The sequence below is a fragment of the Rheinheimera sp. genome (assembly GCF_036782235.1).
Lineage (GTDB): Bacteria > Pseudomonadota > Gammaproteobacteria > Enterobacterales > Alteromonadaceae > Pararheinheimera.
Genome location: NZ_DAIPZL010000005.1, coordinates 57,672 through 173,014 on the forward strand (window position 1 = coordinate 57,672; position 115,343 = coordinate 173,014).

100 protein-coding genes and 1 other RNA gene (2 of these 101 cut by a window edge) are annotated in these 115,343 nt (G+C 49.0%); 58 read left to right on the forward strand and 43 right to left on the reverse strand.

The window, feature by feature from the left end; all coding sequences use genetic code 11:
- Positions 1–786, forward strand: the 3' portion of a protein-coding gene (locus tag V7P87_RS07720; RefSeq protein WP_333796915.1) for a threonine/serine ThrE exporter family protein. It extends 441 nt beyond the left edge of the window; the window shows 786 of its 1,227 coding nt (coding positions 442–1,227); the start codon falls outside the window, past its left edge; the stop codon is at positions 784–786.
- Between the two features lie 77 nt (positions 787–863).
- Here V7P87_RS07720 and V7P87_RS07725 read toward each other — a convergent pair whose 3' ends face one another.
- Positions 864–1,628 carry a substrate-binding periplasmic protein gene (locus V7P87_RS07725; protein WP_333796916.1) on the reverse strand — a complete coding sequence of 255 codons (765 nt, stop codon included), beginning with the start codon at positions 1,626–1,628 and terminating at the stop codon, positions 864–866.
- Between the two features lie 373 nt (positions 1,629–2,001).
- Here V7P87_RS07725 and V7P87_RS07730 point away from each other — a divergent pair, with 373 nt between their 5' ends.
- The 5 genes from V7P87_RS07730 to V7P87_RS07750 all read left to right on the forward strand — a co-directional run bounded on the left by V7P87_RS07730 (position 2,002) and on the right by V7P87_RS07750 (position 7,364).
- Positions 2,002–3,060, forward strand: coding sequence for a 3-deoxy-7-phosphoheptulonate synthase (locus V7P87_RS07730; RefSeq protein ID WP_296299907.1), 1,059 nt, complete (start codon positions 2,002–2,004; stop codon positions 3,058–3,060).
- A 9-nt stretch (positions 3,061–3,069) separates the two neighbouring features.
- Positions 3,070–4,215 carry a bifunctional chorismate mutase/prephenate dehydrogenase gene (gene tyrA, locus V7P87_RS07735; protein ID WP_333796917.1) on the forward strand — a complete coding sequence of 382 codons (1,146 nt, stop codon included), beginning with the start codon at positions 3,070–3,072 and terminating at the stop codon, positions 4,213–4,215.
- 141 nt (positions 4,216–4,356) lie between these two features.
- Positions 4,357–5,049 (forward strand): monofunctional biosynthetic peptidoglycan transglycosylase, encoded by a 693-nt coding sequence (mtgA, locus tag V7P87_RS07740; RefSeq protein WP_333796918.1) that lies wholly within the window; start codon positions 4,357–4,359, stop codon positions 5,047–5,049.
- 217 nt (positions 5,050–5,266) lie between these two features.
- Positions 5,267–6,772 carry an alanine/glycine:cation symporter family protein gene (locus V7P87_RS07745; protein ID WP_333796919.1) on the forward strand — a complete coding sequence of 502 codons (1,506 nt, stop codon included), beginning with the start codon at positions 5,267–5,269 and terminating at the stop codon, positions 6,770–6,772.
- Positions 6,773–6,851: 79 nt separating this feature from the next.
- Positions 6,852–7,364, forward strand: coding sequence for a GNAT family N-acetyltransferase (locus V7P87_RS07750; protein WP_333796920.1), 513 nt, complete (start codon positions 6,852–6,854; stop codon positions 7,362–7,364).
- On the opposite strand, the gene V7P87_RS07755 is transcribed toward V7P87_RS07750, so the two are convergent.
- On the reverse strand, positions 7,361–7,624 hold the full coding sequence (locus V7P87_RS07755; protein ID WP_333796921.1) for a hypothetical protein: 264 nt from the start codon (positions 7,622–7,624) through the stop codon (positions 7,361–7,363). The two genes, V7P87_RS07750 and V7P87_RS07755, sit on opposite strands and share 4 nt — an antisense overlap.
- A gap of 137 nt (positions 7,625–7,761) precedes the next feature.
- On the opposite strand from V7P87_RS07755, the gene V7P87_RS07760 reads away from it, so the two are divergent.
- Both V7P87_RS07760 and V7P87_RS07765 read left to right on the forward strand, forming a co-directional pair.
- Complete coding sequence (locus V7P87_RS07760) at positions 7,762–8,796, forward strand: M14 family zinc carboxypeptidase (RefSeq protein ID WP_333796922.1); 1,035 nt, start codon at positions 7,762–7,764, stop codon at positions 8,794–8,796.
- The gene (locus V7P87_RS07765; RefSeq protein WP_333796923.1) at positions 8,778–9,638 is read left to right on the forward strand and encodes an alpha/beta fold hydrolase; all 861 of its coding nucleotides are present in this window, start codon (positions 8,778–8,780) and stop codon (positions 9,636–9,638) included. The genes V7P87_RS07760 and V7P87_RS07765 overlap by 19 nt, the downstream gene beginning before the upstream one ends.
- Before the next feature lie 55 nt (positions 9,639–9,693).
- Here the strand turns inward: V7P87_RS07765 and V7P87_RS07770 are convergent, their stop codons facing one another.
- Positions 9,694–10,386 (reverse strand): tRNA-uridine aminocarboxypropyltransferase, encoded by a 693-nt coding sequence (locus tag V7P87_RS07770; protein ID WP_333796924.1) that lies wholly within the window; start codon positions 10,384–10,386, stop codon positions 9,694–9,696.
- A 94-nt stretch (positions 10,387–10,480) separates the two neighbouring features.
- Here V7P87_RS07770 and V7P87_RS07775 point away from each other — a divergent pair, with 94 nt between their 5' ends.
- Positions 10,481–11,287, forward strand: a complete 807-nt coding sequence (locus V7P87_RS07775) for a hypothetical protein (RefSeq protein ID WP_333796925.1) — start codon at positions 10,481–10,483, stop codon at positions 11,285–11,287.
- Positions 11,288–11,315: 28 nt separating this feature from the next.
- Here the strand turns inward: V7P87_RS07775 and aceK are convergent, their stop codons facing one another.
- A complete protein-coding gene (gene aceK, locus V7P87_RS07780; RefSeq protein ID WP_333796926.1) occupies positions 11,316–13,067 on the reverse strand; it encodes a bifunctional isocitrate dehydrogenase kinase/phosphatase in 1,752 nt (583 codons plus the stop codon).
- Positions 13,068–13,232: 165 nt separating this feature from the next.
- On the opposite strand from aceK, the gene V7P87_RS07785 reads away from it, so the two are divergent.
- A complete protein-coding gene (locus tag V7P87_RS07785; RefSeq protein ID WP_333796927.1) occupies positions 13,233–14,174 on the forward strand; it encodes a glutaminase in 942 nt (313 codons plus the stop codon).
- A gap of 76 nt (positions 14,175–14,250) precedes the next feature.
- Positions 14,251–14,550 carry a DUF1840 domain-containing protein gene (locus tag V7P87_RS07790; RefSeq protein WP_333796928.1) on the forward strand — a complete coding sequence of 100 codons (300 nt, stop codon included), beginning with the start codon at positions 14,251–14,253 and terminating at the stop codon, positions 14,548–14,550.
- 125 nt (positions 14,551–14,675) lie between these two features.
- Here V7P87_RS07790 and V7P87_RS07795 read toward each other — a convergent pair whose 3' ends face one another.
- The 5 genes from V7P87_RS07795 to V7P87_RS07815 all read right to left on the reverse strand — a co-directional run bounded on the left by V7P87_RS07795 (position 14,676) and on the right by V7P87_RS07815 (position 22,036).
- The gene (locus V7P87_RS07795) at positions 14,676–15,881 is read right to left on the reverse strand and encodes an alpha/beta hydrolase family protein (RefSeq protein ID WP_333796929.1); all 1,206 of its coding nucleotides are present in this window, start codon (positions 15,879–15,881) and stop codon (positions 14,676–14,678) included.
- Positions 15,882–16,076: 195 nt separating this feature from the next.
- On the reverse strand, positions 16,077–17,021 hold the full coding sequence (locus tag V7P87_RS07800; protein WP_333796930.1) for an SMP-30/gluconolactonase/LRE family protein: 945 nt from the start codon (positions 17,019–17,021) through the stop codon (positions 16,077–16,079).
- A 68-nt stretch (positions 17,022–17,089) separates the two neighbouring features.
- On the reverse strand, positions 17,090–18,604 hold the full coding sequence (locus V7P87_RS07805; protein ID WP_333796931.1) for an FAD-binding oxidoreductase: 1,515 nt from the start codon (positions 18,602–18,604) through the stop codon (positions 17,090–17,092).
- A gap of 80 nt (positions 18,605–18,684) precedes the next feature.
- Complete coding sequence (locus V7P87_RS07810; RefSeq protein ID WP_333796932.1) at positions 18,685–20,283, reverse strand: methyl-accepting chemotaxis protein; 1,599 nt, start codon at positions 20,281–20,283, stop codon at positions 18,685–18,687.
- Positions 20,284–20,509: 226 nt separating this feature from the next.
- A complete protein-coding gene (locus V7P87_RS07815; RefSeq protein ID WP_333796933.1) occupies positions 20,510–22,036 on the reverse strand; it encodes an amidase in 1,527 nt (508 codons plus the stop codon).
- 416 nt (positions 22,037–22,452) lie between these two features.
- Here V7P87_RS07815 and V7P87_RS07820 point away from each other — a divergent pair, with 416 nt between their 5' ends.
- Complete coding sequence (locus tag V7P87_RS07820; protein ID WP_333796934.1) at positions 22,453–23,532, forward strand: alpha/beta hydrolase family protein; 1,080 nt, start codon at positions 22,453–22,455, stop codon at positions 23,530–23,532.
- 107 nt (positions 23,533–23,639) lie between these two features.
- On the opposite strand, the gene V7P87_RS07825 is transcribed toward V7P87_RS07820, so the two are convergent.
- From V7P87_RS07825 to yfcC, 7 genes are all read right to left on the reverse strand, one after another.
- Entirely contained in the window at positions 23,640–24,086 is a 447-nt protein-coding gene (locus V7P87_RS07825; protein ID WP_333796935.1) for a glutaredoxin family protein, read from the reverse strand.
- 12 nt (positions 24,087–24,098) lie between these two features.
- A complete protein-coding gene (locus V7P87_RS07830) occupies positions 24,099–24,311 on the reverse strand; it encodes a hypothetical protein (RefSeq protein ID WP_333796936.1) in 213 nt (70 codons plus the stop codon).
- Positions 24,312–24,676: 365 nt separating this feature from the next.
- The gene (locus V7P87_RS07835) at positions 24,677–26,089 is read right to left on the reverse strand and encodes an FAD-dependent oxidoreductase (protein ID WP_333796937.1); all 1,413 of its coding nucleotides are present in this window, start codon (positions 26,087–26,089) and stop codon (positions 24,677–24,679) included.
- Between the two features lie 16 nt (positions 26,090–26,105).
- Complete coding sequence (gene gltB / locus V7P87_RS07840; protein ID WP_333796938.1) at positions 26,106–30,572, reverse strand: glutamate synthase large subunit; 4,467 nt, start codon at positions 30,570–30,572, stop codon at positions 26,106–26,108.
- 774 nt (positions 30,573–31,346) lie between these two features.
- On the reverse strand, positions 31,347–32,273 hold the full coding sequence (folE2, locus tag V7P87_RS07845) for a GTP cyclohydrolase FolE2 (protein WP_260657420.1): 927 nt from the start codon (positions 32,271–32,273) through the stop codon (positions 31,347–31,349).
- 250 nt (positions 32,274–32,523) lie between these two features.
- Positions 32,524–33,714, reverse strand: coding sequence for a beta-aspartyl-peptidase (gene iadA, locus V7P87_RS07850; protein ID WP_333796939.1), 1,191 nt, complete (start codon positions 33,712–33,714; stop codon positions 32,524–32,526).
- Between the two features lie 10 nt (positions 33,715–33,724).
- The gene (gene yfcC / locus V7P87_RS07855; protein WP_333796940.1) at positions 33,725–35,209 is read right to left on the reverse strand and encodes a putative basic amino acid antiporter YfcC; all 1,485 of its coding nucleotides are present in this window, start codon (positions 35,207–35,209) and stop codon (positions 33,725–33,727) included.
- Positions 35,210–35,615: 406 nt separating this feature from the next.
- On the opposite strand from yfcC, the gene V7P87_RS07860 reads away from it, so the two are divergent.
- Entirely contained in the window at positions 35,616–37,454 is a 1,839-nt protein-coding gene (locus V7P87_RS07860) for a cyanophycinase (RefSeq protein ID WP_333796941.1), read from the forward strand.
- 27 nt (positions 37,455–37,481) lie between these two features.
- Positions 37,482–39,782 (forward strand): ATP-binding protein, encoded by a 2,301-nt coding sequence (locus V7P87_RS07865; protein ID WP_333796942.1) that lies wholly within the window; start codon positions 37,482–37,484, stop codon positions 39,780–39,782.
- A 130-nt stretch (positions 39,783–39,912) separates the two neighbouring features.
- On the opposite strand, the gene arcA is transcribed toward V7P87_RS07865, so the two are convergent.
- Together arcA and V7P87_RS07875 are read right to left on the reverse strand one after the other, a co-directional pair.
- Positions 39,913–40,620 carry a two-component system response regulator ArcA gene (arcA, locus tag V7P87_RS07870; RefSeq protein ID WP_260657425.1) on the reverse strand — a complete coding sequence of 236 codons (708 nt, stop codon included), beginning with the start codon at positions 40,618–40,620 and terminating at the stop codon, positions 39,913–39,915.
- 180 nt (positions 40,621–40,800) lie between these two features.
- A complete protein-coding gene (locus V7P87_RS07875; RefSeq protein ID WP_333796943.1) occupies positions 40,801–42,438 on the reverse strand; it encodes a HAMP domain-containing sensor histidine kinase in 1,638 nt (545 codons plus the stop codon).
- Between the two features lie 205 nt (positions 42,439–42,643).
- On the opposite strand from V7P87_RS07875, the gene V7P87_RS07880 reads away from it, so the two are divergent.
- A complete protein-coding gene (locus V7P87_RS07880) occupies positions 42,644–43,054 on the forward strand; it encodes a DUF3293 domain-containing protein (RefSeq protein WP_333796944.1) in 411 nt (136 codons plus the stop codon).
- A gap of 108 nt (positions 43,055–43,162) precedes the next feature.
- Here V7P87_RS07880 and V7P87_RS07885 read toward each other — a convergent pair whose 3' ends face one another.
- Together V7P87_RS07885 and trmB are read right to left on the reverse strand one after the other, a co-directional pair.
- Positions 43,163–44,197: a methyltransferase gene (locus V7P87_RS07885; RefSeq protein WP_333796945.1), complete on the reverse strand. Its 1,035-nt coding sequence runs from the start codon at positions 44,195–44,197 to the stop codon at positions 43,163–43,165.
- Complete coding sequence (gene trmB / locus V7P87_RS07890; RefSeq protein WP_333796946.1) at positions 44,197–44,937, reverse strand: tRNA (guanosine(46)-N7)-methyltransferase TrmB; 741 nt, start codon at positions 44,935–44,937, stop codon at positions 44,197–44,199. Before trmB ends, V7P87_RS07885 begins: the two co-directional genes overlap by 1 nt.
- Before the next feature lie 133 nt (positions 44,938–45,070).
- Here trmB and mutY point away from each other — a divergent pair, with 133 nt between their 5' ends.
- From mutY to rlmM, 6 genes are all read left to right on the forward strand, one after another.
- Positions 45,071–46,099, forward strand: a complete 1,029-nt coding sequence (mutY, locus tag V7P87_RS07895) for an A/G-specific adenine glycosylase (RefSeq protein WP_333796947.1) — start codon at positions 45,071–45,073, stop codon at positions 46,097–46,099.
- Between the two features lie 86 nt (positions 46,100–46,185).
- Complete coding sequence (locus V7P87_RS07900) at positions 46,186–46,461, forward strand: oxidative damage protection protein (RefSeq protein WP_296299950.1); 276 nt, start codon at positions 46,186–46,188, stop codon at positions 46,459–46,461.
- A 38-nt stretch (positions 46,462–46,499) separates the two neighbouring features.
- The gene (locus V7P87_RS07905; protein ID WP_260657432.1) at positions 46,500–47,435 is read left to right on the forward strand and encodes a transcriptional regulator GcvA; all 936 of its coding nucleotides are present in this window, start codon (positions 46,500–46,502) and stop codon (positions 47,433–47,435) included.
- Positions 47,432–48,097, forward strand: coding sequence for an alpha/beta family hydrolase (locus V7P87_RS07910; RefSeq protein WP_333796948.1), 666 nt, complete (start codon positions 47,432–47,434; stop codon positions 48,095–48,097). Before V7P87_RS07905 ends, V7P87_RS07910 begins: the two co-directional genes overlap by 4 nt.
- A complete protein-coding gene (locus V7P87_RS07915) occupies positions 48,075–48,482 on the forward strand; it encodes a hypothetical protein (RefSeq protein ID WP_333796949.1) in 408 nt (135 codons plus the stop codon). Before V7P87_RS07910 ends, V7P87_RS07915 begins: the two co-directional genes overlap by 23 nt.
- A 1-nt stretch (position 48,483) precedes the next feature.
- A complete protein-coding gene (rlmM, locus tag V7P87_RS07920) occupies positions 48,484–49,554 on the forward strand; it encodes a 23S rRNA (cytidine(2498)-2'-O)-methyltransferase RlmM (protein ID WP_296299953.1) in 1,071 nt (356 codons plus the stop codon).
- 129 nt (positions 49,555–49,683) lie between these two features.
- On the opposite strand, the gene V7P87_RS07925 is transcribed toward rlmM, so the two are convergent.
- The 5 genes from V7P87_RS07925 to V7P87_RS07945 all read right to left on the reverse strand — a co-directional run bounded on the left by V7P87_RS07925 (position 49,684) and on the right by V7P87_RS07945 (position 54,218).
- Positions 49,684–51,399: a M28 family metallopeptidase gene (locus V7P87_RS07925; protein ID WP_333796950.1), complete on the reverse strand. Its 1,716-nt coding sequence runs from the start codon at positions 51,397–51,399 to the stop codon at positions 49,684–49,686.
- 183 nt (positions 51,400–51,582) lie between these two features.
- Complete coding sequence (locus V7P87_RS07930; protein WP_333796951.1) at positions 51,583–52,911, reverse strand: hemolysin family protein; 1,329 nt, start codon at positions 52,909–52,911, stop codon at positions 51,583–51,585.
- 87 nt (positions 52,912–52,998) lie between these two features.
- Positions 52,999–53,640 carry a 5-formyltetrahydrofolate cyclo-ligase gene (locus V7P87_RS07935; protein WP_333796952.1) on the reverse strand — a complete coding sequence of 214 codons (642 nt, stop codon included), beginning with the start codon at positions 53,638–53,640 and terminating at the stop codon, positions 52,999–53,001.
- A gap of 94 nt (positions 53,641–53,734) precedes the next feature.
- Positions 53,735–53,918: non-coding RNA, 6S RNA (ssrS, locus tag V7P87_RS07940), on the reverse strand.
- Positions 53,919–53,954: 36 nt separating this feature from the next.
- A complete protein-coding gene (locus V7P87_RS07945) occupies positions 53,955–54,218 on the reverse strand; it encodes a cell division protein ZapA (protein ID WP_333796953.1) in 264 nt (87 codons plus the stop codon).
- A 121-nt stretch (positions 54,219–54,339) separates the two neighbouring features.
- Here V7P87_RS07945 and V7P87_RS07950 point away from each other — a divergent pair, with 121 nt between their 5' ends.
- The 7 genes from V7P87_RS07950 to gcvP all read left to right on the forward strand — a co-directional run bounded on the left by V7P87_RS07950 (position 54,340) and on the right by gcvP (position 63,809).
- Positions 54,340–54,921 carry a UPF0149 family protein gene (locus tag V7P87_RS07950; protein WP_333796954.1) on the forward strand — a complete coding sequence of 194 codons (582 nt, stop codon included), beginning with the start codon at positions 54,340–54,342 and terminating at the stop codon, positions 54,919–54,921.
- Positions 54,922–54,964: 43 nt separating this feature from the next.
- Positions 54,965–56,302, forward strand: coding sequence for a Xaa-Pro aminopeptidase (gene pepP, locus V7P87_RS07955; protein WP_333796955.1), 1,338 nt, complete (start codon positions 54,965–54,967; stop codon positions 56,300–56,302).
- Between the two features lie 44 nt (positions 56,303–56,346).
- Entirely contained in the window at positions 56,347–57,675 is a 1,329-nt protein-coding gene (gene ubiH, locus V7P87_RS07960) for a 2-octaprenyl-6-methoxyphenyl hydroxylase (RefSeq protein ID WP_333796956.1), read from the forward strand.
- Positions 57,662–58,885 (forward strand): FAD-dependent monooxygenase, encoded by a 1,224-nt coding sequence (locus V7P87_RS07965; RefSeq protein WP_333796957.1) that lies wholly within the window; start codon positions 57,662–57,664, stop codon positions 58,883–58,885. The genes ubiH and V7P87_RS07965 overlap by 14 nt, the downstream gene beginning before the upstream one ends.
- A gap of 268 nt (positions 58,886–59,153) precedes the next feature.
- Positions 59,154–60,233, forward strand: a complete 1,080-nt coding sequence (gene gcvT, locus V7P87_RS07970) for a glycine cleavage system aminomethyltransferase GcvT (RefSeq protein WP_333796958.1) — start codon at positions 59,154–59,156, stop codon at positions 60,231–60,233.
- Between the two features lie 90 nt (positions 60,234–60,323).
- Entirely contained in the window at positions 60,324–60,710 is a 387-nt protein-coding gene (gcvH, locus tag V7P87_RS07975; RefSeq protein WP_296299970.1) for a glycine cleavage system protein GcvH, read from the forward strand.
- 210 nt (positions 60,711–60,920) lie between these two features.
- The gene (gcvP, locus tag V7P87_RS07980) at positions 60,921–63,809 is read left to right on the forward strand and encodes an aminomethyl-transferring glycine dehydrogenase (RefSeq protein WP_333796959.1); all 2,889 of its coding nucleotides are present in this window, start codon (positions 60,921–60,923) and stop codon (positions 63,807–63,809) included.
- A gap of 269 nt (positions 63,810–64,078) precedes the next feature.
- Here the strand turns inward: gcvP and V7P87_RS07985 are convergent, their stop codons facing one another.
- From V7P87_RS07985 to V7P87_RS08000, 4 genes are all read right to left on the reverse strand, one after another.
- Positions 64,079–64,549, reverse strand: coding sequence for a hypothetical protein (locus tag V7P87_RS07985; RefSeq protein WP_333796960.1), 471 nt, complete (start codon positions 64,547–64,549; stop codon positions 64,079–64,081).
- Positions 64,546–64,860 carry a hypothetical protein gene (locus V7P87_RS07990; RefSeq protein WP_333796961.1) on the reverse strand — a complete coding sequence of 105 codons (315 nt, stop codon included), beginning with the start codon at positions 64,858–64,860 and terminating at the stop codon, positions 64,546–64,548. The genes V7P87_RS07985 and V7P87_RS07990 overlap by 4 nt, the downstream gene beginning before the upstream one ends.
- A gap of 147 nt (positions 64,861–65,007) precedes the next feature.
- Complete coding sequence (locus tag V7P87_RS07995; RefSeq protein ID WP_333796962.1) at positions 65,008–65,337, reverse strand: hypothetical protein; 330 nt, start codon at positions 65,335–65,337, stop codon at positions 65,008–65,010.
- A gap of 76 nt (positions 65,338–65,413) precedes the next feature.
- Positions 65,414–66,220 carry a toll/interleukin-1 receptor domain-containing protein gene (locus V7P87_RS08000; RefSeq protein WP_333796963.1) on the reverse strand — a complete coding sequence of 269 codons (807 nt, stop codon included), beginning with the start codon at positions 66,218–66,220 and terminating at the stop codon, positions 65,414–65,416.
- A gap of 817 nt (positions 66,221–67,037) precedes the next feature.
- On the opposite strand from V7P87_RS08000, the gene V7P87_RS08005 reads away from it, so the two are divergent.
- From V7P87_RS08005 to V7P87_RS08015, 3 genes are all read left to right on the forward strand, one after another.
- On the forward strand, positions 67,038–67,550 hold the full coding sequence (locus V7P87_RS08005; protein ID WP_333796964.1) for a nuclear transport factor 2 family protein: 513 nt from the start codon (positions 67,038–67,040) through the stop codon (positions 67,548–67,550).
- A 177-nt stretch (positions 67,551–67,727) separates the two neighbouring features.
- Positions 67,728–68,525, forward strand: a complete 798-nt coding sequence (locus tag V7P87_RS08010) for a glucose 1-dehydrogenase (RefSeq protein WP_333796965.1) — start codon at positions 67,728–67,730, stop codon at positions 68,523–68,525.
- A 275-nt stretch (positions 68,526–68,800) separates the two neighbouring features.
- Entirely contained in the window at positions 68,801–69,157 is a 357-nt protein-coding gene (locus V7P87_RS08015; protein WP_333796966.1) for a hypothetical protein, read from the forward strand.
- A gap of 88 nt (positions 69,158–69,245) precedes the next feature.
- Here the strand turns inward: V7P87_RS08015 and V7P87_RS08020 are convergent, their stop codons facing one another.
- The 4 genes from V7P87_RS08020 to V7P87_RS08035 all read right to left on the reverse strand — a co-directional run bounded on the left by V7P87_RS08020 (position 69,246) and on the right by V7P87_RS08035 (position 76,823).
- Positions 69,246–70,112, reverse strand: a complete 867-nt coding sequence (locus V7P87_RS08020) for a LytR/AlgR family response regulator transcription factor (protein ID WP_333796967.1) — start codon at positions 70,110–70,112, stop codon at positions 69,246–69,248.
- Entirely contained in the window at positions 70,105–71,193 is a 1,089-nt protein-coding gene (locus V7P87_RS08025) for a sensor histidine kinase (RefSeq protein ID WP_333796968.1), read from the reverse strand. Before V7P87_RS08025 ends, V7P87_RS08020 begins: the two co-directional genes overlap by 8 nt.
- A gap of 86 nt (positions 71,194–71,279) precedes the next feature.
- A complete protein-coding gene (locus tag V7P87_RS08030; RefSeq protein WP_333796969.1) occupies positions 71,280–73,997 on the reverse strand; it encodes a glycoside hydrolase family 3 protein in 2,718 nt (905 codons plus the stop codon).
- Positions 73,998–74,132: 135 nt separating this feature from the next.
- On the reverse strand, positions 74,133–76,823 hold the full coding sequence (locus V7P87_RS08035) for a TonB-dependent receptor (RefSeq protein ID WP_333796970.1): 2,691 nt from the start codon (positions 76,821–76,823) through the stop codon (positions 74,133–74,135).
- A gap of 217 nt (positions 76,824–77,040) precedes the next feature.
- On the opposite strand from V7P87_RS08035, the gene V7P87_RS08040 reads away from it, so the two are divergent.
- From V7P87_RS08040 to V7P87_RS08050, 3 genes are all read left to right on the forward strand, one after another.
- Entirely contained in the window at positions 77,041–77,559 is a 519-nt protein-coding gene (locus tag V7P87_RS08040; protein WP_333796971.1) for a GrpB family protein, read from the forward strand.
- A 46-nt stretch (positions 77,560–77,605) separates the two neighbouring features.
- Complete coding sequence (locus V7P87_RS08045) at positions 77,606–78,337, forward strand: DUF4386 domain-containing protein (protein WP_333796972.1); 732 nt, start codon at positions 77,606–77,608, stop codon at positions 78,335–78,337.
- 141 nt (positions 78,338–78,478) lie between these two features.
- Entirely contained in the window at positions 78,479–78,931 is a 453-nt protein-coding gene (locus V7P87_RS08050) for a hypothetical protein (RefSeq protein WP_333796973.1), read from the forward strand.
- Positions 78,932–79,036: 105 nt separating this feature from the next.
- On the opposite strand, the gene V7P87_RS08055 is transcribed toward V7P87_RS08050, so the two are convergent.
- Positions 79,037–81,304, reverse strand: coding sequence for a nitric-oxide reductase large subunit (locus V7P87_RS08055; protein WP_333796974.1), 2,268 nt, complete (start codon positions 81,302–81,304; stop codon positions 79,037–79,039).
- A gap of 375 nt (positions 81,305–81,679) precedes the next feature.
- Between V7P87_RS08055 and V7P87_RS08060 the strand changes: the two genes are divergently transcribed.
- The 5 genes from V7P87_RS08060 to V7P87_RS08080 all read left to right on the forward strand — a co-directional run bounded on the left by V7P87_RS08060 (position 81,680) and on the right by V7P87_RS08080 (position 84,495).
- A complete protein-coding gene (locus tag V7P87_RS08060) occupies positions 81,680–82,069 on the forward strand; it encodes a SirB2 family protein (RefSeq protein WP_333796975.1) in 390 nt (129 codons plus the stop codon).
- 37 nt (positions 82,070–82,106) lie between these two features.
- Positions 82,107–82,676, forward strand: a complete 570-nt coding sequence (locus V7P87_RS08065; RefSeq protein ID WP_333796976.1) for a hypothetical protein — start codon at positions 82,107–82,109, stop codon at positions 82,674–82,676.
- A 168-nt stretch (positions 82,677–82,844) separates the two neighbouring features.
- Positions 82,845–83,144 carry a hypothetical protein gene (locus V7P87_RS08070; protein ID WP_333796977.1) on the forward strand — a complete coding sequence of 100 codons (300 nt, stop codon included), beginning with the start codon at positions 82,845–82,847 and terminating at the stop codon, positions 83,142–83,144.
- Between the two features lie 279 nt (positions 83,145–83,423).
- Complete coding sequence (locus V7P87_RS08075) at positions 83,424–84,008, forward strand: DUF7010 family protein (RefSeq protein ID WP_333796978.1); 585 nt, start codon at positions 83,424–83,426, stop codon at positions 84,006–84,008.
- Between the two features lie 70 nt (positions 84,009–84,078).
- Positions 84,079–84,495, forward strand: coding sequence for a hypothetical protein (locus V7P87_RS08080; protein WP_333796979.1), 417 nt, complete (start codon positions 84,079–84,081; stop codon positions 84,493–84,495).
- Between the two features lie 145 nt (positions 84,496–84,640).
- Here V7P87_RS08080 and V7P87_RS08085 read toward each other — a convergent pair whose 3' ends face one another.
- Complete coding sequence (locus V7P87_RS08085) at positions 84,641–86,242, reverse strand: amidohydrolase family protein (protein ID WP_333796980.1); 1,602 nt, start codon at positions 86,240–86,242, stop codon at positions 84,641–84,643.
- A gap of 266 nt (positions 86,243–86,508) precedes the next feature.
- Here V7P87_RS08085 and V7P87_RS08090 point away from each other — a divergent pair, with 266 nt between their 5' ends.
- Positions 86,509–87,066 carry a DUF922 domain-containing protein gene (locus tag V7P87_RS08090; protein WP_333796981.1) on the forward strand — a complete coding sequence of 186 codons (558 nt, stop codon included), beginning with the start codon at positions 86,509–86,511 and terminating at the stop codon, positions 87,064–87,066.
- 16 nt (positions 87,067–87,082) lie between these two features.
- Here the strand turns inward: V7P87_RS08090 and V7P87_RS08095 are convergent, their stop codons facing one another.
- Positions 87,083–87,826, reverse strand: a complete 744-nt coding sequence (locus tag V7P87_RS08095) for a class I SAM-dependent DNA methyltransferase (RefSeq protein WP_333796982.1) — start codon at positions 87,824–87,826, stop codon at positions 87,083–87,085.
- Positions 87,827–88,068: 242 nt separating this feature from the next.
- On the opposite strand from V7P87_RS08095, the gene V7P87_RS08100 reads away from it, so the two are divergent.
- Together V7P87_RS08100 and V7P87_RS08105 are read left to right on the forward strand one after the other, a co-directional pair.
- Positions 88,069–89,973 (forward strand): DUF885 domain-containing protein, encoded by a 1,905-nt coding sequence (locus V7P87_RS08100; RefSeq protein ID WP_333796983.1) that lies wholly within the window; start codon positions 88,069–88,071, stop codon positions 89,971–89,973.
- A gap of 87 nt (positions 89,974–90,060) precedes the next feature.
- Positions 90,061–90,498, forward strand: a complete 438-nt coding sequence (locus tag V7P87_RS08105; protein ID WP_333796984.1) for a GFA family protein — start codon at positions 90,061–90,063, stop codon at positions 90,496–90,498.
- Between the two features lie 180 nt (positions 90,499–90,678).
- Here the strand turns inward: V7P87_RS08105 and V7P87_RS08110 are convergent, their stop codons facing one another.
- A complete protein-coding gene (locus V7P87_RS08110) occupies positions 90,679–91,161 on the reverse strand; it encodes an Hcp family type VI secretion system effector (RefSeq protein WP_333796985.1) in 483 nt (160 codons plus the stop codon).
- A gap of 336 nt (positions 91,162–91,497) precedes the next feature.
- Between V7P87_RS08110 and V7P87_RS08115 the strand changes: the two genes are divergently transcribed.
- From V7P87_RS08115 to V7P87_RS08165, 11 genes are all read left to right on the forward strand, one after another.
- On the forward strand, positions 91,498–91,950 hold the full coding sequence (locus V7P87_RS08115; RefSeq protein WP_333796986.1) for an SRPBCC family protein: 453 nt from the start codon (positions 91,498–91,500) through the stop codon (positions 91,948–91,950).
- Between the two features lie 137 nt (positions 91,951–92,087).
- Entirely contained in the window at positions 92,088–92,402 is a 315-nt protein-coding gene (locus V7P87_RS08120) for a hypothetical protein (RefSeq protein ID WP_333796987.1), read from the forward strand.
- Positions 92,403–92,450: 48 nt separating this feature from the next.
- Complete coding sequence (locus V7P87_RS08125) at positions 92,451–93,008, forward strand: GNAT family N-acetyltransferase (protein WP_333796988.1); 558 nt, start codon at positions 92,451–92,453, stop codon at positions 93,006–93,008.
- Between the two features lie 52 nt (positions 93,009–93,060).
- A complete protein-coding gene (locus V7P87_RS08130) occupies positions 93,061–93,531 on the forward strand; it encodes a GNAT family N-acetyltransferase (protein WP_333796989.1) in 471 nt (156 codons plus the stop codon).
- A gap of 635 nt (positions 93,532–94,166) precedes the next feature.
- The gene (locus V7P87_RS08135; RefSeq protein ID WP_333796990.1) at positions 94,167–94,571 is read left to right on the forward strand and encodes a type IV pilin protein; all 405 of its coding nucleotides are present in this window, start codon (positions 94,167–94,169) and stop codon (positions 94,569–94,571) included.
- A complete protein-coding gene (locus V7P87_RS08140; protein WP_333796991.1) occupies positions 94,571–95,038 on the forward strand; it encodes a GspH/FimT family pseudopilin in 468 nt (155 codons plus the stop codon). The genes V7P87_RS08135 and V7P87_RS08140 overlap by 1 nt, the downstream gene beginning before the upstream one ends.
- Positions 95,029–95,448 carry a type IV pilus modification protein PilV gene (gene pilV, locus V7P87_RS08145; RefSeq protein WP_333796992.1) on the forward strand — a complete coding sequence of 140 codons (420 nt, stop codon included), beginning with the start codon at positions 95,029–95,031 and terminating at the stop codon, positions 95,446–95,448. The genes V7P87_RS08140 and pilV overlap by 10 nt, the downstream gene beginning before the upstream one ends.
- A gap of 9 nt (positions 95,449–95,457) precedes the next feature.
- Positions 95,458–96,000, forward strand: a complete 543-nt coding sequence (locus V7P87_RS08150) for a PilW family protein (RefSeq protein WP_333796993.1) — start codon at positions 95,458–95,460, stop codon at positions 95,998–96,000.
- Entirely contained in the window at positions 95,997–97,196 is a 1,200-nt protein-coding gene (locus V7P87_RS08155) for a pilus assembly PilX family protein (RefSeq protein ID WP_333796994.1), read from the forward strand. Before V7P87_RS08150 ends, V7P87_RS08155 begins: the two co-directional genes overlap by 4 nt.
- Before the next feature lie 260 nt (positions 97,197–97,456).
- Positions 97,457–99,364 carry a DUF885 domain-containing protein gene (locus V7P87_RS08160; protein ID WP_333796995.1) on the forward strand — a complete coding sequence of 636 codons (1,908 nt, stop codon included), beginning with the start codon at positions 97,457–97,459 and terminating at the stop codon, positions 99,362–99,364.
- Between the two features lie 581 nt (positions 99,365–99,945).
- A complete protein-coding gene (locus V7P87_RS08165) occupies positions 99,946–101,553 on the forward strand; it encodes a Na/Pi cotransporter family protein (protein WP_333796996.1) in 1,608 nt (535 codons plus the stop codon).
- Between the two features lie 586 nt (positions 101,554–102,139).
- On the opposite strand, the gene V7P87_RS08170 is transcribed toward V7P87_RS08165, so the two are convergent.
- Together V7P87_RS08170 and V7P87_RS08175 are read right to left on the reverse strand one after the other, a co-directional pair.
- A complete protein-coding gene (locus V7P87_RS08170) occupies positions 102,140–105,115 on the reverse strand; it encodes a TonB-dependent receptor (protein ID WP_333796997.1) in 2,976 nt (991 codons plus the stop codon).
- A 454-nt stretch (positions 105,116–105,569) separates the two neighbouring features.
- On the reverse strand, positions 105,570–106,385 hold the full coding sequence (locus tag V7P87_RS08175) for a hypothetical protein (protein WP_333796998.1): 816 nt from the start codon (positions 106,383–106,385) through the stop codon (positions 105,570–105,572).
- A gap of 282 nt (positions 106,386–106,667) precedes the next feature.
- Here V7P87_RS08175 and V7P87_RS08180 point away from each other — a divergent pair, with 282 nt between their 5' ends.
- Both V7P87_RS08180 and V7P87_RS08185 read left to right on the forward strand, forming a co-directional pair.
- The gene (locus tag V7P87_RS08180) at positions 106,668–108,203 is read left to right on the forward strand and encodes a sensor domain-containing diguanylate cyclase (protein WP_333796999.1); all 1,536 of its coding nucleotides are present in this window, start codon (positions 106,668–106,670) and stop codon (positions 108,201–108,203) included.
- A 98-nt stretch (positions 108,204–108,301) separates the two neighbouring features.
- Complete coding sequence (locus V7P87_RS08185; RefSeq protein ID WP_333797000.1) at positions 108,302–109,576, forward strand: MgtC/SapB family protein; 1,275 nt, start codon at positions 108,302–108,304, stop codon at positions 109,574–109,576.
- A gap of 93 nt (positions 109,577–109,669) precedes the next feature.
- On the opposite strand, the gene V7P87_RS08190 is transcribed toward V7P87_RS08185, so the two are convergent.
- Entirely contained in the window at positions 109,670–110,425 is a 756-nt protein-coding gene (locus V7P87_RS08190; protein ID WP_333797001.1) for a DUF3307 domain-containing protein, read from the reverse strand.
- Positions 110,412–111,026, reverse strand: a complete 615-nt coding sequence (locus tag V7P87_RS08195; RefSeq protein WP_333797002.1) for a hypothetical protein — start codon at positions 111,024–111,026, stop codon at positions 110,412–110,414. Before V7P87_RS08195 ends, V7P87_RS08190 begins: the two co-directional genes overlap by 14 nt.
- 198 nt (positions 111,027–111,224) lie before the next feature.
- Between V7P87_RS08195 and V7P87_RS08200 the strand changes: the two genes are divergently transcribed.
- The gene (locus V7P87_RS08200) at positions 111,225–112,166 is read left to right on the forward strand and encodes a pseudouridine synthase (protein ID WP_333797003.1); all 942 of its coding nucleotides are present in this window, start codon (positions 111,225–111,227) and stop codon (positions 112,164–112,166) included.
- Positions 112,167–112,309: 143 nt separating this feature from the next.
- On the opposite strand, the gene V7P87_RS08205 is transcribed toward V7P87_RS08200, so the two are convergent.
- Both V7P87_RS08205 and V7P87_RS08210 read right to left on the reverse strand, forming a co-directional pair.
- Positions 112,310–112,786: an NfeD family protein gene (locus tag V7P87_RS08205; RefSeq protein ID WP_333797004.1), complete on the reverse strand. Its 477-nt coding sequence runs from the start codon at positions 112,784–112,786 to the stop codon at positions 112,310–112,312.
- Positions 112,787–112,795: 9 nt separating this feature from the next.
- Entirely contained in the window at positions 112,796–113,728 is a 933-nt protein-coding gene (locus V7P87_RS08210; RefSeq protein WP_333797005.1) for an SPFH domain-containing protein, read from the reverse strand.
- Between the two features lie 156 nt (positions 113,729–113,884).
- Between V7P87_RS08210 and V7P87_RS08215 the strand changes: the two genes are divergently transcribed.
- A complete protein-coding gene (locus tag V7P87_RS08215; RefSeq protein ID WP_333797006.1) occupies positions 113,885–114,532 on the forward strand; it encodes a DUF2238 domain-containing protein in 648 nt (215 codons plus the stop codon).
- Positions 114,532–115,343, forward strand: the beginning of a protein-coding gene (locus V7P87_RS08220; RefSeq protein WP_333797007.1) for a sulfatase-like hydrolase/transferase. The gene runs 1,252 nt beyond the window's last position; 812 of the gene's 2,064 nt are visible here — the first part of the coding sequence; the start codon lies at positions 114,532–114,534; its stop codon lies beyond the right edge, outside the window. Before V7P87_RS08215 ends, V7P87_RS08220 begins: the two co-directional genes overlap by 1 nt.

Genomic DNA, 115,343 nt, shown 5'->3' on the forward strand with positions numbered 1-115,343 from the left:
ACGCTGCTGAGTTTTCTGGTGTATCTCTTTGTGCTTTGGGCAGAAAAAAGCCGGCGGGTTACCAATATGCTTGAGCCGCTGGTGGCTATGGTATCGGCTTTTGCGGCAACAGCCATTGCCGCTTACCTTGATGCCAGCATTCAGGTGCCGCTGGTGGTGCTATCGGCCATTATTGTGTTTATTCCGGGTCTTGCGCTGACGCTTGGTTTGGCTGAGCTGGCGGCGCGTCATCTGGTGTCGGGTACTGCCCGTATTATGGACGCTGTGATGCTGCTGTTTAAGCTGTATTTTGGTGCTTTTTTGGGCATGGCATTAGGCCGTTTGTGTTTTGGCGAAGTGGCCTATCAGCCGATCAGTGCAGTGCCAGACTGGACGGCCTGGCTGGCCATAGCGACCTTGTGCGGTAGTTTGGTGGTGGTATTCAGAGCGCGGAAAAAACATGCACTCTGGGGTATCGCATCCGGCTTTATTGCTTTTGGCGCCAGTCTGATTGGTGGTGTCTATTTAGGGCTGGCGCTTGGTGCTTTTGTGGGAGCTTTTGCGGTTGGGGTCTATGGCAATATTTTTACCCGCTTAATGAACGCACCCGCCAGTATTGTTGCTTTGCAGGGCATGATAGTGCTGGTGCCAGGCAGTAAAACTTATATCGGCCTGAATTCTTTTATCTCAGGGGAACAAATGGCACCGGTGGAGCAGCTGGGCCAGCAAACTTTCCTGATTTTTATGTCGTTGGTGGCTGGTTTTATTTTTGCCAATGTGGCTTTGCCGCCAAAGAAAAGTTTGTAGTGGCTGTTTTTATGTTTTTAGAAGGCAGCCATGCAGTCGTAGTGACTGTGAGGTCGTGATCATTTGGCTGGCTGGCGTTATTCAAAACGTTCCGACCAGCCTTTGACGATGCCGGCAAAATCGCCGTTGTTTTTCAGTTGTTGCAGGCTGAGTTTAAGCCTGCTCACCAGCACAGCATCAGTTTTCAGGCTGCAGGCCAGATGAAAATCGAGCGGCAATTCAGGTAAATCCAGTTGTTTTTTCAAACTATCAACGTCAATGCCTGACTCTTGCGCACGGTATTTTAAGATAGTGTCGTTAATCACCACTAAATCAATATCCTGCCTGCCTTGCAGCATATTCAGCATCATTGACACATTTTCCAGTAGATACAGTTCCTTACCTTCGGTAAAACCATTTTTCACCAGATAATGGTGGGTAATATCGTCACGGGTGACGGCTGTGACATATTTTTTGGCGTCCTGCAGCGTCTCCAGCTTGATATCTTTGCGGCTTTTCAGCGAATAAATAGAGGTGTGGTTATAAGAAATGGCGCCAATCCAATGAAATAACGGTGTACGCTCGGCACTTTTTGAAATGGAATAAATGCAGACATTGGGTTGGCGCAGCGCCAGCTGATAGGCGCGACTCCAGCTTTGTACTTCAATTTCATATGAAATACCAGCACCGGCAAAGGTTTTGCGTACCACCTCAGTGGCAAAACCACTGACTTCAGTGCCGTTTGCTATCTGATAAGGGGGTAAATGTTCGGTCAGAATACGAATAGGTTGATTAGCTGCCAAAGTGACGGCAGGGAACATCAGGATCAACAACTGAAATATTTTTATTATTTTGCCTGCCACAATGAGGTGCACTCCTAAAGCCTGGCTGAATTTACTCTAACCATCTTCAGCAATGGCTGCAAACTTTGTCGGCATTCTTTTGTTGCTGCCGGTCGATATTCTGTTGTTTGTCAAATATATAGCCGTTTACATGTCCAGATGAAAGCGATTGGATTTTTGATTTGTAAATTAAAGTGTACTTAGTTTATTTTTGTGGCGCGGGCTATGCATCCATATTTATATGGGTTTTATCGGTTGACAGTAGGGGGCTGAATTTTTAATATGCAAAACCGTAATCATTGAATTACACAATGTATAAATAAGTTTACGTTCATTTCTGCCTCATCCTTCTGGCTGGAATAACAACTGAAACGACACTGCTGGAGCCAAACCGATGAGCAAAATTGTTGATGATTTACGTATTACTGCGGAAAAACCCTTAAGTCCGCCGCTGGTGTTAAAAAAAGTGCTGCCGTTAACGGAAAAAGGCGCTTTGTTTGTGCAGCAGGCCCGCCGTGATATCGCCAATATTATTCAGGGCACAGATCCACGCCTGTTGGTGGTGGTGGGGCCTTGTTCTATTCATGACCCTGTGGCCGCCATCGACTATGCCAGGCGTTTAAAAGTGCTGCAGCAGCAATACAAAGACAGCCTGTATATTGTGATGCGGGTGTATTTTGAAAAACCTCGTACCACAGTGGGCTGGAAGGGGTTTATCAACGATCCACATCTGGACGACTCTTTTGATTTGGAAACCGGCTTAACCCGGGGACGTGATTTGTTATTACAGCTGGTGGAAATGGAGTTACCAGCGGCCACTGAAGCGCTCGACCCTATCAGCCCGCAATATTTGTCCGATCTGATTGCCTGGGCCGCTGTGGGCGCCCGTACTGTGGAGTCACAAACTCACAGAGAAATGGCCAGTGGTTTATCGATGCCGGTGGGCTTTAAAAATGGTACTGACGGCAATTTAAATATTGCTTTAAACGCGCTGCAATCAGCCGCCAGCCCACACACTTTTATTGGTATTAATCAAAAAGGCGAAGTAGCGCTGGTGCAAACGGCAGGAAACCCGGACGGTCATATTATTTTGCGGGGGGGCGCTAAACCCAACTATGACGCAGCCAGCGTGAACGACGCAGTTGCTGCGCTGAAAAAACACAAGCTGCCACAGGCCATAGTGGTGGACTGCAGTCATGGCAATTCGAATAAAGATCACAACAGGCAAGCGCAGGTGGCCGAAGCTGTAGTGGCGCAGCGCCAGCTTGGCAACAAGGCTATTATTGGTTTGATGCTTGAATCCAATATCCACGCCGGACGGCAGGATATTATCAATGGCAAGGCTGAGTTGTACGGTGTGTCTGTGACAGACGCCTGTATTGACTGGCCAACCACAGCACAATTATTGGCGGGTATACATCTGCAAATGCAGCCTGTGGTGCAGGCGGCTTAAGAGGTGGGCATGGACAACAATGACACTGGCTCTGATCCGATGGCGGCGCTGGCGCCTTTACGTGCGCAAATTGACGAGCTGGACCGTCAGCTGGTGCAGCTTTTGGCCGCGCGCGCCAAAGTGACGGCAGAAGTAGGGCGGGTGAAGCAACAACACGCCTTACCGCTTTATGTGCCAGAGCGTGAGCTGGCCTTGTTAAAAGCCAGAAGAGCAGAAGCAGAACAAGCCGGTGTATCGCCTGAGCTGGTGGAAGATGTACTGCGCCGGGTGATGCGTGAGTCTTATCAGACGCAGGAAGCAGGTTTTGTTTGCTGCCGGCCACAAGGTGGCAAAGTTGTGGTGGTCGGTGGCGCCGGTGCACTGGGTGCTCGTTTTGTCAGTTTATTTCAGCGCTCCGGTTATCAGGTGCAGGTGCTGGAACATAACGACTGGGAGCAAGCCGCACACTTGGTGCAAAACGCCTGTCTGGTGCTGCTGGCGGTGCCTATTCACGTCACTGCTCAGGTGATAGCCCAGTTACCTCCGTTGCCCAAAGACTGTGTGCTGGCCGACTTAACCAGTATTAAAGCCGAACCTTTAGCAGCGATGCTGGCACATCATCCCGGCCCTGTGCTTGGCTTACACCCGATGTTTGGTCCTGATATCAGCAATATAGTGAAACAGGTGGTGGTGGTGTGCCATGGCCGTGCACCGGAGCAATATCGGTGGTTATTAAAACAATTTAACGTCTGGGGCGCTGTGCTGACGGAAAAAGAAGCCCGTCAGCATGATGAGCTGATGCAGATGATCCAGGCCATGCGTCACTTTTCCTCTTTGGTGTATGGCGTGCATCTGGCGGAAGAGCAGGCGGATTTACAGCAATTACTGGAACTCAGCTCGCCGATTTACCGGCTGGAGCTTGCGATGGTCGGGCGGTTATTTGCCCAAAATGCCGAGCTTTATGCCGATATTATGTTGTCGTCTGTTGCTGTTACTGGCTTATTACAGCGGTACCAGCACAGATTTAATCAGCTGTCACATTTACTGGCGGCACGCGACAAAGCCGGTTTAATGGCCGAATTTGCCAAAGGTCAGCAATTTTTTGGTGAGCTGGCGCCGCAGTTTTTACAGGAAAGCCGGCGTTTATTACAAAAAGCCTCCGATGAGCGCAGTTAACAGCTGCGCTTTTTTATTTGACGTCAACAGGTACTCAAAGCCTTTGCTGCGGTTCAGGCTGTAGCAGGCTGGGTTTTGTTGACAGATGTCTTTATACTCGCAGCACCCGGGCTTCAGTGGTTATCAGCGGTGCTGTTGATTTTGCATAAGTTTTTATCCTTTATTGCGGTTTTACTGCGTTATGGCTGCGCCGGTTTGTTATTGCTGGTGCTGCTGTTTGCCTGGCTGCCGGTGCCTTATACCGCTGTGATGCTGGAGCGGCAAATCAGTGCCTGGTTGTCAGATAAAACGCATTATCAGCCGCGCCATCAATGGCGCGCTATTAACGAGATATCACCACATTTGCTGCAAGCCGTGGTGGCGGCCGAAGATCAGAAGTTTTTGCAACATCATGGTTTTGATATGCAGGCCATTGAAAAAGCCCTGGTATATAACAAAAAAGGCAAAAAAGTACGGGGTGCTTCCACCATCAGCCAGCAAACGGCAAAAAATGTATTTTTATGGAGTGACCGCAGCTGGCTTCGAAAGGGTCTGGAAACTGGTATTACAGTGCTGATTGAAGGTGCCTGGGGCAAACAGCGTATTTTAGAAGTGTATCTGAACAGTATTGAATTTGGCGCCGGTATTTATGGGGTGGAAGCGGCGGCCCAACATTTTTTTGGCACTTCGGCAGCCAGGGTAAACCGGCAGCAGGCGGCTTTGCTGGCGGCTGTATTACCCAATCCACATCGTTTTTTAGTGAAGCGGCCGTCCCCTTATGTGCAAAAGCGCCAGCAGTGGATTTTAAGGCAGATGCGTCAGCTGGCACAGGTACAAAAACAACTCAGTGGTTAAAGTGAAGCCCTTACAGCTCTTACCAGCAGCACAATTGGCGGAAAAAACCGCAAATTCGCCGAACATTAGCGAAATAATACTGTGCCTGAGAGCCCGACTTGGTTATCTTATTGCGCTTGTCTGCGCTGGTTTCAGGGAACCTTACACATTGTCACAGCACAGCTCAGTCCGGTACCTGCCGCGGCTGCCATAACTATAAAGATTGAGGAATGAGTTGATGAATGAAATTGTAAACAGCATAAATAATGTGATCTGGAGCCCCGCTCTGATTTATTTATGCTTAGGCGCCGGCCTTTTTTATTCGCTGATGACCCGCTTTGCCCAGGTTCGCCATTTTAAAGAAATGTGCAAACTGATGCTGAACAACAGTGAATCAGACAAAGGTATTTCTTCCTTTCAGGCCCTGGCGGTGTCGTTATCCGGCCGGGTTGGTGTGGGTAATATTGCCGGTGTTGCTGCAGCTATAGGTTTTGGTGGCCCTGGCGCCATTTTCTGGATGTGGGTGGTGGCCTTTTTAGGTGCAAGCACTGCTTATGCAGAATCAACTCTGGGCCAGATTTACAAAGTAGAAGAAGACGGTCAGTACCGTGGTGGTCCGGCTTATTATTTTGAACGTTGTCTGGGCTGGCGTCCGCTCGGCATTATTTTTGCCATTTCTGCCATTATTGGTTGTGGTATTTTCCTGCCAGGGGTGCAAGCCAATGCCGTTGGTAATGCGGTGACCCAGATTTTTGGTGATGGCAACATGGTTGTCACCAGCTTTGGTGAAGTAGGCACTTATAAACTGATTTCGCTGGCCGTGATCCTGATCATCCTGGCCTTTATCATTTTTGGTGGTATTAAACGTATTGCTCAGTTTACCCAGATTATTGTGCCATTTATGGCGCTGGGTTATATCGTGATGGCGCTGATAGTGGTGTTTTTAAATCTGGACAAACTGCCAGGTATTTTTATGTTGATCATCAACGACGCTTTTACCGCTCAGGCAGGTTTTGGTGCAGCTATCGGCTGGGGTGTCAAACGGGGCATTTATTCCAATGAAGCTGGTCAGGGCTCGGGCCCTCATGCAGCAGCTGCAGCTGAAGTCGAGCACCCGGCGCAGCAGGGGTTAGTGCAGGCTTTTTCGGTTTATGTCGACACCTTATTGGTTTGCACCGCCACAGCGCTGATGATTTTAATTACCCAGCAATACAACGTGGTGGGTACTTTAACCGACGGCAGTTTTATTGTGCAGAACGTAGCGACCAACACTGAAATTGGCTCAGCTGCTTTTACCCAGCTGGCGCTGCTGCAGGTTTTTGGTGACTTTGGGCAGATATTCGTTGGCTTGGCACTGTTTTTCTTCGCTTTTACCACTATTCTGGCTTATTACTACATCACTGAAACCAACGTGGCTTATTTAAACCGGGTGTTTAATAACAGGTTACCTGTGGTGTTCTTTAAATTGCTGCTGATGTTTATGGTGGCATATGGCACTGTGAACAGTGCAGGGTACATCTGGACTATCGGTGATATTGGCGTAGGTCTGATGGCCTGGGTGAACGTGTTAGGTATTTTGCTGATTTTCTTTTTGCACAAACCAACCATTACTTGCCTGCGCGATTACGAGCGGCAGAAAAAAGCCGGCGGTCCTATCAGCTTCGATCCGGTCAAATTGGGTATTAAAAATGCGACTTTCTGGGAAAAACGCCTGGAAAAACAGCGGCAACAACAAGCTGAATAATTAAAAAGTGAAGCCCGGTTCTGATACCGGGCTTTTTATTAAAACGACAGTGAAAATATATAACCACAGTGGAGGTGTGATGGTGCTGTTTTCCAGTTCCCGTTTGTCGTTTCATTTACTGACACAAGCCGATGCAGCGCTGATGCTCAGGTTGCTAAACGAGCCTGATTTTATCGCCAACATTGCCGACCGTGGTGTGCGCAGCCTGACGCAAGCGCAGCAATATTTGACTGGAGGCCCACTTGCCATGTATCGCCAGCATGGTTTTGGCATGTACCGGGTCACAAGGCTGGCTGATGGGGTGGATATTGGTCTTTGTGGTCTGGTATACCGCGATTATCTCGGCAAACCTGATATTGGTTATGCATTTTTCCCCGAGTTTGCCGGCCAGGGTTATGCATCTGAAGCGGCGGCCGCTGTCTATGCTTATGGCAAAAATGTACTGCAACTACCTGAAATAGTTGCCATTGTTGCTCCGCATAATATTGCGTCACAAAAGGTGCTGCAAAAGCTTGGCCTCAGGAAACAAGGGCAGCTACAAGTGCCGGGTGAAGATAAAAAAGTGGATTATTACGCGTTGCCAACAGATTAAATCTGTGACTCGTTTATAGCGGCACTGCGTCCGCGCACAAAATCCTGATAACTGCGGTTCGCGACATCTTTTAAGCAGCTGCTGGCCAAAGGCTCCGGCAACAGGCTGCATTGTGCCCTGTGTTCCATTTGTAATTTATTAAACCAATATTCTTCGCTGCCACTTGGTGGGGAGCTGCAGGCAGCAAGGCCTAAGGCGGTGACGCTCACAAGCGTCAGCCGACGCCAATATGGACTGGTTGGAAAGCTGCGGTGTTGCACAAAAAACTCCTTGCCAGAGCTGTTATCACTTTACTATGCCATAGTTTGCCTAACTTGCTGTGGTTAAAAAGGCTGCTGGTTAAAAATATCCGGTAAATTTTCATCAAAACGCCATCTGACTGACACCTGCCCTGAGTATGCTGTTGTTTCCTCATGCAAAAACACTGGCGGTGCTTTTGTTTGCCGAACTAAATCAACTGGAATTGATATTGCAGCAGGCGCCAAAGCTGGTGCAATCACAGCAGCTTGGCAAGGTGCAGCTGCAAGCGCAGCAGCTGCCGGTCTATGCCGTGCAAATAGGCAAGGCAGCTCAGCATAAGCCAGTGTTATTGCTAACCGGTGGTGTGCATGGGCTGGAACGTATTGGTACTCAGGTGCTGCTGGCTTATCTGGAGTCTTTATGCGCCCGGCTACAATGGGATCAACACTTTGCTGCACTTTTTGACAAGGTTCAGCTTTGTATGGTGCCGCTGTTAAACCCGGGGGGGATGGCGCTTGGCTGGCGTTCCAATCCTCAGCATATTGATTTAATGCGTAATGCGCCGACGGAGGCGCTGGAAAAAGCCGCCTTTTTGTTAGGGGGGCACAGAGTCAGCCGGTTTTTGCCTTGGTATCGGGGCGCACCCGGCGAGCTGGCACAGGAAAATCAGTGGCTCATCGCTTATGTAAGGCAGTTTTTTCAGGCGCCTTTTATGCTGGCGCTCGATTGCCACTCCGGATTTGGCCGCACCGACAGGTTATGGTTTCCTTATGCCAAAACAGCACAACAGCCTATTGCCCATCTGGCGCAGATGTACCGGCTGCAACAGTTGTTGTTTCAGAGTTTCCCGCAGCAAAACTATATTTTTGAGCCGCAAAGCCGGCACTATTTATGCCATGGCGATTTATGGGATCACCTGTATGACGAATCGCAGCAGTATCAACAGGTTTTTTTGCCGTTAACACTGGAAATGGGATCCTGGAACTGGGTGCGGAAAAATCCGTTTCAGTTGTTGAAAAGCCATGGTTTGTTTCATCCGGTAAAACCACACAGGGTGAAAAGAGTGCTGCGTTCCCATCTGATTTTACTCGATTTTTTATTGCATGCTACAGCAGCTGCGCCGGATTGGCTTGGCTCTGTTGGTGATGAACAACAACAGGCAGCGAAGGCTTTATGGTACAGCAAAACATAACTAACGCTGACACAGGCGCTCAAACCGCAGGCTCGCAAGAGCAGAGCCAAACTGAAGAAAAACTGAAAGTGAAAGCCCGGCCTGAGTTATCCCCGGCACAATGGGGCACGGCGCCGGTGATTTTATTGCGCGGCCTGGCGCGGGAGCAACAACATTGGGGGGCATTTCCCCAGCTGCTACAGCAGCAGATCAGCCAGCCGGTGTATTGTGTGGATTTGCCCGGCATGGGGCAGCATTATTTGCAGCGCTCGCCAGCCAGTTTGTGTGGCATTCTGACATTAGTGCGTCGTCAGCTGCGTCAGATTGAGGGGCCTTATCATCTGCTGGCCATGTCATTTGGCGCTATGCTGGCCATGCGTTTTGCCGAGCTATATCCGGCCGAGGTGTTGTCTTTGCTGCTGATCAACAGCAGCGCCGGCGATCTGACGCCTTTTTATCAAAGACTGAAATGGCAAAGTTATCCTGCGGTGCTGGCGGCCCTGTGTGGTTCCATTGCCCAAAGAGAACAACTGATTTTGCAGTTAACCAGCAATAAAGCTCAGGTACGCCAGGCCCATTATGCCGGTTTTGTCGAGCTGGCGCGGCAAAGGCCGGTCAGTCGCAGCAATGCTTTGCGTCAGTTATGGGCGGCCAGCCATTTTGTGCTGCCGGATAAGCCAGGTTGTAAGGTATTGTTGCTGGGAAGCCGGCACGACCGGCTGGTTGATATCAGCGCCAGCCAGCAGATGGCACAGCGCTGGCAGGTGCCTTTGCTGCTGCATCAAAGCGCCGGCCATGATCTAGCGCTGGACGACCCCGACTGGTTATTACAACAGGCCGTGCGCTTTTATCAGGCGCCCTGAATGCTGTTTTTGGCAAGCACCGGCCAGGTGGTTCTGGCTTTCATCTTTTGCCGTGTTAATCTTCTGCGGCTTCGATAAAATTCAGATGGGGTTTGCCAGCCATATAATGTTTGCGAAAAGTGGCAAAATAGCTCGCAAGCGCAGCGGCCGCTTTGGCGTCATTGCCGACTTTTAACACTTCAATCATCACTTCGGCGGTACAGAGCTGGTGTAAATGTGCTGCTTCGCGCAGTTGGTAGTTAGATGCCTGCTCAGGCTGAATACCCAGCACCGGAAACTTATCCAGGTAGGGGCTTTTGCTGAACATTTTTTTTGCTTCACGCCAGGTGCCATCCAGCAAAATAAATAAGGTTTTTTTCTGAGGCTCTGGCGCTGGTTTTTGAATACAACGTTCAGGCGCCGCATATTGGGTGGGGAAAATCACCACCGGCTGATAACGTTCGTCCTGCAATAATGCCAGTAAGGCCGGATCCGGATTGGTTCTGTCCCAGACAAAAGCATGATTATCCTGCGCCACATCGGCGATTAAACGGCCGGTATTGGTCGGTTTAAAACACTCGCCTGTGTACATCAAAAACAAAAAAGCACTGTTAGCACAAGGCTCTGGTTTAGCAAAACAGATACAATCGGCTTTGGGCAATAAACAATGATCGCAGCGGATCACCCGGCTGCCTCTGGCGTTAAAAGGTTTGGTGGTACGTTGCAGTTCCTGCAGACGCAGTGCCAACACTGAATTAATATGGGTCACCAACAGCTCCGGGTAAAACAAGGCCAAATTTTGCGGCGGCTATTGTAGCCGAAAAAAGCCCTGGGCAGTGATCCGGATCACCGGCCTGCTATGGGTGAGCGCAGCAACGGATGAGAAGGACAACAGCATAGTGTTCAGCAGCACTGCAGCAACAAAGAGTTTTTTCCGGCAGGGGGAGCAGAGCCAAAGGCTGCTGTTATGGCTGCTGTTATTGCCGCTTTGTGCTGCCTTATGGAGCGGCTCTGTTCGGGCTAACGAAGAGCCCTGGCGGTTATATAAAAAAGCCGAACATATCAGTCTGCAGCAGCGTCATATCAGGCAGCGTGGCAAAAAGCTGTTGCAGGTGAAGGTGCAGCTTGATTATCAGGGCTCAATGTCGGCTTTTTTGCAGGTACTGGCCGATACCAACAACGCAGCTTTGTGGTTACACAATGTGGCGCAGGTCAGCTTGCTCGCTAAACCCTCGCTGTATGAAGATTTGGTGTATACCCGTTTTAACGCACCCTGGCCTTTAACGGAACGTGAGCTGGTTAGCTGCTCTGAGTGGCAGCAGCAGGGCGATCTGACTTTTAATATGCAGGTGTGGGACTGTGCAGATTTACATCCGGATAATCCGGGTAAATTGCGGCTGCGGGGTTTTTCCGCACACTGGCAGTTAAAACCTTTGCCAGATGCCAGAGTCAGGCTGATTTACACCGGTATCGCTGATGCCGGTGGCAAGGTGCCACGTTTTTTAAGCGACCCTGTGGCTTTGTCGTCCAGCTGGAAAAGTTTTTTGGCATTGCAGCAACAGCTGCAATTGGCAACATATCAGCAAGCTCATCCGGGGATTTGTGAAGCCGCGCAGCAGCCTGTCAGCGATGCTTGTCAGGCGTTAAAGGCAGCGGTAAAAAAACGCTAAGCGTCGTTTTTATACCGCTGAAGGCTCTTTAGTCTGCCGCCGGCTCATCGGCATAACGCCGGCTAAAACGCTGGCTGATCGGGTAGGGGAAAATATCCTCAACAAAACCTGCTTTGATTTTTTGTTGTTTATCACACCAAAAATCGGCGTCCAAAAGCTGTGGATGGGCCTGAAATAACAGTTCACGCAGCTGTGGCTGCGGCGTGACAAAGGTCGCAATTTGCTCTGGAAACACATCACCGGGGCTTACGCTATACCAGGGTTCCGAGCTTAACATATCATCATAATTATCGGTTTTTGGAATTTTACGAAAATTCACATCGAGCAAATATTGCACTTCATCATAATCATAAAACACCACACGGCCGTGGCGGGTCACGCCAAAGTTTTTTAGCAGCATATCTCCCGGAAATATATTGGCGGCAATCATGTCTTTCAGCGCCTGGCCATAATCGGCCATCAGCCGGGCTTTTTCGCTGTCACTGGCGGTTTCCAGTGCAATATTCAGTGGGATCATCCGCCTTTCAATATACAAATGGGAAATGACCAGATTGTCATCTTCAAAACTTAACGAACCCGGAATAGCGTCCATCAGCTCGGCCAGTAGTTCCGGCGAAAAGCGGTTTTTTGGCAAAGCCACATAAGAATATTCCATGCTGTCGGCCATCCGGCCCACTCTGTCGTGTTTTTTCACCAGCAAATAACGGGCTTTGACGGTGTCGCGGCCAAAGTTTTTGGTGTCGGAAAATTTATCGCGGATCACCTTAAACACATAAGGAAAAGATGGCAGCGTAAACACCATCATCACCATGCCACGAATGCCGGGCGCGGCCACAAAACTGTCGCTGGACTTGGTTAAATGTTGCAGCAGCTCACGGTAAAACTCGGTTTTGCCTTGTTTATGTAAACCGACCGACGAATACAGTTCAGCCAGGGTTTTATGCGGCAGCAGCTCTTTTAAAAAGTGCACCAGGGCTGACGGCACCGGCAAGTCCACCATAAAATAAGCCCTTGAAAAACCGAAGATAATACTCATTTGTTGTGCATCGGTGATCAAGGTATCCAGATACAACTGGCGCGGCTGGGTTTTGCTTTGCAAAATCGGAATAATAAAAGGTTGCTGGCCGTCGGGGCTGACCACACGGCCAACAATATAAGCCGCTTTATTGCGGTAAAACACCGACTTGAGCATATCAAAGCGGATCTGATGCACCGGATGGCGGCCATGGCCGGATTCGGCGCGAAAAGTCTGGATCACATAACGGATATCCCGTTCTACATCGGCAAATGGCAGCGAAAATGCGTAACTTGCCACAATTTTCCGGATACAGATACGCAGGCCATCCTGCACCGGGAAATAACTGTCGTACACTGAAGCCACAGGGGCCGGCAGTTTTTGTTTGCTTAAGGTGGATTCAACAAAAATATTCTGGTTATGAAAATACTTCCGGGCAAACAAGCGGCAAAACACTGAGTTATAAAAAGTTTCGGCAAGCTCAGCCTGAGGGTGAAAAGTTAAAAAATCCAGATAATGTTGTTTGACCTGCTGCCATAAAGATTCATCCAGACAATGTTGAGGCAGCTCCAGCACCAGCCGGTCTATCGCTTCCTGCACCCTTAAATCATAAAAGCTGATGCGGTTGGCATTGTCCTGCTGCAACCCGGGCCAGTCGGCATGGGCAAAACGTTGTTTGGCCTGCTGTGTCATTTGCGAAAACAAACTAAAGTGGCGGCGAAAGCCTTTTAAAATCACTTCGGCAATATGGCGGGGCTGACTCATGATGCTCCCTGGCCCGCCCACAGGCGACGGCACTACACTGAGCTGAAACTCTAATCTCTATTGATACCCAAAGGCGGGCGAAAAAGCAAACCAGTTAGCAGCTTGCGCCCTGGCTTTTAACTGTGCTCTGATAGCGTTTTTTGCAATTGCTGCAAGGAGTGCCTGATGCAACAGGCGGACTTTTGCCCTATCGTGGATTTAAACCAGTCTTTGGCCGACTTACTGACGCAGGCGCGCCAGATGCCAATCAGCGGCAAAGTGGCCGATTATATTCCGGCGTTGTCTCAGGTTGCGCCAAACCGGCTTGGTATAGCAGTCGCTACTTTAGATGGCAAGGTGGCATCAGCCGGTGATGCGGCTGTACCTTTTTCTATTCAGAGCCTGTCAAAAACCTATGCGCTGACCATGGCGATGCAGCTGCAGGGTGACGAGCTGTGGCAAAGAGTGCGGATGGAGCCCTCGGGTCAGCCTTTTAATTCAATAGTGCAGCTGGAGTGGGAGCAAGGTATACCCCGTAATCCGGTGATCAACGCAGGAGCCCTGGTGATTGCTGATGTACTGGCCAGCCACTATTCGGCCAGTATCAACAGTTTTCTGATGTTTATCAGGCGCCTTGCCGATTGTCAGGCTATTTATATCGACCACAAAGTGTATGCTTCAGAGCAGCAGCATGGCAGCCGCAATGCTGCCTTGGCTTATCTGATGAAAAGTTTTGGCAATATCCAGAGTGAAGTGCCGCTGGTGCTGGAGCAATATTTTCATCAATGTTCGGTGGCAATGAGCTGTGAGCAACTGGCGCGCAGTTTTTTGTATCTGGCCAACAGAGGCCAGGATCCGGTCACAGGTGAGCAGATCTGCAGTCGCAAGGACGCCCATCGGATAAACGCTATTCTGACCACCAGCGGCATGTATGATCAGTCCGGCGAATTTGCTTTTACCGTGGGTTTGCCGGCCAAAAGTGGTGTGGGCGGCGGTATAGTGGCGGTAGTGCCCAATTATGGGGTAATAGCCGCCTGGAGCCCGCCACTCAATAGTTTTGGTAATTCGGAGCTGGCGATGCAGTTGATCCGGGCTTTGGCTGAGCAGTTGGGGTTATCTGTGTATTAAAGCTGGGCGGGTCTTCACACTGGGTTTATAGTTGAAGTTAAGCCGCAAGCTTGCACCTGTTAGCAAAGGAACATCTATGTTGGTCACATTTCATAGCAAAGATTATTATCCCATTACCATGTTTGGTGATGTTGCGCTGCAACTGATTGAAAAAATGGGAGTCACGCCAAAAGTGCCGGGCGCCATTTTTGCCGAAGATGTGCCGCAGGCATTATGGCAGCTGCAACAGGCACTGGAAGATGTGGCGGAGCCAGAGCTGGCAACACCTCAGGCAGAAGGGCAGGAAGCGCCGGTCAGTTTACGCAAAAGAGCGCTGCCGCTCTTGGAAATGCTTCAAGGCGCCGCCAAAGCCGGGCACAATCTAAGCTGGGACTAATAAGCCGCGCTATCATGCAGCAGCATTAAGCAGCCGGCCAGCAAAGGAGTTGAGATTCGCTGTTGCTGTACCCTGTTAACACTGCTTTGTCGCCGCTCGCTCGTCATTTGCGCAGAGTACAGGCTTTAGTTATTGCCCTTTGCTGACGCAATGGTGAGCGGACTGCTGCTTAAAAATGCCAGCAGCTTTGCTGTTAATTGTTGTTGTACTTCGTCTCTGTTCACCCCGGCTTTATCCTGACAGATAGGCACACCCAAAGCCCGGTGTGGCAGGGTGCAGCTATCCAGATAAACAAAGTGTCCTTCACCTTGATGAAAAGTCACTTGTTGTGCCTGTGGTATTTGGCTGGCATAAAAACCAGCGTGCCGTGTAAAAGGTAAAAAGTCGTTTTGCACTGAACCTGCCACCAGCACGGGCAGTTTTATTTGCTGCAGGCTCTGTGCATTGGCCAAATGACCCAGTGCCGGGTCGAGTAAAATCAGTTTGCTGACTCTGGCATCATACCAATGTTGCTGTGCCGGCAAAGTGGGCAACTGTTCCCTTGTTTGCTGGCTTGTTTGCTGGCTTGTTTGCTGGCTTGTTTGCTGATTTGTTGGCTGCGTCGGCCCGGCTTTTGGCAGATAAGCGCAGCTGCGATCGGCTTTGGCGGCCTCGCTACTGCAGTAACTGGTCACTTTGGCAAAATCAAAACCGGCACCGGCCAGCGCGGCTACAGTAGCGCCGCCTGATGAATGGCCAATGGCCACAGTGCTTTGCCAGTTGATCGGCTGGTTTAATAAGGTTTTGCCGTTAACTTGGTTGCTCTCTAACTGATCCAGCACAAAGTGTAAGTCGAGTGGCCGCTGCCAGAACTCCAGTACAGCGGCAGGTTTGACATGCCCGGCACCATAGACCCAGGATTCACCATAATGATTGACGCCAACAGTCACCCAACCACGGGCGGCCATACTTTTGCCAAGCCATTGATAATTAAGCGCCGCGCCCATGGCTCCATGGGACAACAACAAAGCCTGACTGAGCTCTGTGTTGCCAGCCACACAAATCTGCGCCTTGCAGGCTTGCCCTTCCGGGTACCAGAGGGTAATTTTTACCGGTCTTTGCCTTGTTGCGTCGAATAAATCCAGCTGCTGCATTTTTACTTTAAATCCGGCCTGCACAAGCTGAGGTTCAGTTTTGCTAGTTTGCTGCTGCGCTCTGTTATCGCTGTTACTGACAGCGCTACAGCCCAGCAGCAGACTGAAAGTAAATAAAGGCAACAACAATGTTCGGCCAAACAACATGCCGCTTAAAACCGGGATAGGGTGGGATACTTTGTGAACAAGTTGCTGCATGCCGTTGTCCTTTTGCGCTGCCTGAGGAATATATTCAGCCTTATTGCTGATATAGGCAGTTTGCGGCAAAAGGTTGGTGTTGTGTTGTGCCAGAAGTCACGATCTGGTTTTAGCCGGAGCAAATAACAGCCAGGCTGGCGATGCAAAAAGCGCGTGATAGCGCGCATTTTGCTGAGGAGGTTTTTGCTTGTGCCGTTATTGCAGTTTTAGCCGCTCCACAGCGCCATCTTTCTGCATTGTGATATATAAAGTTTTGAAATCATTAGAAAAAGTTACATTGGTTGGAAACTGGCCATGCAGCTGATATTCGCGCAGCAGTTTGCCTTCAGGGCTTATTTTGACAATGGTACCTTTGCCATAACGGGCGATATATAAATTGCCTTGCCCGTCACAGCGCATACCGTCCAGGCCGTGGTCGGGAAATTGGATCAGCAGGGATTTATTGCTGACATTGAGCTTTTTATCCAGCTGATAACGCCACACTTTGCGCTGGCGGCTTTCGTTAACATATAAAAAGCGTTGGTCAGGACTGACTTCGATACCATTGGTGGTGCCCATGTTTTTTTCCAGCAAGGTGCTGCTGCTGGCTTGTTCAATACGCCAGATTTGACCGCTGTTGTTTTTCCAGTCGGGGTCGCTTGCAAACAAGACTCCTTGTTCAGTGATGGCCAGATCATTGGGCTGAAACATCAAAGGTTGATGCAGGTACAAACTTAAACTTTTGCCGTTATAACGCCAGATGTTATGGCCGGTATAATCGGCAATATAAAACCGCCCCTGCTGGTCGAGCCGGATGCCATTGCCAACACTGCCCTTGGGCAGTTGCAAAAAATGACGGGCGTCGCCCTTTGGTGTTATTTTGCCAATACTGCCTTTGGCCGCAGTGTTATTACCCCCAAAATTTACTGCATACACATAACCTTGGGCATCCACAGCAGGGCCTTCTATTTCCGGGTGAAACACACCGGCAGCCACAAAAATTTCACTGTCGGGGGGTTGTGCTGATGTTGGTGTATCAGCCCACAGCGGGGCTGCAGGCAGCGTCAACAAAACTAAGCTGCAACAGGCCGTTTTGAGCCAGCGGATGGGTAATAACAAGGTTTTCTCGCTTTTTTTCTGTGCTTTAGCCGTCTTTGCCATGTCGCATCCTTTTTAGGCAGTGTTTTGCTATGGAGCACTCCGTGCCGCAGAGTAGGGTTAAAGCGGCACTAAGCCGGCTTAATGCCCTGGACAAAACGGAACAACTGAGCTTTATCATAACGTGTTTTGATCTGCTGTAATCTGGCGTAGTGGTCGCCGTAATATGCCTGTTGCCAGTTTTTCAGCAGTGCGTCTGTGTAATTCAGATAAGCGCCGCCACTGCTCCAGGTTTTCATTAAATGCCGCATCCGGTTTACCCAGACGGCACCTTCTTTTAATAATGATTCCGGGCTGCCCACAGGGCCGCTCATTAAATATTGCGCGCTTAACAGCGCATGACGGTGGGCAAAAGCAGTGTCGTCATGGTGAAGATGTTTAATAGCACCGCCCATGGCTGTTAACATCACGCCGCCTCTGTGGCCGTTTTGATGGCGTTTAGTGATTTCCCGCAGCAGGGTATTGAGCGCTGAGTTATGCAAATAACGGTCAAAAATATCTGAGCTGCCGGCCATAGCCACCCGTTTTAACACACCGTCTTGATGCTGATTGGGCAGCTTGCATTGGGGCATCTCCAAACCAGCGCAGTCGCTTAACATAAAATCCAGATACTGATGGTCCTGCATATCAACATCAGACCAAATGCCAATCAGCCGCTGCTCCAGCAACTGCCAGTGCCGGGTTAATAACAAAGGCTCACCAAGCGCACAGGCGCGGATTTGAATTTCAGGTTCATTTTGCTGGCCGTTAAACCAGATGGTGGCCTGTGACCAGATTTCGTTGGGCAGCTCGGACAACCACTGCTGCCAGTTTTGCAGTACCTGTAAACCATCTTTTAGCGGATAACGGCCAATATAATTGCGGATGGGCGCTGTTGGAAAAGTCTGAAACTGCAGCCTGGTCACAATACCAAACTGACCACCGCCGCCTCCGCGCAGCGCCCAGAACAGATCCGGGTGCTCAGTTGCACTGCAATGACGCAGCTGGCCATCTGCTGTCACTATGTCGGCACTTTGCAGTGCATCACAGGTTAAGCCATAACGCCGGTCGGCAATGCCCAGGCCGCCGCCCTGGACTAAACCGGCAATACCAACACTGGCGCAGCTGCCAGCCGGTATTGAGCGTTGCCTGGCGCCAAGCTCGGCATAGACATCCCCCAGTTTGGCGCCGCTGCCAATAGTGGCAATGTCATCTTCAAGTGTGATCTGCTGCATCAGGCCCACATCAATCAGCACCCCCTTGGTGCTGGACAGGCCGGTGTAACTGTGACCGCCACTGCGTACAGCAAAAGGTAACGCAAAATCGCGGACAAAATTCACCGCCAGTTGCACATCGGCCGCATTGGCACAGCGCATAATGACAGCGGGCACCAGCGCGTCATAACGGGCATTGGCCGCTTTTCGCAGCCGGTCAAAATGTTCGGCTTGCGGCAACAATAATTCACCGGAAAAACGGCTTGCCAATGCCTGCCAGTCGTCAGGTTCTGGTGGTGCTGTTTTGCCTTGCGGCAGCTTTGGCATATTGCTGCAACCACTGAGGCTGGCAAGACTTAGCAGGGTAAAACCTAAAAATGTTCGGCGTTGCAAAAGAAAACTCCGGCAGAAAAATCGCTGCAACCTTAGCACAAAGTGTGCTTTGAAGCACAGCACAGCGGCTTCTGCTGTTGTTAGTGTGCCCGGCTAAAACCGATGCGAAAACCACCCCAGTGCTTGCCGCGCACCAGAATAGGCACCGACAAATCATGCAAAATTTCGCCTGTGTCTCTTTTGTAAGTTTGCAGCAACATCCTTTCTGTGTTGCTGCCACACCGGCTACCGGTTCTGTCATTAAAAATACGTTTGCTGCGGTTGTTGATGAGATCCTGTTGATAGTTGCCGGTCAGTGGCTGGCTGAATTTACGGTTGTGGGTTGGAAAATAACCCTGACTATCCACAGCGCCGGCATATAACACTTGTGGATGCCGTGCCAGTATCGCCTCCTGAATTGCCGGAAAATGCTGATCGGTAAAACTGTCGTAAGCCGTGTGGTATTTTTGTGGATTGGTGTTGGCAATAGGCTGGTAACTTTTGGCAAAAAGCGCTTGTTCGGTCAGTTCACCGCGCACAATAGCCTGTTCAAATAACAGCGCTATGGCAGTTGCGGCCTGCTGTGCTTCCTGTTGTAGCACACTGAAAAAATGCTGGTTGCTGACCAGGCTGAGTTCACGGTAGATACTTTCGGTTTCAACTGACAATTCAATGGCCTGAGTGGCAACAGAGTCACTTTTTTGCTCCACTGCGGCCAGGCCCTGATGAATATTCACAATGGCATCACCAATTTGCCGGCTGGCCTGCTCCAGTTGATGACCGCTCTGATCCAGTGCACTCAGCGCGCCTGATGCCTGATTAATTTCAGTGTTAATGCCGCCCACGCCGTTTACCACCGCCTGCAGCTGTTGTTGTACATCGCTGCTCAGTGCCACCAGATGGCTCATCAGATTGCCGGTTTGTGCACTCTGGCTGCGGATAGTGCTGAGCATCTGGGCAATATCGCCGGTGGCGCCTGCGGTTTTACCGGCCAAAGCCCTGACTTCGTCGGCCACCACAGCAAAACCCCGGCCAGCGTCACCGGCGCGGGCTGCTTCGATGGCGGCATTTAATGCCAGTAGGTTGGTTTGGTCGGCGACACTTCGGATCACCTCGGTAATATGCTGGATCTGATCAGCACTTTGTTGCAGTTGCTTCAGTTCTGCTGCGGCGTGGTCTACAGCGCTGCCAAGTTCGCCCACTTGCTTAACACCTGAGCTCAATAAAGCCGCGGTATCGCTGCTGGCTGTTGCAGTATGCTGCACACTCTGGCTGATGGTTTGCAGGTTGTGGCTCAGCTGGCTGCTGGTTTGGGTCAGCTGACTGGCCACTTCGCTGATTTGTTCACTGTCATGGCCAATTTGCCGGATATCTTTGGTTAGGCCGTCCATATAAAACGACACTTCGGCTGCACCTATCGCCATATTGGAGGTGGCGCTGCTGATCACGGCAGCACTTTTTTGCAGATTGCCTTTGTGCTGGCTGGCGTTCGGACTATTGTCATCAGCTTGAGGCTGTATGGCTATGGTTTTGCGGTGTAGCTGATAAAGCGCCGACAGTTGCAGCACACTACAGCCAATCAGCACAGGGTAAAAAAACTGACTTTGCGCAGTAAACAACAATAACAAAAACGACAATGGGATCAGCAGCAATAGGGGCAGCATTGGCTGGTATGTTCCGGTAAACAGCTTGTTATCCATCAGGCCTCCTGCAGTTAGTGTCTGCCCAGTGTTTGGCATCTTGGGCTTTGTGTCAAACATTGATACAACAAACTCGACTAAAGTGGTAGACCAGTGACAGCCTAGTGGCAAGGCTGTGCCACTACAGCATCAACACGCGTATAAGCAGCACAGCTGCAGAGGGGGAAACACTTTTAATATCAGCAAGCCCGGCTGTTGGCCGGGCTTTATCGCAGGAAAAAAGCTGTCAGGGCTTCAGCGCTGGAATAGCGCGTTTTGGCAGTTGTTGCTCCAGTAACGCAGCCAGTCCCAGTAACTTGGCTTCACTCCAGGGTTTGCCAACCAGGCTGAGTCCAAGTGGCAGCTGGCCATCCATACCGGCCGGAATAGTGATTGAAGGATAACCAGACACAGCGGCGGCAGTGGAAGTGCCAAAACTAAACTGATCCCCTTTAACATGATCAATAGGCCAGGCCGGGCCATAAGCAGGTATTAAAATAGCGTCATATTGTGAAAGATAAGGATCCAGCTGCGCCTTTGCCAGCTGTTTACTGTTGTTCAGTGCTTGCAGATAAGCGGCTTTGTCTTTTTCCAAATCAATGGCTGCGGCTTGCTGCAGATATTCCTGACCATAAAAGGCCAGTGCTGCTTTGCCTTTTTTCTGGTTAAAAGCAACAATTTTGTCAATGCTGCCAACAGCGGCCGGCACCTGAGACTCCTGCAGCCACTGGGTTAAATCACGTTTAAATTCGTAGATCAACACTGTCAGTTCATCTTTATTCAGTTGCTCCGGCAATTGCCATTGTTCCAGCATCTCTACCACTATGCCATTTTGTTGCAGCTGTTGCGCAACCCTGTCCTGCATTTGTTTTATCGCGGCAAATTGCCCGTCAAAAGCACGTACCAGCAGCACTTTTTTCACCTGCACCTCGTTGATGGCTGCAGTTAAATCGCCATAACGGCTTTTCGCCTCATCTGTTGCCAATACTTGCAATAATAAAGCAGCGTCGGACACAGTGCGCGTCATGGGGCCTGCGATATCCTGTGATGCGGCTATGGGAATAATACCGGCGCCGGACACAGCACCATGGGTAGGTTTAATGCCCACTATGCCGTTGACAGAAGCAGGGCAGGTGATGGAGCCGTCGGTTTCGGTGCCCACCGCCAGTAAGGTCATATCAGCGGCCACGGCAACAGCCGAGCCAGAGCTCGAGCCGCAGGGCGATTGACTGAGTTTATGCGGATTTTTAGTTTGACCGCCCAGTGCCGACCAGCCACTGGCCGAGTTTTCCCCCCTGAAATTTGCCCATTCCGATAGATTGCTTTTGGCAATAATTACTGCGCCGGCAGCTGTGAGTTGGGTGACTAAGTCAGCATCTTTTTTTGCCAGAAAACCTTTGAGCGCCAGTGCGCCCGCTGTAGTGGGCATACCATCTTTGGTGGCAATATTGGCTTTTAATACCACAGGCAAACCATGCAGCGGGCCTCGGATCTTGCCGGCTTTACGTTCTTTATCCAGCCGGGTTGCGAGCTTAATGGCATCGCGGTTGATATCGGTAATAGCTCTTAAATCAGCGCCTTTTTGATTGTTTTTTTCAATTTGCTGCAGGTAGTAGTTCACCAGCGCCACTGAACTGAGTTTTTGTTGTTCCATCAAAAAAAGGGCTTGTTGGGCTGTGATGTTGTTCAGTTCAGCTGCGGTGGCAGGCAGGCTGCACAGCAGGGCTAAAGTACTGAATGCAAAAGTGTGAAGGCTTTGTTGAAAGCGGCGCATGGTATCGTCCTTGTCATTATTATTTGTGTGACCAGTGCAAACGATTTTGGCTTTTGCTGCAAGAGGCTTGCGGTTAAAAATGGATAAAATCCGACCAGCCTCATAGCTTAAGCCACAGACCGCATCAGGCTTGACGGCATCAGAAGGGGCGGGAATAGTCAACACATACAACAATCCGGCTGAGCCATGGCTTCGGTCACCTCGTATAGGTTGGTATATTCAACGGTATTCTTTGCCAACACAACGGCTGTTTTTCAGCAATACAACATTACAATTTTTGGCAACACCCGTTGTCACCCTTTGTCACAACAGCGACCACAATTTTTATCGGCGTTAGCGAGAATTTTCTGTGACTCAGTGCAGGTTCAGCCAGAGACTCTGATGCTCAACCAAAGCTGCAGTCAGGAGTGGATAACATGACAAAATTTAAACAACAATGTTTGGGCTTCTGGGCTTTGCTCATCCTGCTCAGTCTTTCGGCCTGTAAACAAAGCCCTGAGCCGTTACAGCTTACTCAGCAGCAGTGGGCGCAGCACCTGCAGTTGCCGTCTGTGCAACAAGCCAGTCAGCTGAGTTTAACTTGGTCCGACAAAGTTATTCAGCACAAACTGCAGTGGCAGGACAACAGCCGCGGCCGGGAGGTGCCTGCTTTGTTATATTTGCCAGCCGGCGCTGCTGCAGCAAAGTTGCCGTTGATTGTGTTTTCACATGGCCTGGGCGGCTCCCGCGACCGTTATGCTTATCTTGGTCTGTACTGGGCCAGTCAGGGTTTTGCCAGCTTGCATCTGCAACATATTGGCAGCGACCGGCAGATTTGGCGGGGTAGCCGTTTAACTTTACCCTTCAGGTTGATGAATGCAGCCGGTGAAGAAGAAGCACTGGCGCGGGTGGCGGATGTACGTTTTGGTCTGGATCAGCTATTGCAGTCTGAATTTGCCGCTCTGATAGACCCAAACAAGCTGGTTATGGCCGGCCATTCTTATGGTGCCAACACCACTATGCTGGTCCTTGGTGCTAAAGCAGAACCCCATCAGCCTGATCTGCGTGATGCCAGATTCAGCGCCGGTATGCTGATTTCAGCGCCGCCTTTTTATAATGATAAACCGCTGTCAGAAGTACTGGCCGCTATTGCCGTGCCCACTTTGCATATCACCAATACCATGGATGAAATAGAGGTGCCGGGTTATCACTCGACGCCAGAAGAGCGTATTGATATTTATCAGGCCATGCCTGGTCCGGAAAAAGTGCTGGCGGTGTTTTATGGTGGCAATCACAATATTTTTTCCGGCAGAAGGCAAAGACCTGAGCTGGCGCTGCAGGACAAAGTCCTCAAAGCTGCAACTCAAAGTTTATCGGCAGCTTTTGTCAGCCAAATCACCGGAGAAAGACCCAGGGCAGTTGCACAGTGGCAGCAACAACATCAAGCTTTGCTGGCGCAGTTTGAACAATATGCGACACTCAGCAGCGCTGATACTGCACGTCAGGCGCTGAATTAAACTGTTTTGTGTAAGCAATAAAAAGGTTCTGGTCGGACAGCCCAACTTTGCATTCTGCTAAAAGCAGAGTAACAGCTTATATAAACAATGGCTTGCTGCAGCGCTGGCTACAGCAATTGCCGTTTTTTCAATTCATCTTCCAGCGCTGCTAAATCTGCACCCCGGATCACCTTATTGCCAATCAGGATCTGTGGAATACCTTCTGCACCCAGCGTCTGAAACAGTTGCTGAACCTTGGGATCTGCTGATTCGATGTCTCTGTTTTCAAACACCAGCTGATGTTTATTCAGGTAGTTTTTTACTTTATCGCAGTACTGGCACCAGGATGCTGAGTACAAAATCAGCCTTTTGTCGGTAGCGGCAAAATGGGCGCTGGTGTCCATTTCAATCACAGTGGGCGGCTGATTGGCATATTGCCAGCCATACAAGGCCACAATGCCGATAGCAAAACCCAAAACAGCCGTCATCACAGAACCGAAAAAGGACTTTAATGCTTGTTGCTTGATCATCATTTTCTCTGCAGCTAAAGGCACTTTCAGTGACGAAAGTGCCATGTAGTGGCCTTGTTATTGTGGTGTACCACAACCCCACTTACACAATTGCAGATGTGAACTGCAGGTTGTTGATGGGCCGCCGCCAGCCAGGCAAATTCTGGATTTCTGATGGCAATCAAGGATGCATTGCTCGTAGGGCGACAGGTTGTCAGAAGCAAAGCTGAAAAACGCCACAGCCAGACCGGCACCAAAGGCCAGTGATTTTATTAATTTACTGAATTTCATGAATATTCCTTATTGTGTCAGATTGGATACTGCTTCGCTGAGATATCACAAGGTGTGCTTTCAGGCAGGGCAGGTAACACAGTACAAATCCCATCACTGCATGTTCAACAACGGCATGCTGTCAGTTGAAGCCCGGTGCTGAATTTTTAACCTTGTGCGCTGATAGTTGGTAGATTTCAGTCAGGTACGCGTGAGGGAATACAGATAAATTGCTGATAAAAGTTTGATAATGGTCGCGGTGGCGCACTTTCGGTTGTTGTCATGCAAGGGCACGAAAAAGTTGGAGTGATAAAAAAGCCGGGATAATTCACCGGCTTTGTTGCAGAGTTGGTTAGCTGCTATCTGATGGCACTATTCAGACGGCTTTACACCGCCAAAAAGTCCAGCATACCTTCAGCCGCTTTGCGGCCCTGGGCTATGGCAGTGACCACTAAGTCGGAGCCTCGTACCATATCACCACCGGCAAAAATCTTTTCTTGATTAGTTTGCAGTGGAAACAGGCTGTTTTCACTGGCAATAACCCGGCCTTTGCTGTCGAGTTCAATGCCTTTGTCCTGTAACCATTTTGGCGGGCTTGGCTGAAAACCAAAAGCAATGACCACAGCATCAGCAGCCAGCACTTGTTCCGAGCCCGGCACCACTTCAGCAGAACGACGGCCTTTGGCGTCCGGAGCGCCAAGGGCGGTGGACACCACTTTTACACCACAGGCATGGCCTTCGTTGTTCACTTCAATCCCCAAAGGCTGCAGGTTAAACATAAATTCAACCCCTTCCTCGCGGGCGTTTTGTACTTCTTTGCGTGAGCCCGGCATATTGGCTTCGTCACGGCGGTAAGCACAAATTACTTTGCTGGCGCCCTGACGAATGGCAGTACGCACGCAGTCCATCGCAGTGTCGCCACCACCAAGCACCACCACGTTTTTGCCTTTTAAATCAACAAATGGATGTTCTGTTTGCCAGCCCATTAAGTTATTGATATTGCCAATGAGATAAGGCAGCGCTTCATACACGCCTGGTGCCTGTTCATTAACTAAACCACCGGCCATTGGGGTGTAAGTGCCAAGCGCTAAAAACACTGCGTCATATTCTTCCAGCAGGCTGTCAAAGCTGACATCCACACCAACGGTGGTGTTTAACCGAAACTCGATGCCCATAGCGCTGAAAATTTCGCGCCGAAGCTGCATCACACCTTTTTCCAGTTTAAAAGGCGGAATACCAAAGGTCAGCAAACCGCCAATTTCCGGATATTTATCAAAGACGACAGGGGTGACGCCGTTACGCACCAGCACGTCGGCACAAGCGAGTCCTGCAGGGCCTGCACCTATCACCGCCACTTTTTTATCGGTTTTGACCACGGCCGATAAATCCGGCCGCCAGCCCATTTCAAAAGCTTTGTCGGTGATATATTTTTCAATAGAACCAATGGTGACAGCGCCAAAACCTTCGTTCAGGGTGCAGGCACCTTCACAAAGCCTGTCTTGTGGGCAAACCCGGCCGCACACTTCAGGTAAGCTATTGGTTTTATGTGATAATTCCGCAGCTTCAATAATTTTGCCGTCGTTAGCCAGTTTTAACCACTGCGGAATATAGTTATGCACCGGGCATTTCCATTCACAATAGGGGTTACCACAATCAAGGCAACGATCGGCCTGACCTGCGGCCTGAGTGTCGGTCATCGGCTGATAAATTTCGACAAACTTAATGGTGCGATCTTCATGCGATTTTTTCGGCGGATCGACCCGTTTTACATCAATAAACTGATAAACATTCTGTGCCATATCTAATTCTCCACCCTTACATCGCCTGAACCCGCAGCTCGGCTGAGGAGCGTGCGCGGTGACCTAATAACGTATTCACGTCACTGGTTTTTGGTTTAATCAACTTAAACTGGGTTAAGCAGCTCTGGAACGACGACAATATTTTGTGCGCGCGCTCAGAGCCTGTTGCTTCAAAATGTTGATGGATCAGGCTACGCAAATGCTCTTGTAAGATTGGCGTGCTGACATCCAAACATTCCACCAGTTCAGGGTTGACCCTAAGGGCTAAATCCTGATGTTCATCAAATAAATAGGCAAAACCACCTGTCATGCCGGCTCCAAAGTTCACGCCGGTTTGACCTAGCACTACCACCACACCGCCTGTCATATATTCACAGCAGTTGTCGCCTGTGCCTTCAATCACCGCAATAGCGCCTGAGTTACGCACGGCAAAACGCTCGCCGGCCCGGCCTGCGGCGTAAAAACGCCCGCCGGTCGCGCCATATAAACAGGTGTTACCAACAATAGTGGCGTTGTCGCGGGCAAAACTCACGCCTTTAGGCGGATAAATGGCCAGTTGTCCGCCTGTCATGCCTTTGCCGACATAATCGTTGGCATCCCCCTGCAGCGACAGATGCAAACCACCGGCGTTCCAGACGCCAAAACTTTGGCCGGCGGTGCCAACAAACTGCACTTCAATAGGCTCAGTTGCCATGCCCTGATTGCCGTGATGGCGGGCTATTAACCCTGACAAAGCCGCGCCCACTGAGCGGTCGGTATTGCGGATTGGCAAACTTAACCGGCCACCGGTTTTATATTTGACCATATCAACACATTTACTGAGCATTTGTTGGTTCAGTGGGCCTGAATCAAAGGGGTCGTTGTTTTGCATACAGTGCAGCGGTTTGTCGGATTTGACTCCACAAGCCTGCAAAATTGGCGATAAATCCAGTTTCACCTGCCGTGCGGTTTGGCCTTCACGCTGCACCAATAAATCGGTGCGGCCAATTAAATCGGTGATTTCTTTGACACCAAGCTGTGCCATCAGCTGCCGTACTTCAAGGGCTAAAAACTTAAAGTAGTTCATCACCATCTCAGGCAAACCGTTAAAGTGGTCGCGGCGAAGGGTGGCATCCTGAGTGGCCACACCGGTAGCGCAGTTATTTAAGTGGCAAATCCGTAAAAACTTACAACCTAAAGCCACCATAGGGCCTGTGCCAAAACCAAAACTTTCCGCACCTAAAATGGCGGCTTTCACCACATCCAGACCGGTTTTTAAACCACCATCTACCTGCAGGCGCACCCGGTCACGCAGGCCGTTTTCCACCAGCGCCTGATGCACTTCGGCAAGGCCCAGCTCCCATGGCGAACCTGCGTATTTCACAGATGTGAGCGGGCTGGCACCTGTGCCACCGTCATAACCTGAAATGGTAATCAGGTCGGCATAAGCTTTGGCCACACCTGTTGCTATGGTGCCAACGCCTGGCTCTGATACCAGTTTTACCGAAATCAGTGCCTGCGGATTGACCTGCTTTAAGTCAAAAATCAGCTGGGATAAATCTTCAATCGAATAAATATCATGGTGTGGCGGTGGCGAAATTAAGGTCACACCAGGCACTGAATAACGCAGTCTGGCTATTTCGGCCGTGACTTTTTCACCGGGCAACTGACCGCCTTCACCAGGCTTAGCACCTTGCGCTACTTTGATCTGAATGACTTCAGCATTGACTAAATAATGCGGGGTCACGCCAAAACGGCCGGACGCCACCTGTTTAATTTTGCTGTTTTTTTCGGTGCCAAAACGGCGTGGATCTTCACCACCTTCACCTGAGTTGGAGCGGCCACCGAGGCGGTTCATCGCAATAGCCAAAGCTTCATGTGCTTCCGGGCTTAAAGCGCCAATCGACATAGCAGCGCTGTCAAAGCGTGGATACAGCTGCTCAGCAGGTGCTACTTCGTCCAGTGAAATCGGCGATACATGGTCGCCGACCAGGCTAAACAAATCGCGGATATGGGCAACAGGGCGCTGATTTACAAAGTCGGAATACACTTTGTAATCTTCATACAACCCACTTTTTACCGCTTTTTGCAGGCTTTGCACTACGTCTGGGTTGTACGCATGGTACTCACCATCGTGCACATATTTCAGTAAACCACCGTGATCCAATGGCTTACGTTTGAGCCAGGCCATATTGGCGCGTTGTTGCACGTCTTGCTGGAAATCTTCAAAGTCGGCGCCGCCCAAACGGGAAGGCACGTCCGGGAAACACAGCTGCATCACGTTTTTGTTGACACCAACGGCTTCAAACAGGTTAGAGCAGCGGTAACTGGCCACAGTGGAAATGCCCATTTTGGACATAATTTTATAAAGACCTTTGTTAATGCCTTTACGGTAGTTAATCACAGCTTCGCGCGCTGTTAAGTTAATCGAGCCTTTTTCACACAGCTGCTCCACAGTTTCATAAGCCAAAAACGGATAAATACCGGTCGCGCCCAAACCAACCAGCACCGCAAAGTGGTGTGGGTCGCGTGCTGTGGCGGTTTCTATCACTATGTTGGAATCACAACGCAGCTGTGCATCTACTAAGGCGTGATGCACAGCACCCACTGCCATAGCGGCCGGAATAGGAATCAGCTCTGGTGCAATACGCCGGTCGGTCAGGATCACCAGCACCACTTTGTGTTCGCGTACCGCCACAATAGCTTCCTGCGCCACACGGCGTACCGCCTGCTCCAGCGTTTCTTCACTTGGGTTGTAATTCAGGCTAAATATTTGATGTTTGTAGTATTTTTCATCGGCAGTTTTTAACTGTTTTAAATCCGAATACATCATCACCGGCGATTCAAACTGAATACGGCGGGCATAACCTGCAGTTTCGGAAAACACGTTGTGCTCGCGGCCAATACTGGTGGCAAGCGACATTACGTGCGCTTCGCGTAAAGGGTCAATGGGCGGGTTGGTGACCTGCGCAAACTGCTGGCGGAAATAATCGTAAAAGGTGCGGGGTTTGCGTGACAACACCGCCATCGGCGTGTCATCACCCATAGAGCCAACAGCTTCCTGACCGTCTTTGGCAAGGACTGTGATCACCTGATCAATTTCTTCATAACTGTAATTAAACAGCTTGTGATACACCATCATTTCATCGTCGGTAAAAACCCGTTTGCCGATGAGATCCACTTCAAATTTTTCGTAAGGCACTAAGCGCTGAACGTTTTGTGTCAGCCACTGGCGGTACGGGTGACGGGCACGTAAGTCTTCGTCAATTTCGTTGGAGCGCCAGATTTTGCCGGTTTGTGTATCAACTGCCAGCATCTCGCCCGGCCCCACGCGGCCTTTTTCCTGCACTTCATCAGGTGTGTAGTCCCAGATGCCAACTTCAGAAGCCAGCGTAATTAATTTATCTTTGGTAATAACAAAACGGGCAGGGCGCAAGCCGTTGCGATCCAGATTACAGGCCACATGCTGACCGTTGGTCAGCACAATACCGGCCGGGCCGTCCCATGGCTCCATATGCATGGAGTTAAACTCATAAAAGGCTTTGAGGTCATCATCCATCACTTTGTTGCCTTGCCATGCCGGCGGCACCAGCAAACGCATAGCGCGGAATAAATCCATACCACCTGCTAAAAACAGCTCCAGCATGTTGTCGAGCGAGCTGGAATCTGAACCCTTTTGGCCCACAAAAGGCGCGGCATTTTGCATATCCGGCAGCAGCGGGGAGGCAAATTTGTACTGACGGGCCCGCGCCCATTGGCGGTTGCCTGTGATGGTATTAATTTCACCATTGTGCGCCAGGAAACGGAACGGCTGCGCCAAAGCCCAGCGGGGCATGGTGTTGGTGGAAAAACGCTGGTGGAATACACAAATTGCCGTTTCCATGCGGATATCGGCTAGATCCAAGTAATAACCCGGTAAATCGGCCGGCATCATCAGGCCTTTAAATACAGTGACTAAACCGGAAAAACTCGGAATATAAAAATCATCGTCGTTGACAATTTGTTTTTCAATACGACGGCGCACCATATACAAACGGCGCTCTAAGTCGTGGTCGCCCCAGCCCGGCTGAGCGCTGACAAACACCTGCACCACTTTAGGCATAGAAGAGAGCGCAATAGGACCAAGCACTGAAGGGTCTACCGGCACATCACGCCAGCCTACAAGAGTTAAGGTTTCGCGGGCTATTTCGGTTTCGGCAATATGTTTGGCAAATTCGGCTTTGACCGGATCCTGGCTTAAAAAGAAAATACCAACACCGTATTTTTTACCTAAGGTCCAGCCGTTTTCTTGCGCAATAGCACGAAAAAAGCTGTCTGGTTTTTGCATCAGCAAACCACAACCATCACCGGTTTTACCGTCGGCTGAAATCCCACCCCTATGCTGCATCCGGTCCAGACCGCTGATAGCGGTACGAACAATACGATGGCTGGCAGTGCCCTCTAAATGTGCAATCAAACCAAAGCCACAGTTTTCTCTGGCCTGACTGTGGTGATACAACCCCATGATATAAACCCTCCAACCTGTCCTGCATGCAAAAATACCCGTCGTCATTGCGGATGCAGGGGTGTTGGCCGCCTTCACTCATGCCAATCACATAGTTCACTATGCTCATGGCAATTCGTTCAGTTGCCGCCTATCTGCATCCACAATGACCCGGACAAAATGTTGTGGTCATTATGGATGCAGAGGGTGGTAGCCACTTTCGCTGATACCTATCGCATAGTTCTGTATGCTGATGGCATGTAGTTCAGTTGTCGAGGTATCCACCCGGGCCAATCTTTATTCACCACGACCTGGGGAGCAACCCCTTGTCATCGAGAATAAGGGTATTTTGCCCTTATGTTCTGCCTGCATCTATCGTCAATGATTTCGGTATAAATATGTTTAATTAATGAATTATTATTCTAGTTTTTAGTTTTTTTACGTGTGAAAGAAAATAACGGCGTTATTTTCAAGGGTCAAGGGTTGTTAGTGTTTTTACTCTAGTGCGGTCTGCGCGTCGTTTAGACGTCTATACATAAAGACCTTGCTTTAGATATACCGATTTTTAACGGCAATTGCAAGCTGACTTTTAGCGAATAGTGGTGGTTTTGTCTTGTGGTGTTTAAAGTGGGGGTTGTGTAATAAAATTACATTTTTGCACTAAAAATTGCTGTTTCTAGCAATTTAAGCCAACAAAAAAGCTGCCGAAGCAGCTTTTTAAGGTGAATTTACCACAAATCTTATGCGGTAATTATGCGGTGAAGCGGCAGTGGAAATTTTGCCTGTTTTACCAGATCAGGCGCGATAACCGCCTTCCAATCCTTTGACTGTCACCGCCACTGCATCATGAGCATGCAAAGATTCATAGTGATTGACCCGCAACCAGAAATCATCAAATTCAGATAATTGATTCAGCGCGTGTTTTAAACGACGGGCAGCATCTTCACAGAACATCAGGTTCTGACCGTTTAAGCGGGCAAACTCTTGTTCGTCAGCGCGTTTCACTGCGGCTTGTACCGGTGTTTTTAACGCATCTTCAATAGCGTCGATCAGTGCCACAATAGGAAACTCTGTCACTTTGTGATTCAGTTTCACTTTAATTTCGGCAACTGAACGCTGGCTGTGAGGTGTGGCCACTATGCCCTGGGTTGTGCCCAGCCAATCCACCACTAATTCGCTGCTGATTTGTTGTTGTCCGGCAAACTTTTTCACAAAAGCTTCCTGAATAAGCTGACGCGCCAGTGCTGCTGAACAAGGGCAGGTTGATGAATAAGGCACTTTCACCGCTAACTCTACTGAAAGCTCTTTATCAACCACCTGGCCTGTCACTGTCACCGGATAGGCTTTCCAACCTTGTTTTTCGGTGATCAAGGCTTTACGGCGCAGGTGCAGGTCAAAGTCAAACTTTACAAAAGCCTGATTACTCAAATCTTCATGGCTGGTAATAAAACCATCCAGCAGATCACAAAGACTGGCATGGCTTAAGGTGGACTCGCGTGATAAATCGTCCAGCAGCAGATATAACCTGGACATATGAATGCCTTTGGCTTTTGGATCTTTTAAATTTACAAAAGCTTCGACATGGGCACTGACCTGACGCGGTGCTTCACCGGCAATAGCCAGCATCAGTGGCACTTCAATATTGCTCATTCCAACCCAGTCCAGTACCCCTTCGGTGGTGGCACAAGAGTGATTGGCTACATCTGGCATCGCTGTCGGCATGAATTCTCCAAGATCCGTCGATTGCATAAAAGGCGTTAGCTGGGGTTGTTGCTACTGCGTTTGTGCACAGGCAAAAACCGCTGGATGGCTAAAAAGGGCTGCATTTTACCCCAGTTCACAAATTTGTCTTATGAAAAATTTGCAATAAGGTCATCCATTTTTTCGAGCTATGGTGTCAAAAACCAGAATACCCGATTAAATCAGTCGGGTATTCTACTCCTTCCATTTACGCACTGACAAGCAAAGTGGATCAGCGTGGCGGATTTTCAAAGGTGCCAAACACCAGCGCCTTGCGTTGCTGCACCATAGTACGGCCTTTGGCGTAGACTCCCTGAATTTGCAGATCGTCCTTGTGAATAAGCACTAAATCAGCAGCTTTGCCTACTGCCAGCTGACCTTTATGCTGCAAACCCAGTACGGCGGCGGGGGAGGCGCTGATAGCGGCAATGGCATGACTTAAACTCACCTGATAATCCAGCACCGCAGTTCTGGCGCTTTGGTACAAGCTGCTGACTTTACCTACTTCCAGACCCAATAATTCTCCCTGGGGGTTAAACAGCGGTAGGCTGGCATTGCCATCTGAGCTCAGGGTTAAGTTGGTCACCGGAATTTGCTGCTCCAGCGCCAGCGCCAACGCTTGTGCTGCTGCTACTTCACCATGCTTTAAATCGTAAGCTGTGGTGCTGGTGGTAAAATCAATAACACCACCTGCTTTGGCAAAACGGATACCGGCGGCAAACACGTCCTGATTGCGGTTGATGTGGGTGGGGTAAAATTGCCGCAGCGACAACTCAGTGCCATTTACTGCCTGATGCAGCGGGTCGAGTAACGAAGCGCCCGATCCCACATGCACACTGACAATACCTGCTTTGCCGGCCAGCATACCGCCAACCCTGGCTTCAGCTGCCACTTTACGTAGTTCAGTTAAAGTTGGCTGGGAGGAACGGTGATCGCTGATGGCAATTTCGCCCACCCCAATAAACTTGTCGATCAGGATCAAATCATCGGTGACAGAGCCCATTAAAGTGCGGCAGGGAACCTGATAAGAGCCGGTGTGGCAATAGGTTGAAATACCTTCAGTTTCAAGTGCATGGGCTTTGGCCAGCAGATTGGTTAAGGTGCGGGTGGTTGCGTCTGTCCCCAGCACCCCTATGGCCGTTGTCACGCCGCCTAAAGTTGCGTCTGTCAGCTGCATTTCCGGAGTCCGGCTGGCAAAACCACCTTCACCACCACCACCGATAAAATGTACCAGTGAATCGACAAAACCCGGTGTTAAATAACAGTCACTGGCGTCAATCACTTCAATCGGCAAATTATGCTGACCGATCAGTAAATCCTTGCCAATAGCGGCGATCTGGCCGCCTGCTACCAACAAATCCTGTGGACCCAGATCCATAGGCGCCAGCAGATGGGCATTTTTAAATAGTTTAATTGGGGTCATCCTGTACTCCTTATTGATAACCTATGGCAACTGCCACTAACACCGACAAACTTGCCAGCACAAAGAGCCAGAGCTGTAGTTTCCAGGCAAATTTTGCCCAGACCATCCAGTCGACCCGAACAACCCCCAGACAGCCAATAAGTGAGGCCGAGGTTGGCACTATACAGTTGGTTAAACCATCACCCAGTTGAAACGCCAGTACGGCAATTTGCCGGGACACACCGACTAAATCAGATAAAGGCGCCACCAGCGGCATGGTTAAAGCGGCCTGACCTGAGCCTGAGGTCACAAAAAAGTTAAATACCGACTGAAAAATCAGCATCAGCCAGGCGGCTATATAAGAAGACACCCCGCTGAAACTCTCGCCAGCCAGGTGCAGCAGGGTGTTAAGCACCGAAGGCTGAGTCGGGTCGTCGCCACCAAGCAGCAGTACTATGCCTTTGGCCATACCCACTATCATGGCGGCTGGCAGAAGTTCAGCTGCCCCTTGTTTAAAAGCGTCGGCTGCGCCGTTGATGGTCATTCTTTTGCCCAGAATGGCAATAATGGCGGTGGCAATACCCAAGGCAAAAAATTGGGTGGCAATTTCAGGAATGTAATAACCGCGCGCCACCACCCCCCAGATCACCCAAGCAATACCGGCAACAAATACAGTTAAAATGGTGGCGTCGAGTAAACCAAAAGCTGATTGTTGCTGCTGTTGTTGCTGGCCTCTTAACTTTTCATCTGAGGCAAAACTGAGTGACAGCTGCGGTTGTTTTTTGATACGGGCGGCATAACGGATGGTAAAAATTACACCAAAAAGCGTGAACACCAGCCACAGTGCCATACGATAAGAAGCGCCGGACATCAGCGGCACTCCGGCAATACCCTGGGCAATTGCTACGCTAAAAGGGTTCATCCAACTGGTGGCAAAACCAATCTGGGTGGCGATATATGTCACCAGCACTGTGGTGATAGCGTCATAACCCAAAGCCAGCATTAACGGCAGCAGCACTATACAAAAAGCAATGGCCTCTTCACCCATGCCAAATACAGCACCACCAAGCGAAAACAGCGTAAACATCAGCGGGATAAATAAAAACTGCATGTTTTGGGTGCGTTTTATCAGCGCCAGAATGCCGTTATTCACTGCGCCTGACTGCATAATGATGCCAAAAGCGCCACCGGTTAGCAGAATAAAGGCTATCACACCAATGGCGGCGCCCATTTTGTCGCCTGACACCATGCCCTCAAAGGCATAGTTCAGAAAACCGGTTTCACCTTGTTCGGCAAACAGCACAACACCCTGGCTGCTGTCCTGGCTATAGCTGAAACTCTCCGGGTCTATCCGCGCTTTTTGCAATTCACCCTGAGCATTGGTTTGGGCGGGCAATAACTGAAAACTGCCGGCTGGGATCAGGTGTGAGGCTACTGCGGCCAGCAGCATCACAAAAAACAAAATAACAAAAGCATCAGGCATGCTGAGCGCTTTTGGCGGGGTCTTGTGTTGCATAACAAAAATCTCTTTTCCAAAATGTTGGACAGGCCTGTGGTGCAGGCGCTTTGCTTAACTCATTCAAGTGTGTAGCTTGATGAAAGAAAAAAGCTGCAGACGGATTGTTAACAAGTGTGGGCTACACAAAAGTGCAGGGGACAAATGCAAAACAAAAAGATGCCGCAGTCAGGATGACCGGGCAGGATCTACTCGTTAAACCACTCCGATAAGTAGTACGGCGAGTAATGATAGCTTGGCAATAACACGGCGTTTTTTAACATTGAACGACCAAATAACCAGCATGAAGGTTAGAAAAAGACTGTTTAGGATTATCTGTAATTGGCAAAGATGTCAATACCAGTTAATCTAACAGCCTTATTTTCATTCGTTTAGCGCGTTTAACTAATTAAAACAAGAAGAGACTATGAAATTAGCCCACTGTTGCTGGCCAGTTCTGGCATCAATGTTACCGCTGTTATCGGTCCACGCCGCAGACACAAAATCCGGCTCAGCAGCCAGCAAAAATATGCCGTCTTATTCGATGATGTTAATCGGTGGTGGTGCTTCGGTTTGTGCATCCACTGAAAAATCACAATGTGAAGCAACCGCCAGTTTCAGCGACAACGCCAAAACAGGTGCACTTTTTAGTGTGCAGGCAAAATACATCGACAATATTGTTAAAAACGAATTCTGGCCTGCAGAACGCAAAGAAACAGCGAAGCAGGTTGGCGCTTTATTAACACATTTACAGAACAAACTGGCCGGCAGTGATGTGAGCGAGCGTGAACTCAGCAGGTTATGGCGCTCGAGTGAAGCCGAACATAACGGCAGCTGGGTGTCGGGGCGTGAGCTTTATGGCAGCCTGAGTGATGCTGAACGCAACTTTGTATTTGACCAGCTTGAAGTGCAGGTGAATCAAAGAAATTCTGCCTCTGATCGGAAAAAAGAGCAGGTATTGCCACAATACAGTAAAGACAGTTTTTCACTGGGCCTGTACCAGCAATTTGTAAGCCTGGCCACTGAAGTCAGTGGTAAAAGAGCACCCAGAATTCTGGTGGTCACAGCTTCAGGGCGTGATCCTTTTGCTGCTGTTGATTATTACGTTGATTTATTTAAAAAACTTGGCGCAGAGGCCAGCTGGTTACCCGTCAATGCTGCTTATCAGGCCGCGCAGCGAGACAGTGCCGGCAGTGCTGTTGCTTGTCAGAATTATCTGCAGCATTTGGTGACAGAACAGGGCAGTTATCAGCGCGGTCGGATCTATCCGGATTTATTGGCTGAACAAAAAGCTTTTTGTGCCCGGGGTTCAGATCAGGCGGTGGAGATGATCCGTCGTGCCGATGCCATTTTCTTTAATGGTGGAGATCAAAGTCTGACCTATAAAGCCTTTAAACAACCCGATGGTTCAGACAGCAAAGAGCTTGCGCAAATCCGCAGTATGCTCAGTAAAGGTGAGCTGGTGCTGGCAGGCACCAGCGCAGGTACAGCAGTGATGTCCGGTGGCAGTTATTTAGGTTCTGATACTGTGATGATCAGTAATGGTCAGAGCCCACAAGCTGTTTATCAGGGCGCATTTGCCGCCAAAGCACCGGCACCTGGTTGCGAAAAAGACAACAGCTGTGGCACCGGCATGGACGAAAACAGCCTGACCTATCAGGCAAAGGGCGGTCTTGGGTTATTTCCCTGGGGTGTACTGGATACACATTTTTCCGAGCGTGGCCGTCAAGGCCGGTTGTTAACCCTGGTTGCACAAAGCAAAAATACCTTTGGTTTTGGTGTGGATGAAGCCACAGCCTTGCTGGTAGGTTTTGATAAAAAAAATCCGGATTTAATCCGTTTTTCAGTCAGTGGTGCTGAGGGTGTTTATGTGGCGCAAAGAGTTGCAGAAACTATAGTAGAGCCGTCGCGGCTGATGGCGATGCAAAGCCATTATTTTACCAATGGCGACAGCTTTAGTTTGCAGCAAGGGCAATTGTTTGCCAGTTTTGCCGACTGGAAATATGCACCAAGCACCACCAGCAGCCCGATGTTAACGTCCGGCAGTTTGTTCAATGGTGATAATTACCGTCAGCTTGCCAACTTACTGTGTAACAACCAAAGCCGCACTGCAGATGGCAGTTTTAACGTGGCAGGCAAAGAGTTTAAATTGCAGCTGCGCCGTGATTCACAGTCGGCAGCCAGGTCGGGTCAGTATCATGTGGGGAGTATCAACAAAAATTACTGCTCCTATCGCAATATACAGGTGTCGGTCGCCGGCAATTAATATTCACCTAATCCAGAGGTGCACAGCTTGAGTCAATATCCGGTCAAATCCTGGGTAAGACGTCTGGCCGCAGTGCTAAAACTGTGGGGTTGGCTGCAGCTTGCCAGCCTCACAGTGTTGTTTATTCTGGTCAGCAGTGCCTTGCTGGCATTAGCCGTAAGTTTAATTCTGCACAATCAGGTGCGCTGGGACATGGTCGCCGGCGCCCTGTTATTTGCTTTTGTTGCAGCGCCGGTTTTTGTCAGCCTGCTGCTGTATCTGGTACGCCACCTTGACGCCGCATTATTTTATTTAAAAGACTCCGCCCGCCAGGAAACACTGCTCAATGAAAACCTGCAGGAAAATATCCGTCAGCTGAACTTTGAAATTGAAGAGCGTAAAAAAGCTTTTCAGGCCAAACGCCGTGCTATTGATGAGCTGCGAAAAGAAATTTCCGAACGGAAAAAAACCCAGCAGGAGCTGGAAGAACAAAGTTTATTAATGCGATCCATCGTCGACAGCTCACCTGACTTATTTTATTACCGTGATGAAACCGGCCGTTTTGCCAGCTGCAACAAAATGTTTGAGCAGCTGATTGGTAAAAGTGCCAGTGAACTGATTGGCCATTACCCGCTGGAAATTTATTCATCGGATATGGCACCTGCCGCCATTCTGACCGACCACGAAGTGTCAGTAAATCAGGCGGAGCTGACACTTGATGTTGAATACACCACACCACAGGGCCAGGTGATGTGGTTTGAAATGCGCAAAGTACCGTTTTTTGACCGTCAGGGCCGTTATATTGGTTTACTCGGCTTTGGCCGCGATATTACCAGCCGTAAGCTGGCCGAGCAGGCGCTGGAGCGGGCTTATCAGGATAAAGGCAAGTTTATTGCGACTTTAAGTCACGAGCTGCGTACACCACTGAATGGGATAGTGGGTTTAACCCGGCGTTTACTGGAAACTGAACTGGCACCAGAGCAGCGCAGTTGGGCCAATACCATTTTCAGCAGTGCCGAAACTTTGGGTAATATTTTTAACGATATTATCGATTTAGATAAAATTGACCGGCAAGATCTCGATATTGTTTATCAGAGTGTGAAGCTTGATCAGTTTATTGGTGATATTGCCAACTTTGCCGAGTTGATTTGCCAGCAAAAAGGGCTGCAATTTAGTGTGCAGCGGGTGGGAGAGCTTGGCTGTTTTGTGCGGTTGGATCCCACCAGGGTGCGGCAGGTGCTTTGGAACTTAATTAATAACGCCGTCAAATTTACCGCCAAAGGTGAAGTCAGGCTTTATTGCGAATTTAGTCAGGCGATGGGCGCCAACGAACTGATTTTTATCGTTAGCGACACCGGCATTGGCATAGCGCCCCAAGAGCAACAGCGCATTTTTGATATGTATTACAAGTCCAGTGATGGCCGCCGTTTAAGTATTGTTGGCTCCGGCATCGGCTTGTCAGTGTCTAAAGCGCTCGCAGAAGCCATGGGCGGTCGTATTAGTCTGCAAAGTCAGCTCAATCAGGGCAGTAGTTTTACCGTGCATCTGCCCACTGAAGTGCTGGCCGAGCCTGAGTTATTAACTGCAGTGCGTTGCCCCAGCCTGACAGTGCTTTTGGTTGAAGATGTGCCGCTCAATGCCGAAATTGCCATGAACCTTCTTGAGCAGCGTGGCCATACTGTGGTGCATGCCGAGACAGGTGAAGATGCATTAGCGCTGCTGGAAACCGAAGATGATATTGATTTAGTGCTGCTGGATATGCAATTGCCGGATATGACAGGTGATCAGATAGCCAGAGCGATGAAACAAGACTCCAGACTTGCACAAATTCCGATAGTGGTATTAAGCGCCAATGTGCGTAAAGCCGAGCAGCAGCTTGAAGGCATTCAAATAGATGGCGCCCTGGCTAAACCTATTAATACCGCCAATCTGGACCAGCTGCTGGCGCAACTTTTTTCTCCCAGCGCGGTGCGAAGTTCCGCACCGGCGCAACTGGAAAAACATCAGGACACTGTGTTGGACATAGGTACTCTGCAGGACTATCTGCAGTCACTTGGCAAAAAGTCGGTAAAGCGCAGTATTCAGCTGTTTGAGCAGCTGCTGCCGGGTTATATCAATAAAATGCTGGAAGCGGCCACACAACGTGAGCTGGAAGAATTTCATGAAGCGGCGCATAAACTTAAAGGGGCAGCTGCTTCTGTCGGGTTGTTATGGGTACAGCAGCAAGCCAAGTTATTAGAGCAGGAAGAAACACCCAACTGGCAGACGATGGAGCGGCAGTTAATCGAGTATCACTTAACAATAGAGCGGCACCTGGCCGCACTGCATGAGTTTGTCGAGCAATATTAAGCAGCTTGAACTTTGTAGTTTGTTTCTACTGATGCTGTCTTAATGTCCCAGTGCATTCTTTAGATAAAAACAGCAGAAACAAAAAGCGCCTGTTTAACAGGCGCTTTTCACAACAAGCATTGAGTGCTGCTTATTTTTCCAGTTTACCGACAAAACGGTAACCTTCACCGTGAATAGTGCTGATCAGCTCTGGGCTGTCTACATCAGATTCAAAGTGTTTACGGATACGGCGGATAGTCACATCCACAGTCCGGTCGTTCGGGCGTAAATCACGGCCAGTCATATGGCGGATCAGCTGTTCACGGGTGAAAATTTTACCCGGTGTGTCCAGCATTAAACGCAGCGCGCGGTATTCGCCTTTTGGTAAACGGCGTGACACACCTTTAGGGGAGGTCAGGTTGCGGCTGTTTTCATCCAAAGTCCAACCGTTAAACTTCACAATACTTTTGTGCTCTTCAACCACAGGCTGAGACACAGTACGGCTTAACAGGTTGCGGGCGCGGATGGTCAGTTCACGCGGGTTAAATGGTTTTGTCAGGTAATCATCAGCACCGATTTCCAGACCCAGAATACGATCGACTTCACTGTCACGACCGGTCAGGAAAATCAGACCGATGTTTTCTTTCTGGCGTAATTCCCGCGCCAGAATCAAGCCGTTTTTCCCTGGCAGGTTAATGTCCATCACAATCAGATTGACGCTGTTTTCGGTCAGTTTCTGATGCATTTCTTCGCCATTAACAGCTTCCAGCACGTCATAACCTTCACCCTGAAACAGGCTAACCAGGTTTAAACGTGTTACTTCCTCGTCTTCTACGATCAAAATCACAGGCGTCTGCATGAGATGAACCTTATGTAAAGTTTGTTGGATTTTTAAACAAGTCGAGATGGAACCGGTGACATTCAGTTGTCATTTTTTTTCGCAATTATAGCTTTGGGTCCAATTGTTAACAAGTGATTTTGTTAACAATTAGATTTTGCTAATGTACGGAGTGCTGTTGTTGTGGGCTGAAAAAAGGTATTACAGCGTTTGTTCGGCAGAAGCTTTTACCACCACAGGGAAGTCAAACAGGATATGGACACCTTCACCTAAGCTGCTTTCCAGGCTGATTTTGCCGTTCAGCGCCTGAGTGACCAGGTTGTACACCAGATGCATACCTAAACCACTGCCGCCTTCACCTCTTTTAGTGGTGACAAAGGGGTCAAAAATACGTTTTTTAATGTTTTCCGGCACACCGGCACCATTGTCGCTGTAATGAATAAAACAGCGGCTTTGTTCCACTTTGACCTGAATTTTAATAGTGCCTTGTTCTATGTGTTCAAAAGCATGAATAAGGCTATTCATGATCAGGTTAATTAAAATCTGATTGATTGGGCCAGGTTTGCTGTCTATTTCCAGGCCAGGATCACATTCGAGCAGCACCTGATGCTGGGTTTTTTTCAGGTTAGGGCGCAATGAAAGCAGCACTTCATTCATAAGCTGCAACATATTAAAAGTACGGCGGTTTTCGTTGGACTGATCCACAGCCACCTGTTTAAAACTGCGGATGAGGCTGGCCGCTCTTTCCAGATTACGATAGATAATGCCAAGGTTTTCACTGCTTTCACTTAAAAATTTTGCCAGCTGATTTGAGGTAAGTTTTTTCTCATCAAAAGCTTTTTGAATATCAGCCAGTTTATCCTGCATTAAAGTGGAAGCCGTAACACCAAGGCCGATAGGGGTATTTACCTCGTGCGCTACACCGGCCACCATCTGCCCCAGACTCGCCATTTTTTCTGTTTCTACAATCTGATTCTGATACTGATGCAGGGTTTCGAGGGTATTGAGTAAGTCCTGATTGGAGCTTTTTAACGCCAGGGTTCTTTCATTAATTTTTTGCTCCAGCCCCTGGTTCAGCTGCCGGATCTCCTGCTCGGCCTGTTGCACTTTATTAAATTGCTGTTCAATACGGTCCAGCATGTTGTTAATAGCACGGCCCAGCATATGCAACTCTTCAATTTCGGCGGCAGGCGCACGCATTGAATAACTTTTTTCTTTGGTAACTTTTTGCACCACAGCCAATAAGGCTTCGATAGGTTTGGTAAAACGTCGTTGCAGACGCACACTGACAAAAAATGCGCCTATTAACGCAATAATAGCGATCAGCAAGTCAAACAGAATGCGGTTTTGCATGTACTTATTCAGTTCGGTTAAACTGGCACGCAAATAGATGTAACCAATTTTTTTACCTTCAAAATCAACAGCTTTAGTCAGTTCTATTACGTCACCATCAAAGTGAGGCTCCAGCAACTCGTCAACTTTGTCAAATTGGGTGGGGTGGGGGCCAACATCTCTTCTGTTATAACTGGAAAAAAATGTCAGCTGGTTTGTTTCAGCTGTTAATTTATAAATATGAATGTTGTGCAAAATATCAACAGCGGCAAAAGATTTTAACCTGCCGTCTTCCATCTCAGCGTCGTCGTATAAAATGCTGGCTTTGGAGTTAAAAGCCACAATATTGGCGTAAGCGTGCAGCTGATCCACCAGTTTGCGCTTCTGGAAACTAATATCCTGCAGTGAAGAAATGGTCAGTGAAGCCAGCAAAGTCACACTGCAAATCAGCATGACGACCCAGCTCAGGGCCCCTTTAATTGACGTGGTGCGTAATAAAGGCTTCATTGATAAAGTCACTAAACCTTAAGCAAGCTCAAATAGTTATAACTTTGATGTTATGCATTTTCAGGAAATTAAGCAAACCGGCCTGACAAAATTATCAAGGCCGTTTATATTGTCTGGCGTTACAGTGTGAGCCGGTTTTTTGCAGTCGTTATTGCACTGTGTTATGCGATGAATGACATTGTTAGCAAGCTGACAGGAGCCTGTGATGGATCTTTGGGAAAGCTACAAAACCAGTGTGTTTTTATGTCATCAGCCACTGGGCGATCAAATCAATTTTGCCATTATCAGTGCACAAAACCCCGCCGGACACCTGCACCACCCGCAACATAATTTAACCCTGGACCGTGAATTTGAAACTGAGCTGGATGAAGCTCATATCCCTTACCGCACTTTAATTGGTGCTTCGCCGGACTTGTCGTTTCAGGAAAAAAGCTGGGCTGTGCTTTGTGATAAACATAAAGCACTGAGTCTGGCGCTGAAATTTAGGCAGAATGCCATTTATTGGGTAGAGTCCGGTCAGTTGTATCTGGTAGCGGCTTTGATGGAGCAACAGGGTTATCCGGCAGAGGAACATCTGGGGCCTTATCTGGCGCGGCAAATTGTGTTACAGGGTTAGTCTGCACTGGCGCTATCTGATGCTGTTACAAAAAAGGCAGAAACTTGCTGGTTTCTGCCTTTTTTATTGCCGGATTAAAAGCAGCTGCGCCGCAGCTGCTTTTGTGCGTCAGTTTTTGCGGCTGTGATACACCACAAAACCATTTTGTCTTGCCAGCTCTTTGACATTGCCAAAAGTGCTCTTCAGCCATTCGGCATATGGCAGGTGAGCATTGGCCACCAGGGTTAAAGTGCCGCCAGAGATGAGTTTTTGCAAACTGTCGCGGATAAACTTTTCCGCGACGCTGTAATCGGTTTTTAAACCGGTGTGAAATGGCGGGTTGCTGACAATATGCGCAAAGAGTGGTGTGCCATCCGGCATCCCATCTGCTGCTATCACCTGCGCCTGCTGCTGATTCAGCGCAAAAGTGGCTTTGCTGCTGGCAACGGCCAAAGCACTGACGTCTGAACAATAAAGTTTAATGCCAGGGGCTTGTTGTAATAAAAAAGTACCAATAACACCGGCACCACAGGCAAAGTCCAGCACATTACCTTGCTGAATAAAACCAAGTTGTTCCAGCAAAATGGCGCTGCCTACATCCAGCTTGCCGTGATTAAAAACACCGGGTAAAGAGCAGAATTGCAGCGTTTTACCGGCAACTTCTGCTTTAAACTGTGTCATCGGCTGGGCTTGTTGTGGTTTATCGGCAAGACCTGTTAAGGCAAACCATAAACAGTGTTTGGCGTTGTCGAGTTTATGGGCATGCAAACCCAGTTTTGCCGCATGCGCCACTAAACTTTTGATGCCACCTTTGTTATCACCCACCAGATAAATTTGTGTGTCCTGATTGATGACAGCAGTCAGCTGCGCCAGGCTATACGCCAGCTGCTCTTTACTTTTGGGGTAAAACAGCACCACAGTGTCGAATTTTTTGCCTTGAGCTAAATGTTTTACATCAAGCTCAGCGGCAAAATAACAAGGAGCTGTTGTTTGTTGTTGCCAGTGGTTGGCCACAGTTTTGTCTGTAGTGTAACAACTCAGACTCAGGCTGGGCTCAGTTGACAGCTCACGCGCCAAATCGTCGGCCATAGGTTCAACCAACAGCACCTCAGCTGATAAATCGGCGATATTGCGCAGCAGCAGCTGACTTTGTGGAGTTAACATCAGCTCACCCGCTTAAACATCAGATCCCAAACACCGTGGCCTAATTTCACACCGCGGTTTTCGAATTTGGTTAAAGGTCTGTTGTCAGGGCGTGGCACATATTGATTATCTTCGGCCAGGTTTTGATAACCTTCAGCGGCGCTCATCACTTCCAGCATATGCTCGGCGTAATTTTCCCAGTCAGTGGCCATATGAAACACACCGCCAATTTTTAATTTACGGCGCAAAAGCTGCACAAATTCAGGTTGTACAATACGGCGTTTATGGTGACGGGTTTTATGCCACGGATCCGGGAAAAACAGTTGCACTGTAGTTAAAGAGCCATCTGCTACTGAATCATTCAGAATTTCCACTGCGTCATGTTCAAACAAACGCAGGTTTTTGACACCTTCAGTTTCAGCTTCACCCAGGCAAGCACCAACACCGGGTTTATGTACTTCGATACCGATAAAATCAAGCTCTGGCGCTGCTTTGGCCATAGCCACCAGAGATTTACCCATACCAAAACCAATTTCCAGCACCAGATCGGCTTTGCGGCCAAATACCTGTTCAAAATTATAAGGCTCAGGCTGATGCTCCAGGCCCATGCTTGGCCAGAACAAATCCAGACTACGTTGCTGGCCTTTGGTCAGCCGGCCTTCACGCAACACAAAACTGCGGATACGGCGCAGATATTTTGGCTGTTCGGTGTCGCTTGAGGCTGCATCTGGCAGCACAACTTCAGTCTCAGTGTTGTTCATCTTTTGCTCCGGGCGGGAATTTTTGCGGCGCACATTATGCGTTGTTACGGCCTTGCACTCAACCGACTTTGCATTGGCAGTGGCAAGCTCTCAGGTTAGACTGCAGGGCTATTTATCAGCGGAATTGGTTATCTTGTTGTACGCAGAAGTTAAAACATTTCAAAATCAAGTGGTTAGCTGGCAAAAAACACATGGTCGCCATCAGTTACCCTGGCAGCAAGCCGGCACCCCTTATGCGGTGCTGGTGTCTGAATTAATGCTGCAACAAACTCAGGTGGCCACAGTTATTCCGTATTTTCAGCGTTGGATGGCCTCTTTCCCGACGATAGAAGCGCTGGCGGCGGCAAGCAATGATGAAGTGATGGCACACTGGCAGGGGCTGGGTTATTACGCCCGCGCCCGTAATTTACATAAGGCGGCGGTTTATATCAGTGAACTGGGCGCTTTTCCAAAAACTTTAGAGGCGCTGCTGGCTGTGCCCGGGGTAGGCCGTTACACCGCTGGCGCCATTATGTCTTTTGCCTATGACAGTTACGGCCCTATTGTCGATGGTAATGTCCGGCGTTTATATGCCCGTTATTTTGCCATTGATGGGGTAACTTCAAGCTCTGCAGTGGATAAAAAACTCTGGGCTTTGGCGGAAGTTCTGACCCCTACAGACAACTGCCGCAGTTTTGCGCAAGGTTTACTGGATCTTGGCGCTACCATCTGCAAACCACGCCAACCGCTTTGTGAACAATGCCCGCTGGCAAACAGCTGCCAGGCACTGTTGCAAAACCGGGTTGATGAATTGCCAACGGCAAAACCGAAAAAAACAGTGCCGGTAAAACCTGGGCATTTTTTATGGCTTGCGCAGCAGGATAAAATTCTGCTGCAAAAAAGGCCGGACAAGGGCATTTGGGCGTCACTCTGGTCTATGCCGCAGGTAGATGCGCACTCTGAGTGGCTGACACAGGCGCAGCTGCACGGCGTTTTTGTGCACCAGTTTACCCACTATAAACTGGATGCCTCGGTCTGGACTGTGCAGGATAACCTTTTAAAGGTGCAGGAAGAGTTTGCCGGCAGCTGGTATCACAAAGATGAACTTAACAAAGTAGGCTTGCCGGCGCCTATCCGCAGTTTTATCGAACAACAGTTTGGCTTAGCAGCTGACAAAACATAACAAAGCAGGGCAAAAGGCGGCAAAAATAGATTACAATGCGCGCAATTCCTTAAGCCGTATGGCAAAGAGCAAAGCCGAGGTAGATTATGGCACGTGAAGTATTTTGTCTTTATCTGAAAAAACAGGCCCCAGGGCTGGATTTCCAGTTGTATCCGGGTGAACTTGGCAAAAAGATTTTCGACAACATCAGTAAAGAAGCTTTTTCGTTATGGCAGGCCAAACAAACCATGCTGATCAACGAGAAAAAACTCAATATGATGAATCTGGAGCACCGCAAACTGCTGGAAGAACAAATGCAGCAGTTTTTATTTGAAGGTGCCGAAGTGGCGATTGAAGGTTATGTGCCACCCAGCAAAAGCTGAGTTTTTGTTTTCAGATAGCAGCATCAGCAGGAATTGATATGGCGCGCCGTTTACCACCGCTTAATGCTTTAAAAGCCTTTGAAACGGCCGCCCGTCATCTTAGTTTTACCAAAGCGGCAGAAGAGATGTATGTCACTCAGGCCGCTATCAGTCATCAGATCAAAGCGCTGGAAGACCATTTAGGTCTGAAGCTGTTTATGCGGAAAAACCGCTCTTTGCTTTTGACCGAAGAAGGCCAGAGCTATTTTCTCGATATCAAAGATATTTTCCTGCAACTGCATGAATCTACTGAAAAACTGCTGGCACGGGGCGCTAAAGGTGCGTTAACAGTTAGCTTGCAACCAAGTTTTGCTATTCAGTGGTTGGTACCAAGATTAAGCTTATTCAGTGAGTTACATTCAGATATCGACGTGCGGATCCGTGCTGTAGATTCAGAAGAAGGTTCGCTGACTGACGATGTGGATGTGGCAATTTATTATGGCCGTGGCAACTGGCGTAATTTGCATGCTGACAAGCTGCATACCGAATATTTAGTGCCTGTGTGCTCGCCTATGCTGCTAAACCGCGCTAAACCGCTGAATGAAGCTGCAGATTTACGTTTTCATACCCTGCTCCATGACACCACCCGCGATGCCTGGAAAGCCTGGTTTACCAGTCAGGGTTTTAAACATTTTAATGTAAATCAAGGGCCTATTTTTAGTCACAGCGCCATGGTATTACAGGCCGCCGTACATGGTCAGGGGGTGGCGCTGGCGCATAATGTGCTGGCTCAACCCGATATAAACTCAGGCCGGTTAATAGTGCCTTTTAACCATGTGCTGCAAAGTAAAGACGCCCATTATCTGGTGTGCCGCGACAATCAAACCGAACTTGGCAAAATTGCCGCTTTCCGGCAGTGGATGATTGCTTTGGTTGAACGCGAGCAGGAAGATTTTAAAGAGCAGCAATTTAATATTGCAGCGGTAAACGATTGAATTCAGATATTTTTCTAAAAACACCAGCGGATAAGCCTGTCGCCCGTATGCTGTTATTGCATGGTGCAGGTGCACCTGTGCAGTCGCAGTATTTAACTTTATTGGCACAAGAGTTGGCGCTGCAGGGGATTGAAGTGTGGCGGGTGAATTTTGCTTATATGCAAAAATCACTACAGGGTCAGAAACAACCGCCGTCAAAGGTTGCCGTATTGCAGCAGGAGCTGGCGGCTTTTATTAAGCTTGTGCCCAATGATATACCGCTGTTGATTGGGGGCAAGTCGATGGGCGGCAGGGTTGCGACTTTACTGGCTGCTGCTGAAGATGAAACAGTGCAGATGAGCATCAGCGCAGTGTGTTGTTTTGGTTATCCTTTTTGTCCACCAGCCAAAAAAGCCCAGGGGATCAGCAGCAGAACTGAGCATTTTACCCGACTGAAGTTGCCGGTTTTAATAGTGCAGGGCGAGCGGGACGAATTTGGTACTAAAGCGCTGCTCTTAGAAGCCCCGCTGACCAGCTGGCCACAACTCAGCTTACACTGGTTGCCTTTTGGTGATCATGATTTAACAACGTTAAAAAAACATCCAATGTCGCAGCAGCAACTTATTCAGCTGGCGGCTGGCGCCTGCAGAGACTTTATCAATGCAAAAATTCTGGCAAATTAGTTTAACTTTAACGGCAATTTACGGTGCTGTGGTGGTGGGCATGTCTGCTGCTATTTCACATGTTTTTTTGCATAGTCTGGATGGCAAAGCACTGAGCTCACTGCTAAGCAGCACTGCGCTGCTGGCGTTTCAAAGCCTGGCTTTATTAGCGCTGAGTCTGGTGCAGCTTGGTAATGCACAACAGGCTGAAACGGCAAGTTCCCGGAAAAAGCTACCGGCTTTAGTGGCTGCAGGTTTTCATCTGGGGCTTTGGCTTTTTGTTTATACGGTGTGGGCCGGTTTATTTAACCTGCCGCTACATTTTTCGCAACTGGCGCCTGTAGGCGGCCAGTTATTGCTTTTGTGCTGGCTGTTGCTGGCCGCTACTGCCTGGATCAGGAAATAACATGAAACAACTTATACTCTACTGCCGCGCCGGATTTGAAAAAGAATGTGCGGCGGAAATTCAGGACAAAGCAGCTCAGCATGGTGTGTTTGGTTATTGCAAACTCAAAGACAACAGCGCTTTTGTGATTTTTGAAGCTTATGACAGCAACCTGCTGGCGGCTTTTTTCCGTGATTACCCTTTTGAGCAGCTGGTGTTTATCCGTCAGTGGGCGCTGTTAATTGGTGATTTAATTGAACTGCCGGCCGGCGACAGGGTCAGTGCCGTAGTGCAGCAGGCGGTTGATGCTGAAATAACCACCTGTGGTGATATCAGAGTGGAATATCCCGATACCAACGAAGGCAAAGAGTTATCAACGCTGGCACGCAAATTAACGGTGCCGCTGCGTCAAAGCCTGCGTCAGGCCGGTGTGATGTTACCAAAACAACAATCACGGGCGCCTGTACTGCATTTGTTTATGCTGTCGGGCAAAGAAGCCTATCTGGCGCTGTCTTACCCGGAAAACAGCAGTGAGCTGGAAAACGGTATCCGCCGGTTAAAGTTCCCGCACGACGCACCCAGTCGCAGTACTTTAAAGCTTGAAGAAGCCTTTTTGCAGTTTATTCCAAAGGATGAATGGGAAAGCCGTTTAGCCTCAGGCATGAATGCGGTGGATTTAGGCGCTTGCCCTGGTGGCTGGACTTATCAGCTGGTGATCCGCTCCATGATGGTGGTGGCGATAGATAACGGCATGATGGATCAGAAGTTAATGGACACAGGCCAGGTAAAACACTATCAGGTGGATGGTTTTAAATATCAGCCGGAAAAACGCAATGTGTACTGGCTGGTGTGTGACATGATTGAAAAACCACAAAGAGTAGGGCAGCTGATTTGTGACTGGCTGATCAAAGGCTGGTGTCAGGAAAGTATTTTTAACTTAAAACTGCCGATGAAAAAACGCTACGAAACTTTGCAGGAAGTGCTGGGCCAGATGCAAAGCCGTTTTGATGAAGCTGGGTTAAAAGTTCGTTTTCAGGCCAAACATCTGTACCACGACCGCGAAGAAGTTACTGTGCATTTGTGTAAGGTTTAAGTTGACTCAAGTCCTGTTTGGGTAAAGCTGAAACTTTGTTTTAGTCTGAAACAATAAAAAAAGGCCAGCATCAGCTGGCCTTATTTTTTTGTCTAATCCTCTGTCTACACAAGGATTAACAGCGCAATGTTACTTTTGCATATTGTAACTTTGGCCAAAAGTATTACCAAAAAACGACTGTTTTAACCATTGTGGTCTCTGTTCGCTGTTGGCAATTTCTTCGCCAATGGCGTAGTTAATGTCAGCGAATAAAGCGCCGGCATCATAACGGATAGGGCCAAAGTCTTTGGTCAGGCCGGCAATATCGTCCGTTGGTTTGTGATAATGTTTGGCAAAAAACTTACCCCAAATTTCACCGCCTTTTTGCGCTGGATCTTTAGAGGTAAAACCCGTCATTAAAAATACTGAAGGGACACCTTTTTTCACCAGGGTGTAGTGATCTGAGCGGGTGAAAATGGCCTGCTCCGGCATAGGATCGGCGCTTAACTTAATGCCATGTTTGGCGGTCGCACGACCAACCACAGCACCTAAAGTTGAATGATTGGCACCAAAAGCAATCATATCGGCAAATGGATACAACAACACCGGCATATCCAGGTTGACGTTTGCCACCAGCGACTGCATAGGTTTTAGCGGATGATGGGCAAAATAATCGGCGCCCAATAAACCTTTTTCTTCACCTGTTACAGCGACAAACAAAATTGAACGTTTTGGTTTGACCGGCGCCTGACTATATAAACGGGCGGTTTCCAGCAAAATAGCCACACCGGCGGCGTTGTCCATTAAACCATTGTTAATTTTGTCTTTAGAGCGTAAGTCGTTACCAATACCAATATGGTCGGAGTGGGCTGTGACCACCACATATTCGTTTTTCAATGTTGGATCTGAACCTTCCAGCACAGCAGCAACGTTCTGGCTCTGAATGTCCGTGTGGCTGGATTCGCGGCTGAAACTCATTTTGGCATCAAGGGCAAAACCGGTTGGAACTTCTTTTTTCTCCAGTTTGGCAAAAATGCTGTCCAGGCTTTCTTTGGCGCCGTCAAACAAAGGTTTGGCCGCTTCCATATGCAAATAGGCACCAGCTTTTAATTGAGGATAATCACCTTCAGACACCCCTTTATCATTCACCCAACGCACCCGGGCTGAGTTTAAATACATCAGGCTGTTGGCATAAGGGCGGGTTTTTTCTTCTTGTGGTGTGTGCAGCGTAATAATACCAATGGCGCCATGCTCAGCGGCCAGACGCTGTTTCAGCGAGCCTAAGTGTGCTGCTTCTTCACTTGGTAATTTGCTTGGACGACCCGGCAGCATGACCACAACTTTGCCTTTTACATCCAGACCGGCGTAGTCATCAAGACCAAATTCTTTTGACACCATGCCATAACCAACAAACACCAGCTCAGCATCTTTGACTTCTACTTTGCCTTCGTGGCTGCTTGGGCCTGTGAAAAAGTGTTTTGGATAAGGCACAGCCACATTTTTGCCTTTGATGTTAAAGCTCAGGCTGGCGCTGTTATTCACCAGTTTACTTTGTTTCATTGGCACTTTCTGGAAAAAACCGCCGTTGTCGCCGGCCGGCTGTAAACCCAGTTGCTGGAAATTGGTGGCGATATAGTTGCTGGCAATTAAATGGCCTTTACTGCCGGTATCCCGGCCTTCCAGCGCGTCATCGGCCAGAAATTGCATATGGGCGGCGATACGATTGGCGTCAGCGCCCTGAGCTGCGGCTGCAACAGGGCTTGCCGGTACTGGCGGCACTGCCGGTGCTTCGGCACTTGGCGACGTTGCGCTGCAGGCGCTTAATAACAGAATGGATGACAACGTCATCAGGGTTTTCGTTTGCATCTTGTGTTCCTGAAAAAGAGAGTAGGTAAAGCACCTGTAGTTATTATTCTGAGCTGGCAGAACTTAGGGTATAAGGTCGCAGCAGCCTAACACGAAACAATAAAGACCGCCGGAGTGGCGGTCTTTATTGTGCGACGAAAAGTAGAATTTCAGCGTCGGGCTTAAAAAAGCGGTAAGCAAATGTTAACCGGATTTATCACTGTCGCTGTTTAAATCATCGGCCTCGATATAATCAGGCTTTTTGATGGCCAGCACTTTATCAATACGTTTGCCGTCCATATCAATAATTTCCAAAGTCCAGTTGCCCACTTCCACCTTGTCGGCGGTTTGTGGCATTTTGCCAAGCAATAACATAATCATGCCGTTCAGCGTTTGATATCTGTTGCTGTCTTCTTCTGGTAACTTATTGATATTCAGGCAGTCTTTTAAATCGATAACAGGTAATAAACCATCTAACAATAAAGAGCCGTCATCGCGGGTGATCACCATCAAGTCTTCACCGTCATCCGGATTAAATTCACCTGTTAAGGCTTCCATTAAATCCAGCAGGGTTACCAAACCTTTTAAATCACCATATTCGTCGACCACAAACACCATCTGGCTGCCGGTGCTACGGAAATGCTCTAACAGCTCCATACCGGTCAGGCTGTCCGGCACAAAGTTACAAGGCTGAGCCAGGGCTGCTAAATCGGTCAGACTGCCCGATACCGATTGCACCAGCAGCTGTTTGGTCGACACCACACCAATTAAGTCATCGGCATGGCCACGACACACCGGAAAACGCGAGTGCGGCGACTGGGTGAGCAGTTTTAAGTTATCTTCAATCGAATTTTCAATGTCCAGAAATACAATGTCTGAACGCGGCACCATTAATGACGAAATGCTGCGCTCATCAAGCCGGAACACGTTTTTCACCATAGTGTGTTCATTGTGTTCAATGACACCTGAGCTTGAACCTTCCTGCAACATGGCATGAATATCTTCATGGGTGACATTGGATTCCTGGCTTTGGGAAAAACCAAATAACCGCATTAACGCATGGGTTGAGCCTGACAATAACCAGACAAAAGGTTTGGTGAGCAGTGCCAGCAATAACATGGGTTTAGCCATAATGCAGGCAATAGTTTCAGCGCTGATTTGGCCAATACGTTTGGGCACCAGTTCACCCACCACAATAGAAATGTAGGTGACAACAATAACCACCAGCACTGTGGCAAACACACTGCTAAAGGCCACCGGCATGCCGAGTTCCTGCAACCAGATAGCAAAAGGACCGGCCAGAATAGCTTCACCAAAGATACCGTTTAAGATACCAATAGAAGTGATACCAATCTGCACAGTGGATAAAAACTGGGTGGGGTCTTCGGCCAGCTTCAGCGCTATGGCGGCGGAGGATTTTCCGTTATGTGCCAAAGCGGTGAGCCGTGATTTACGGGCTGTCACAATAGCAATTTCAGACATGGCAAAAATGCCGTTTAACAGAATTAAACTAACGAGGATCAGGATTTCCATACAAACCGTAAAGTTGCTGCGAAGCGGCGAGTATAACAAAAAGTTGCGGCAGCACCAGTGTCAGTTATTGGCATTTAAACATCTGTTTTAATTTTGCCGGAAGATTTGGTTGGGGGTCACAATAAAAGGCAGCGGAATATCCCAGGCTTCAACAGGTACTGTTGCCACCTGCTGGCACTGATGGGCAAGGCCTATCAGCACAGGGCTTGCCGCACTTAATCTGTTGCTGTTGCCGGCTGTTGTTGTCTCAAGCTGAGCTAAAGTCCGGTCGTAAAAACCACCGCCCATACCCAGGCGATTGCCCTTGGCATCAAATGCCACCAGTGGTGTGCAAATCACATCAAGTTCAGCCACAGGTTTGATCTCAGCACAATTAAGCACAGGCTCAGGAATTTGAAACTTGTTGAGTTTCATTGGAGTATCTTGCTGATAAGACTGAAAAATAAGATAACCAGGTACAAAAGGATGCAAAATTGGCAGGTATAAATTTTTGCCGGCCTGCCACAAGGCCTGAATAAGAGGTTTGGTATCAAGTTCAGCGTCGTTGCTTAAATACAAGGCAATAGCAGTGGCATTCTTAATTTGTGGCAGTTGTAACATCTGGCCAACCAGCATTTGGGCGGCTTGTTGCTGCTGCTCATTACTTAAGGCGTTTCTGAGTTTACGCACTTGCTGGCGGATAGCCTGACGTTGGCTGTTGATATCGGCAACTGCTGTTAAATCTGTCATCAAAAATTACATCAAAAGTGCTGAACTAAAACGAGTTTTACACAGAAGTAGCAGGGAATACAGTGGTTTTAAAAGGGCTTGAAAGAGAAAGGAAGTGTTCTCCGAATTGCCGTGTCAAACGTTAGCCTCGAACCATAGGTTCAAGGCGGAAGTCAGATCAGCACCGCAGGCTTCCCGGTACGGGCCGGGCTTGCACAATAGTGCTGGAAAAGAATTCCTATGTTAAAACAAGTATCGGCTCGGGGACATCAGTCTAATCACAAACAACCCAGAGAACCCAGACAGTATATCAGCTGCAAACCAGGCCGTAAGCCCTAATCTGCGTTCTTTTTCAGTTCCAGCAACTCATTGCACAAATTTAACGCAATCATCAGCAGTACATCTTCAGCGCCATGTACACCAGGCTGATATTTGGTTTTGCTGACCCGCTGTTCCAGCTCCAGCATGGCATTTTGCAGTTTTTCTTCCTGACCGGCCGGGCAGGCAATTTTCATATGGCGACCCAGCACTGTGACTGTCAGTTGTTTTGGTTTTGGCTTACTGTTTGCGGCTTCTGCTGTTGGTTTTTTTGGGTACATATCAACCTATCTTTCCATCTTGGATGCTGGCTATCTGAAGGCGGCCGACAGGCACTGACTTGGCGCTGCCTGGCGGCGGTGATAGCATAGTGTCAATTTTCATAGTGAATACCGGATTAATATGACTTCTCAACTGCTGCTTAACTACGATCACTGGACCAGTCAACTTGATCAACATTCGGTGATGGCGTCAGCTGCCGAGGTGCAGGGATTGATTGCCGGTATGCTCAGTGCCGGTATTCCGGCGGATGCTGGCACAATTTTACCAGTTCTGTACGACTTCTTAAACGACGGACAAGCGCTGAATACACATTTAAAAGGCTTAATTGAACAATTAATTGCCGAAACCGCAAAACAACTGGCGGAAGAAGACTACAGTCTGCAGTTATTGTTACCCAGTGACGATGACGCTATGGCTGAACGACTGGAAGCCATGATTGAATGGGTGCAGGCTTTTTTAGTGGGTTTTGCCATTCAGCAAACAGATTTGTCCCTGGTGTCCCCGGATGTGCGTGAAGCTATTGATCAGCTGACGGAAGTCACCCGTATTGATATTTATACTGAAGATGATGCCAGCGACGCCGAAAACGAAGAGTCGTATTTCCTGGTGCTGGAGCATATGCGTTTGCTGGTGCTGACTTGTTTTAATGAAGTAGGGCAAAAATTTACAATCAGCGAAGTAGCAGCCAAAACCCTGCACTAATCAGAACCCTGTATTAACAGTGTTATCCGGAGATCCAGTAGTCATGGCATCCTTTCTCAAAACGCCGGTGTTTGACACCGCAGTTTATGCCGGCCGCCGCGCCCGCCTGATGGCAAAATTACCCGACAATTCAGTGTTGTTGGTAAGCTCTGCCACCGAAATTACCCGAAGCCGCGATACCGAATTTGCCTTTCGTCAGGACAGCGATTTTAACTATCTGACAGGTTTTCCTGAACCTGACGCTTTATTAATTCTGCAAAAATCGACAAATGGCGGCATCACCGAATTGCTGTTATGCCGGCCCAAAGACGAGCTGGCGGAAATCTGGCAAGGCCGTCGTTTTGGCCCTGAGCAAGCGGCAAAACACTTTGGGTTGCCAGCGGTCAGTAACGAACAGCTGACACAGGAAGTTCAAAATGCGCTGAATCAAAAAACGACTTTGGTGTATAGCCAGGGTTTGTATACACAGCTTGATGATTTAGTCAGCAGCACTTTAGCCACGTTACGCAAATACCCGAAAAAAGGTTTTCAGGCGCCAAACCAACAGCTGGATTTAAGACCCATGATTGCCGAGCTTCGCTTATTTAAAGACGATGCTGAAATCAGCCTGCTGCAACAAGCCTGCATAATCAGCGCTGATTCGCATAAACAAGCCATGCGCCAGTGTAAAGCCGGCATGTGGGAATATCAGCTGGAAGCTATTATCCGCCATCATTTTGCCATGCAGGGCGCCCGCGAACCCGGCTACAACACTATTGTGGGTGGCGGCGAAAACGGCTGCATTTTGCATTACACCGACAATAACGCACAGCTTCAGGACGGCGATTTAGTGTTGATTGACGCTGGTGGTGAACTGGCCGGTTATACCGCTGATATCACCCGCACTTTCCCGGTCAGTGGCAAATTCAGCGCTGAACAAGCCGCGCTCTATCAGGTGGTGCTGAACGCTCAATATGCCGCCTGTGCTGCGGTAAAACCCGGCAACAGCAGCAAAGACACAGTAGCAGCCGCTATTTTTGAGCTGACCAAAGGCCTGCTGGAGCTGGGTATTTTGCAGGGTGAACTTGATGCACTGATTAAAGAGCAAGCCTGTAAAAAGTATTTTATTCATGGCCTTGGCCACTGGCTTGGCCTGGATGTACATGACGTTGGCGCTTATAAAGTCAACGATGTGGAGCGGCCATTTGAACCTGGTATGGTGCTGACCATTGAACCTGGTCTTTATATTCCAACAGGTTCAGATTGTGACAAAAAATGGTGGGGGCTGGCGGTACGGATTGAAGATGATTTGCTGGTGATCAAAGACGGCCATCTGAATCTGACCCATACTGCGCCTAAAGAAATTGCCGCTATTGAAGCGTTAATGGCCGGCCTGCACTAAACCCTGTGGGGTGCTGCCAAGGCGGTCTGATACAAGGAACTCAGTTGCAAACTGACACATTTGATCTAGTGATTGCCGGTGGTGGCATGACAGGCGCTATGCTCGCTTATGTGCTGCTGAGTCAAAACCCGGCGTTAAAACTGGCTATTGTTGAGCAGCAAGCCGCTTTGCCACAACAACAAGGCCAGGCCACAGCGGCGCCTCAGATCAGTTTTGACAGCCGCAGTATTGCGCTGGCCGCTGCCAGTGTGGAACTGTTGGCCGCCTGGGGGTTGTGGAGTCAGCTCGCGCCATCCGCCTGTGCCATTGAACATATTCAGGTGTCGGATCGGGGGCATTTTGGCAAAGTCTATTTGTCAGCCAGCGAATTTAACCGCCAGAGCCTGGGGCAGGTGATTGAAATTGAATATATTGGCGCGCTGCTGTACCAGAAACTACAGCAGTTTAGTGAGCAGGGCGCACTTTATTGGTTCAGGCCCGATCAAATTCAGCAGCTGCACAAAACCCAAAGTTGTCATCAGTTAGAGCTTTTAAGTGGCCAAAAAATCAGCACAAAGTTATTGCTGCTGTGTGAAGGCGGCGATTCGCCAAGCAGGCAGCTGGCCGGCATCAGCCAGCAGCAACAGCCTTATGGCCAATGTGCGGTCATTGCCAATATTGGTATTCAAAACCCCCATCAGCAGCGTGCTTTTGAACGTTTTACACCCCAAGGGCCACTGGCGTTATTGCCATTAAGCCGGCAGCGTTATTCGCTGGTGTGGACAGTGACACCGGATGAAGCGGCGCGCTTAATGAAACTGAAAGATGCCGATTTTCTCGCTGAGCTGCAAAGTGCTTTTGGGTACAGAGCCGGGGTGTTTCAGACTGTGGGTAGCAGAGTCAGTTATCCACTGACGCTTAAATACAGTACGGATGCCAGCAGCCATCGTTTAATGCTCTGTGGTAACAGTCTGCACAATTTACATCCTATTGCCGGACAGGGCTTTAACCTGGCGCTGCGGGATATAGCGGCGGTAGCGGCATTAATTAAAGATCAGCCAGATCCGGGTTGTTATGCCGTCACTTCGGCTTATCAGCAGCTACGCAGTGCTGATATGCAAAAAGTGATGGGCCTGACCGATGGTTTAGTGCGGCTTTTTTCCAACAGCTCGCGAATTCTGGCTTTGGGCCGCAGCCTGGGTTTAACCGCCTTAATGCAATGCAGCGAATTAAAACAGGCTTTTGCCAACCAGACCATGGGATTTACGCCGCTAAAAGCGCAACAACTCAAAGCGCAGCAAGTGGCAGCTAAAAGTTCATTGTCTCAATCCTCTTCTCAATCATCTGAGCTTAATAAGCAGGGCCCCGGAGGCCAGTCTGATGCAAACATCTGATGTGCTCATAGTGGGCGGCGGCAGTGCCGGTTTAACGCTGGCGCTGTTATTGGCAAGTGGCGATTATAGCCAGCAATTAAAAATTACCTTGCTGGAGCAAGGCCAGGCACCAGAGCCTGCGCCTGCCACTTTATTAAGGGTGAGTGCGCTGAATCTGGCGTCACAGCGTTTGTTAACAGCCCTGGGGGTCTGGCAGGGCCTGACGGCGAACCCGGCTTATCAGCAGATGGAAGTATGGGAAGCCGACAGTTTTGCCCGGATTAACTTTGATGCACAAACTGAAAACCAGCAGGCGTTGGGCTGGATAGTCGACAACCAGCAGCTGTGTCAGCAGTTATATCAGAAGCTGCAACAATATCCGCAGGTACAGTGTTTATTTGGCCGGGCTATCGGCCAAATCAGCACATCAGATGAACAAAGTCTGGTTACCTTAACTGACGGCTCAGTGCTTTTGGCCAAATTGCTGGTGGGGGCAGATGGCGCCGAGTCCAAAGTGCGGCAGAGCCTGCAGTTGCCGCTGACATTCTGGGATTATGACCAGCATGCGCTGGTGGCTGTGGTGAAAACACAGCAGCCGCACGGGCAATGCGCGCGTCAGGTGTTTTTGCCAACCGGCCCTTTGGCCTTGTTGCCGCTGAGCGACCCGCATTTATGCTCTATTGTCTGGAGCACCAACCCACAGCAGGCTGCTGAGTTAATGGCAAAAGAGGATGCTGAATTTAACCAGGCGCTTAGCGCAGCAACTCAGTCTGTGCTTGGCGTTTTACAAGTGCAAAGCCCAAGGCATAAATTTCCGCTGAAAATGCGTTATGCCACCAAGTGGCAACAACAGCAGGTGGTGTTGGTGGCCGACGCTGCCCATACCATACATCCGCTGGCGGGCCAGGGCATGAATTTAGGGCTGATGGACGTTGCCGCATTAGCAGAACTAATCAATCAGCAGATGGCAAAAAATTTGCCCTGGGCAAGCCCAAGGATGCTGCGCCAGTATGAACGCTGGCGAAAAGCTGAGGCACAACAGATGATTGCTGCTATGGAACTGTTTAAACGTGGTTTTTTACTGCAGGATCCAGTGGCGAAACTGGTACGAGCTGTTGGGATGAAAACCACCAATCAACTGCCATTTCTGAAGCGGAAAATCATGGCGGCTGCGCTTGGCAATAGTGGCGATTTGCCGCAGCTGGCAAGGCCTGTACCTGTAGAACTGTAACCTGGTACTGAAGGTATAAGGTATACAATCTTAGCTTCGCATTATTAAATCTAATTAATAAGGGGCTGTTGAGCGCTTGACCCATCGGCTATAATCCGGCGCAACTTTTAGCGATACCCGTAATGATGCTGTGGATATCAGCAAAATTGCCGGGCGCTGGCCAACGCCTTTATCGGCCTTTGGCATGGTGCCAGACAAGCTGTACGCTGCAGAACCATTATTACCCTACACAACAGCCAGAGCATAACTGGCAGAGAGGATGGTACAGATGGCTCAACAAACTGTGTTAATTGGCAAACATCTCGAAGCTGGCGCAAAAGTCGTCGATTTCCACGGCTGGGATATGCCTTTGCATTACGGCTCTCAAATTGAAGAACATCACACTGTGCGCACTGACGCTGGTATGTTCGACGTTTCTCACATGACCATTGTTGATTTAAATGGCACCCGCACCCGCGAATTTTTACGTTATTTACTGGCCAACGACGTTGCCAAATTAACAGTGCCGGGCAAAGCCCTGTACACCGGCATGCTGAACGAAGCCGGTGGTGTGATTGACGATTTAATTGTTTATTTCCTGTCTGAAGATTATTTCCGTTTAGTGGTGAACTCTGCCACCCGCGAAAAAGACCTGGCCTGGATCAACGCCCAAGCCAAAGCTTTTGACGTCAAAGTGACCGAACGTCCTGAATTTGCCATGATTGCAGTGCAGGGCCCGAACGCCAAAGCCAAAGTTGCCACTTTATTAAACGATAGCCAAAAAGCTGCTGTTGCCGGCATGAAACCATTTTTTGGTGTGCAGGCAGGCGAGTTATTTATTGCCACCACAGGTTACACCGGTGAAGACGGTTACGAAATTGCTCTGCCAAACGAGCTGGCCGCTGATTTCTGGCAAAAACTGCTGGACGCCGGGGTAAAACCTGCCGGTTTAGGCGCCCGCGACACTTTGCGTTTAGAAGCAGGCATGAACCTTTATGGTCAGGATATGGACGAAACCGTATCACCACTGGCAGCCAATATGGGCTGGACCATTGCATGGGAGCCGGCGGATCGTAACTTTATCGGCCGTGCAGCCCTTGAGAAACAACGTGCAGAAGGCACCTTTAAACTGGTTGGTTTAGTGATGGAGCAAAAAGGTGTGCTGCGTCATGGCCAGAAAGTAGTGGTTGCAGGTGGTGAAGGCGAAATTACTTCTGGTACCTTCTCACCAACCTTAGGTTATTCCATTGCGATGGCCCGCGTGCCAGCAACTGTTGGTGAAACCGCCGAAGTGGATATCCGTGGTAAATTAGTACCGGTAAAAGTGGTAAAACCTTCTTTTGTCCGTATGGGTAAAAAAGTCATCTAAACTAGCTGTTGCCTTGGCAGGTGGCGCGTTGATACCGTTTTCTGCCAATAAACATAATATTAAATCGCGAATTAAGTCCGAGGAATTAACATGAGCTCTATCCCACAAGAATTAAAATATGCAGCGTCACACGAATGGGTTCGCAGTGAAGGCAACGGCGTTTACACCGTAGGTATCACAGAACACGCGCAAGACCTGCTGGGTGACATGGTGTTTGTTGAATTACCAGAAGTGGGTGACTCTGTTGCTCAGGGCGACGACGTTGCTGTTGCTGAATCTGTAAAAGCAGCTTCTGATATTTACGCGCCAATTTCTGGTGAAATTGTGGCAATCAACGAAGCCCTGAGTGATTCACCGGAAACAGTGAACAGCGCACCATACACCGACGGCTGGATGTTTAAAATTAAAGCATCTGACGAAGCCGAAGTTGCTGCTTTGTTAGATGCTGCAGGTTACGCTGCTGCTATCGCCGAATAAGGCCCGCAAGGGCAACACAAGCCCCGCCGAATAAGCGGGGTTTTGTTTTCCTCCGTCATCAGCAATGATTTTGGAGGGTGAACCCGAAAGGGTAAAAGTTTTTAGCAGTTAAATCAGTAACGGCAAGGCCAAACAGAAATTTAACCCGTAAGGGTAAAGTCTGCAGCGCCAAACCGTTGCCCCAGTTAAGCTTTTTAGGAAATTCCAGGCATGACCACTTCTGTGAAAACCCTGTCGCAACTTGCGAATCAACAAGAATTTATCGCCCGCCATATTGGCCCGAATGCAGCTGAAACCGCTGCGATGCTCAAAGAGCTGGGTGTCAGCAGCATGGAAGAGCTGATTGCTCAGACAGTGCCAGCCGACATTCGCTTAACAACGCCTCTGGCCACGGGTGAAGCGACCACAGAAGCGGACGCGCTGGCTTATTTAAAAGCTGCTGCCAGCAAAAACAAAATGTTTAAGTCTTACATTGGTATGGGTTACCACCCAACCCACACGCCAAACGTTATTTTACGTAACGTGCTGGAAAACCCGGGCTGGTACACAGCTTACACCCCATACCAGCCGGAAATTGCCCAGGGCCGGTTAGAAGCACTGCTGAATTTCCAACAGGTGTCGTTAGATTTAACAGGTATGGAGCTGGCGTCAGCTTCATTACTGGACGAAGCCACGGCCGCTGCAGAAGCTATGGCGCTGGCTAAACGTGTGACTAAAAACAAATCAAACACTTATTTTATTGCTGACGATGTGCACCCACAAACCATAGACGTGGTACGCACCCGTGCTGAAATGTTTGGTTTTGACATTATCGTCGGTAAAGCGGCTGAAGCGACTAACCACGACGTATTTGGTGCTTTAATTCAGTACCCGTCAACCACTGGTGAAGTACGTAACGACGCACAGTTAATTGCTGATTTACAAGCGAAAAAAGCTATTGTTGCAGTAGCAACAGACCCAATGGCACTGCTGTTATTAAAATCGCCAGGTGAATTAGGTGCAGACGTTGTATTAGGTTCTGCCCAGCGTTTTGGTGTACCAATGGCTTTTGGTGGCCCACACTCAGCGTTTTTTGCGACCCGTGACGATTACAAACGTTCTATGCCAGGCCGTATTATTGGTGTGTCAAAAGACCGCCGTGGCAATCAGGCACTGCGGATGGCGATGCAAACCCGCGAGCAGCATATCCGCCGCGAAAAAGCCAACTCCAACATCTGTACTGCACAGGTATTACTGGCCAATATGGCGTCTTTCTACTGTGTGTACCACGGCCCACAAGGATTAAAAAACATTGCAGAACGTATTCACCGCTCTGCCGATGTATTTGCCGCTGGTTTAACTGCCAAAGGCGTAAAACTTTTACACAATACCTGGTTTGACACTGTCACTTTTGCAGTAAGCAACCGCAGCGAAGTAGTAGCCCGTGCTTTAACTGCCGGCATTAACCTGCGCACCGATTTAGCCGACACTTTAAGTGTGAGCTTCCACGAACAAACCTCTGCCGCCGATATTGCCCAGCTGTTTGATGTGGTATTGGGCGCTGGCCACGGTTTAGATGTTGCAGCTTTGGATGCAACCATTGTTGCCAAAGGCTCTAACTCTATTCCTGCTGATTTAGTGCGGACTTCAGCTTATTTAACGCACCCGGTATTTAACCAGTACCACAGCGAAACTGAGATGCTGCGTTATATCAAAAAGCTGGAAAACAAAGACTTAGCATTAAACCACGCGATGATTTCATTAGGCTCTTGCACTATGAAGTTAAACGCTACTGCTGAGATGATCCCGGTAACCTGGCCTGAATTTGCCTCGTTGCACCCATTTGTGCCTAAAGATCAGGCCGAAGGTTATTACCAGATGATTGGTGAGCTGGCCGACTGGCTGGTGAATATCACTGGTTACGACCAAATGTCGATGCAGCCAAACTCTGGTGCTCAGGGTGAATACGCTGGTTTAATTGCCATCCGTAAATACCACGAAAGCCGTGGTGATTCACACCGTAACATCTGTTTAATTCCGGTATCTGCCCACGGTACTAACCCGGCCACAGCGGCTATGGCCAGCTTTGAAGTAGTGCTGGTTGATTGTGACAAGAGCGGCAATATCGACATGGCTGATTTAAAAGCCAAAGCCGAAGCTGTTTCTGACCGTTTAGCCGCCATTATGGTGACTTACCCTTCAACGCACGGTGTGTTTGAAGAGTCGATTCGTGAGCTGTGTGACATTATTCACGCCCACGGCGGCCAGGTGTATATGGACGGCGCCAATATGAACGCCCAGGTTGGCGTAACGTCTCCAGGCTTTATCGGTGCGGACGTATCACACTTAAACCTGCACAAAACTTTCTGTATTCCACACGGCGGTGGCGGCCCGGGCATGGGCCCAATTGGTGTGAAAAAACAGCTGGCTCCGTTCCTGCCTAACCACGCTGTGGTTAAAATTGAAGGCACAGGCGCGAACAACGGTGCAGTTTCTGCCGCACCATTTGGCAGCGCCGGCATTCTGCCAATCAGCTGGATGTACATTAAGATGATGGGCGGCGACGGTTTACGTCAGGCCACTGAAATGGCGATTTTAAACGCCAACTATATGGCCGCTAAACTCGATCCAATGTTCCCTGTGCTGTACAAAGGCAAAAACGGCCGTGTAGCCCACGAATGTATTATCGATATGCGTCCGTTAAAAGAAGCCACTGGCGTGACCGAAATGGACATTGCCAAACGGTTAATGGACTACGGTTTCCACGCGCCGACTATGTCATTCCCGGTGGCCGGCACTTTAATGATTGAGCCAACAGAGTCTGAATCTAAAGTTGAACTGGACAAGTTTATTGAAGCCATGACTTCTATCCGCGCCGAAATTGCCAAGGTAGAAGCAGGGGAGTGGACAGCAGACAACAGCCCGCTGCACTTTGCCCCACACACTATGGCCGATATTTTCGACGCCAACTGGAACCGCGTATACGACCGTCAATACGCCGCCTTCCCGGCACAATACGTAGCCGACAACAAGTTCTGGCCAACAGTGACGCGGATTGATGACGTGTATGGTGACCGGAATTTAATGTGCGCTTGCCCAAGCCCGGAAGATTATCGGTAAGATTGTTAGTTGCCCCGGCGGGATAATTATTTACACCGCCAGGGGCAAATAAACAGCGTTAAGTAAAAAAGCGAACCTAGGTGGTTCGCTTTTTTGTTTTTGTTGATATGGGTTTGGTTATAGGGAAGACCGCTTTGAGCGAATTGCGGACGTTTACGCTCGTAAAGGTGTTAGCAACGCAATAACTAACGCCGCCGTATACCTCTTAAATACTGGTCACAACGCATAACAAAAATACCAAGCGTTGCGAATCACTCTTAAACAGTTTGTTATGCTTTTTGTACTTTTGCACTTTCCGTCGTTTTTAATGCTTCATAAAACAATTGCCAGCACTTAAACATTGAGAACCAAAGTAGTACGCCACTTACCGCAAACATTGTATAAATATCATAACTTGCAAACTGGTGAAAATATTGTATGTCGCCGTAAAACTGTTGGATATAGATAGCTTTCAACAGTGTAATTGCAGTGGAAGTTATAGCTGTATATGTAGCAATATTAACGATTACCTCAAGGATCCACATCTGATTACTCTTAAACATCGGTACATCTAAGTTTGACTCAGGGACAAAAAAGGCATGGCAAACTATGGAAACAACAACAAAAATCAAGCACATTATCATTAAGTATCCAGACTCTAAAAACTCTCGGATATAATGCATTGCCGTATGCTGGTTTGCAGTGAAAAGGAAACAAACAATACCCAAAGCACTTGCTGCCCAAAGAACTCTCTTGTTCACGACTTACTCCCATTGAAACGCTCAACCATTAGAATGTCTTTCTTATCTTTTTCGTTTCCAATGAGGCCGCCAAGAGCTCCTCCAGCAAGTAAACCAGGAACTCCACCTAAAAGACCGATAGCTCCTCCAATTACCATTGAAATAGCAGCATTTTCATTTGATGGTTCGGCTTTTACTTTATTGACAGTATAAAGTTCGCCCTCGAGCGTAAACTTATGACCACCAATTTTGTTTATAAGCTCTCTCTTAGTTAGAGATGTCATTTGAAGGTAAACCTTTTTTCCTTCTTTGTTTGTTACGAATAATCTCAAATTACCTCCGAATTTTATTAAAAAACATAATACCCGCAGCAACCGTGGCTTTGTAGTGGCGCCATGAGCTGAACGAAAAAGTAGGCAGTGTGCCTATGATTGTTAAAAGCATATACCGTTGGTCTATTTTGCAATTGCTTACCGAGCTCATCCTTTTTGGAAGGTTATAAACTGGCTATCACCGTTCACATAGATAGGTTCGCCACGGGCCACACCTCTGTCTGCAAGACATACCTTGATAGGGGCTCCGTTGTAATAGGGAGGAAAGATTGCAATAACAGTTGGTTTTGCCTCCTTGTAATACGGATCAACATCTTCTCCAACAGTCGCAACCATTTGCGCGCCATTATGCACATAATGAACTGTGTAGATCATTTCATTGGGCGCTGGGACGGGATTGCCAATAAATTGAGCAGTAGCCGCCAACACACTCATCGCCTCTTCTCTGTCTTTAGCAAATGGTAGAAAAAATTCCATTGATCAACTCTCCGTGCTTAAGTTTTCTCAGGCATATAACGCCTACAGCTTAGGTTTGTTCTGCTGGGTCTACTTGTTAGGGTTGGTTGTTTTTGTCAAGTAGTAACCACTCAAAGAACTCTCTACCTTTTTGGGATACTTTCACATGAGCCCCCATTTGATCTACAAGCCCAAATGCTTTTGCAACATCACTGCCTGGGATTTCATCTGGATGGTAACTGCTTTCAGTCAAAATTTTTCTTTGGTTTTGTATGAACTCTCCAAGCTTCCCAGAAGCTGCATATTTTTTGAACATATCATCTCTGGAGCTTTTAGGGTCTGAATTCTTTACTTTGCTGAGCTCAGATTTCAGAGCAGATATATCTTTGTCTTTCTGAAATAACTCTTTATCTCTGGCAAGTAGTTGTCGCTGGCTTTCAATGTCACCACCTTGAAGCGAAAGGTATTTTGACCAAATAGCAGAGATTAACTGACCAAGTTGAACTTTGTTGTACGCTTCTGGCATGAGATGAAGAAGATCGTCGGTAAGCTCAGGGTAACGTTCACTTATTTGTTCATAAGTTTCCTGAGAGTCAAAGATGGAAATTATTTTATTTAGGTCAAAATCATTCCCTTTTTTGCTTTCTTCTCTTAAAACGTGTTTTATTTCCCTGTCCACCCACGAAGATTTTAGAGATTGCTGTGTAAAAAATATAAGTGCCACATCCGCTTTGTCGAGACCATCTCGGAAGATTGATTTTCTTAGATTGTCGCCAGGAAGTATTTTTCGCTTATCAAGCCACACATTGATATAACAATCTTCTAAATCTCTAACGATAGGTTCTATTAAAGATTCTTTATCTTCGGAGGAGTGACTTACGAATACTAATACAGATTGTCCCATTTGCGCTTGATCTCCTTGTTGCTCCTAAAAATTATTATATAGACTTCTCAGTAACAGTTGATATGTTAACTGAGAAGCCAGTACTTAATGTTCCTTTTTTAATCAAATTACAGCGTGTACATGTGTTTTACAATAGTGTGTTACTGAGAAGTCTCAGTAACACAGCTGATGCTAATAAAGTTCGGGATGTAGCGATAGAACCGATTTACAATTCTGCATAGAAACGTCCGCTATTGGCACAAACCAGAAAACCAAATCCCCAAACCAGCGCTTTTCCTCCCCGTTTAGTGAGCCGTGGTTTTGGCCGGTTTTGAGGTTTTAAGACGCCAACTGTTTGAGGCAAGCGACGGTAGCGCTTGCCGAGTTTTGGCGGCGCCTCAAAAGCGAGTCAAAACCACGGGCTTTCGAACGATCCCGGGGTCGTTTTTTATGTCACTTTTTGTCGATACAAAAAGTGACTCGCCCGCGGAGGCGAGTCTCCGCTGCTATAGCGCCCTTAGCTGCAAGCTGAAAATCAAAGCCAAACCGCAGGCCAAACCTTCCACACAATAACTGCTTACAACTCAATAATTGCCCTCACCATCACCCTCACCCTATAGTGGTTAAAACTTATATTTAGTGGCCTTTTCCATAATTTAAAACCGTACAAAGCGTTGGTAATATTCTAATTTTTAACACTTATTTGTGAAAAAATGGCTATGGTGTTGCAGGCCGCCAAGGTTAAACAATGCAAACCCTGGCATCAGGATAAATTTTCACTGCGATAAAACCAGTCCCAGCTTTGGGGTGTTCGCAGTCTGCAAACAGGAGTGTTGACGTGATAAAACTGATAAACCTTGCCCTGGCTGGTGTTGTTGCCGGCACTATTTTTATGGCCAATGCCAATGCCGATGCTAAGCAAGCGCCCAAGCCGGAAGCAGCAGCTGAGCCCAATCAGCTGTACAACACTGTGGCCGAACTCGACACTTTGGTGTTTGATGCATTTAACCGATGTGCTGAGCCCGGGCAACTTGATAAACATGCTGGTTTTTTTGCACCGGACGTGGAGTTTTATCATGACAACGGCGGTGTTACCTGGACCCGTGACGAGATGATTGCCGGCACCCGCAACAATGTGTGCGGCAAGTTTAGTCGAGAGCTGGTAGCAGGTAGCCTGAAGGTGTATCCCATTAAGGGTTTTGGCGCTATCGCTCAGGGCTCACACCGTTTTTGCCAGTTTGCAAGCGGCAAGTGTGAAGGGCTGGCAGATTTTACGATGATCTGGCGCGAGCAAGAAGGCAAATGGCAGCTTACCCGGGTACTGAGTTATGGTCACAGGCCTGCGCCTTAGCTGTTCGCTGAAAGTGGTTCGCTGAAAGTGGTTTGTTGAAAGTTGTTTTGTGACAGTTGATGTTGATGTTGATGTTGATCCGGCATCAGTGCGCGCAGGGGCATTTTTGTTTGCTAACAAAAGCTCTTCACAGCAGATATACAGCAGATCTACAGCAGATATAAAGGAGGCTGAATTTTGAGACTCAAAGGAAAAATTGCGTTAGTGACAGGCGCTGCAAGGGGCATAGGCGAGTCTATTGCACTGCATTTTGCCGCCGAAGGCGCTTTTGTTTATGTCACTGATATTGACGAGGAGAATGGCGAAAAAGTTGCCCTGGCCATAGGGCAGTGCGCCAGATTCCGCTTGCTGGATGTGCGGGATGAGCGCGGCTGGCAAAAACTAACTGCAGACATTCTTCAGGAGCACGGCCGGCTTGATATTGTGGTCAATAACGCAGGTATTACCGGTTTTGAAGAAGGTTTTGTGCCGCATGACCCTGAACATACCAGCTTAGCTGCCTGGCGCAAGGTGCACGAAACCAACCTGGATGGCGTGTTTTTAGGTTGTAAGTATGCAATTAAAGCCATGCGCGCCACGGGGCAGGGTTCCATTATTAATATTTCTTCGCGCTCTGGTATTGTCGGTATTCCAACAGCTGCGGCTTATGCATCCAGTAAAGCGGCGGTGCGCAATCATACAAAAAGTGTGGCTTTGTATTGTGCCCAGCAAAATTTAACAGTGCGTTGTAACTCCATTCACCCTGCGGCAATTCTCACCCCAATGTGGGAGCCAATGCTCGGCAATGGCCCGGACAGAGCAGCTAATATGGCGGCTTTTGTGCAGGACACGCCATTGCGGCGTTTTGGTTTACCAGCGGAAGTTGCTTGTGTTGCTGTGATGTTGGCGTCTGATGAGTCCGCTTATCTGACAGGCACAGAAATTAATATTGATGGCGGAATTCTGGCAGGTTCAGCCGGAACGCCAGCCAAATAACGGCTGACAATCATCAGCTGCTGTTTTGTGTCTGCATCTATGCTTGTTTGCCGCTGAAAGCTGCCGAAGCCAGGTAGAACCTGCTTCGGGCTGATGGCAAAAAAACGCGAAGTTCGGATCCAACCTTCAGGGCACGCAAATAACAAAAGCACCAGGCTTGTTATTGACAGCTTAATTTGTTATCTGTATGTAAATATTAGCTTTTTACCTGCCGGTAAATTCTGTTTAGCCAATTTAGCTAGACATGACCGCTGTTTGATAAATAAGGACATTAAATGAAAAAGACCCTAGTGCTGCTTTATCTGGTGTTGGCCTTGGGCTGTGCCAGCACAAAAAACAGCTTTGTATTTGACGGTAGCACGGCAAAATCAACAGAGCAGGGTGTGGTTTATATGTCTAAGCGCTTAAAGCCGGAGCAGCAGATTGAGTTTATGACGGCGTTAATGGCTATCCAGTTTTATGATGTGCACAGCGCTTTGGAAGTGATTGATGATCCAACCATGATCAACCAATTTAATTACGAGGTGATTGGTAAAAAAATTCACGGTTTAACCTATAACCAAGTATTGGCTTTAGCCAAAACTTCGCCCACCAAAGTGTCCGTTACAGAATACGCAATAGGTAACAACTAAACAGCGGCTTTGGCCTCGGCGCTGCGCTGATAAGGTTTGGCGCTAAGTTCATGCCCAAAAAGAGCTTATCAACAACAGCGCCCAGGGCTTATCGCAACAACCTAAGCTTTAAAGCCCTGGCATAAGTGCGGCTTACCTTTAACACCTTTTTATTATGTAATATCGCTTTATATTCGGTATTACCCAGCGGTAGCAGTTGTTCGATATAGGTCAGGTTTACCACTGTTGATTTATGAATTTGCACAAACACATCGGGCAGGCGCTCGTTAATCAGGCTTTTTAGCCTGGCGCGCATCACATAAGTATCAAGTTGGGTATGCACACACATATAGTCACCGGCGGCGTCTATCCAGAGAATATCCTGATAAGGGATCAGCTGAATGGGGCTGCGCCCGTCCTGGATCACCAGTTTTTGCTGTTCTATACAATATTGCGGTTCAATAACCTGCGCGCTGTCAGCGTGAGCCGCAGTATGGTGAGCCGCAGCTTTTGGCGCAGAGAGGTTTGTGTCTGATCCCTGGAGGTTTTGCGCTTTGATATCAGCTATTGCCTGCAGCATTTGTGCTTTGCCGGCGCGACTTACAGCAAATTCGCTGACTCTGGCGATTGCCTCCGCCAGGCGTTCGAGTTTGACCGGTTTTAATAAATAATCCAGCGCCCGCACTTCAAAAGCTTTTACCGCATATTGATGAAAAGCCGTGACAAAAATAATGGCCGGGCAATGTTCGGGTTGCAGATGGCGGATAAGCTCAAAACCACTTTGGCCTGGCATATCAATATCAAGAAAAATCAGTGCGGGTTGCTGGTTGTTTATCAGCGCCAAAGCTTCAGCCACACTATGGGCTTCACCCATAATGTGGATTTGCGGAAAAGCCTGTAGCCTCAGCCTTAAACCTTCGATGGCGGCTGGTTCGTCGTCTACCAGCAAGGTGTTGATGATGTTTTGGTTAAACAAGCTGTGGCCCGCCTGCCAGTTCTTTGGGCACACAAATTTCAATCCAGGCGCCTTGTTCACAGGCACCGGCTTCGGCTCTGTTGCCATAACTAAATGAACTCTGGCCTGAATAAATCAGGGTTAAACGCTCTTCACAGTTGTGCAGGCCTATGCCGCTAAAACCTGTTTTGGGGGCCTGGCTAAAACCACAACCATTGTCCAGCATCCGGATCTGCAACTGGCCCTGAAACTCGCTAAAACTAACGGAAATAGTGTAACTTTGCTGAGAACTCTGCATGCCATGTTTTAACGCATTTTCGGCCAGAGGTTGCAGCAGCAGGGAAGGCACCAGCAGGTTTTTTACGTTGTCATCCGCCACAATAGATAAATGCAGTTTGTCGCGAAACCGGCACTGCTCTATAGCAAAGTAGGTTTGTAAAATCTGGATTTCTTCCGCCACTGTGACTTTGGCCAAAGGGTCTGTGTACAGGCTGTAACGCAGTAAATCACAAAGCTTTTCCAGCATAGACACTGCATGCAGATTGTCTTGTTTTAAAATGAGGGTACAAATAGCGTTAATGCTGTTAAACATAAAATGCGGGTTCAGCTGATAACGCAGCATTTTGAGCTGGGCTTCTTTGGCCAGATGTATCGCCTCTGCCGCTTTTTGCCTTTGTTCCATGGTTTCAAAAGTGGCTTTAAAGGCGTAATACAAAGCGGTCCAGGTTAATAAAATGGTTAATGAGGCCGAGTTCCAGGTGCCAAAGTCGAACCAGGTCATGGCCTGCCATACCTGGCCATACAGCCATTGTAAGGTCAGCCATTTCCACTGGGTCCACACCAGGCAACTGAGAAAGATCACCAGCAGATGCCAGATAATTTTTAACCGGGTTTCCTGCACACTAATAAGGCCATACCAATGGCGCAGCAGCAGGCTTAACAAAAAACCAAAGCTGGTATCGAGCAGCAAATGAGGCAAAGCCACAGGCCAGGGTTCCAGGCTGGGAATTTTAATCATCAGCGCTGTGAGCACTGCATACACAGCCCAGCCGCCGGTCTGACAAAGCCAGAATAATTGATTACGACTTAAAGATTGCAACACCACTGTATTCCACTTGAACAACAAAGAGTGGTATTTGCACCCACTCTTTGTTTTGATTTGTGCCTGGACGGGCTAATTCGTACCGGCTAGTTAGTACAGCCTATCCGCACCACGTCTTTTGCTGCCGTGTTTGCCGCATTGCCAGCTGCTGTTATATGTTGTGCAGCAAGCACCATCTCAGCCACAGCTAAACTATGTTGTCCGCTGGCGCTCAAGCGCAGTGCAGTTGAAACTTCGGTTACAGCAGGCGATGCAGCACAATCCAGCGCAACTTCCACAGTATGCCACAGACCCGGCTTTAAAAGCGCCAGAGGTTCAGCCAGCGACAGCTGGCGTTTGCATTGCCCTTGTTGATCACAAAGCACAAAAAGCTGAAGGTCGGTTGGCACTTGCTGATCAAGCCTGATGCTAAAACGCAAAGTGTTGGCGCTGTTTAATTCAGCTGCCGCCACCGGCTTGAGATAACGCAGGCTGGCTGAGGCTGGAGTTTGAGTATTCCAGCGCAGCTGGCGGCCATCTTCCTGATAAGACAAGTTGACCGACTGCATGGTTAAACTTTTGCCGTCGCTACTAAGGCCATAAGGGGTGGTGATAAAAGCCGTGTTACTGTTGGCAGAGTTATGGCTTGCAGCACTGCTATCGGCTAACTCCCAGGCCATACCTGGTGTTAAATTGCGTAAAAACAGCGGTTGTATGCCATCGGTAGTGTGCTCTGCTGTGGTGGCGGACACCTGCTCAGAGAATTGGCCCAGCTCCTTGTTATCGGCATAAGTTAAACCATACCCATACGCAAACAGCGGCTTGTAGTTGGCATCCCCTTTATTCAGCACAAACTGCTGATCATCAGCTGGCCAGGAAAAACTCAGCTTACCCTGAAAATCATAACGGCTTTTGCCCTGACTATCGGCCAGCAGCACATCGGCCACCCCCTGGCCTTCAGAGCCGGGTAACCAGGCCACCACAAAAGCGTCCGAAGCGTTGATTTCTTTATTGGTCCAGAGTGGCCGGCCTGTTAAAAATACGGTGACGACCGCAATTCCCTGTTGTTTGAGCCGTTTAATCAAGGCTAAATCACGCTTGTCGCCGTGCTGGTATTCCAGTTGCTGAATATCACCAAACCACTCGGCGTAGGGGGCTTCGCCTATGACCACCACAGCAACATCTGGTTTGTGGTGATAGTTGCCATCGACGGCAAGCTCTACCTGACCGCCGGCGGCTTCTACCTGCTGACGTATGCCCTGATAAATAGAAGTTGCATTGGGAAAATCGGCATTGCTGTTATCTGTACCTTGCCAGGACAGGCTCCAGCCGCCGGCTTGTTTGGCAATATTATCTGCGCCATCGCCAGCCACCAGCACCCGGCTGGTTGGCAATATTGGCAAGATCTGCTGGTTGTTTTTTAGCAGCACCAAAGATTTACGCACAGCTTCGCGTGCTAAGTCTTGATGTTGCTGGCTGTTAAATACCGCATTTTTACCGGACTCGGGCCGGCTGGACGGTTGAGCACGGCTTAATAAACCCCAGCGGATTTTGGCCCGCAAAAAGCGGCGCACCGCATCGTCAATCCGCGCCTGTGGAATAAGGCCTTGCTGCACTTGCCGCACTGTATTGTGGTAAAAAGCTTCAAAGTGCTCAGGCACCATCAGCACATCCACACCGGCATTAATAGCGGCGGCGCACTGCTCTAAATCACAGCCTTCCACAAATTTATGGGCGTTCCAGTCACTGACCACAAAACCATCAAAACCCATCTGGGTTTTTAATACATCGGTGAGCAAATACTTGTGGCCGTGCAAACGCACGCCGTTCCAGCTGTTAAAAGAGGCCATCACCGACTGCACTCCAGCTTCAATGGCGGTCAGATAACCTGCGGCGTGAATATCGCGCAATGTCTGTTCGTCAACCAGGGTATCACCCCGGTCTATGCCTTTTTCGGTGCCACCATCACCGACAAAGTGTTTGGCGGTGGCAATACGGCCATAACCCTGCAGAAAATCTTTGCCCAAAGTGCCCTGTAAACCCGACACCATCTCAGCAGCGTAGGCTTTGACTATGGCCGGATCTTCAGAATAACTTTCATAAGTGCGGCCCCAGCGATCGTCGCGCACCACTGCAACTGTTGGCGCAAAACTCCATTCAATCCCTGTTGCTGCCACTTCTTTGGCGGTGGCCACACCAATACGGTGAATAAGTTCAGGATCATTGGCTGCACCCAAACCTATATTGTGGGGAAACAAAGTAGCGCCATACACATTGCTATGACCATGCATCGCATCAGTACCCCAGATGGCCGGAATACGGCTGCCATCCTGGCTGGCATCCACTGAAGCCTGGTACATTTCGTCGGCGTATTTTAACCAGACCTCCACTGAAGCCCGTTTTTTGCCATAAGGCGCGGTATTGCCGCCGTTCAGGTAAGAGCCAAAGCCATATTTACGCATTTGCGTCAACGACAAATAACCAATTTCCGGCTGGATCATCTGCGCTACTTTTTGCTCTAACGTCATACGGGCCAAAATTTGGTCCAGCATTTTTTCTATCTGTGGGTCGCGTTTTAAAGCGGTATTTACATAAGGCCACTGAACCTTTGACTGCTCCGACTGAGCCTTTGACTGCACCTTTGACTGAACCGGCGCTGACTGCACCGACGCTGCCACTGCTGTTGCCGTGGTCTGCGCCCTTTTAATCTCTGTGTTGCTGCCTGCATGTTGGCTGGTTTGGGTATCGGCCGCCGTGGCATAAGCGGCAGTACTGAGTGCTAAGCCCAGCAAAGCCAGTGTGTGCTTTTGCTGAATTTTTTGCATAAGCGTTTTTTTGTTCCTGCTGATCATCAAGATTGTCCTTCGCCTGGTCGCAGCGCTTTTACCAGTAAGGGTGTAGCGCCGGATAAAAAGAAACCGCTCATAAAAGCGGAGCGGTTTCTGCACCTATGGGTGTGCTTAGAAGTTAAAGCCTGCGCGCAGGCCGTAATACCTTGGCATATTAAAACTGCCTTTGGGGAAGCCTTTGCCGGTGTTACTCCATTGCTGCACTGTTTCGTTGGTGGCGTTGCTGACAAAAACTTCAGCAAACCAGAGTTGACCCACAGGTTCATATTTCAGTGAAGCATTGGCCAGGGTATGGGCTTCTCTGCGATCGTCCATATAGCGAATTGCTTCGTCAGACACGGTAAAGTCCATATCATCCAGATGTTTGTCGACATTCCAGATGGTGTTGTAGGACTTATCTTTCCAGCTTAAGTTAAACCAGCCGTGGATAAAGCCGTAGCTGCCCAAATCAACACTGTGGGTGTAACTTAAGTTGGCGCTGAATTTTGGCACCATCGCCAGCTGGTTACCTTTGAGGTTAGTGGTCAACTTGCCGTTTTCAGGGTCAATAGACTCTTCATAGGACAGGCCAAACAGATATTCAGGATCGTAATCCCACTTGGTGATCCAGTCGTCGCTAATACGGGCATCTGTGTAGGTGACATAACCGTTAATGCGGCCACTCGGATAAGGTTTCCAGTCAAATTCCAGCTCCAGCCCTTTAATGGTGGAATCCGGTACGTTCTGGGTGTAGTAGGCCACCACCGGCATATTGCGGTAATCCAGCACTGGCTGACCATTTTGGTCCAGCACAGGGCTGCCATCCGGGTTTTCCACCGGCGCCAGACGTTCCACAGTGCCCACAGAACCGACCGAGGCATACTGCATGTCGGTGTAGTCGGTATAGAAGAATACCGCCTGTAAATTCAGAGAGTTATCTAACAAGCTGGTTTTTGTACCCAGCTCATAGGTGACCACCTGCTCAGGGTCAAACTGGGTTTCAATCCGTTGTACCTGGCCTGTTCTGTCATTGACCACTTCAAATACGTCGCCAATACCACCGGCTTTAAAACCAGAGGCCACATAACCATACAGCATGGTATTGGCGCTCAGATCATAATCCAGGCCTAAGCGAAAATCGTGGTTTTGCCAGCTGCCTTTGTTGTCATTGGCAAAAGATGATTTATAAATAGCCGGGTTTTCAAAAGCATTGCTTGGAAGATTGGATAAGGTGGTGCGGTTATACCAGCCAGGTGCACAACCATCGGCATTAGAGCAGCGCAGGGTGCGGCCGCCTTTGTCTTCTTTGGTTTCGTCGCTAAAACGGTAACCCAGGGTCAGGTGCAATTCCGGACTCAGGTTGTAAGTGGCCTGACCAAAAGCAGCCAGCGCGTCGGTGGAGCGGTCGGGTTGATCCCAAAAGGCTTTATCGTCCATCGGGTTGTCGTAATAACCCACAGTGGTGGTTTTTTCATGGAACAGGTTCACACCCGCTATCCAGACTAAATCACCCAGCTCGTCCGACTGCAATTGCAGCTCGGTGGAATAAGAGCGGGCGCCAGTGCCATCAAGGAAAAACATAGCGCCGTCCCAGACATCCAGCCCGGTTTCAATATCCTGCGCCGATTGGCGCTGCATATCTTCAAAACCGGCTAACCACACCAGGCTCAGCTCGTCGCTCAGTTCATAATTTAAGCTGTTACGCAGATAAGTGATGTCGAGCTCCAGTTTACCCGGCACGTTGACCACCGCCTGATAGGTGTTGTCGCTGGGTAAAAAGTTGGCGCAGTCACCACCCAGGGCTGTGGGTCTGCCGCGTAATTTGTCGCAGTTCACCATATCTGTGGAGCCTGCACTGTCGTTTTTGTAATACTGGAACACAGTGTGATTAGAAAAACGGCCTGCTGCGGGTTCCCATAAGGTGGCAACACGAAACGAATGTTCGTTGGCGTTATTGTAAAAATCGCTTTTATCCGCAGCTGTTAAAGCGCGGATTTTTTGCGCTTCAGGGTTCGTGCCTGCAGCGTCTATCCACCAGTTTTCGCGTTGGGTTAAGGTTTGGCCAATGCCCTGATAAGAGCCTTCGGCAATCACAGGCGCATCCAGCACTCCGGCTGGCAGACGGCGGGTGTCGTATTGGTTTGGATCCCAATAACCTTCCACATAAGAATCACGTTTTAAACCTTTACCGGAAAAACGCACAGCAAACTCATCGGACAGCGCCAGGTTAAACATGCCGCCGACACTTTTGGCATTAAATTTACCCAGTTCAGTATTGAGGTTACCAAAGCTGCTGGCCACATCAGGTTTGGCGGTCAGCACGTTGATGCTGCCGACAGTTGAGTTACGGCCAAACAAAGTGCCTTGTGGGCCGCGCAAAGCTTCAACCCGCTCCACGTCGTACATCAGCGCCAGCGCGCCCTGCATCCGCGGGGAATAAATACCGTCCAGATGCACGCCTACCGCAGGGTCACCCAGTTCAGTGATATTGGTGGAGCGAATACCGCGCATGGTGATCACCGGCGCCGCTTGCTCTGAAGAGACGGCAATATCCAGGCCCGGCACTAAATTGGCGATATCCACCACATTATTCACGCCGTTTTGTTGCAGTTGCTCTTCAGACAGTGCTGAAATCGCCACCGGGGTTTCCATTAATTTGGTTTTGCGTTTGGTGGCCGTCACTGAAATCACTTCCAGTTCGGTGTCACTGGCTGCGGCTGGAGTTTTGTTGGTGGTGTTGGTGTTGACTTCGGCCTGCTGCGCCGCAGCAGAAAAAGCGCATGCCATCGCTATCGCCAGCGAAAGTGCGTTACGTTTATGCATGATGTTATCCCTGTCTCTGTAATTTTTGTTTTTTGTTTTATGGCTTTCTGAACAGCTGAGTTTGCCACTGCTTTAACCTTAAGGGCATGCTAAAACCAGAGAAACAGAGATTCGACAACCCGAGTTGTTCACACTACAACACGATTTATAAGGGGGGCTCAGTTGTTAGCAAAGGACTTGTTTACAATCCTGTGTATCTTCAGAGAAGGAAACCATTATGAGCCAACGTATTATTGAAGTTGTGCCTTATGATGAGAACTGGGTGAAACTTTTTGCAACAGAAAAACAGTTGTTGCAACAATCACTTGGCGCTAATCTGCTGTTGGTTGAACATATTGGCAGCACTGCTGTGCCTGGCCTTGCTGCCAAACCCATTATTGATATTCTGCTTGAGGTGGTGTCTGTTGCCGCATTGGATGAAAAGCTTGCGGCTATGCAGGCGCTGGGTTACCAGGCCAAAGGTGAGCATGGCATTGCCGGCCGGCGGTATTATCAAAAAGGGCAGAGCAGTCGTAGCCATCATGTACACGCTTTTCAAAGCGGTGATGAACATTTGTTACGCCACAGAGCTTTTAAAGCCTATTTGCTGGCACATCCCTCTTTGGCGGCTGAATATGCACAGCTCAAACAACAGGCGGCCAGACAATGCCAGCATAACAGCGAACTTTATATGGCCTGTAAACAGGATTTTGTATTGTGGCATCAGCAGCAGGCGCTGCTTTGGTACAAAGCTTAATTGCAGTTTGAGGCATTTAAACCCATAAAAAACAACAGGATGTGTTATGACTTTTGCCCAAAACCCCAATTTTTATCTGCGTTTGGCAGGTGTGGCTTATCTTGCCAATATTCTGCTGGGTTTATTTGGTGAAACTGTGGTGCGTGGCACTTTAGTGGTGGCCGGGGATGCTGCGGCCACCGCCGCCAATATTGCCAACTCGCCCGGTTTATGGCGCGCCGGTATTGGTGGTGATTTGTTAATGCAGCTGCTCGATATCCCTTTGATTGTGCTGTTTTATCTGCTGTTAAAGCCGGTGCATCATGGCCTGGCCATCACCGCCACTTTATTTAATATTGTGCAAACTTCGGTGCTGGCGGTGAATAAACTGGCGTTAGTGGCACCTTTGCTACTGCTTGCCCCAGCAGCTCAGGCCGCGATGCCGGCCGAGCTGCTGGCACAGCTAACGGCCTTTTGGGTGAAAATGCACAGCCATGGTTTTGGTATTGGTCTGATCTTTTTTGGTGTGACCTGCATCATTCGGGGTTATCTGATTGTTAAGTCTGAATTTTTGCCTGCCTTTTTGGGGTATTTATTAATAGCAGCAGGTGGCAGTTATGTATTAAATAGTGCCGCCCAACTACTGGCGCCGGATCTTGCTACTTTGTTATTCCCCTGGGTGCTGGCACCTTCTTTATTGGGTGAGCTGGCAATTACTTTGTGGTTCTTATGTTGTGGCCTGAAGACAACAGCCTGGCAAGCAAAGCTAAATAGCCCTGCAACAGTGCTGGCTAAGTAACACAAAGCAGCTGAGGAACCAGAGAGCAAAGGCGGCAGTGGAGCAACCGCCATATATTGCTGGCCGGCTGAAGAAGCTTTTGGGCCAGCGGTGTTTTAAGTGTAGTATGTTGTTTTTTAAATGGATTTAACCGGAGGTTTTATGAAATTAGCCGCAGTAGTGATGCTGGCGTTATTGTCAGGCTGTGCTGCTATGCAGGGCAGCGCAGAGCGTACTCAGGCCAGCACTATGGATATTATTGCCGCTGCAGCAGCGGCAGCGCCTGAAGGGGTGGTGGGAGAGTATCAGCTCAGCATTCAGGCTGCCGGCACTGATGGCCGGGCAGTTTATTTAAATACCGAACTGGATTATCGCGACCAGCGCAATATTACTATTGCAATGAGCCCGGCAGTGGCTGCAGCTCTGGCCGGTACTGATACAGCTTCGGCCCAACAATATTTTGTCGGCAAAAAGTTGTTGGTCAAAGGCCTAGCGCGGCGGATGAAAATTGATTTTCTGTCACATGGGAAGCCAACGGGTTTGTATTATTACCAAACTCATATTAGGGTGAAAAACCCGGAGCAAATTACGTTGTTATCCGACCGAGCAGCCTGAGGCTCACCCTGGCCAGAATAAGGCTTTAGCCAACATAAAAAAGGCATCGTTCAAAGATGCCTTTTTTATTTAACGCGAATGCCTTTTTACAGCAAAGCGGTCGGCTCAACCCAATTGTTGCAGCTGTTGGGCTGCGGCTTTTTGGTCAAATACCCCTTTCACCACCTGCCAGCTCACTGCTAAAGCGCCAATGATAAAAATCACGTCACCCAAAGTACGGATCCAGCGCAGTGCATGCAAAATGTCACTTTGCATAAAAGCTTCACTGCGGGCGTACCATAAACCTTCGGTGGCGCTGGCATAAAACTGAATAAAACCAATAGGCAGCAGGCTGGTAAATAACATCAGCACCAGGCCGCCGTTCATCCACCAGAACGCGGTTTTCATCAGTTTTTCATCAAAAGCCAGCTGTGGCCGGATATAACGCAGGATCAATAAACAAAAACCCAGTGCCAGGAAACCATAAACCCCAAACAGTGCCGCATGGGCGTGGGTTGGCGTGGTGTTTAAACCCTGCAGGTAATATAAAGCGATAGGTGGGTTGATCATAAAACCCAATACACCGGCGCCCAGCATATTCCAAAACGCCACAGCAACAAAAAACATCAAAGGCCATTTAATATCAGCCATCCAGGGCGCTTTGTGTTGTAAACGCCAGTTGTCCCAGGCTTCATAACCCAGTACCACCAAAGGCACAACTTCCAGCGCACTAAAAGTGGCGCCCACCGCCATGACAGGTGTGGTGGTACCGGCAAAATACAGATGGTGGAAAGTACCAGGAATACCACCGAGCATAAATAACGAAGCTGACGCCAGGCTGGCACTGGTGGCAACAGTGCGCGACACCAGGCCCATGCTGCTGAAAATAAAGGCCAGCGACACAGTGGCAAACACTTCAAAAAAGCCTTCTACCCACAGATGCACCACCCACCAACGCCAGTATTCCATCACTGATAAATGGGTGCGCTCGCCATAAAACAAACCAGCGCCGTAAAACAGACCCACACAAATCACTGAAGCAGCAAAAAGTGCCAGCAGGTTTTTATCGCCCGGTGCTTTAAAGGCCGGTACCACAGCACGCAGCATCAGCACTAACCAGAACAATACGCCAACATATTTAATAATTTGCCAGAAGCGGCCAATGTCGATGTATTCGTAACCCTGATGACCAAACCAGAAACTTAAGTTCGCAGGCATCATTTGCATAATGGCAAAGTAGTTACCGGCAAAAGAGCCTGCTACCAGTACCACCAGTGCCCAGAACAGCACATCAACCCCAAGTTTTTGATATTTAGGATCTTTACCGCCGTTAATAATGGGCGCTAAAAATAAACCTGCCGCTAAAAAGCCGGTGGCAATCCAGAACATCGCCGCCTGAATATGCCAGGTACGGGCCAGGCTGTAGGGCAACCATTCGGTGGTATTTAAACCATAAAAACCATCACCTTCGACCGTGTAATGCGCGGTAAAACCACCCAACAGCACTTGTAGGGTAAATAACGCAACCACCACCAGAATATATTTGCCCAAAGCCCGTTGTGACGGTGTCAGTTTTAACCGGGCTATAGGGTCAAGTTTGGGCGCGGCTGGCTCTTCTTCATCATGCTGGCGTAAAAAGGCCCAGCCCCAAATCAAACCACCTACACCTGCGATCAGCAAAATAATACTGACCAGCGACCAAATCAGGTTTTCTGCTGTGGGTCTGTTATCAATCAGCGGCTCGTGTGGCCAGTTATTGGTATAAGTGGCGCCTTTGGCAGTGCGCTCTGTGCTGGCGGCCCAGGCAGTCCAGAAGAAAAACTGCGTCAGCTCTTGCCGGCGTTCCAGCTTGGGCAGGGTATTGTTTTTCATTGCATAATTGGCGCGGGTTTGCGCAAGCGCCGCATCGTCACCAAATAACGCCTCATAATGGGCAGCGGTTTGGGTGATAGCCTGCACCCGGCGCTCACTGAGCTGCAGCGTATCGCTGTTTTTGTCATAAGTATTAGTGCGATAGGCCTGCTTTAACGCAAATTTCAGCTGATGCTGCTGCGCTTCATTCAGGCTGGCATAGCCGGTGCCAAATTCTGCCTGAGCGGCCAGCTCCAGCCAGGCGGTCAGCTCACGGTGCAGCCAGTCGGCGGTCCAGTCCGGCGCCTGATAAGCACCATGGCCCCAGATAGAGCCTAACTGCATGCCGCCAACCGATTGCCATGCGGTTTGACCGTTTAAAATGCTTTGTTCGGTCATTAATAGGTTACCGGCAGCGTCCACCACTTTAGCCGGAATGGGAGGTGCCGAACGATAGACTTCAGCACCAAAATAACCCAGCACTGAAAAGGTAATTGCGAGGATGGCGATTAACAGCCACCAGAGTTTACGATAGCCGGCCATAAAGACCTCCTGCAGTGTGACGAAGATGCGGACTGTTCATATGCTATTCCTGTGTTTTTGTTTTGAGCCGGGTGTTCCACGGCTGAGCTGCTTTGGCAATAAACAGGCCAAATGTTAAGCTTTTGAATTTATTGAATATGTTTGGATGTTTATGCGGGCAGGGTGTTTTTTACCTTCTGGTAACCGGGTTTTTTATACCCTGCTGTGGTGGAAAATACCCTGATGGCGGCGCGCAAAGCGGCCTTACCTATTTGGCGATATAGGCCGCTTTGGCTGAATGTTTTAAGGTGGTGCAAAAGCAGTGTGCTGTGCTGTTGCAGGCTTATTGCAGTGCGGCCAAAACATCACATGGCCGGAAAATACGGGAAAACAACAATGCAGTATTATCTTGAAATAAAACAAATCCATATGTTGTGTGCTTATCTGAGCGTCAGTCTTTTTGCCGTGCGTTTTTTGCTGGATATGTTAAGGCCTGAAGCCGGCGGCTTTGATTGGCGCAGCAGTAAACTGCGGTTTGTGCCTCATCTGGTAGATACTCTATTGCTGAGTATGGCGCTGGCGCTTTTGGCTATTGGTCCCTGGAAACCTTTTATACATCATTGGCTTGGCATTAAAATTTTATTATTAGTCTGTTATATTCTGTGTGGCAAAGCTGCGCTCAATTTAAGTTATGCCAAAAGCAGCAGGTTGGGTTTTGCTGCGCTGGCGTTGTTGCTGCTTGGCGGTATTTTTTACCTTGCCAGGTTCAAGCCATTGTTATTTTAGCCTGAGCTGTTGTTATGTTAAAAAACAGGGAGTTGTGATGCGTTATTGGATATTGCCGCTGCTGTTGTTGAGTACCTCGGGTTTTGCCTGTAACACCACTGCACTTGCTCAAAGTGCAACTGAAGTAGCCGCTACACCAGACCTCGCCATTGCACCAGACCTCGCCACTACAGCTGAACAAACTGTGGCCACTTTATGGCGGGCTTTGTCACATGAACCCGGTGTGGCTGCTGATGTAAAAAGCCTGCAGACCATTTTTCACCCCGATGCTGTGGTCTTTGGCGCCACTTATAAAGACGGCCAACCACAATTGAGTCAGCGCACAGCCACCGAGTTTTTGCAGGGTATGGCCAACGCAAAGCCCAAAGGTTTTTATGAATGTGAAGTGAGCCCGCAGCTGGTGCAGCACGACCGTTTTGCCGCCGTGTATAGCGTGGTGGAATCCAGAACGGATAAAAACGCCAAAGCCGCTGATTTTGTTGGGGTAAATAGTATTCAGCTGTATAAAGCCGATGCCGGCTGGCAAATTTTGGCTTTGTATTATCATCTGAGCCTTGCTGATCTGCCTGTCGCGTTGGGGCAGGGCAAGTCTGGCCTTTGTTTATAGCAGTTGCCTGATCGGCAGCAGCTGTGGTCATTCTCTGCCATAAGTCCTGTTTAACATTCGTTATTTTATAATAGTGTTGTGTAAAATTTTTTAGCTGCTTGAAAAAGCAGCACTCCCGCCCAATTACCTGCCAGACAATGATTAAATCTTTGATAAGTGGCAATAAAAATGGATTTTTTGTTATTGAACAGCAAAGGTGCCGAGCTGGTAACAACATTGCTGCTGTGGGCTTTTGTGGTGCTGTTGCTGTTATGGCTGGGCCGCTGGTTTTTTTATATGGTGCGCTGGGCCAAACGCCGCTGCACCGGTGCTTATTTGATGCTGGCGTTTTTGCCGCTGATTTCGTTATTGCCTATTCCCCCTACTGAAATTAAAAAATTTCAGCAAATTAAGCAGCAGCAAATAAAGCAAAAAGATGAAGCGGGCGAGCCAAAAAAAGCCAAAGACAATACCGGCGCCGCTAGATAAAGCCGGTACATCAAAACGACAGCTCAAGTCTGGTTTCTCCCTTTATGTACTTTTGTGTGCAAGCCGAGATCACCGCTTTTGCAAAGGCCCTTGCCGTCAATGGTGTTGACAGCCTGTGGTGTTGGATCTGCAGCTGAAAATTGTTGATAAAACAACCAAAGGTTATTGACCGGCGCCGGTCAGGCTGGCACAGTCAAAGTTGTTTCCGACCTTATTTTTGCTATCCACCTTGGTTGTTGCCTTTATTGCAACACCTTGATGATTAAAAGGATTTATTCTATGAATGATTCACTGAATGCAGCTCAGACCGATATGCGTTTTGCTTATTGCAGTGGCGCTGCCGGTATGTTGGCGTCGTCTTTGATTTGGCTTGCCAGCGCTGCTGCTGTGGTTTTTGCCTCAGCACAGCAGGCGCTTTGGGTATTGCTGATTGGCGGTATGTTTATTCATCCGCTTGGTGTTGTTATTGCCAAATTAGCGGGGCGGCCCGGCAATCACAGCAAAGGCAATCCGCTGGCCGGTTTGGCTTATGCCAGCACTTTCTGGCTGATTTTTAGTTTGCCTTTGGCTTTTGCCGCTGCGCAGCTACGTATTGAATGGTTTTTCCCGGCTATGTTGTTGGTGATTGGCGGTCGTTACCTGGTGTTCAGCAGCTTATTTGGCATGCGGTTATTCTGGTTCTGTGGTTTGGCGTTGGCAGGGGCCGGTTTTGTGCTGGGACAATTTGCCGCAGCACCTTTATACGGCGCCCTGGCCGGTGGTGTGATTGAACTTATTTTTGCGCTGGTGATTTTTGTGCAGGATAAAAAAGCAGCGCAGCAGACTACATTTGGCCTTAGGAACTTTCAGGTACAGGACAGCTAAATACCAGTTTGGTAAAAACATCAGTTTGATTGGGCAGTACTTCAGCAGCTTGGGCACAGAGGAGCATGTGATGCCAAAACTATTACAGAATATTCTAAGCCTGTTGGCCGGCGTTGTGGTGGGCAGTGCTGTGAATATGGCGCTGATCCAGCTGGGGCCTGTTGTCATTGCACCACCGGCCGGCGTGGAGCTGCATAACGCCGAAAGCCTGAAACAGGGCATCAGCCTGTTTGAACCACAACATTTTGTCACACCCTGGCTGGCTCATGCGCTTGGTACTTTTGCCGGCGCCTGGGTGGCTTGTTATCTGGCGGCCAGCTACAAAATACAGCTGGCTTTTGTGGTGGCTTTATTGTTTTTTTGTGGTGGTGTGGCGGCCAGTATCATGATACCTGCGCCGGGCTGGTTTATTGCACTGGATTTGTTATTGGCTTATCTGCCAATGGCCTGGCTGGCGGGCAAACTGCATCAAAGCCCGGGCCGCTGATAACTGTTTATTGTCTTTCTTTGTTTTGGCTGAAGTGAGTTATTGATAAAAAAGGGCAAACCGGAGTTTGCCCTTTTTTGATTGTTGCGATTGCAGGCGCGATTGTAGTCGTGAGAAGGACTCTAAAGCTCAGTGTGTTTTGCTGTTATTTCTGGCCAGACTCCGCTGCTTTGGCTTGTTTTACCATAGCCCGCACGTCGCTCAGTAGCTGCTGCGCGTCATAAACCACACCGTCTTTAATGGTGTAACGCACACCCTGAGTGCGCTCTGGCTGGTTGTTGGCATTCAGCTGGTAATGGCCTGTGCCATACAGCACTTTAAAATTAGCCAGTGGGTTTTCAGCCACTATTACCATATCGGCTTTTTTGCCCGGTACCAGGCTGCCAATCTCATCGGCCAGTCCCAGCGCCTCTGCGCCATTTAAAGTGGCGGCCTGAATCACTTCCAGCGCATGAAAACCTGCTTCACGTAAGAGCTCCAGTTCCTGAATAAAGGCAAAACCATAAATTTTGTAGATATAACCGGCGTCTGAGCCTGTGGTAATACGGCCACCATGGTTTTTAAAGTCGTTTAAAAACAACATCCAGATCCGGTAGTTTTCGCGCCAGGCAATTTCCTGATCAGTAGTCCAGTCAAACCAGAAAGAACCATGGGCGTCGCGGTTGGGCTGAAAAAACCTGGTTAAGGTAGGCAGGGTGTAGTCCTGATGCCAGGGCGCTGAACGCTGTGCTTCAGCATGACGGGTGGCTTCATAAATGGTCAGCGTTGGGTTAATGGTAAAGTTCAGCTGGATGAGTTCATCCCGCACTGCATTCCAGCGCTCTGAGCCAGGTGCTGCCGCTTGTTTCCAAAGCTCGCCGGCGGCGGCAAAACGGTCTTGTTCATTCTGATAGTTATAATGCGCCGGATAGTGCTGGATCACCTGGCCGGTAAACAGCGCTTCCGGTAGACCATACCAGTGCTCCATTGAGGTCAGTCCCATTCTGGCGCTGTCCAGTACATTGGTACGCATCACGTTGAGCTGTGCATGGTGCATCATGGTGCCCAGTTTGAGTTTGCCGGCTTCATCCAGTGCAGCGGCAATAATAGCCGGAGTGGCACCAAAAAACTTAATGCCGGCACCACCGGCTTTTTTTACACCCCGCACCCAGTCACGTGCTTGTTCAGGGCTGAACACAGGTTTTTTCAGGCCCATGCCAAAACCAACATAAGGCACAATACGGGGCGCCACGATGCGGTTTTCGTTGGAGGCTTTTACATGTTTTAAGGTCCAGTCGAGGCCGTTAAAACTGCCGGGCTCCCTTACTGTGGTAATACCGTGTGCCAGCCAGAGTTTGAACACATATTCGGCCGGAATGCCCGGGGCAGAGCCACCAATATGGCCGTGCATATCAACAAAACCAGGCAGAATATACATGCCGCTGACATCGAGCTCTTTGTCACCTTTGGCGGCAACCGGTCTGCCTTCGGCTTTAACCGGCAAGCCCGGGTTTCCCACCACCACAATTTCGGCAATGCGGTCGTTTTCAATGACAATATCCACAGGCCCTTGCGCTGGCGCACCTTCACCGCTGACATAAATGCCACCGCGTAAAATCAGCCGCTGATAAGGGCCGTCGCCTCTGTCACGTTCCGGAGCTGAAGGGGTGCGCTCGCTTGCGCTTGCCGCCTGAGCTGGGACTAAACAACTAAAAACGAACAAAAATAAGCTGCCAAACAGGTGGCGACGGGCATTATTCTGGTGCATATAGGTTCCGGTGGATTGTGATTGTTGTTATTTGTGCCAGTGTGGCAATAGCTGATACTTGTGGCAACCGGATACGTTTAACAGAACCACAGCTGCGATAAAAGGAACCCAGGCGGCATGGTTTGTTTTCTGTTGTTATCATCCGGAGTGGTGGGGCTTTCAGATTGCATTCTTCGCCGGCGCTCAGTACATTGGAGCCAGTGCTTTTTTGTAAAGGCAGAACAATGTCTGTTATTTTATTGATTTCACTGTAAAACGAGGTTGTTGTGCGCTTAATCACGCTGATATTGCTGTTTGTTGGCACTGCTGCCCAGGCCAAAGTTGAGTTGTGGGAAAATTATGTGTACTACCCGGTGAATGCCAGCACAAAACAGGAGCTGATAGCAGCCACTGCCGCCCACACGCCGATTAAAAAAGATGGCCTGAGTGATATTGCCGACAGCAGTTATGCCATTCAGTGGCGTTTTTATGTCAAAGACTGGAACCGGCAATGCCGTATCGATACTTATGTCACAGATCTGAGAATTGAGGTGACTTTGCCAAAACTGCAGGTGTCGACCACAGAGGTGCAGGATTTGTGGGCGCGCTGGTATCCAAATTTATTGCGTCATGAAATGAAGCATGTGGCTATTGCCAAAAAAGCTGCCAACGATATTGATGATGCACTGCGAAGCCTGGGCTCCAAAGCCAACTGCAAGGTGCTGGAGCAGGAAGCCAATGCGCTCGCCAATGCCATTTTGGCCAAAGCCAAAGAAGCGCAGCTCGCTTACGACAAAGAAACCCGTTACGGTGAAACCGAAGGCGCTTCGTTACAGAGCTTATAACTGCGGCTGGTATCAGTTAGTGTTTAATACAGACAAATAAAGCGTTGCCGGAGTCTGGTGCCAGCGGCAGGATTTTTTCAAAATCGTGCTCCAGCATCACCACTTCAAAGTCCGGCTCCAGCAGCGCTTTAAGCTCAGCAAAACTAACAGCCACCATAGGGTGGTGGTCCTGCCAGAGCTCGGTCACACCCTGAGTGGTTTTCTGAATTTTCAGCCTGAGCTGCTGCTCATCACCAATCCCCTGATAAAACCAGCCGGATTCAAACACAAAATGGCTGTGCTGATGGCTGGCATGCTGGCGCAATAAAGCGCTGTTATCAATTTTGTTTTTATCGACCGCACTAAAACAAAACACACCACCGGATTTTAGCGCCGGCACCACGTGGCGCAGGCAAGCTTTTAAGCCGTCAATATTGCCGCTGTAATGTAAGGAATATAAAAAACAGGTAATGAGATCAACAGGTTCGCTTATGTTAAAGGCGCACATATTCTGCTGTACAAATTGCGCCTGCGGGCAGCGCTGCTGGGCAATATCCAGCATCGGCTGATTTAAATCCAGCCCGGTGCACTGATAACCGGCCTGTAAAAAATGTTCAATATGCGGCCCTGTGCCACAGGCTAAATCCAGATGGGTATGGCCGCCGCTGCCAAAAAACTGATGCAGACGCATGGCCGCTGCACTTTGGCGCTGATAGTCAATGTCGGCACACATCAGATCGTAATAACCTGATAAATCAGTATATAAAGCGTTAAAAGACATCGTGGGGCGCTCAGCGGCAATAAAATAAGGCCGGCATTTTAACTGAGTCTCCTCCTGATGCGAAGTATTAGCGCCATTACGAAGTATTTTGCTGCTCAGGCAAAAATGCTACCAATCCACAAACAATAGCTATGACTGACAGGCCAGGCTCTTGCCGCTTCTGTGGTTGTGCTTGCACTATAAAGCTCAGACTGTGCTCTGCAGGTGCAGAGCCGTAGCATCACAACAAGAAGGATAAAAAAGTGCGATATACATTTTCTGCAAAATCTGTGTTGGCCATCAGTATTGCTGCGGCCCTTGTGGCCTGTCAGCCCGCCAATGAGCCACAAAATAACAGCGCTAATCAGGCTGGCAATGGCGCTGGAGCGCCGGCAGCTGAAGTTCAGGCCACAGCACAATCAGAGTCTGAGCGGTTAAATCAGTGGTTTGAACAAAAATATGAGCAGCAGCTGCAAATGAGCCCGCTGCGCCTGACCGCCCTTGGCCGTAAAGAAAAATACGACCAGGTGGATGATATGACTGCTGAAGCCGAGCAAAAAGAGCTGTTGTGGTTTGAAGCCACAGTGGCGGAGCTGAAAACACAATTTGACTATAACAAACTGGATACCGAGGCCAAAACTTCATACGACTTATGGATTTACCAGTTTGAACGCGCCAAAGAAGCAGCCGCTTACCGCGATCACAGTTATTGGTTTAATCAGATGCGCGGTATGCATTCGTCTTTACCTCAGATGCTGATCAACTTTCATAAAGTAGACAACAAAGCCGACGCAGAGGCTTATATCAGTCGTATTGGTGGTGCCGCCAAAGCCATTGCTGATTTACAGCAAAGAGCCATCAGCTCGGCCAAATCCGGGGTGCGCCCGCCTCGTTTTGCCTATGAAGGCGCCCTGGTGCAGGTGAATAATTTGCTGAAGGGCCAGCCCTTCGAACAACAAGGCGCTGACTCGCCGCTGTGGAGTGATATCAACAACAAAATTGACGCGCTGGTCAAAGCCGACAAATTAACGAACGACGAAGCAACTGAGCTTCGCAACAACGCCAAAACGGCGCTGACCAGCCAGTTTAGTGCGGCATATCAGGCGCTGGCGCACTATTTACAAACTGAAATTGCCAGCATGCCAGTTGACGCACATGGTGCTTCAGCCCTGCCGGACGGTGTGGCTTTTTACAATTTGCGTTTACAACAGTCGACCACTACACCGCTGACGGCCGACGAAATTCACCAGATTGGCCTGGATGAAGTAGCGCGTTTAACCAAAGAGATGAACGCTATTAAAGACAAAGTGGGTTTCACCGGTGATTTAAAAGCCTTTTTCCACTTTATAAAAACCGACAGTCAGTTTGTCTATCCGGACACTGACGAAGGCCGCGAAGCTTACATCAAAGACTCTGAGGCTTATCTAGCTTTTATCGGCGAAAAATTACCGCAGTATTTTGGCATTTTGCCCAAGGCCAAACTGGTGGTGAAAAGGGTGGAAGCCTTCCGTGAACAACCGGGCGCTGCGCAGCATTATTCGGCTGGCACGCCAGACGGTTCAAGGCCTGGAGTCTATTACGCCCATTTATCCGATATGAAAGCCATGCCAAAAAATGAAATGGAAGCTATTGCATATCATGAAGGTAGCCCTGGCCATCATATGCAAATTTCCATCGCCCAGGAGCTGGAGTCGGTGCCGAAATTTCGCACTCAGGCACGTTTTACCGCATATTCCGAAGGCTGGGGTTTGTATTCAGAACTTTTGGCCAAAGAAATGGGCGCTTATCAGAACCCTTATTCTGACTTTGGCCGGTTAGTGACTGAAATGTGGCGTGCTGTACGTTTAGTGGTTGACACAGGGATGCATGCCAAAGGCTGGACTGAGCAGCAGGCCATCGATTATTTTATTGAAAAAACACCAGTAGCCAAAGCTGCTGTGGTGTCTGAAGTGCGGCGTTACCTGGTGATGCCGGGGCAAGCCACGTCATACAAAATTGGCATGCTGAAAATTCTGCAATTAAGAAGTCAGGCGCAGCAGCAACTGGGTGATAAGTTTGACATCCGTGCATTTCACGACACAGTGCTCAACGGCGGTGCTTTACCGTTGGAGCTGTTGGAAAAACGGGTGCAACAATGGGTGGACAGTGTGAAAGCGCGCAGTGTTTAATCTGTAATCAAACCAGGCGGCGTGTTCAGTGCCGTCTGGTTTTTGCAAAAAATCAACATGGAATAAGCAACAACAAGGAGGTGACTGATGTCAGCACAAACAACAGAACAAATTGCCGTACAGGGCCGGTGTTTATGTGGTGCAGTACGATTTCGGGCTTTGGCAAACACAGCTTTGGAGGCCTGTCATTGTGGTATGTGCCGGCGCTGGGGCGGCGGGCCGCTGCTGGCGGTCAATTGTGGCAGTTCGGTCGACTTTGAAGGCAGTGAAGCAATAGCTGTATTTTCTTCATCGGATTGGGCAGAACGTGCTTTTTGCCGCAGTTGTGGCAGCCATTTGTATTATCGTTTTATTCCGGATAACAGGTTTATAGTGCCGGTGGGGCTGTTAACACCGCAGCATGCTTTTGTATTTACTGAACAAATTTTTATCGACCATAAACCGGCTTATTATTGTTTTGCCAATTCAACGCTGGAGCTGACCGAAGCCGAAGTTCTGGCGCAATACGCCGGGCCAGAAGCCTGACGCCCAAGTTTGCAATAGCAGCTGCTGAGCCTCAATCGCACAGCAGCCTGTTGTGGTGGCGACTGTGAAGGTTTTTTTATCAGCTAGCAGTGTTGTATTGCTGCTGTGCTGATGAAAAGAAGCTGAAATGGCCCGCGACCACGAAAATCCAACGGGCGTGCAGAGCACTTGAATGTTGCTTTAGCAGTTGGTATTGGCGGCAATATCAAAACAATAAGGGTCACCTTTGCCCAGTTCATAGGTAATTTTGGAAAAATTAAAAGTCACATTTTCGGTTTGTAACTCTTTTTTATTGGCAACACCGCCAACGCTGTAAGAAGTGACCAGCACGTTCTGTAATAAAATCCGCATGCCTTCGCGTTTGATCTCTACTTCCGGAAAGTGTTTGCCGGTGGCAACAGCGTCTAACAAAGCACGTGACTGAGCATCGGTGTAGCGGGTCAGCGAGATATCCTGCATATTGACTTTACCGGCGCTACCACCACCGCCCATATGGGAAGTGCCGGAATTTGATGCCCCCCAGGACCAGGCCAGCACTTCTGAGGTTCCTACGTTATTGATAGTTAATGATATCGGGCCTTTTACTTGCGCCAGAGCAGGCGCCGCAGTACAGATCAAAGCTGCGCTAAGGGCAGCGGTACAAAAAGAGCGAAGCGGGTACATAACCATACCTCCGTTAAAACAGGCGAAATGCCTGTTCCAGCAGTATAGTTGAGGCTTTTTTTATATTAGCAATATCTTGAGCACTAAACCGCCACTATACCGGCGCTGCGGTATGCTCAAGGTTTTTGTGCATTTTTGGCTACAACCACAAGCTGCAAAGAATTTTATCCGTGGTTGTACCACTTTAAGTAAATTTATTTGCCAAGCTCAGTGCCACTGTGGCGGTTGGTTCAGGCCGGACTGTCATGTTGTTCCAGATGAATTTGTAAGCAATATCAACAGCATCAGAACCGGAAAAACCGGTTTCGCCAGACATCAGCACAAGGAGCATTTTGCATGTCCCACCACACCATAGAGTTACATCGTGTTTTAAAGGCCAGTCCTGAGATAGTTTTTCGTGCTTTTCTGGCACCGGCGGCCCTTGCCAAGTGGCTGCCACCTCATGGTTATGTTTGTACTGTGGAGCATCTGGACGCACGCGAAGGTGGTTTATTTAAAATGGCTTTTACCAATTTTCGCTCAGGCCAGAGCCATAGTTTTGGCGGCCAGTATCTGGAACTTAAACCCGGTGAGCTGATTCGTTATATCGACAAGTTTGACGACCCCAACCTGCCGGATCCGATGGAAGTGACAGTGACCTTAACAGCAGTCAGTTGTGGCACTGAACTGAGGATCCGGCAGCAAGGGGTGCCGGAAGTGATCCCAGCCGAGTCCTGTTATCTTGGCTGGCAGGATAGCTTATCAATGCTGGCGCTGCTGGTGGAAGCTCAGCAGCCGGAATCAAGCTAATACAAACCTCTAGTCAGACCTGAAATTGCCACAGTATTGTTGTCTGAAAAGTTAATCAAAGGTATATTTTTCCGCTCAGCCGGCCCGTTGATGGCCGGTTTTTTTGTGACTTTTGTATTTATTTTCAGGGAGGATTTGTGCGTCATCATCTTTGGTTACAGCAACAACTTGTTTTTACAGCACATTTAAATAATGCCCAATTGGCTGAAATCGTATTGGAGGCCAAAAAAAGCACCATGTGGCTGCGTTATACAGTGCGGCTGACGCCCTGGCTTATGACGGTGTATCTGCTGGCGTTAAGCCTGATGTATTTTAATCAGCGCAATGATGCCGGTTTTATCAGTTGGCTGACGGTGGTAACTTTAATGTCGGTGGCCGCGCTTTGTAGTTATTATCTGGAACAAAAAGTGGTGCGCTCGAGATTGCTGGAGTTATTACAGGGCCGCTGTTAATTTCTGCTGGCAAGGCCGCCTGAAATCATCTTAACCAAGTGGTGGATTGTGGATAAATCTTCAGAACTGCAGGCCAGGATCAGACCGGCGACAGAGACAGACGCAGAAGCTATTGCTTTGATATATAACCATTATATTGAACATAGTACTGTTACCTTTGAGCAAAGCGCGATAACGGATAACGAGATGCTGCAGCGGATACAGCTGATAAGACAAGCGGCTTTGCCCTTTCTGGTGCTGGAACAACAAGGGCTGTTGATAGGTTACGCTTATGCCAGCCCCTGGCGTGCCCGGATTGGTTATCGTTTTTCGGTAGAATCCAGTGTGTATCTGTCGCCTGACAGCGCAGGTTTGGGGTACGGCAGCCTGTTAATGCAGCAGCTGCTGCTGCAATTAACTCAGGCCGGCTACCATGCTGTGATGGCCGGTATTGCCTTGCCAAATGATGCCAGTGTGGCGTTACACGAAAAATTCGGCATGACAAAAGTGGCGCATTTTTATCAGGTGGGCACCAAGTTTGGCCAATGGCTGGATGTAGGTTATTGGCAGTTGTTATTGCAAAATCCGCAGCAGGAGGCCGTGCAGGGCGCAGGCTGTGCAACATAGGCTCGAACCAGCGCGGATAATTAAACAGTATCAGGTTACAGAGGAATAACTGATGTTCACGATCCGGCCGGCAAGTCTGAGCGATGCTGCCGCCATCAGTGCGCTGCTGCAGGATTTAACGCGGCGTTTTATTGCGCCCGATTGCACGGAAGAAGGGGCTGCACTGTTGTTGCAAGCGATGAGCGAAAGCGCAATTGCCGGTTACATTCAGCAGCCAAACTTTGATTATCTGCTGGGGGAAATGAATGCTGAGCTGGTTGCTGTAGTGGCCACCCGCGATAATAGTCATTTGTACCATTTATTTGTAGCCAGTCACTGCCAGGGCAGGGGTTATGCTGCAAAACTTTTTGCCGAGGCCAAAGCGCGTTGTCTGCAGCGGGCCGACACAAAAATTTTTACTGTCAATTCATCTTTATACGCGCTGCCAGTGTATCAACACCTGGGTTTTGTTGCCGTTGGTGGTCAGCGTGATACGCAAGGTATCCGGGATGTTCCGATGCTGCTCGTGCTGACGCAGCAATAACACTAGCTTTGTGGCCTGCGGTGATCAGGCTTTTGTTGTTTGATGCTGATGAATACCGCTTTTATCTGCGGTGATCTGTACCCAGTATGTGATGCTGCAGTGAAGGCTGTGTATATGTCTGAGAGTTGAGACTTTTCTTCTTTAATAAACGCCTTTTTCTGCCTTTTTGCTGCATTTTGTCCGATGCTGGCGTTGACCCATCGTTTTTCTTGAAAAACAGCTGTTTTGTATCAGCATACCGCTCTGTTTTGTCGGCTTTTTTGCTGTTTTATGCAAAATGCTGCTCTTACCAGTGCAACCTGACGGCGTTTATATTGAAATTATTCGCTGAATATGCAGCGTTTTAATCATTTTTTGACATACGTATCGATAATATAATTTTCATTAAATTAACAATGAGTTCTTTTGTGTGGCCATGATCATTAAGTGAAGGCACTTTTTGGCAACAAAATTGTGGAGTGCTGCCAGATATTTTTACACATTGTTTAATAAATGTTTTTTTATGGTTTATTTTTTTATTTCTTGTGTCGTGTCTTGTGTTTTTTTATGTGTTTTTTGTGCTTCTGGATATTGTTTTTTGTTTGTTCTACAGTACGGAATGATGTTGAGTTGTATAAGAACATACGGAGAAGTAAATGAATGGAGCGTTGTTGTCTGTTCGTTCAGGTAAACGGAGTAAAGGATTTACGTTAATTGAAGTGATGGTCACAGTGGTGATTATCGCCATTATTGCTTCAATAGCTTTTCCTGCTTATCAACAAATGGTGCTGAGATCCCATCGCTCGGATGCCATCGATACGCTTGCCACCACGGCACAATTGCTGGAACGTCGATTCACTGAAACCAACAGTTATACCGGTCTGGTGTTACCAACGACCAGTACCCATGGTTATTACAGCATTACCGCCGATGTTAAGGCCTCCAGTTATACCCTGACGGCAACAGCCACAGGCCGTCAGGCGAAAGATACCGAATGCAAAACGTTTACTATTGATAATACAGGTCAGAAACAAGCCACCACAGCCGGAGTTTGCTGGTAATGAAAAGCCAGGGGGCCAGGGGCCACAAAGGTTTTAACCTGATTGAACTGCTGGTGACGCTGGCTGTTTTTGCAGTCATTGTCGGTATCGCCATCCCTTCTTTTTTGGATTTGATCCGTGACAGCAAAGCCAGAAGTCAATCTAACCAAATTTTAAGTTATCTGCATTATGCCCGCTCTGAAGCGGTTAAACGTCAACTTAACGTGGAGGCGCGGATGGCTCAGTCAACAGCAGGTTGGAACATGCAGATTTTTCGTACCGACAACAACGAATTGCTGCGCCGTCTGGACGTTACTGACAACAACGTAGCGCTGGGTGGGGACGAAAATGTGATTTTCGATAGCCGTGGCAGACCATTACAACAGCGTTGTATCGGTGTCATTGTGGATGAAAACAGCAAATACAGCCGTCAGGTGACGGTGTTGCCGGGTGGCAAAATTGCAGTGGAGGCAGGACAATGTCAATAACAGCTGGCGTTGTAAAACAAGGTGGTTTTAGCTTGCTTGAAGTGCTGATAGCCATGTTAATTCTGGCTTTTGGCGCTTTAGGTTTGGCGGGTTTGCAAATGAAAACGCTGCAGTCCAGTCACTCCGCCTATCAGCGGGGTTTAGCCAATATTATCGCGGCCGATACAGTGGAACGATTGTGGGCCAATGCAGCCGCCGCCGCGCCTTTGACAGTGCTGCAAATTCAGGCTCAGGTACAGCAGCGCTGGCTCCTGACCAATAACAATAACGTCACTTTGCCTGGTTTGGTAACAACTATTATTGAACCTGCGGCCGGCGATACTTTATATACAGTGCAGATCACCTGGGATGAAACCCGGTTCGATGACGAAAACACGTCATTTTCTTATTCATTCCGGCTTTATCCTTAGGAGTATCTGATGTATTTGCAGCGACAATTTACATATCAGACCGGGGTAACGCTGGTTGAACTGATGATCAGCCTGGCACTTGGTGCCATTCTGTTATGGGGGGTCACCTCAGTGATGGTTTCGGGCCATTTGTCTTATAGCGAAGCACAGCGTTTTACCGCTTTACAGGGTGATTTTTCCTACATTAACGATTCAATTTTAGTCGATAGCCGTGGTGCTACCGGCGTGGCCACTGCCAATAATGGCACAGTGCTGACGCTGACAACTGCTGCCGGTGCCGTGGTGTACCAGCGCAATAATAACAATGAGCTGACACGTCAGCTTAATGCTGATCCGGCCTCGATAGTGGCCGAAAACGTTAATCTTTTTACGGTCGCTTGTTTAGACCCGCTGGGGGCTGTTGTGGTATGTGGCAGCGCAGTGCAAATTGAAACCACAGTTGAGTTGACAACCAGCCGTGGGAATGAGGATCGCCAGCATCGTATTTCGTTTCGCTCAGCGCTTCGAAATGCGGTTTTGCAAAGTAAATTTCCGCCAGCTGCGGGGGCATGAATATGAAGCATAGTCAGAAAGGATCGGTGTTGATCATTTCGTTGTTACTGCTGATGGTGGCAACCTTAATCAGTGTGGCCGGTATCAGCTCGATGCAAATGAACGAACGTATTTCTTCTAATCAAAAACAGGTATCTGAAGCTTTTATTGCGGCTGAAAGTGGCCTGATTGAAGTGAAAGCCTTTTTTGATGATGAAGACAATAACGGGCTTTGGGGCGATCCTGATGCAGTGCTAAAAGCACTACAGGATTCCAAGCGGGGTCTGGGGAACAATGTGGAATGGCAAATTGAGACTGTTGATTTTGTCAGTAAACCTGGTTTTGTCCGGGTGGTCAGTGTAGGAACCGTCACATCCACCGGTATTGAGCGTAAAGTTCAGGCTTATTATCAGCCGAAAAAGGCTTCAGGTAACCTGGGGGCAATGAACATTATCGGTGGTATTAAAATTTTTGATACTGCCAACAGTAACAAATTTCAGGTTATTGGTGAAAAAGATAGCGCAGGGAAAATTATAGGCCCGGCCCTAGCTACCAATACGAACAGCAACTACAACAAAATTGTACAAGATATAGAAGCCAAAGACCGGATGGATAATTACCAGGGCGGCATCAAGGTTGTTGATTTTGACGACCCCTTCGGTGATCCGGAAAAAATGAACGACTTTATTGAGTCGATTAAAGCGCAATATTACGCTATGCCGTTGGCGCAACGTGGTGTAGCTCCGGATAACATGGGTAAAGTGGGCGAAGAGCGTATTACTTATGTGGCCGGCAATATCGAGTTTAAGGGGAAGGCGACAGGTGCAGGTATTCTGGTGATTGACGGTAACCTGACCATCAGTGGTAACTTGCTGGATTTTGAAGGTTTAGTGGTGGTGCGTGGTCAAAGCTTCCAAATGAACGGTGGTGGTAACCGCGACTTAAAAGGTTCTATTGTATTCGCCAACCCGAAAAAAGATGCGGTGACAGGACAGTGGAGTTTTGGTGAAGCCGAAGCCACCTTTGTGTTTGATATTAATGGGGGTGGTAATGCCACTTTCCAATACGACTTAGATGCCCTGACCAAAGCGCGTGACTTATTAAAAGACGATGGTAAAGCCAAACAAATGTGGCAGTTACAAAGCGGGCCAGGTGCCAGCGGTAGTGGCACTGCCAGCTCCATGTCGTTATGGAGTGAAGTGATAGACGGTTATTAACCACAGATCGTGACGCTGTGCTGACCTAGAAAAAAACCGCCTGCTGGCGGTTTTTTTCTGTGTTTCCGCTGTGGTGTACGGGATTTTGGCGGCTGAAAGTTTAGCTTACAAATCAGTTTTAGACCTTGGCTGTTGAAGCGGTTATGCTTTGGCCACAGCAGTTTTGGCAGTTACAATTTTCTGATGAATTCTGATACAAATTACAGCCTTAGCTGTAGTAAAAAAGTTTAACCCAGCAACAACGCAAAAGGATAACAAAAGTGCGCCAATCATTATTAGCCCTGAGTATTACTGCCTTATTGGCAGGTTGTAATCCGGCTTCACAGGCTCCGGAACAAACGACAACACAACCAGCAGCGCCGCAGGCCGCAGCGGATAACAAAACAGCCCCGGCAGTAGCGGCTGAACAAAACGAAACAGCAAGGTTAAATCAGTGGTTTGAAGCCAAATACGAAGAGCAGCTGCAAATGAGCCCGTTGCAGCTGACATTCCTTGGCCGTAAAGACAAAAACGACCAGATTGATGAAATGACCGAAGAGGCCGAAGACAAACAACTGGCGTGGCTGGCGGCATCAGTGGCTGAACTTAAAGCGCAGTTTGATTACGAGAAGTTAGAGCCTGAAGCTAAAACTTCATATGATTTATGGGTTTACCAATACGAGCAAGAAGCAGAAGCGGTGAAGTTCCGCGGCAACCGTTACGTATTTAACCAGATGCAGGGTGTGCATGCCTTGCTACCGCAACTGTTGATGAACTTCCATAAAGTTGACGATGTAAAAGATATGGAAGCTTATGTTAAACGTATTGGTGGTGTGGCTAAAGCCATTGCTGATTTACAACAAAGGGCGGAAAAAGCCGCTGCAGCTGGTGTGCGTCCACCCCGTTTTGCTTATGAGGGGGTGATTGAGCAAGTTAATAATCTGCTGACAGGCGCCCCTTTTACCGAATCTGATAAAGACGCACCGCTGTGGTCTGACGTAAAAAACAAAGTTGATGCACTGGTGAAAGCCGACAAACTGGATGACAAAGCAGCACAACAGTTATTGGCTGATGCAAAAACTGCGTTAACCAGTCAGTTCCAGCCGGCCTACCAGTCGCTGCTGGGCTTTTTAACCAGCGAGCTGGATAAAGCAGACAAAATTGCCACAGGTGTGGCTAAGCTGCCGGATGGCGTGGCTTATTACAATCTGCGGTTAAAACAGTCCACCACCACAGCCTTAACTGCTGAGCAAATTCACCAGATTGGTTTAAATGAAGTTGAGCGTTTAACCGCCGAGATGATCGCCATTAAAGACAAAGTAGGTTTTAAAGGCGATTTAGCCGAGTTTTTTAAATTTATTAAAACCGACGTGCGCTTTTTCTACCCGGACAACGACGAAGGCCGCAATGCTTATTTAAAAGATTCAGAAGCTTATTTAGATTACATTAATAAAAAACTGCCAGAGTATTTTGGCATTCTGCCAAAAGCACCTTTAGTCGTAAAACGGGTAGAGGCCTTCCGTGAACAGCCTGGCGCGGCGCAGCATTATTACCCGGGCACACCGGACGGTTCACGCCCTGGTATTTATTACGCACATTTGTCTGATATGAAAGCCATGCCTAAAAATGAAATGGAAGCCATTGCTTACCATGAAGGCAACCCTGGCCACCATATGCAAATTTCCATTGCACAAGAGTTAAAGTCGGTGCCGACCTTCCGTACTCAGGCCGGTTTTACCGCTTATTCTGAAGGCTGGGCGCTATATACTGAGCTTTTGGCTAAAGAAATGGGCGCTTATAAAGACGATTATTCCGACTTTGGCCGCCTGATCACCGAAATGTGGCGTGCGGTACGGTTAGTGGTCGACACAGGTCTGCACTCTAAAGGCTGGACTGAACAACAAGCCATTGACTATTTTAAAGCCAAAACACCGGTGGCTGAAGGCGCTGTGGTGTCTGAAGTGCGCCGTTATATTGTATGGCCAGGTCAGGCAACGGCTTATAAAATTGGCATGTTAAAAATTCTGGAACTGCGTGAAAAAGCCAAAACCGAACTTGGCAGCAAGTTTGATATACGCGCTTTCCACGACACCATTTTAGGCGGTGGAGCATTGCCACTGGACGTGCTGGAAAAACGCGTCAATAACTGGGTTTCATCAGTAAAAGCACAACCTGTTGCGGCTGGTTAATCAGCGGCGACTAAAGGGTTAGTGGCTCGCCAGGCTCTGTGGTCTGGGCGAGTATTAAAAAGGCGTACAGGCTTAGGCGGTACGCCTTTTTATTGTTTGCGCAGGTATGGCAATGCTTATAGTGAGCTGGCAGCTAAGTTGGCTATGCAGTTTTGTCCTGGCAAGGGTGTTGCTATTCGTATCGACAACAAGTGACGCGCAAAACCCCCTCCGCCAGCCTTCAAAAGCAGACGAAAAGGGGAAGGGAAAAGCGCTGATCGATCATAAACCCTTGTTCAGTTTAGCGAATATAAAAGCTCTATCTGAGACGGAAGTTAGTTTGAGATAGAGAAGTTAGTTCCAGGGGGAGCTGTAGTTCGGGGTGAGCTGGAATAGAGGGGGCCGACTCTGATAACCTGATGATTTGCGCCTCGTCGCCAGATTATGGCGCACCTGTTGAGGTTCCATCTTAGCTGGCGGCGAAATCATGCTTTATTAGAAGCACAAAAAGGTGGTTTATTGCTGTCGGCTTGTAAGACCTTCCTTTACCCTGCAATATCATTCTGGGGATAACCCATCGGCTTTTTTTTGGGGAGTTAGCTTTGGATGTAAATACCGCGATTCAGGCACTAGGCGGTCTTGCAATGTTTTTATTGGCGATGCGCCTGATGACTGAAGGTTTAACATTATTTGCCGGCAGCCGCCTTAAACAATTATTAGGTGAATGGACTGCCACCCCCTGGCGAGGCGTCGGAGTTGGGATCCTGGTCACAGGACTGGTGCAATCTTCCAGTGCGGTCACTATTGCCACCATCGGCTTTGTCAATGCAGGCATTCTCAGCCTGCGCCAGGCCATGGGGGTAATTTTTGGCACTAATGTCGGCACAACGATGACGGCCTGGCTGGTTAGTCTGGTTGGGTTTGGCTTTAAAATTGATACGCTGGCATTACCGCTGCTGGTGGTTGGCGTTACACTACGGCTACTGACGGCATCCGCTCGCTGCAAAGGACTGGGTGATGCATTAACCGGTTTTGCTTTGTTTTTTCTGGGGCTTGAGCTGCTCAAAGAAGCCTTTGAAAGTGTTGCCGTGAGTTTTAGCGCCAATCTGGGCAGCAGTGATGGTCCCAATTGGGCTGGGATGATTCTGGTCGGCTTTACCGCCACTTTGCTCACGCAATCATCCAGCGCAGCAATTGCTATTATCCTGACAGCCTTCGCCGGTGGTATTGTCGGGTTTGAAGGCGCAGCCGCGGCGGTGATCGGTGCCAACCTTGGCACTACGTCGACTGCCGCATTGGCAACACTGAAAGCAACTTCTGCTGCTAAAAGGCTGGCGCTGAGTCATATCGGCTTTAATCTAATCACCGGCGTGGTGGCACTTTGCCTGCTGCCGCTGATGCTTGCATTTGTCCAGAAACTGGGTAATGTGCTGGAGCTTGAGAGCAGTCCTACCGCGCTATTGGCGCTGTTTCACACCCTGTTTAACCTGCTTGGCGTAATTATTATGTTGCCTGTTGCAGGGCGATTCGCCACGCTGCTTGAACGACTATTCCGCAGCGCTGAAGATGATCTGGCGCTGCCCCGTTATCTCGACGCTACCCTGAGCAGTACGCCTTCTCTGGCTGTAGCCGCATTAAAACAGGAGCTTCAGCGTTTGTCAGGCATGCTGGTCAGCTTATTACAGCAAGCCCTTAGCGGGTCTCGCTCTGTCAGCGAACTCACCCGATTTTCAGCAGCAATTCAAGCGCTGAGCACTGCCATCACCAATTTTATTGCCGGGATCCGGCCAGAGGCCATGGATCAACACACTGCCAATCAGTTAGCCAATGCGCTCTACACCGCAAGGTATTTTCAGAGATCTGCTCAATTGGCACCGGATTTGCGCCATTTTGTCCAGCATCAGGCGATGCTGCATGGTACAGAAGCGACAGCATTGGCCACCTTACTGGCGCAGGCCGCAAATGGTCTTAACCCTGCACATAGCGATGATAGCCGGGCCTTGACGGATGCACTGGAAGCGCTGCGCGATGCGCATCGTCATGCGCGCCGCGAATTGCTGGAAGCCGCGGTCAGAAAGAACCTGGCAGTTGCTGAACTGGAAACTTTACTCGAAGGGCTGGATTTGAGTCGCCGAGCCATTGAGTTGAGGATCAAAGCCGGCTTGTTGTTAACTTCGGATCAGGATAGTGAAGTTGGCGCAGAAGCTTGAGCGGAGTTTCACAAAATTATCACTTAAGGTCCAATCATTGATGCGAGCACAACCAAATTTTGCTTGTGGTTTTTGCTGCTAATCCAACCACAGGAAGCATAACCTCAGGTCTTAGCCGGTAAGGTTGTGTGACTGGAGAGCTTACCATACGTAACCCTTCACTCTGCAGCCTAGTGTACCTGCAATCACAAACCAGATGACTCCCCCTTCATCAAGGGAATGTTGCTTTTAAAGTGAAGTCGGCATTCGATTTTTTAGATTGCACTAGTGTTAAGCTGTCTTAATTCGTTCATAGCTGACGATCAATTAAATGGATGATTGCTGAAACTGGTGGTTGAGTGTAAATCAAAGAGCGGACGACCATCAGTCAAAGCCAAACCAGTTGTTAATGGTCAAAGCAATAAATTGCTTTATCAGCACATTTCCAATACCACCTTATCCGCTCAATAAATCCCAAATAATAACCGGCCACAGGCGGGGCTTTCCCTCGCTTTGCCTGTGGCCGGTTGGTTGACGCTTTAAGGTTCAGCTTTGCCCTTTATGCTTCAGCTGTGCTGCCCGGTGCTGCAAAGCTGAGTTTTAACCCTTAGAACGAATAGCGGACCACCAGTGAGGCGGTGCGGGCGTCCTGCAACTCTGTGGAGATGTTCCAGTCCGGGTTGGCAGCGAAGCTGCCGTCGGTTTTGGTCACTTGTGCTATTTCATTCACCGTAATAGGGGTGTCGAAGTTAAACAGGTTGTAGATGGTCCCCTTAACCGTTAAATCGCCGCCTTTGATGGTGGTGGCGTAAGTGACAGAAAAGTCCAGTTCATACAGCCAGTCGAGGCGGCCGGCGCTGCCCCTGGGGGCTGGCGTACCGTCCCAGTCATAAAATGATGCCTCGTCATACCATTGGCTGGCACACCAGTCGGCCCATAAACCTGTTTCACAGGTATCTACCCCAGTTGGGTGAATACTGAACTTGTTGCGCGGTTGGCCCGAGGTGGCGCGAGCCACTAGACCCATGCTCCAGTCGTCGCTCAGCTGATAGACACCACTGAGTTTCAGCGCATGACGGCGGTCGTTTGGCAGGTTACCGGCGGCGTGGTCCATTAAGTCGGCATAGTCATAAGAGGTGGTCCAGCCCGGATCGGCCTGGCCGTTGTCGGTACGCACCAAACCTTCGGTCATGCCCCAGCTGTGTGACCAGACGTATGACGCAAATAGCGTCAGCTCATCGGTTGGCCGGCCTTCAAGGGTAAATTCCCAGGCCAGGTAACGGCGTTTTGGATCCGGCAATTGTAAATCTGCGGCACTGAGTTCAACCCGCTCTTTATTGCCGTCTTTATCAAAGTCATACAAAAACACCACGTCTTTGCCTGGGTTGATCAGCGTATAAAAATAATGTTCGTTGGCTTTATTCTGCACATTATTTTGTTTAAGCCACTGTGCCACCACAGGACCTAAATCTGAGTCTTCAATCGACTGTTTTAAATCACGGTAAACAAAACGTACACCACCTTTTAGCCTGTCGCTCAGCTGCTGCTCGTAGCCTAAAGTCCATTCGTCAGAATACATAGGCCCGAGGTTATCGGAGGCAATACGTTCTACATCCACTTCACCACTTTGCACCTGATTGGTGGCCACCAGGCTGCCAATTTCAGGCGAACCGTCGGCTTTGAGTTTTATCGTGCCGTCGGCATTTAATGCGCCTGGCTGATAATAAAAATGCACATCTTTCTGACCGCTGGCCTGTTTGATGTTCATATTGGCGGCAATCGGCTGGAAATAACGGCCAGCTGTGGCAAAAATTTTCTGCTCACCATCGCCCACCGGATCCCAAATCAGCTGTAAGCGCGGCGCCAGCTGGTTTTCCAGTTTGGCGTAGGTTTGGCCTGTGGTGGCAGTATTTTCAAAGTTGCTGTATCTCAAGCCGGCATTGAGTGTCAGACCTTCGCTGATTTGCCAGCTGTCCTGAATATATAAAGCTCTGGAATTCACTTCGGTTTCACCCCCGGTGTCGCGCTGGCGCTGGCGTATATAAGTGCCTTGTGGCAAACCAATACGGGGGATGGCCGGATAAGTACGGTAGTCCCACCAGCCGCGGGCATTACCGACACCGTTCTGGAATTCCAGATAATCCACACTCAGCTTTTCGCTGTCGATACCGGCTTGTAAGGTGTGATCTGCAAGCTGATAAGTCACATCAAAACGCATCTGGTCGCGCTGATAATCTTCGCTGATAAGGTTGCTGGTACTCCAGTTACCGTACCTTTCGCCGTTCAGGTTGACATAGTCCCAGACGCCTGGCAGGGCATTGGTTGGTACTGTAGCCCGGCTGTCTTCGACCCGGCCAATTGTGGCAGCAACAGATAATTCGTCCGTTAAAAAGCCCTGATAACGGGCCGAATACATATTGCCGCCTGAGGTGCGGGCCGTGGTGCCTGTGTTATTGCCCACGCCGGCATCTTTGCTCCAGGCAAATTCACGGTAGGTTTCGTCGGCACTGTTATCAAGTGCAGTGAATGTCAGGCTGTGATCGTCGGTCAGATACCAGTCCAGGTTTACAAACCAGCGGTTTTCATCTTTGGTGTAGTCGGTAAATAAAGTACCGGCCGAATTGGCGTATTCGTTGTTCGATTCACGCGGGTTAAACAGCGCATAAAAAAAGGCTTTGTCTTCTAACAAAGGGCCACTGACCCAGATATTGGCTTCCTGAAATTGATTGTTTTTATCTTCGTTATTAATCGACATGGCACCATTGGGTTTGTACACCGTATTGTGCGGGCTGTGCAGGCTGGCCGGATCGTAACGCAGTTCAGCCCCGTATTGCAGATCGTTGCTGCCCGAACGTGACACCGCATTGACCACACCACCGATAAAACGGTCGTATTCTGCGGAAATGCCACCGGTTTTCACCTGGGTTTGGGCAATGGCTTCCCACGGCAGGTGAATAGAACCAATGCCGGTGCGCAGCGCGCTGATATTCATACCATTTAAAAAATAACCGTTTTCGGCGGATGAAGCGCCACCAAAGCTGGAGGCATCAAACTGCGCGCTGCGGGCCACACCTGGGGTTAACAAAGCAATATTTTCAAAACCAGTGTTGACCGGCATTAAATCTAAGGTGTCGGCGTCAATGGTGAGGCCGGCGGTTGAGTCGCTGGTATCAATCTGGCGCATCACCGCGCCTGCCACCGCAATACGTTCAATATCAGCACCGCCTTGTTTTAACACCGGCGTGTACACCAGGCTCTGACCCAGGCTGATGTTAATTTGCTCCATGGCAACAGGCGTCTGGCCCGGTTCGCTGACCAGTACCTGATAACGGCCGACCGGTAAACCGCGCAGCACATATTCACCTTTGGCATTGGTTTGCACTGAACGGGTAAAACCCTGTTCCAGATGTTTGACTGTGACAGTAGCCTGTGCCACTTGCTGGCCTGACGCTGTGCTCACCACACCTTTTAACAAACCGCTGGTGTTGTCCTGCGCCTGAGCCGGCACTGTATGCAACGCAAAAGCCAGGGCGCTTGCCAGAACAGACAAACGTAAGTTGTTGATATTGCGACTGTGTTTCACTTTTAATCCTTATTATATTGTATTAAATATATTGTATACCATTTAAGGTGATCAGCATCCTAGATTAAAAAAACACCAGTTGTAAAGGGGTTATGGCTGAACCTGACTCTGGTGTTAGATTTTTGTGGTGATTTTTCAGCGGAAGAAACGACAAAGCTTGTTGTGGTGTGTCGGGAAAAATAGTCAGTAAATATATTTAAATCATCATGTTATTTTGTTTTTACCAGCGGATGCTGATTGCAGGGCAAGGCAGGGAGAGTCTTATTGCTCCGACCAGTGGGTTATGGCTCGCAAGGCGGAGGGGGAGGGTAACAACAGCTTAGATTGGGTTCAGAGCGGCTCGGGGCTGGAGCTTATCAGCAGCGTTCTGGCAATACAGTTTGCGCAAGCTGTTTAAGAATACTGTCTGCCCATCTGTGCAGCGGATTGGAACTCGTCCTTAAGCCTTATTGTGTTATTTGCTACAAGCAGGGTATTGCTGCAAAGTTGCGGATGCCTGCTGTCGCAGCAACTGCTGAGTTGTGGCAGTTAATGCAATACTGGCGATATACGGCAATTGATCGGCCGGCGAGTTTGTGATCACCTCATATAACACCAGCGCACTTAACATGGCGCCTTGCAGATTGGCATGATTACCATCACGTTCATGCAGTTGGATGTCGGAGTGTCGTGTTATAAATTGTTGCCAGGCATAGGGGATGGGGGCTAAGCAAGCCGGATGTTGTTGCTGTACTTTTTTGAGGATGTTGTAAATTTGGGTTCCTTCATCAAAGTTACCAATTTGGGCATGCTCAGGATAAAGTACCGGGGTTGTTTGTTTGGTTTTGGCCAATTCAACCCAAGCGGCAGTCAGACCGGTTGGGTAATCGTAAAGGCCGGACGTCGAATATTTTTGTCCCTGCAAAATCAGATGAGTCCATTTACCTTTCTCAATTAAATCGCGGCTTTCAGCCTGATAATATCGTTCGTCGAGGTAACTACCGCCAGGAGCTGTCACTACTGTCACCTGGCTGGCAGATTTACCTGTTTGGATCAGTTGCGTGAGCAATTGAGAAAAGTTGTGGCTGCGCATATGGCTGTTACCAAATAACAGAACCTGATAATGCTGTTGCTGGCTATTGTCGGGCAAAGGTAAAGGCGTTGGCAAGGTTGCAGCTGGTGGTGTAACTTCAGCTGCTGCAGAGGTTGTGCTGTTGTCACTGTCACAAGCCGTAAGTGTTAGTAATACGCCGGAAAATAATCCGATGTAGCGCATGATGTTTTTTCTCATAAACAATCCTTTGTTGTAACAGCACCGGCGAAAATGACAACCTTTAAGTAACAATAACCTCAGATGTGGTTTGATGAAACCCTATTGTGAGGCAGTTTTGTCACTTCAGTCTCAAATAACACTTTGCATCATCAAGACTGCTGGTGAAAAGGTGGGGGCATTTGACAGATTTAGTTGACACTGCTTCGAAATTGACGATGCTTAAGAGATTGCATCTGAAACAGAACCAGGATTGTTGCGTTGACAGAGCCAGCAGTATCACGACCGAGGACAATCAGCACTATGGCAGGGCAGGAAAAAGCTGCCAAAACGCGTTGGTTCTGGTTTGGTTTTTATTATCTTCTGTTCGCCTTTATTACCATGTACCTGTTCCAGACCATCAGTGTCTGGCCCTCTGCAGGTGTTGCCGTTGCTGCTTTGTTATTGTTTGGCTATCGGATGGCCTGGCTGGTGTTTGTGGCGTCGATGCTGGTGGTGCTGGTGTATTTTGCCGGTTTGGAGCAGTCGCTCTGGTCCTGGCAGGTATTGTTTGTCGGTCTGGCGACAGCCACAGGCAATACTTTGGGGGCTATGGTTGCTTTATGGGTATGCCAGCAAATCGGCAGCATGGCTCAGTCTTTTGCTGATTTACAATGGGTGTTAAAACGCTTTTTACCGGCTACTGCCCTTTGTGGTCTGGTGGCTGCCGTTTTTGGTGTCGGCAGTTATTGGCTGATTAACTTACCCTGGCCGCATGGTTATCTCAGCGGTGTGGTGAACTGGAGTGTCAGCAATATGGTGGGTGCGCTGGTGGTGGCGCCACTTTTGATGTGTCAGCAGTTGCAGCCCGGTTGGCGCCGTAGTTTACGTCAGGCCAGGCTTAAACTGCTGGCGTTATTGTGTTTGTCTGTAACCGCATTTTTTCTGTTTGGCCCGGGACAAATCTGGTTGCCGCCGGCCTTTTTACAACCTGCTTTATTATTGATCCCGTTACTGTTCGTCACTTTAACCGCCAGCCCTTGTGTGGTGTTTTTATTTCAGGTGATGACTTTTTTACTGGTATGGGTGGGCACCACCGCAGGTTATGGGCCTTTTATTTCAGAGCACCCGACTGATACCGAAACCGCCATGCAATTATTTTGTGGTTTTTTGGCCGCGGTAATTTTAGTGATCCAGGCCTTGTTGGCTGAGCAGCGCAGGCTACGTAAAATCTGGGCCACAGAACTTTTAAGCAGCAAAAGGTTGTTAGAACAAAGGGTAGAAGAGCGTACCCGGCAGCTGTCCGAAGCCAACCGGCAACTGGAACTGTTGAGTGTGACTGATGCGCTGACCGGCCTTGCCAACAGAAGACGTTTTGACAGTTATCTGGCTGCGGAGTGGCAAAGAGCCAGCCGCTTGGGCCAAAAAGTAGGCTTAATGATGCTGGATGTGGACTGGTTTAAAAATTACAACGATCAATACGGCCATCTGCAGGGCGATGAATGTTTGCGCCAGATAGGGCAGTTGCTGAGGCTGGGGGCACGCCGGGCCACCGATTTAGCTGCCCGTTATGGTGGGGAAGAATTTGCACTGGTGGTGCCTCAGGCTGAAATTAGCTATCTGAAACAACAAGCCGAGCTGATGCGGGTGGCTTTTGCTTCGTTACATATTCCGCATCAGGGCTCGCCGCTTGGTCATGTCACTGTCAGCATCGGCATTGCGGTATTAACGCCTATGCCGCAACAGGATCCGGAGTTGTTAATTCAGCTGGCCGATGAGGCTTTGTACCGCGCCAAACATCAGGGCAGGAATCAGGTGGTGCTGGCCGATGAAGGGCAGCAGCGCAGCCCGGTGCAATAAAAACGCAAAAAGCTGCGCCAGCTCAGGTTCTGGCCTTGCTGCCTGTGGTAAAAATCGGCCATGATGTTGATATCACCGAATAAATTCAGAGACTTGGCATGGCAGAATTTGATGTGGTTGCAGTGCGGAATTTTTTGCTGGCGCTGGCCATAGGTGCTTTGGTTGGCATAGAACGCGAAAAACACAAAACCACTGAACATCCGGGCACCTTTGGGGGTTTACGCACTTTTATTCTGATAGCTCAGGTCGGTGCTGTCAGTGCCTGGTTATCCATTCATCTGCAAAGCCCCTGGTTGTTTATCAGTGCAGTGCTGACGTTGTCTTCAGTGGTGGTCACCGCTTATGTACTGGAAAACCGCCAGCAACCGGCCGCACTTGGCCTAACCACTGAAATCAGCGCTATTACCGTATGTTTATTGGGCGGCGCTGTGATGTTTGGTTATGCCGAACTGGCAGTGGCGCTGGCCATTTTAACCTCGGCCATTTTAACTTTTAAGCAGCCACTGCATGGTCTGGTCAGTAAACTTGATACCCCGGATTTATATGCCGGCAGCAAATTATTGTTGGCCACTTTTATTATTTTGCCCTTGTTGCCCGATCACGCCATAGATCCCTGGCTGGCGCTGAACCCCTACAAACTCTGGTTGTTGGTGATTTTAATTTCCGGTTTGTCTTTATTGGGTTATATCGCCATACGGCTATTAGGCTCTGGCCGTGGCACTGCTCTGGCTGGGCTTGCCGGCGGTTTGGTGTCCTCTACAGCTGTCAGCATGAGTATGGCCAGGCAAAGTAAAGGCGAAGTTGACAGCGATGCGGCCGATAAACTGGCAAGCGGTATTCTACTGGCCTGGCTGGTGATGTTTGTGCGGGTGATGGTGACTGTGGCGCTGGTGTACTTGCCGCTGTTGGCGCACATTTGGCTGCCTTTTAGTCTGATGGCCTTATTTACCGCTGCTTTGGCCGGTTTTTTTTACTGGCGCGGCAATGCCGGACGGCAAATTAAACAGCGCCAGGACAGCCTCAGTAACCCTTTTAGCCTGTGGGCGGCCAGTAAATTTGCGTTGTTATTTGCGCTGGTGCTGCTGACGGTGAAACTGACCGAACATTATGCCCCTGCTGAAGGTTTGTATCTGGTGGCGGCTGTTGCCGGTTTAACAGATGTGGACGCCATTACCCTGTCAATGACGGAACTTGCCAGACAAAACAACCAGTTAAGTTTATCCGCAGCCGCTTTGCTGGTGGCTGTGCTCAGTAATACCCTGGTGAAAGGCCTGTTGGTGATGACCCTTGGCAGTGTGCTGTTAAGACGCAAGTTAATGCTGGCCACCAGCCTGATTTTACTTGTGGGTATGCTGATTGTCTGGTTGGGTTAAGCCCCGTAAAAGCCGCATCAGGCCAATAAATGCTGTTGACTGACCTCAGTGCTGGCTTGAGTTGTTAACTACAGGGCTCACCATAGTTTTTGCTTAAAACCACAACTTAAATAACAAAGCCGGTAAAAAGCTCAGGCTGACGCTAAGCAAGGTGCCCAGCAGCACATATTCGGTCAGTTTGGTTTCGCTGCTCCTGGTTAAATCCCCAAAACGGAACACCGATTTGGCGGCCAGTAAAAATCCGATACCGGCATATTCTTCCAACAGCACAAAAGTCAGGATCAACACTCTTTCCAGCATACCAATATGATGGCCGGCGGCGGGTAAGGTCTGGGGGGCCTGCTGATCGGGCAGCGCACTGTGCCAGCTTTGCAGCAGCAGCTGGATAAGCACTGAACTGGGTTTAAGCACCCATAAATACGCCAGCAGCACGGCCAGATACGAAGTTTTATAAAACTGTTGCCATGCCGACTGCAGCGCAGTAAAACCATCACAATAATAACCCCAGACCAGCAGGATCATCACCAGATGCAGCAGTTGGTCCAGCAAAAAAATACCGGCGCTGTTTTTGGCATAAGACTTTGTTAAATCAATCAGATAATGACTCAACCCCAAAGCTGCAGTGGCAAGCAGTGCTGGCACCAGGTGCCAGCCCCAGCCATAACTGTGATTCCACCACAACAGCACCAGCAGATAACCACCGCTGTGTACCAGGCTATGTGCCACTAAAGCGCTGGAGCCTAAACGACGCTGCCGGTCTTTGATCCAGCTTTGGGGTTGCAGGTAAAAATCGGCCAGCAGGTGCACCGCAAATAAGGCCGCAAGCAGCAAAAATTCAGTGTTGAACATAGTCGCAGATCCAGTGGTGGCAATGTTGCAAAAAGTCGTCAAATAAAAGGTAGCTGGCCTGATTTAATAAGGCCGTGACATTGGCTCTGGAGCTATTGAGCTCGACAGCCAGGGTTTTATGCGATTTATCTTCGGCCAATAAATACAACAATAACACCTGGGCCTGACGTTTAGTCAGCTGCATCAGCCGCTCGTCGGCAAACCGAAACAATAAATCAAGCGGCTGTTTGCCCGCCGCGTCATACAGGCTCCAGCGCTGCTGCGACAGCCGGTCCAGTCCTGTGCCGGATAAAGTAAAGACCGGCCCTGTGGCGGTTTTGATATCGGCCCTTAAATTGTCGGCGGCGCCGATAGCAATACAAAGTCTGGCGTCTGTACCTTCGGCAATTAAGTTCAGTCTGAGCAATAAAGCGGCGCGCACCGCCTGGCTGGGGTCTGTGAGCAACAACTGAAAGGCGTCCCCACGGTAAATATTAAAATGCTGAGGTTCAGCGCATAACCTCAGGCTTTGATCCAGCAGATACAACAACCGGTCATAATCTGTGCTTTGATAACTGGATGATTTCACCAGATCGCCTGTGATCACCGCAAAAACTGCCATTTGTGTCTCCATGCTGCCGGATTGTGCTGCAGTCATATCTTTCGTGTAAGCATTATAGCTTACATTTTAAAATGTAAGCCATTTTGGTTTCTTTTTTATTTGTTCGCAGTTTTGCTTACCAGGTTGGGCTGGGTTGCATATCCGGCCAGGGGCTTGCTGTGGTAGCATGATGTTTTGTGTGTCTCCAAGAGTCAGCCGATGAGTATCGCCAACCGGGCCTCTGAAATTACCTTGCCACCGGTGAATCCGGGTTGTGCCAACCTGCTGGAGTTTTTATGTCTGCAGTTTCCGCGTATTCCAGCTGACATTTGGCAGCAGCGTTTTGCCGAAGGTAAAATTCACTGGTTTGGCGGTGAGGTGCTAAGCGCCGATACGCCTTTTAGTCCAAGCCGGCGTTTATGTTATTACCGCGAAGTCAGGACAGAACCCAAAATTCCTTTTTGTGAGCAGCTGGTCTATCAGGACGAGCATATTCTGGTGGCCTGTAAACCCCATTTTTTGCCGGTGACCCCAGGTGGTGACTATGTCAATGAATGTCTGCTGGAGCGGCTGAAACAACAGCATCAACTGCCGGATTTAGTGGCTGTGCACCGGCTTGACCGTGAAACCGCTGGTTTAGTGTTATTTAGTAAACAACCGGCAAGCAGAGCCGCTTATTATCAGCTGTTTGCCAGCGGGCAAATACAGAAAACTTATCAGGCTGTGGCCGCTTTGCCGCAAGGCCAGGCCGTTGGCGCTGAGCCGCAACTAAAGCCAGGGCAGGAGTGGCTGGTAGAAAACCGGCTGGAAAAATCGGAGCCAAAGTTTTTAATGCAGCAGGTAGCGGGGGAGGTGAATGCCCGCTCCCAGATCCGGCTATTGGATATTGAGCAACAGCTGGGTTTATTTCAGTTAACCCCCTTCACCGGCAAAACCCATCAGCTGCGTGTTCATATGCTGGGCCTTGGTTTGCCGCTGTTACACGACAAATATTACCCAAACTTGTTGCCAAAACAGGCGCTGGATTTTAGTGAGCCGCTGCAGCTGTTGGCCAAAAGCTTAAGTTTTACCGACCCCATCAGCGGTAAACCGCAGCAGTTTTGTTCAGAGCGACAGCTCCAAAGCTGGCCACACAGACCGGCAGAGTGCAAGAGTGACTGAGTTTGTACTTTTCAGAACCAAAAAAAACGCTGCAATTGCAGCGTTTATTTTAAAGTGCCTGTTTAAAACCCTGTTGAAGCCCCTGGCAACAAGCAGTTGATTTTCGAACGATGCACTGACTGAAAAACCTTTTGTGCTGCGGTCTATTGTTGTTTTGGTAAAGTCACCAGCAATAAGCCTACAGTGGCGCTTGTGATTTCAACTTCAGTGCCGGCTGGTAAGGTATCAGTTGGGCAATCCGGGCTTAACTTCAGCTGCCAGCTCAGGCCGCTAAATTGCACTGTGCTGCTGTGACTTTTGCCGGCGTCTGCACTCAGAGTTAACCTGCTACCTACAAAATCAGAAATGGCCGGGCTTTCTGTCAGTCTGACATGACCTTGCTGCAGTTTTCTAAGGGGCTTCCATAGCAACAAGGCCAGCAATAAAGTGCTGATGGCAAGGGCGGTGAGCATGGCGGGCCAGGAGTCAGGCAAGATGCCGAGCGACAACAAAGTAGCCGCCAAAAAGCTGGCAATACCCAATGATAACAACGCCTCTAAAATGCCGGGCACGGCAAAAGGCAATAAAATCACACATAAAATACCCAGTAAAATCAACCAGGTTGTAATAGATAACACCATGGTCGCTCCTTAACTGAGGCTGCCGGATTTTTGCATTGCCGCCACCACACTGAGCGCTTCTGCCACAGTATGGCCGGCGGCAGATTTATCGTTGTCCATCAACACCACAGTCGAGGCTTTGGCAATGGCCTTTTTTGCTGCAATGGCTTCAGTGGCTAAATCCAGTTGCACCGCTGCCTGACCTTCAGTGGTGGCGGCCGCTTCACCAATCATGGTCAGCGCCTTGGCACGGGCTGCAGCCACCAGTTCAATCGACAATGCTTCACCCTCGGCTTTAAGTACCTGCTCTGCTTTGTCGGCTTCGGCGGCCAGTACAGTGGCCTGTTTTTCACCTTCAGCCAGGTTGATGGCAGCCTGACGTTTACCTTCAGAATCCAGAATAGCGGCCCGTTTTTCCCGCTCGGCGCGCATTTGTTTTTCCATCGCATCCAGCACTGAAGCCGGCGGGCTGATGTCTTTGACTTCATAACGCATCACCTGCACACCCCAGGCGGCAGAGGCCTGGTTAATGGCTTCAATAATTTTGGCGTTTAAGTTGTCGCGTTCTTCAAAAGTTTTATCCAGATCCAGTTTACCCAGTTCAGAACGCATGGAAGTTTGTGCCAGCTGGATCACCGCATATTCATAATTATCAATGCCATAAGATGCTTTATAAGGCTCCATCACTTTGATATAAAGCACACCATCTATGGTCAGACTGATGTTGTCTTTGGTGATAGCGGCCTGGCTTGGAATATCAATGGCGCTTTCTTTGAGTGACACCCGGTACGCAATACGGTCAATAAAAGGGATGATAAACTGCATCCCAGCGGTCATGGTGTCATGATATTTGCCTAAACGTTCGACAATAAAGGCCATATTTTGTGGCACAATCAGCACAGCTTTGCTGATCACAATCAACACAGCAATCACAGATAAAACAGGAACAAATAACTCCGGCATACAAACTCCTTTTTGGGCAAGACGGCAAAAACAGCAGTCAATGTGCCACCGGGTTGAATATTTGTAAATAAAAAAGGACCGGCAAAGCCGGAGCCAAAAGCAGAGTGCTCATTTGCGCTGTTTTTAGGCAAGGCTTTGGTTTTACAGAGGTTTCAGGTGCAGATATTTTCCGCTTTTTCCCCTTTGGGTTTGCTGCAATGGCTCGGCAGTCTGGTGTTAATTGGATTATTACTCTGGTCGGGGCTGGCCCCTTATGACCGGATCACCTGGCTGCTGGAAGTGTTGCCGGTGTTGATAGTGCTGCCGTTATTGTGGTGGAGCAAACACCGTTACCCGCTAACCAGCTTGTTGTATTTTTTGATTTTTTGGCACTGTGTTGTGTTGATTGTTGGTGGCGCTTATACCTATGCCCGGGTGCCTCTGGGTTTTATGTTGCAACAATGGCTGGAGCTTGACCGTAACCCTTATGACAAAATTGGTCACTTTTTTCAGGGGCTGGTGCCTGCCATAGCGGCACGGGAAATTTTATGGCGGGGTGCTTATGTCAGTTCGGTCAGAATGCTGAATTTTCTGATCCTTTGTGTAGTGCTTGCCATCAGCGCCAGTTATGAGCTGATAGAGTGGGGCGCCGCTTTGGCTTTGGGTCAGGGCGCTGATGAGTTTTTAGGCACTCAGGGTGATATGTGGGATACCCAGTCTGATATGTTTATGGCCTTGCTTGGTGCCTTGTCGGCTTTATTGCTGCTTGGCAAACTGCATCAGCGGCAACTGACAGTTCTCAGGTCAGGAGCATCCGTAACTTAATGAAATCATTTATAAACATTGGCAGAGACTGGTATAGCCGCCATCTTCGCATCGATAAAACTTCATTGCTGTTGTTGTGTCTGGCGGCCGCCTTGTTGTGTATCAGCGAAAGCCTGTTATTAGTTCGGCAATTTGATTTATTTACCGCACCTGGTTTTTTGCGCCCTCTGACTTTTGACGAACCTGTTGAACGTCTGTTGTTTGTACTGTTATCCGCAGCGGCCGACTTTGTCCTGATTTTATTCGCTTTTAGCCTGTATTTGCTGTTGCTGCGTGGTAAAGCCAGTTTGCGCAGTCATCTGATGTTTATGTTATTGCTGCTGACAGTGCTGCTGTGTGCCGTGCTGCTGCGCACTGAATTGGTGTCTTATTTTGGCGGTAATATGGATTGGCAGGTGCTGCAGAATCTGGGCGGCGGCAGTGGCTGGCAGGCGATCCGGATGGTGGCGGCGGAGCTTGGTATCCATCTGTTATTGCTGCTGGCGCCGCTGTTATTGCTGGTGTTGTTATTTTATCTGGTGTACCGCCGGCTGGAGCGCCACCGTCTGACCTTATTACCTCACAGGCGCGGCTGGTGGCTGTTAACCTGCTGCTGTTTATTGCTGATGCCGCTGCAATTGCAATGGGTGGGGGCCAGGCAGCAATACCATGATGCTTTGGATAAAAAAGTTTCGCAGCAGTTATTTGCTGCTATAGCCACAGCCCTGACCGACGCCGATGGCGACGGTTATGGCTGGTTTTTACCCAAGGCAGACCAACATCCTTTTGATGCCAAAAGATTCCCGGGTGCCATGGATATACCGGCCAATGG

Coding starts and splice junctions, on each gene's coding strand:
- V7P87_RS07730 (WP_296299907.1), top strand. CDS start 2,002: ATGAGCAAAATTGTTGATGATTTACGTATTACTGCGGAAAAACCCTTA.
- tyrA (WP_333796917.1), top strand. CDS start 3,070: ATGGACAACAATGACACTGGCTCTGATCCGATGGCGGCGCTGGCGCCT.
- V7P87_RS07745 (WP_333796919.1), top strand. CDS start 5,267: ATGAATGAAATTGTAAACAGCATAAATAATGTGATCTGGAGCCCCGCT.
- V7P87_RS07750 (WP_333796920.1), top strand. CDS start 6,852: ATGGTGCTGTTTTCCAGTTCCCGTTTGTCGTTTCATTTACTGACACAA.
- V7P87_RS07760 (WP_333796922.1), top strand. CDS start 7,762: ATGCTGTTGTTTCCTCATGCAAAAACACTGGCGGTGCTTTTGTTTGCC.
- V7P87_RS07765 (WP_333796923.1), top strand. CDS start 8,778: ATGGTACAGCAAAACATAACTAACGCTGACACAGGCGCTCAAACCGCA.
- aceK (WP_333796926.1), bottom strand. CDS start 13,067: ATGAGTCAGCCCCGCCATATTGCCGAAGTGATTTTAAAAGGCTTTCGC.
- V7P87_RS07785 (WP_333796927.1), top strand. CDS start 13,233: ATGCAACAGGCGGACTTTTGCCCTATCGTGGATTTAAACCAGTCTTTG.
- V7P87_RS07790 (WP_333796928.1), top strand. CDS start 14,251: ATGTTGGTCACATTTCATAGCAAAGATTATTATCCCATTACCATGTTT.
- V7P87_RS07795 (WP_333796929.1), bottom strand. CDS start 15,881: ATGCAGCAACTTGTTCACAAAGTATCCCACCCTATCCCGGTTTTAAGC.
- V7P87_RS07800 (WP_333796930.1), bottom strand. CDS start 17,021: ATGGCAAAGACGGCTAAAGCACAGAAAAAAAGCGAGAAAACCTTGTTA.
- V7P87_RS07810 (WP_333796932.1), bottom strand. CDS start 20,283: ATGGATAACAAGCTGTTTACCGGAACATACCAGCCAATGCTGCCCCTA.
- V7P87_RS07815 (WP_333796933.1), bottom strand. CDS start 22,036: ATGCGCCGCTTTCAACAAAGCCTTCACACTTTTGCATTCAGTACTTTA.
- V7P87_RS07820 (WP_333796934.1), top strand. CDS start 22,453: ATGACAAAATTTAAACAACAATGTTTGGGCTTCTGGGCTTTGCTCATC.
- V7P87_RS07825 (WP_333796935.1), bottom strand. CDS start 24,086: ATGGCACTTTCGTCACTGAAAGTGCCTTTAGCTGCAGAGAAAATGATG.
- V7P87_RS07830 (WP_333796936.1), bottom strand. CDS start 24,311: ATGAAATTCAGTAAATTAATAAAATCACTGGCCTTTGGTGCCGGTCTG.
- V7P87_RS07835 (WP_333796937.1), bottom strand. CDS start 26,089: ATGGCACAGAATGTTTATCAGTTTATTGATGTAAAACGGGTCGATCCG.
- gltB (WP_333796938.1), bottom strand. CDS start 30,572: ATGGGGTTGTATCACCACAGTCAGGCCAGAGAAAACTGTGGCTTTGGT.
- folE2 (WP_260657420.1), bottom strand. CDS start 32,273: ATGCCGACAGCGATGCCAGATGTAGCCAATCACTCTTGTGCCACCACC.
- iadA (WP_333796939.1), bottom strand. CDS start 33,714: ATGACCCCAATTAAACTATTTAAAAATGCCCATCTGCTGGCGCCTATG.
- yfcC (WP_333796940.1), bottom strand. CDS start 35,209: ATGCAACACAAGACCCCGCCAAAAGCGCTCAGCATGCCTGATGCTTTT.
- V7P87_RS07860 (WP_333796941.1), top strand. CDS start 35,616: ATGAAATTAGCCCACTGTTGCTGGCCAGTTCTGGCATCAATGTTACCG.
- arcA (WP_260657425.1), bottom strand. CDS start 40,620: ATGCAGACGCCTGTGATTTTGATCGTAGAAGACGAGGAAGTAACACGT.
- V7P87_RS07875 (WP_333796943.1), bottom strand. CDS start 42,438: ATGAAGCCTTTATTACGCACCACGTCAATTAAAGGGGCCCTGAGCTGG.
- V7P87_RS07880 (WP_333796944.1), top strand. CDS start 42,644: ATGGATCTTTGGGAAAGCTACAAAACCAGTGTGTTTTTATGTCATCAG.
- V7P87_RS07885 (WP_333796945.1), bottom strand. CDS start 44,197: ATGTTAACTCCACAAAGTCAGCTGCTGCTGCGCAATATCGCCGATTTA.
- trmB (WP_333796946.1), bottom strand. CDS start 44,937: ATGAACAACACTGAGACTGAAGTTGTGCTGCCAGATGCAGCCTCAAGC.
- V7P87_RS07900 (WP_296299950.1), top strand. CDS start 46,186: ATGGCACGTGAAGTATTTTGTCTTTATCTGAAAAAACAGGCCCCAGGG.
- V7P87_RS07905 (WP_260657432.1), top strand. CDS start 46,500: ATGGCGCGCCGTTTACCACCGCTTAATGCTTTAAAAGCCTTTGAAACG.
- V7P87_RS07915 (WP_333796949.1), top strand. CDS start 48,075: ATGCAAAAATTCTGGCAAATTAGTTTAACTTTAACGGCAATTTACGGT.
- rlmM (WP_296299953.1), top strand. CDS start 48,484: ATGAAACAACTTATACTCTACTGCCGCGCCGGATTTGAAAAAGAATGT.
- V7P87_RS07925 (WP_333796950.1), bottom strand. CDS start 51,399: ATGCAAACGAAAACCCTGATGACGTTGTCATCCATTCTGTTATTAAGC.
- V7P87_RS07930 (WP_333796951.1), bottom strand. CDS start 52,911: ATGGAAATCCTGATCCTCGTTAGTTTAATTCTGTTAAACGGCATTTTT.
- V7P87_RS07935 (WP_333796952.1), bottom strand. CDS start 53,640: ATGACAGATTTAACAGCAGTTGCCGATATCAACAGCCAACGTCAGGCT.
- V7P87_RS07945 (WP_333796953.1), bottom strand. CDS start 54,218: ATGTACCCAAAAAAACCAACAGCAGAAGCCGCAAACAGTAAGCCAAAA.
- V7P87_RS07950 (WP_333796954.1), top strand. CDS start 54,340: ATGACTTCTCAACTGCTGCTTAACTACGATCACTGGACCAGTCAACTT.
- pepP (WP_333796955.1), top strand. CDS start 54,965: ATGGCATCCTTTCTCAAAACGCCGGTGTTTGACACCGCAGTTTATGCC.
- V7P87_RS07965 (WP_333796957.1), top strand. CDS start 57,662: ATGCAAACATCTGATGTGCTCATAGTGGGCGGCGGCAGTGCCGGTTTA.
- gcvT (WP_333796958.1), top strand. CDS start 59,154: ATGGCTCAACAAACTGTGTTAATTGGCAAACATCTCGAAGCTGGCGCA.
- gcvH (WP_296299970.1), top strand. CDS start 60,324: ATGAGCTCTATCCCACAAGAATTAAAATATGCAGCGTCACACGAATGG.
- gcvP (WP_333796959.1), top strand. CDS start 60,921: ATGACCACTTCTGTGAAAACCCTGTCGCAACTTGCGAATCAACAAGAA.
- V7P87_RS07995 (WP_333796962.1), bottom strand. CDS start 65,337: ATGGAATTTTTTCTACCATTTGCTAAAGACAGAGAAGAGGCGATGAGT.
- V7P87_RS08000 (WP_333796963.1), bottom strand. CDS start 66,220: ATGGGACAATCTGTATTAGTATTCGTAAGTCACTCCTCCGAAGATAAA.
- V7P87_RS08015 (WP_333796966.1), top strand. CDS start 68,801: ATGAAAAAGACCCTAGTGCTGCTTTATCTGGTGTTGGCCTTGGGCTGT.
- V7P87_RS08030 (WP_333796969.1), bottom strand. CDS start 73,997: ATGCAAAAAATTCAGCAAAAGCACACACTGGCTTTGCTGGGCTTAGCA.
- V7P87_RS08035 (WP_333796970.1), bottom strand. CDS start 76,823: ATGCATAAACGTAACGCACTTTCGCTGGCGATAGCGATGGCATGCGCT.
- V7P87_RS08040 (WP_333796971.1), top strand. CDS start 77,041: ATGAGCCAACGTATTATTGAAGTTGTGCCTTATGATGAGAACTGGGTG.
- V7P87_RS08045 (WP_333796972.1), top strand. CDS start 77,606: ATGACTTTTGCCCAAAACCCCAATTTTTATCTGCGTTTGGCAGGTGTG.
- V7P87_RS08050 (WP_333796973.1), top strand. CDS start 78,479: ATGAAATTAGCCGCAGTAGTGATGCTGGCGTTATTGTCAGGCTGTGCT.
- V7P87_RS08055 (WP_333796974.1), bottom strand. CDS start 81,304: ATGGCCGGCTATCGTAAACTCTGGTGGCTGTTAATCGCCATCCTCGCA.
- V7P87_RS08060 (WP_333796975.1), top strand. CDS start 81,680: ATGCAGTATTATCTTGAAATAAAACAAATCCATATGTTGTGTGCTTAT.
- V7P87_RS08065 (WP_333796976.1), top strand. CDS start 82,107: ATGCGTTATTGGATATTGCCGCTGCTGTTGTTGAGTACCTCGGGTTTT.
- V7P87_RS08070 (WP_333796977.1), top strand. CDS start 82,845: ATGGATTTTTTGTTATTGAACAGCAAAGGTGCCGAGCTGGTAACAACA.
- V7P87_RS08075 (WP_333796978.1), top strand. CDS start 83,424: ATGAATGATTCACTGAATGCAGCTCAGACCGATATGCGTTTTGCTTAT.
- V7P87_RS08080 (WP_333796979.1), top strand. CDS start 84,079: ATGCCAAAACTATTACAGAATATTCTAAGCCTGTTGGCCGGCGTTGTG.
- V7P87_RS08085 (WP_333796980.1), bottom strand. CDS start 86,242: ATGCACCAGAATAATGCCCGTCGCCACCTGTTTGGCAGCTTATTTTTG.
- V7P87_RS08095 (WP_333796982.1), bottom strand. CDS start 87,826: ATGTCTTTTAACGCTTTATATACTGATTTATCAGGTTATTACGATCTG.
- V7P87_RS08105 (WP_333796984.1), top strand. CDS start 90,061: ATGTCAGCACAAACAACAGAACAAATTGCCGTACAGGGCCGGTGTTTA.
- V7P87_RS08110 (WP_333796985.1), bottom strand. CDS start 91,161: ATGTACCCGCTTCGCTCTTTTTGTACCGCTGCCCTTAGCGCAGCTTTG.
- V7P87_RS08115 (WP_333796986.1), top strand. CDS start 91,498: ATGTCCCACCACACCATAGAGTTACATCGTGTTTTAAAGGCCAGTCCT.
- V7P87_RS08130 (WP_333796989.1), top strand. CDS start 93,061: ATGTTCACGATCCGGCCGGCAAGTCTGAGCGATGCTGCCGCCATCAGT.
- V7P87_RS08135 (WP_333796990.1), top strand. CDS start 94,167: ATGAATGGAGCGTTGTTGTCTGTTCGTTCAGGTAAACGGAGTAAAGGA.
- V7P87_RS08140 (WP_333796991.1), top strand. CDS start 94,571: ATGAAAAGCCAGGGGGCCAGGGGCCACAAAGGTTTTAACCTGATTGAA.
- pilV (WP_333796992.1), top strand. CDS start 95,029: ATGTCAATAACAGCTGGCGTTGTAAAACAAGGTGGTTTTAGCTTGCTT.
- V7P87_RS08150 (WP_333796993.1), top strand. CDS start 95,458: ATGTATTTGCAGCGACAATTTACATATCAGACCGGGGTAACGCTGGTT.
- V7P87_RS08155 (WP_333796994.1), top strand. CDS start 95,997: ATGAATATGAAGCATAGTCAGAAAGGATCGGTGTTGATCATTTCGTTG.
- V7P87_RS08175 (WP_333796998.1), bottom strand. CDS start 106,385: ATGAGAAAAAACATCATGCGCTACATCGGATTATTTTCCGGCGTATTA.
- V7P87_RS08180 (WP_333796999.1), top strand. CDS start 106,668: ATGGCAGGGCAGGAAAAAGCTGCCAAAACGCGTTGGTTCTGGTTTGGT.
- V7P87_RS08185 (WP_333797000.1), top strand. CDS start 108,302: ATGGCAGAATTTGATGTGGTTGCAGTGCGGAATTTTTTGCTGGCGCTG.
- V7P87_RS08190 (WP_333797001.1), bottom strand. CDS start 110,425: ATGTTCAACACTGAATTTTTGCTGCTTGCGGCCTTATTTGCGGTGCAC.
- V7P87_RS08195 (WP_333797002.1), bottom strand. CDS start 111,026: ATGGCAGTTTTTGCGGTGATCACAGGCGATCTGGTGAAATCATCCAGT.
- V7P87_RS08200 (WP_333797003.1), top strand. CDS start 111,225: ATGAGTATCGCCAACCGGGCCTCTGAAATTACCTTGCCACCGGTGAAT.
- V7P87_RS08205 (WP_333797004.1), bottom strand. CDS start 112,786: ATGGTGTTATCTATTACAACCTGGTTGATTTTACTGGGTATTTTATGT.
- V7P87_RS08210 (WP_333797005.1), bottom strand. CDS start 113,728: ATGCCGGAGTTATTTGTTCCTGTTTTATCTGTGATTGCTGTGTTGATT.